This window comes from Kitasatospora sp. NPDC101801, from assembly GCF_044766665.1.
In the GTDB taxonomy this organism is placed as follows: domain Bacteria; phylum Actinomycetota; class Actinomycetes; order Streptomycetales; family Streptomycetaceae; genus Kitasatospora.
Window position 1 is genome coordinate 20805 of the sequence record NZ_JBIWML010000020.1, and the last position, 93672, is coordinate 114476.

General features: G+C 72.7%; 85 protein-coding genes and 1 pseudogene. 43 read left to right on the plus strand and 43 right to left on the minus strand.

Features of this window, described 5'->3' with window-relative positions:
* Positions 1-59 precede the first annotated feature (59 nt).
* Positions 60-329 (plus strand): chaplin, encoded by a 270-nt coding sequence (locus ACIRPK_RS21785; RefSeq protein WP_403040925.1) that lies wholly within the window; start codon positions 60-62, stop codon positions 327-329.
* A 96-nt stretch (positions 330-425) separates the two neighbouring features.
* Positions 426-788, plus strand: coding sequence for a hypothetical protein (locus ACIRPK_RS21790; protein WP_403040926.1), 363 nt, complete (start codon positions 426-428; stop codon positions 786-788).
* A 69-nt stretch (positions 789-857) separates the two neighbouring features.
* Here the strand turns inward: ACIRPK_RS21790 and ACIRPK_RS21795 are convergent, their stop codons facing one another.
* A complete protein-coding gene (locus ACIRPK_RS21795) occupies positions 858-1532 on the minus strand; it encodes a hypothetical protein (protein WP_403040927.1) in 675 nt (224 codons plus the stop codon).
* A 289-nt stretch (positions 1533-1821) separates the two neighbouring features.
* Here ACIRPK_RS21795 and ACIRPK_RS21800 point away from each other — a divergent pair, with 289 nt between their 5' ends.
* The 3 genes from ACIRPK_RS21800 (at position 1822) to ACIRPK_RS21810 (ending at position 3021) form a co-directional block, all read left to right on the plus strand.
* Entirely contained in the window at positions 1822-2166 is a 345-nt protein-coding gene (locus ACIRPK_RS21800) for a hypothetical protein (RefSeq protein ID WP_057231624.1), read from the plus strand.
* Positions 2167-2248: 82 nt separating this feature from the next.
* On the plus strand, positions 2249-2593 hold the full coding sequence (locus tag ACIRPK_RS21805; protein WP_057231626.1) for a hypothetical protein: 345 nt from the start codon (positions 2249-2251) through the stop codon (positions 2591-2593).
* 170 nt (positions 2594-2763) lie between these two features.
* Positions 2764-3021: a hypothetical protein gene (locus ACIRPK_RS21810; RefSeq protein WP_403040928.1), complete on the plus strand. Its 258-nt coding sequence runs from the start codon at positions 2764-2766 to the stop codon at positions 3019-3021.
* Positions 3022-3088: 67 nt separating this feature from the next.
* On the opposite strand, the gene hemB is transcribed toward ACIRPK_RS21810, so the two are convergent.
* The 7 genes from hemB to ACIRPK_RS21845 all read right to left on the minus strand — a co-directional run bounded on the left by hemB (position 3089) and on the right by ACIRPK_RS21845 (position 10542).
* Positions 3089-4069: a porphobilinogen synthase gene (gene hemB, locus ACIRPK_RS21815; RefSeq protein WP_403040929.1), complete on the minus strand. Its 981-nt coding sequence runs from the start codon at positions 4067-4069 to the stop codon at positions 3089-3091.
* A gap of 301 nt (positions 4070-4370) precedes the next feature.
* Positions 4371-6008 (minus strand): uroporphyrinogen-III synthase, encoded by a 1638-nt coding sequence (locus ACIRPK_RS21820; protein WP_403040930.1) that lies wholly within the window; start codon positions 6006-6008, stop codon positions 4371-4373.
* Complete coding sequence (gene hemC / locus ACIRPK_RS21825) at positions 6005-6994, minus strand: hydroxymethylbilane synthase (RefSeq protein ID WP_403040931.1); 990 nt, start codon at positions 6992-6994, stop codon at positions 6005-6007. Before hemC ends, ACIRPK_RS21820 begins: the two co-directional genes overlap by 4 nt.
* Before the next feature lie 41 nt (positions 6995-7035).
* Positions 7036-8379, minus strand: coding sequence for a glutamyl-tRNA reductase (locus ACIRPK_RS21830; RefSeq protein ID WP_403040932.1), 1344 nt, complete (start codon positions 8377-8379; stop codon positions 7036-7038).
* 34 nt (positions 8380-8413) lie between these two features.
* Positions 8414-9274, minus strand: a complete 861-nt coding sequence (locus tag ACIRPK_RS21835; RefSeq protein ID WP_403040933.1) for a redox-sensing transcriptional repressor Rex — start codon at positions 9272-9274, stop codon at positions 8414-8416.
* A gap of 131 nt (positions 9275-9405) precedes the next feature.
* Positions 9406-10116, minus strand: a complete 711-nt coding sequence (locus ACIRPK_RS21840) for an exonuclease domain-containing protein (protein WP_403040934.1) — start codon at positions 10114-10116, stop codon at positions 9406-9408.
* A 147-nt stretch (positions 10117-10263) separates the two neighbouring features.
* Positions 10264-10542, minus strand: a complete 279-nt coding sequence (locus ACIRPK_RS21845) for a glutaredoxin family protein (protein ID WP_403040935.1) — start codon at positions 10540-10542, stop codon at positions 10264-10266.
* Positions 10543-10894: 352 nt separating this feature from the next.
* On the opposite strand from ACIRPK_RS21845, the gene ACIRPK_RS21850 reads away from it, so the two are divergent.
* The 3 genes from ACIRPK_RS21850 to ACIRPK_RS21860 all read left to right on the plus strand — a co-directional run bounded on the left by ACIRPK_RS21850 (position 10895) and on the right by ACIRPK_RS21860 (position 14502).
* Positions 10895-11782, plus strand: a complete 888-nt coding sequence (locus ACIRPK_RS21850; protein WP_403040936.1) for an HAD family hydrolase — start codon at positions 10895-10897, stop codon at positions 11780-11782.
* 427 nt (positions 11783-12209) lie between these two features.
* Positions 12210-13037 carry an ECF subfamily RNA polymerase sigma factor, BldN family gene (locus ACIRPK_RS21855; protein ID WP_403040937.1) on the plus strand — a complete coding sequence of 276 codons (828 nt, stop codon included), beginning with the start codon at positions 12210-12212 and terminating at the stop codon, positions 13035-13037.
* A 259-nt stretch (positions 13038-13296) separates the two neighbouring features.
* Positions 13297-14502 carry a DUF5667 domain-containing protein gene (locus tag ACIRPK_RS21860; protein WP_403040938.1) on the plus strand — a complete coding sequence of 402 codons (1206 nt, stop codon included), beginning with the start codon at positions 13297-13299 and terminating at the stop codon, positions 14500-14502.
* A gap of 52 nt (positions 14503-14554) precedes the next feature.
* On the opposite strand, the gene ACIRPK_RS21865 is transcribed toward ACIRPK_RS21860, so the two are convergent.
* From ACIRPK_RS21865 to proC, 9 genes are all read right to left on the minus strand, one after another.
* On the minus strand, positions 14555-15559 hold the full coding sequence (locus ACIRPK_RS21865; protein ID WP_403040939.1) for a lysophospholipid acyltransferase family protein: 1005 nt from the start codon (positions 15557-15559) through the stop codon (positions 14555-14557).
* Positions 15560-15566: 7 nt separating this feature from the next.
* Positions 15567-16598: an NAD-dependent epimerase/dehydratase family protein gene (locus tag ACIRPK_RS21870; RefSeq protein WP_403040940.1), complete on the minus strand. Its 1032-nt coding sequence runs from the start codon at positions 16596-16598 to the stop codon at positions 15567-15569.
* Positions 16599-16738: 140 nt separating this feature from the next.
* Complete coding sequence (locus ACIRPK_RS21875) at positions 16739-16837, minus strand: 30S ribosomal protein bS22 (RefSeq protein WP_003948845.1); 99 nt, start codon at positions 16835-16837, stop codon at positions 16739-16741.
* A gap of 122 nt (positions 16838-16959) precedes the next feature.
* Positions 16960-17169 carry a helix-turn-helix domain-containing protein gene (locus tag ACIRPK_RS21880; protein ID WP_057231645.1) on the minus strand — a complete coding sequence of 70 codons (210 nt, stop codon included), beginning with the start codon at positions 17167-17169 and terminating at the stop codon, positions 16960-16962.
* A gap of 117 nt (positions 17170-17286) precedes the next feature.
* Positions 17287-18114: a phosphatase gene (locus tag ACIRPK_RS21885; RefSeq protein WP_403040941.1), complete on the minus strand. Its 828-nt coding sequence runs from the start codon at positions 18112-18114 to the stop codon at positions 17287-17289.
* A complete protein-coding gene (locus ACIRPK_RS21890; RefSeq protein WP_403040942.1) occupies positions 18111-19301 on the minus strand; it encodes an acetoin utilization protein AcuC in 1191 nt (396 codons plus the stop codon). Before ACIRPK_RS21890 ends, ACIRPK_RS21885 begins: the two co-directional genes overlap by 4 nt.
* 185 nt (positions 19302-19486) lie before the next feature.
* Positions 19487-20647 (minus strand): MFS transporter, encoded by a 1161-nt coding sequence (locus tag ACIRPK_RS21895; protein ID WP_403040943.1) that lies wholly within the window; start codon positions 20645-20647, stop codon positions 19487-19489.
* A 131-nt stretch (positions 20648-20778) separates the two neighbouring features.
* On the minus strand, positions 20779-21438 hold the full coding sequence (locus ACIRPK_RS21900; RefSeq protein WP_403040944.1) for an HAD family hydrolase: 660 nt from the start codon (positions 21436-21438) through the stop codon (positions 20779-20781).
* A 22-nt stretch (positions 21439-21460) separates the two neighbouring features.
* Positions 21461-22273, minus strand: a complete 813-nt coding sequence (proC, locus tag ACIRPK_RS21905; protein WP_403040945.1) for a pyrroline-5-carboxylate reductase — start codon at positions 22271-22273, stop codon at positions 21461-21463.
* Between the two features lie 203 nt (positions 22274-22476).
* Here proC and ACIRPK_RS21910 point away from each other — a divergent pair, with 203 nt between their 5' ends.
* The 4 genes from ACIRPK_RS21910 (at position 22477) to ACIRPK_RS21925 (ending at position 26382) form a co-directional block, all read left to right on the plus strand.
* Positions 22477-24066 (plus strand): PHB depolymerase family esterase, encoded by a 1590-nt coding sequence (locus ACIRPK_RS21910; RefSeq protein ID WP_403040946.1) that lies wholly within the window; start codon positions 22477-22479, stop codon positions 24064-24066.
* Between the two features lie 109 nt (positions 24067-24175).
* Positions 24176-24610: a hypothetical protein gene (locus tag ACIRPK_RS21915; RefSeq protein ID WP_403040947.1), complete on the plus strand. Its 435-nt coding sequence runs from the start codon at positions 24176-24178 to the stop codon at positions 24608-24610.
* 114 nt (positions 24611-24724) lie between these two features.
* Positions 24725-25933 carry a hypothetical protein gene (locus ACIRPK_RS21920; protein ID WP_403040948.1) on the plus strand — a complete coding sequence of 403 codons (1209 nt, stop codon included), beginning with the start codon at positions 24725-24727 and terminating at the stop codon, positions 25931-25933.
* Positions 25934-25980: 47 nt separating this feature from the next.
* Positions 25981-26382 (plus strand): hypothetical protein, encoded by a 402-nt coding sequence (locus ACIRPK_RS21925; RefSeq protein WP_403040949.1) that lies wholly within the window; start codon positions 25981-25983, stop codon positions 26380-26382.
* Between the two features lie 7 nt (positions 26383-26389).
* Here the strand turns inward: ACIRPK_RS21925 and ACIRPK_RS21930 are convergent, their stop codons facing one another.
* The 5 genes from ACIRPK_RS21930 to ACIRPK_RS21950 all read right to left on the minus strand — a co-directional run bounded on the left by ACIRPK_RS21930 (position 26390) and on the right by ACIRPK_RS21950 (position 32066).
* Positions 26390-26911: a hypothetical protein gene (locus ACIRPK_RS21930; RefSeq protein ID WP_403040950.1), complete on the minus strand. Its 522-nt coding sequence runs from the start codon at positions 26909-26911 to the stop codon at positions 26390-26392.
* An 82-nt stretch (positions 26912-26993) separates the two neighbouring features.
* Positions 26994-28838, minus strand: coding sequence for a dihydroxy-acid dehydratase (gene ilvD, locus ACIRPK_RS21935; protein WP_403040951.1), 1845 nt, complete (start codon positions 28836-28838; stop codon positions 26994-26996).
* Between the two features lie 120 nt (positions 28839-28958).
* Complete coding sequence (locus tag ACIRPK_RS21940) at positions 28959-29720, minus strand: class I SAM-dependent methyltransferase (protein ID WP_403040952.1); 762 nt, start codon at positions 29718-29720, stop codon at positions 28959-28961.
* Positions 29721-29885: 165 nt separating this feature from the next.
* Complete coding sequence (locus tag ACIRPK_RS21945) at positions 29886-30686, minus strand: sugar phosphate isomerase/epimerase family protein (protein ID WP_403041001.1); 801 nt, start codon at positions 30684-30686, stop codon at positions 29886-29888.
* A 423-nt stretch (positions 30687-31109) separates the two neighbouring features.
* Positions 31110-32066 carry a Ppx/GppA family phosphatase gene (locus tag ACIRPK_RS21950; protein ID WP_403040953.1) on the minus strand — a complete coding sequence of 319 codons (957 nt, stop codon included), beginning with the start codon at positions 32064-32066 and terminating at the stop codon, positions 31110-31112.
* Between the two features lie 129 nt (positions 32067-32195).
* On the opposite strand from ACIRPK_RS21950, the gene ACIRPK_RS21955 reads away from it, so the two are divergent.
* Positions 32196-32948 carry an alpha/beta fold hydrolase gene (locus tag ACIRPK_RS21955; protein WP_403040954.1) on the plus strand — a complete coding sequence of 251 codons (753 nt, stop codon included), beginning with the start codon at positions 32196-32198 and terminating at the stop codon, positions 32946-32948.
* A gap of 302 nt (positions 32949-33250) precedes the next feature.
* Here the strand turns inward: ACIRPK_RS21955 and ACIRPK_RS21960 are convergent, their stop codons facing one another.
* The 3 genes from ACIRPK_RS21960 to ACIRPK_RS21970 all read right to left on the minus strand — a co-directional run bounded on the left by ACIRPK_RS21960 (position 33251) and on the right by ACIRPK_RS21970 (position 37905).
* The gene (locus ACIRPK_RS21960) at positions 33251-34531 is read right to left on the minus strand and encodes an SUKH-4 family immunity protein (protein WP_403040955.1); all 1281 of its coding nucleotides are present in this window, start codon (positions 34529-34531) and stop codon (positions 33251-33253) included.
* A complete protein-coding gene (locus tag ACIRPK_RS21965; RefSeq protein WP_403040956.1) occupies positions 34528-37467 on the minus strand; it encodes a toxin glutamine deamidase domain-containing protein in 2940 nt (979 codons plus the stop codon). The genes ACIRPK_RS21960 and ACIRPK_RS21965 overlap by 4 nt, the downstream gene beginning before the upstream one ends.
* A gap of 90 nt (positions 37468-37557) precedes the next feature.
* Positions 37558-37905, minus strand: coding sequence for a hypothetical protein (locus ACIRPK_RS21970; protein WP_403040957.1), 348 nt, complete (start codon positions 37903-37905; stop codon positions 37558-37560).
* Between the two features lie 228 nt (positions 37906-38133).
* On the opposite strand from ACIRPK_RS21970, the gene ACIRPK_RS21975 reads away from it, so the two are divergent.
* Entirely contained in the window at positions 38134-38916 is a 783-nt protein-coding gene (locus ACIRPK_RS21975; RefSeq protein WP_403041002.1) for a hypothetical protein, read from the plus strand.
* A gap of 319 nt (positions 38917-39235) precedes the next feature.
* Here the strand turns inward: ACIRPK_RS21975 and ACIRPK_RS21980 are convergent, their stop codons facing one another.
* Positions 39236-40399 carry an NADH-quinone oxidoreductase subunit D gene (locus tag ACIRPK_RS21980; protein WP_403040958.1) on the minus strand — a complete coding sequence of 388 codons (1164 nt, stop codon included), beginning with the start codon at positions 40397-40399 and terminating at the stop codon, positions 39236-39238.
* The gene (locus ACIRPK_RS21985; RefSeq protein WP_403040959.1) at positions 40396-41400 is read right to left on the minus strand and encodes an SAM-dependent methyltransferase; all 1005 of its coding nucleotides are present in this window, start codon (positions 41398-41400) and stop codon (positions 40396-40398) included. Before ACIRPK_RS21985 ends, ACIRPK_RS21980 begins: the two co-directional genes overlap by 4 nt.
* A 104-nt stretch (positions 41401-41504) precedes the next feature.
* On the opposite strand from ACIRPK_RS21985, the gene ACIRPK_RS21990 reads away from it, so the two are divergent.
* The 15 genes from ACIRPK_RS21990 to ACIRPK_RS22060 all read left to right on the plus strand — a co-directional run bounded on the left by ACIRPK_RS21990 (position 41505) and on the right by ACIRPK_RS22060 (position 55606).
* Positions 41505-42698 carry a sensor histidine kinase gene (locus tag ACIRPK_RS21990; protein ID WP_403040960.1) on the plus strand — a complete coding sequence of 398 codons (1194 nt, stop codon included), beginning with the start codon at positions 41505-41507 and terminating at the stop codon, positions 42696-42698.
* Positions 42699-42708: 10 nt separating this feature from the next.
* Positions 42709-43398, plus strand: coding sequence for a response regulator (locus ACIRPK_RS21995; RefSeq protein ID WP_403040961.1), 690 nt, complete (start codon positions 42709-42711; stop codon positions 43396-43398).
* A gap of 84 nt (positions 43399-43482) precedes the next feature.
* Positions 43483-44430 (plus strand): Rossmann-like and DUF2520 domain-containing protein, encoded by a 948-nt coding sequence (locus ACIRPK_RS22000; protein WP_403040962.1) that lies wholly within the window; start codon positions 43483-43485, stop codon positions 44428-44430.
* Positions 44430-45329 carry a pantoate--beta-alanine ligase gene (gene panC / locus ACIRPK_RS22005; protein ID WP_403040963.1) on the plus strand — a complete coding sequence of 300 codons (900 nt, stop codon included), beginning with the start codon at positions 44430-44432 and terminating at the stop codon, positions 45327-45329. Before ACIRPK_RS22000 ends, panC begins: the two co-directional genes overlap by 1 nt.
* 45 nt (positions 45330-45374) lie before the next feature.
* Positions 45375-45824: an aspartate 1-decarboxylase gene (panD, locus tag ACIRPK_RS22010; RefSeq protein WP_184918174.1), complete on the plus strand. Its 450-nt coding sequence runs from the start codon at positions 45375-45377 to the stop codon at positions 45822-45824.
* Positions 45825-45837: 13 nt separating this feature from the next.
* The gene (locus ACIRPK_RS22015) at positions 45838-47463 is read left to right on the plus strand and encodes an L-aspartate oxidase (RefSeq protein WP_403040964.1); all 1626 of its coding nucleotides are present in this window, start codon (positions 45838-45840) and stop codon (positions 47461-47463) included.
* A gap of 263 nt (positions 47464-47726) precedes the next feature.
* Complete coding sequence (gene nadC / locus ACIRPK_RS22020) at positions 47727-48701, plus strand: carboxylating nicotinate-nucleotide diphosphorylase (protein ID WP_403040965.1); 975 nt, start codon at positions 47727-47729, stop codon at positions 48699-48701.
* Between the two features lie 25 nt (positions 48702-48726).
* Positions 48727-49521 carry a type III pantothenate kinase gene (locus tag ACIRPK_RS22025; RefSeq protein ID WP_403040966.1) on the plus strand — a complete coding sequence of 265 codons (795 nt, stop codon included), beginning with the start codon at positions 48727-48729 and terminating at the stop codon, positions 49519-49521.
* A gap of 125 nt (positions 49522-49646) precedes the next feature.
* Positions 49647-50333, plus strand: a complete 687-nt coding sequence (locus ACIRPK_RS22030; RefSeq protein WP_403040967.1) for a hypothetical protein — start codon at positions 49647-49649, stop codon at positions 50331-50333.
* Between the two features lie 188 nt (positions 50334-50521).
* Positions 50522-52237 carry a hypothetical protein gene (locus ACIRPK_RS22035; protein WP_403040968.1) on the plus strand — a complete coding sequence of 572 codons (1716 nt, stop codon included), beginning with the start codon at positions 50522-50524 and terminating at the stop codon, positions 52235-52237.
* Positions 52238-52353: 116 nt separating this feature from the next.
* A complete protein-coding gene (gene lysX / locus ACIRPK_RS22040) occupies positions 52354-53934 on the plus strand; it encodes a bifunctional lysylphosphatidylglycerol synthetase/lysine--tRNA ligase LysX (RefSeq protein WP_403040969.1) in 1581 nt (526 codons plus the stop codon).
* Positions 53935-53938: 4 nt separating this feature from the next.
* Positions 53939-54088 (plus strand): hypothetical protein, encoded by a 150-nt coding sequence (locus tag ACIRPK_RS22045; protein ID WP_403040970.1) that lies wholly within the window; start codon positions 53939-53941, stop codon positions 54086-54088.
* 102 nt (positions 54089-54190) lie between these two features.
* Entirely contained in the window at positions 54191-54604 is a 414-nt protein-coding gene (locus ACIRPK_RS22050) for a BlaI/MecI/CopY family transcriptional regulator (protein WP_403040971.1), read from the plus strand.
* A 9-nt stretch (positions 54605-54613) separates the two neighbouring features.
* Complete coding sequence (locus tag ACIRPK_RS22055) at positions 54614-55141, plus strand: amino-acid N-acetyltransferase (protein WP_403040972.1); 528 nt, start codon at positions 54614-54616, stop codon at positions 55139-55141.
* A 114-nt stretch (positions 55142-55255) separates the two neighbouring features.
* Positions 55256-55606: an Lsr2 family protein gene (locus tag ACIRPK_RS22060; protein WP_403040973.1), complete on the plus strand. Its 351-nt coding sequence runs from the start codon at positions 55256-55258 to the stop codon at positions 55604-55606.
* 7 nt (positions 55607-55613) lie between these two features.
* Here the strand turns inward: ACIRPK_RS22060 and ACIRPK_RS22065 are convergent, their stop codons facing one another.
* On the minus strand, positions 55614-56075 hold the full coding sequence (locus ACIRPK_RS22065; RefSeq protein WP_403040974.1) for a hypothetical protein: 462 nt from the start codon (positions 56073-56075) through the stop codon (positions 55614-55616).
* A 451-nt stretch (positions 56076-56526) separates the two neighbouring features.
* On the opposite strand from ACIRPK_RS22065, the gene ACIRPK_RS22070 reads away from it, so the two are divergent.
* Both ACIRPK_RS22070 and ACIRPK_RS22075 read left to right on the plus strand, forming a co-directional pair.
* On the plus strand, positions 56527-59043 hold the full coding sequence (locus tag ACIRPK_RS22070; RefSeq protein ID WP_184918152.1) for an ATP-dependent Clp protease ATP-binding subunit: 2517 nt from the start codon (positions 56527-56529) through the stop codon (positions 59041-59043).
* Between the two features lie 297 nt (positions 59044-59340).
* Positions 59341-61770, plus strand: a complete 2430-nt coding sequence (locus tag ACIRPK_RS22075; protein WP_403040975.1) for an immune inhibitor A domain-containing protein — start codon at positions 59341-59343, stop codon at positions 61768-61770.
* An 83-nt stretch (positions 61771-61853) separates the two neighbouring features.
* Here ACIRPK_RS22075 and ACIRPK_RS22080 read toward each other — a convergent pair whose 3' ends face one another.
* Positions 61854-62969 carry a threonine aldolase family protein gene (locus ACIRPK_RS22080; RefSeq protein ID WP_403040976.1) on the minus strand — a complete coding sequence of 372 codons (1116 nt, stop codon included), beginning with the start codon at positions 62967-62969 and terminating at the stop codon, positions 61854-61856.
* A gap of 41 nt (positions 62970-63010) precedes the next feature.
* A complete protein-coding gene (locus tag ACIRPK_RS22085) occupies positions 63011-64561 on the minus strand; it encodes an aldehyde dehydrogenase family protein (RefSeq protein ID WP_403040977.1) in 1551 nt (516 codons plus the stop codon).
* Between the two features lie 421 nt (positions 64562-64982).
* Here ACIRPK_RS22085 and ACIRPK_RS22090 point away from each other — a divergent pair, with 421 nt between their 5' ends.
* Positions 64983-65777, plus strand: a complete 795-nt coding sequence (locus tag ACIRPK_RS22090) for a M23 family metallopeptidase (RefSeq protein WP_403040978.1) — start codon at positions 64983-64985, stop codon at positions 65775-65777.
* 262 nt (positions 65778-66039) lie between these two features.
* On the opposite strand, the gene ACIRPK_RS22095 is transcribed toward ACIRPK_RS22090, so the two are convergent.
* A complete protein-coding gene (locus ACIRPK_RS22095) occupies positions 66040-66645 on the minus strand; it encodes a TetR/AcrR family transcriptional regulator (RefSeq protein WP_403040979.1) in 606 nt (201 codons plus the stop codon).
* Positions 66646-66851: 206 nt separating this feature from the next.
* Here ACIRPK_RS22095 and ACIRPK_RS22100 point away from each other — a divergent pair, with 206 nt between their 5' ends.
* A complete protein-coding gene (locus ACIRPK_RS22100) occupies positions 66852-68423 on the plus strand; it encodes an MDR family MFS transporter (protein ID WP_403040980.1) in 1572 nt (523 codons plus the stop codon).
* 63 nt (positions 68424-68486) lie between these two features.
* On the opposite strand, the gene ACIRPK_RS22105 is transcribed toward ACIRPK_RS22100, so the two are convergent.
* Complete coding sequence (locus ACIRPK_RS22105) at positions 68487-69380, minus strand: A/G-specific adenine glycosylase (protein WP_403040981.1); 894 nt, start codon at positions 69378-69380, stop codon at positions 68487-68489.
* Positions 69381-69652: 272 nt separating this feature from the next.
* On the opposite strand from ACIRPK_RS22105, the gene ACIRPK_RS22110 reads away from it, so the two are divergent.
* Positions 69653-70513: a hypothetical protein gene (locus ACIRPK_RS22110; RefSeq protein WP_403040982.1), complete on the plus strand. Its 861-nt coding sequence runs from the start codon at positions 69653-69655 to the stop codon at positions 70511-70513.
* A 59-nt stretch (positions 70514-70572) separates the two neighbouring features.
* Here ACIRPK_RS22110 and ACIRPK_RS22115 read toward each other — a convergent pair whose 3' ends face one another.
* Positions 70573-71955: an MFS transporter gene (locus ACIRPK_RS22115; RefSeq protein WP_403040983.1), complete on the minus strand. Its 1383-nt coding sequence runs from the start codon at positions 71953-71955 to the stop codon at positions 70573-70575.
* 120 nt (positions 71956-72075) lie between these two features.
* Between ACIRPK_RS22115 and ACIRPK_RS22120 the strand changes: the two genes are divergently transcribed.
* Positions 72076-72693, plus strand: a complete 618-nt coding sequence (locus ACIRPK_RS22120) for an ArsR/SmtB family transcription factor (protein ID WP_403040984.1) — start codon at positions 72076-72078, stop codon at positions 72691-72693.
* Positions 72694-72768: 75 nt separating this feature from the next.
* On the opposite strand, the gene disA is transcribed toward ACIRPK_RS22120, so the two are convergent.
* Together disA and radA are read right to left on the minus strand one after the other, a co-directional pair.
* Positions 72769-73827 carry a DNA integrity scanning diadenylate cyclase DisA gene (disA, locus tag ACIRPK_RS22125; RefSeq protein WP_403041003.1) on the minus strand — a complete coding sequence of 353 codons (1059 nt, stop codon included), beginning with the start codon at positions 73825-73827 and terminating at the stop codon, positions 72769-72771.
* Between the two features lie 171 nt (positions 73828-73998).
* Entirely contained in the window at positions 73999-75510 is a 1512-nt protein-coding gene (gene radA / locus ACIRPK_RS22130) for a DNA repair protein RadA (protein WP_403040985.1), read from the minus strand.
* 515 nt (positions 75511-76025) lie between these two features.
* Between radA and ACIRPK_RS22135 the strand changes: the two genes are divergently transcribed.
* The gene (locus ACIRPK_RS22135; RefSeq protein ID WP_403040986.1) at positions 76026-77642 is read left to right on the plus strand and encodes a hypothetical protein; all 1617 of its coding nucleotides are present in this window, start codon (positions 76026-76028) and stop codon (positions 77640-77642) included.
* Between the two features lie 5 nt (positions 77643-77647).
* Here the strand turns inward: ACIRPK_RS22135 and ACIRPK_RS22140 are convergent, their stop codons facing one another.
* From ACIRPK_RS22140 to ACIRPK_RS22155, 4 genes are all read right to left on the minus strand, one after another.
* The gene (locus tag ACIRPK_RS22140) at positions 77648-78856 is read right to left on the minus strand and encodes a hypothetical protein (RefSeq protein WP_403040987.1); all 1209 of its coding nucleotides are present in this window, start codon (positions 78854-78856) and stop codon (positions 77648-77650) included.
* 69 nt (positions 78857-78925) lie between these two features.
* Positions 78926-79465, minus strand: coding sequence for a SigE family RNA polymerase sigma factor (locus tag ACIRPK_RS22145; protein WP_403040988.1), 540 nt, complete (start codon positions 79463-79465; stop codon positions 78926-78928).
* A gap of 150 nt (positions 79466-79615) precedes the next feature.
* Positions 79616-80950: a DUF1254 domain-containing protein gene (locus ACIRPK_RS22150; protein ID WP_403040989.1), complete on the minus strand. Its 1335-nt coding sequence runs from the start codon at positions 80948-80950 to the stop codon at positions 79616-79618.
* Complete coding sequence (locus tag ACIRPK_RS22155) at positions 80947-82302, minus strand: DUF1254 domain-containing protein (protein ID WP_403040990.1); 1356 nt, start codon at positions 82300-82302, stop codon at positions 80947-80949. Before ACIRPK_RS22155 ends, ACIRPK_RS22150 begins: the two co-directional genes overlap by 4 nt.
* Positions 82303-82471: 169 nt before the next feature.
* Between ACIRPK_RS22155 and ACIRPK_RS22160 the strand changes: the two genes are divergently transcribed.
* Positions 82472-83479, plus strand: a complete 1008-nt coding sequence (locus tag ACIRPK_RS22160) for an NAD-dependent epimerase/dehydratase family protein (RefSeq protein WP_403040991.1) — start codon at positions 82472-82474, stop codon at positions 83477-83479.
* A 58-nt stretch (positions 83480-83537) separates the two neighbouring features.
* On the opposite strand, the gene ACIRPK_RS22165 is transcribed toward ACIRPK_RS22160, so the two are convergent.
* Entirely contained in the window at positions 83538-84590 is a 1053-nt protein-coding gene (locus ACIRPK_RS22165) for a family 2 encapsulin nanocompartment cargo protein polyprenyl transferase (RefSeq protein ID WP_403040992.1), read from the minus strand.
* A gap of 61 nt (positions 84591-84651) precedes the next feature.
* Positions 84652-86106, minus strand: a complete 1455-nt coding sequence (locus ACIRPK_RS22170) for a family 2B encapsulin nanocompartment shell protein (RefSeq protein ID WP_403040993.1) — start codon at positions 86104-86106, stop codon at positions 84652-84654.
* Positions 86107-86536: 430 nt separating this feature from the next.
* Here ACIRPK_RS22170 and ACIRPK_RS22175 point away from each other — a divergent pair, with 430 nt between their 5' ends.
* Complete coding sequence (locus ACIRPK_RS22175) at positions 86537-87637, plus strand: ATP-grasp domain-containing protein (RefSeq protein ID WP_403040994.1); 1101 nt, start codon at positions 86537-86539, stop codon at positions 87635-87637.
* A 15-nt stretch (positions 87638-87652) separates the two neighbouring features.
* Here ACIRPK_RS22175 and ACIRPK_RS22180 read toward each other — a convergent pair whose 3' ends face one another.
* A complete protein-coding gene (locus tag ACIRPK_RS22180; RefSeq protein WP_403040995.1) occupies positions 87653-88210 on the minus strand; it encodes a methylated-DNA--[protein]-cysteine S-methyltransferase in 558 nt (185 codons plus the stop codon).
* Positions 88211-88329: 119 nt separating this feature from the next.
* On the opposite strand from ACIRPK_RS22180, the gene ACIRPK_RS22185 reads away from it, so the two are divergent.
* The 5 genes and pseudogenes from ACIRPK_RS22185 to ACIRPK_RS22205 all read left to right on the plus strand — a co-directional run bounded on the left by ACIRPK_RS22185 (position 88330) and on the right by ACIRPK_RS22205 (position 93381).
* Positions 88330-88863, plus strand: a complete 534-nt coding sequence (locus tag ACIRPK_RS22185; protein ID WP_403040996.1) for a hypothetical protein — start codon at positions 88330-88332, stop codon at positions 88861-88863.
* A 30-nt stretch (positions 88864-88893) separates the two neighbouring features.
* Positions 88894-89070 carry a DUF6126 family protein gene (locus ACIRPK_RS22190; RefSeq protein WP_403040997.1) on the plus strand — a complete coding sequence of 59 codons (177 nt, stop codon included), beginning with the start codon at positions 88894-88896 and terminating at the stop codon, positions 89068-89070.
* 105 nt (positions 89071-89175) lie between these two features.
* On the plus strand, positions 89176-90303 hold the full coding sequence (locus tag ACIRPK_RS22195) for a glutamate--cysteine ligase (RefSeq protein ID WP_403040998.1): 1128 nt from the start codon (positions 89176-89178) through the stop codon (positions 90301-90303).
* 210 nt (positions 90304-90513) lie between these two features.
* A pseudogene (locus ACIRPK_RS22200) lies at positions 90514-92901 on the plus strand (discoidin domain-containing protein); the annotation flags it as partial.
* Positions 92893-93381: a discoidin domain-containing protein gene (locus ACIRPK_RS22205; RefSeq protein ID WP_403041004.1), complete on the plus strand. Its 489-nt coding sequence runs from the start codon at positions 92893-92895 to the stop codon at positions 93379-93381. The pseudogene ACIRPK_RS22200 and the gene ACIRPK_RS22205, both read left to right, overlap by 9 nt.
* A 74-nt stretch (positions 93382-93455) precedes the next feature.
* Here ACIRPK_RS22205 and ACIRPK_RS22210 read toward each other — a convergent pair.
* The coding region (locus ACIRPK_RS22210) for an IS30 family transposase (protein ID WP_403040999.1) at positions 93456-93672 on the minus strand (217 nt) is incomplete at its 5' end.

Sequence of the window (93672 nt, forward strand, 5' to 3'; positions counted from 1 at the left end):
CCCCCCGTACGGGGGCCACCACCCACCCCTCACCTGTGTGATCTAGGAGATCAACCCCCATGCAGAACGTGAAGAAGGCCGCCGCCGTCGGCGCCGCCGCCCTCGGCATCGTCGCCGCCGGTGCGGGCTCCGCCCTGGCCAGCTCCTCCGCCGAGGGTGTCACCGCCGGCTCCCCCGGCGTCGGCTCCGGCAACTCGATCCAGGTGCCGGTGCACATCCCGGTCAACCTGTGCGGCAACAGCGCCAACCTGGTCGGCCTGCTGAACCCGTCGTTCGGCAACTCCTGCGCCAACGTCGAGGCCCCCCCGATGGCCGAGGAGGACTGCTGATCACCCGCTGATCCGCAGTACACCCGTGCGAAGCCCCTCGGTCCGCCGACCGAGGGGCTTCGGCGTCCGTCCAGGCACCACCCAGGAGTTGCACCCATGACGCTCAGGAAGCACCTGTCGCTCGGCCTGCTCACCGCCGCCGCCCTGCTCGGCGCCCCCACCGCCGCCCAAGCGGTCGACCTGCCCGCACCCGGCGGCCAGTTGCAGCCGGTGGACGCGGGCGCCGGGCTCGGCGCGGTGACCGGCGCGCTCGGCCACGGCGTCCGGCCGGCCAAGACGCTCCGGCTCGACCCGTTCGCCCAGTCCTCGGCCGACGTGCTGAACAACGGCCTCGCGCTCGAACCCGACAACGGCCTGCGGCCGGTCTCGACCGCCCCGCTGACCGCCCCGCTGAGCGGTGGCGGCGGCCCGCAGGACCTGCTGCTGGTCGGCGAGGTCACCGACCTGCTGCCCGGCTGAACCCCGCCCGCACACAGCGGAGCCCGGCACCTCCCCGAGGGTGGATGCCGGGCTCTTCCCTACGGTGCGTCAGGACTGGTCCAGCACCTCGCGCATGGTGCCGGTGGTGGTCGAGGTCAGGTCGGCCAGCGAGTCGGTCACCGCGATCTTCTCGCCGCCCTTGCCCAGGCTCGCCTTGGCCCCCGGGATCGCCTGCACCGGCGCGGTGATCAGCTGCGGGTCCAGCTCACCGGCGGTCAGCACGTCGTCGGCGGCCGAACCGGTGCCGCCCTCGACCACGGAGAACGGCTGACCGAGGGTCAGGCCGGGGCCCTGCGCGTTCAGCGGGGCGGCCGGGGCGTCCAGCGCCAGGTCGCCCAGTTCGGTGCTGTGGTCGGCCGTGGGCAGCGGCAGCGCGGCCTGCAGTCGGGGCCCGACCTTGCCGACCTCGACGCCCGGCACCACCCGGTCCGGGATCAGCTGCGCGCCCGGCTTGGCGTCGGGCACCGGCGGCATCAGCAGCGAGGTCGGCACCCCGCCGGACACCTGCCCGCCCTTCGGCAGCAGCGGCAGGTGCTCACTGACGGTCTCCAGCGGGATGGTGAACGGGACCTCCTCGGTGCCCCACTCCTCCTCGATGGAAGCGACCTGACCGGGCGTCACCGGAGTGCCGGCGGGTGCGGCCGCCGCGGCCGCCTGGCCCGCGAGTACGCCGGACCCGACCGCCAGCAGCAACGCGCCGGTCGCCCGCTTGGAGAGCTTCATGCTGTTCACCGTTCTGTCTGTGGAGCATCGGTAGCGGCCGCCGCGCGGCCGAAAGCAATCTGCCTAAACGAGTCAGCGGGGCCCGGGATAGCACGGGTTAACCGGTATGGCCTAATAATCCGACTGCGCAGCCAGGAGTTTGGCGATCCGTCACCGATTTCCGAAGATTCCGCGTAACCTTCGCGCCCGTCATTCTTTGATCTAAATGTCGCAGCCAGGACGGTGTCGGAGGTAATCCCCCCGGACAGGCCGGCAACCGATGTGATTCATCCAGAGAGGTATCTCCACCATGCTCCAGAAGACTTTCGCGGCTGTCGGCCTGGCCGCTGCCGCCCTGGCCGCCACCGCCGCTCCGGCCTCCGCGATCGGCAACGCGGACGGTGCGGCCGGCTCCATCCAGGGCAACGGCGGGACCAATGCCACGGGTACCTGGGGCAACCACAGCCCGAACTACCACGTGCTCGACAACCCCAACATCTGCCTGCCCGAGGTGCACAACATCGGCGTGGGCGTCCTCGGTGTCGCGGTGCCGGTCGAGGTCGCGGCCCTGAGCAACCAGCCCAAGCAGACCTGTGTGGTCGGCGAGGGCACGCTCGGCAGCGGTGACGGCGGCGTCTCCCACCTGGTCGGCTGACCCTCTCGCCGGCCTGGCCCGTAAGGGCCGACTGATCCACCCTGCTCCATCTCTCCCATCAGATCCGAAAAGGAACAGAACAATGATCAAGAAGGCTCTCGCCGCCGTGGGCGTTGCCACCGCTGGTCTGGCCATGACCGCCGCTCCCGCCATGGCGATCGGCGACTCCGACGGTGCCGCCACCTCCATCTCGGGCAACGGCGGCACCAACGCCACCGGCACCCACGGTGACCACAGCAACAACTTCCACACCCTCGACAACCCGAACGTGTGCCTCCCCGAGGTGCACAACATCGCGGTCGCGGTCATCGGTGTCGCGGTGCCGATCGAGGCGGACGTTCTCAACAACGAGCCGAAGCAGATCTGCAACGTCGGCCAGAACACCCTGGGCAGCGGCGACGGTGGCGTCTCCCACCTGATCGGCTGATCCAGCCGACGCACCGGCCGCCGGGCCCGAGGGGGAGCAACTCCCCTCGGGCCCGGCGGTTTTCTGCTGCTTTCGGGTGGCCCGTCGATCTTGCGGCGCGTGCTGCGCGGCGGGCCGCCCGATCTGTGGTCACGTGTAGTCACACTGCTGTCACGCAGAGAGGAACACTGATGAAGAGCATCCTGGGCAAGGCCGCGATCACCGCGGTTGCCACCCTGGCCCTGGCCGGCATCTCGGCCCCCGCCTACGCCCACGTCAGCGCGGGCGGTGGCGCCCAGTTCGCCGCCACCGCCGACGAGCCCTTCCTGGCCGGCGAGGCCTGGGGCCACGCCGAGACCAGCCACATCGAGGCCTGCTTCCACGAGTGGTTCGTGGCGGGCGACGACTGGGCGGCCGGCGGCGCCGAGGGTGGCGCCACGATCGACTGACCTCCGGTCGGCAGGAAGGGGTGTGGGGAACCTGGTTCCCCACACCCCTACCGCGTGCCCCGGGGACTCAGCGCAGCAGCTGCGCCGCCTCGGTGGCCCAGTAGGTGAGGATCTGCCCGGCACCGGCCCGGCGGATCGAGGTGAGCGTCTCCAGGATCAGCCGCTCCCGGTCCACCCAGCCGTTCGCGGCGGCGGCCTCGATCATCGAGTACTCGCCCGACACCTGGTAGGCCGCCACCGGCACCGGCGAGGCGTCGGCGATCTGCCGCAGCACGTCCAGGTAGGCCATGGCCGGCTTGACCATCACCAGGTCGGCCCCCTCGGCGAGATCCTGCTCCAGCTCGCGGAGCGACTCGCGGGCGTTCGCCGGGTCCTGCTGGTACGCCTTCCGGTCCCCCTTGAGCGAGGAGCCGACCGCCTCCCGGAACGGCCCGAAGAAGGCCGAGGCGTACTTGGCGGTGTAGGCCAGGATGCCGACGTCCTGGTACCCGGCCTCGTCCAGCGCGGCCCGGACCACGCCGACCTGACCGTCCATCATCCCGGACGGACCGACCAGGTGGACCCCAGCCTCGGCCTGGACCAGCGCCATCTCCGCGTACCGGACGAGGGTGGCGTCGTTGTCCACGCTGCCGTCCTCGGCCAGCACCCCGCAGTGCCCGTGGTCGGTGTACTCGTCCAGACAGAGGTCGGACATCACCACCAGCTGGTCACCGACCTCGGAGACCACGTCCCGGATCGCCTGCTGCAGGATCCCGTCCGGGTTGGTGCCCTCACTGCCGACCGCGTCCTGCACCTCGGGCACGCCGAACAGCATGATGCCGCCCACCCCCGCCTCGACCGCCTCCGCGGCGGCCCGGCGCAGGGTGTCCCTGGTGTGCTGGACGACCCCCGGCATCGACCCGATCGGCCGCGGCTCGCTGATCCCCTCCCGCACGAACGCGGGCAGGATCAACTCGGCCGGATGCAACCTGGTCTCGGCGACCAGCCGACGCATCGCCGGGGTGGAACGCAGTCGACGCGGACGGACCTGCGGAAACTCAGCGGACACGGGCTTCTCTCCTAGGCACACGTATCGGACGGCAGGGGCTCGCGCGCTGCCGATGTGCGACTCCGCCGCGTGGGCGCCGCCGAACTTCTTGGCAGACGCTTCGGAAGAGTCAGGGGCTCGGGGAACTGCGACGCCGGCCTCGGACAAGGTGATCGCCGCGTAGCTGGTCAGGGACTTTCGCAGTGACCCGAACGCCAGACCTCCTCGCAGTTCCCCGAGCCCCTGGACCGTAGACCTGGAGCGCCTGCCAAAAGTGCAGCGCCGAGCCCCTGGGCCGTGGCACCGGAGCGCCTGCCCAAAGTTACCGGGCCTTGCGGCGGGAGCCCGGGCGGCGCTCGCTGGGGCGGTAGACCGGTTCGCCCGCCGCGGTGGCGGTGTCCCGGCGGCCCGCACCGAAGTCGGCCAAGGCCTGCGCCAGCGCCGCGGCCGAGGGGGCCGGGGCCATCACGTCCACCCGCAGGCCGTGCTCCTCCGCGGTCTTCGCGGTGGCCGGGCCGATACAGGCGATGATCGTGACGTTGTGCGGCTTGCCCGCGATGCCGACCAGGTTCCGGACGGTCGAGGAGGAGGTGAAGAGCACCGCGTCGAAGCCGCCGCCCTTGATCGCCTCCCGGGTCTCGGCCGGCGGCGGCGAGGCGCGGACGGTCCGGTACGCCGTCACGTCGTCCACCTCCCAGCCGAGTTCGACCAGGCCGGCCACCAGGGTCTCGGTGGCGATGTCGGCGCGCGGCAGCAGCACCCGGTCGATCGGGTCGAACACCGGGTCGTACGGCGGCCAGTCCTCCAGCAGACCGGCGGCGGACTGCTCGCCGCTGGGCACCAGGTCGGGCTTGACGCCGAAGTCGACCAGGGCCTGGGCGGTGGTCTCGCCGACCGCCGCGACCTTGATCCCGGCGAACGCGCGGGCGTCGAGCCCGTACTCCTCGAACTTCTCCCGGACCGCGCGGACCGCGTTCACCGAGGTGAAGGCGATCCACTCGTAACGGCCCGTCACCAGGCCCTTGATCGCGCGCTCCATCTGCTGCGGGGTGCGCGGCGGCTCGACCGCGATGGTCGGCACCTCCTGCGGTACCGCGCCGTACGAGCGGAGCTGGTCGGAGAGCCCGTGCGCCTGCTCCTTGGTCCGGGGGACGAGCACGTTCCAGCCGAACAGCGGCTTGGTCTCGAACCACGAGTGCGAGGAGCGGTGGGCGACCTGCTCGCCCACCACGGCTATCACCGAGGTGGCCGGGTCGACCGGGGCGGAGACCGGCGAGGGCAGCACCCGGGCCGCCTTCAGGTCGGCCGCGATGGTGGTCAGGGTGGCGGTGAAGGTGCGCTGCCGGGTGGTGGTGCCGGACAGCGTGGCCGACAGCGGCGACTCCGGCTTGCGGCCGTTGGCCACCAGCGCGGCGGCGGTGGCGGGCAGCTGACCCAGCGTGGTGCGGACCACCAGGGTGGTCTCGGGCGCGCCGAGGTCGACGGTCTGACCCGCCAGCAGGCCGGCCCCGTCCACGAACCGGACGTCCGCGCCGCGGCTGCCGCGCAGCGGCACCCCGGCGTAGGCCGGCACGCCGACCGACTGGGCGACCCCGGGGATCACCTCGAACGGGATCGCGGCCTGGGCGCAGCCGAGCATCTCCTCGGCGGCGCAGCCGTCCAGGCCGGGGTCGCCGTCCACGGTGCGGACCACGTGCTTGCCGGACCGGACGGCCTCGGCGACCACGGCCGCGACGTCCGGGCAGTCCTCGCCGACGGTGCTGTGCACCACGACCCCGACCGGGCAGTGGGTGCGCACGGCGGCCGCGGTGAGCGGGTCGGCGATCAGCACGTCGGCGGAGGCCAGCACGTCCACGGCCCGCAGGGTGAGCAGGCCCGGGTCACCGGGGCCCGCACCCAGGAAGGTGCAGCGGCCGGCCGGAGCGGCCGGGGTGTGCGCGAGGTTGGCGGCGGCGCTCATCGGGCTCGCTCCCCCATCAGGTTGGCCGCTCCCGCGTCGAGCAGCCGCTCGGCGAGCGCGTGGCCGAGGGCCACCGCCTGCCGCTCGGCGGTCTCGTCGAGGACGAGCGGACCGTTGGCGGTCTTCTTCAGCAGGGTGGCGCCGTCGACGGTGCCGACCACGCCCTCCAGCCGCAGTTCGGTGCCCTGCCAGGTGGCGAGGGCGGCTACCGGCGCGGAGCAGCCGGCCTCCAGACGGGCCAGCAGGGCGCGCTCGGCGGCCACCGCCACCCGGGTCGGCAGGTGGTCCAACTCGCCGAGAATCAGCGCGAGTTCAGGGCTCACGCACTCGACGGCCAAGGCGCCCTGGCCGGGGGCCGGGAGCATCAGCTCGGGGCTGAGGTGCTCGGTGATCTCGGCGCTCCGGCCGAGCCGGTTGAGCCCGGCGGCGGCCAGCACCACCGCGTCCAGCCCGCCCGAACCCACGTAGCCGATCCGGGTGTCCACGTTGCCGCGGATCGGGACGGTCTCCAGGGCGACGCCCCGGGCGTGCGCCCAGGCGTTCAACTGGGCCATCCGGCGCGGCGATCCGGTGCCGATCCGGGCGGTGTGCCCGGCCAGCTTCTCCACCAGCTCGGTCAGGCTCAGGCCGTCCCGCGCGATCAGCGCGTCCCTGCTGTCCTCGCGCTCGGGCACGACCGCCAGCAGCAGGCCCTCGGGGGCCGCGGTGGGCAGGTCCTTCAGCGAGTGCACGGCCAGGTCGATCCGGCCCTCCAGCAGCGCGTCGCGCAGTGCGGAGACGAAGACCCCGGTGCCGCCGATCTGGGCCAGCGCCTCCCGGGAGGTGTCGCCGTAGGTGGTGATCTCCACCAGCTCGACGGGGCGCCCGGTGACCCGCTCGACCGTGCGGGCGACCATGCCCGACTGGGCCATCGCAAGGGCGCTCCGGCGGGTGCCGAGGCGCAGCGGCTGCGACTGGCCGTCGCTGCTGCTCTGTTGACCATTCATGAGGTGATCGTCCCGGTCATGCTCGTGGGCTGGCTGGTGGTTCATCGGGGGCTTCCCCCCGCGTGGGTGGGGTCGGCCTTGGCCTGTGCGCCGATCGGTGTGCCGGACACAGCCTGCACTGCCGACGGGTCCAGGTCGAACAGCTCGCGGAGGGCGTCGGCGTATCCGGCCCCGCCGGGCTCGGCGGCGAGCTGCTTCACCCGGACGGTCGGGGCGTGCAGCAGCTTGTCGACCACGCGCTTGACGGTCTGCGAGACCTCGGCCCGAGTGCGCTCGTCCAGGTCGGGCAGCCGGGTGTTGAGGCGGCCGAGCTCGCCCAGCACCACCTCGGAGGCCATCTGCCGGAGCGCCACCACGGTGGGCGCGATCCGGGCGGCGCGCTGGGCGGCGCCGAAGGCGTCCACCTCGTCCGCGACGATCCCGACCACGGCGTCCACGTCCCCGGCACCGGGGGTGGCGGCGTGCGCCTGGGAGAGGCTCTCCAGGTCGACCAGCAGCGCGCCGCCGAGCTCGTGCACCGCGTGCTCCACGTCGCGCGGCATCGCCAGGTCGAGGAAGGCCAGCGGAGCTTCGGCCGTCCTGGTCGCGGTCGCTGCGGCGACGTCCTCGGCGGTGATCACCACACCGGCCGCGCCGGTGCAGGAGATCACCAGGTCGACGTCGGCGAGCGTCTCGCGGACCTTGCCGAAGTCGACCGTACGGGCGCCCAGGTTGGCCGCCAGCCGGTCGGCCCGCTCGGCCGTCCGGTTGGCGATCAGCAGGTCGCCGACACCGGCCCGGACCAGGGTGGCGGCGGCCAGCGAGCTCATCGAGCCGGCGCCGACCACCAGGGCGCGCTTGCCCGCGATCTCCCCGGCCCCGGCCGCGACCTGCTCCAGGCCGAAGGTGACCAGGGACTGGCCGGCCTTGTCGATGCCGGTCTCGCTGTGCGCCCGCTTGCCGACCCGCAGGGCCTGCTGGAACAGCTCGTTCAGGCCGCGCCCGGCGGTGTGCTCCTCCTGGGCGCGGGCCAGCGCGTCGCGCAGCTGCCCGAGGATCTGGCCTTCGCCGACCACCATCGAGTCCAGCCCGCAGGCCACCGAGAAGAGGTGGTGCACGGCCCGGTCCTCGTAGTGCACGTAGAGGTGCGAGGTGAGCTCCTCCAGGTCCACACCGCTGTGGTGGGCGAGCAGCAGGGAGAGCTCGGCCACCCCGGCGTGGAACTTGTCCACGTCGGCGTACAGCTCGATCCGGTTGCAGGTGTTGACCAGGGCGGCCTCGCCGACGGCCGGTGAGGCGGCGGTGTCGTGCAGCAGCCGGGTGGGCACCTGACCGGTGAGCGCGGCGCGTTCCAACAGGCCGACGGGCGCGCTGCGGTGGCTCAGACCGACGACGAGAAGGCTCATGCCCGCCCCCAGGGGTTGCGGATCTGCTGGCGGCTCACGCGGGCATCACCGCGGAACGCTCGCCCTCGGTGCCCTTGGCGGGCTTGCCCTTGACCGGCTCGGGCTTGGCGGCACCGGCCGCCCGACGGAGCTTGGCCGCGGCGGCCCGGACCGGGCCCGGGGCGCGGTCGAGCACCGAGTCGCCGTGCCCGGCCTCCTCGCCGGCCTTGCGCTGCTCGTGGAAGGCGAGGATCTGGAGCTCTATCGAGAGGTCCACCTTGCGCACGTCCACGCCGTCCGGGACGGTCAGCACGGTCGGGGCGAAGTTCAGGATGCTGGTGACCCCGGCCTCGACCAGCCGGTCGCAGACCTGCTGGGCGGCACCGGGCGGGGTGGTGATGACGCCGATGGAGACGTGCTGGCTCTCCACGATCGCCTCCAACTCGTCCATGTGCCGCACCGGGAGACCGGCGGCGCTGTTGCCGACCACGGTCGGGTCTGCGTCCAGCAGGGCGGCGACCCGGAAACCGCGGGAGGCGAAGCCGCCGTAGTTGGCGAGCGCGTGGCCGAGGTTACCGATTCCGACGATGACCACGGGCCAGTCCTGGGTCAGCCCCAGCTCGCGGGAGATCTGGTAGACCAGGTACTCCACGTCGTAACCGACGCCGCGGGTCCCGTACGAGCCGAGGTAGGAGAAGTCCTTGCGGAGCTTCGCCGAGTTGACCCCGGCCGCGGTGGCCAGTTCCTCGGATGAGACGGTGGGCACCGAGCGCTCGGACAGCGCGGTGAGTGCCCTCAGGTAGAGGGGAAGGCGGGCGACGGTCGCCTCCGGGATGCCCCGGGCACGCGAGGGTCGGCGCGCGGCGCCCGGCTCGGGCGTCTGCGAACTGCTCTGGGTGGATCGGCCGATTGCCACGGTGCTCCTGTGGGTGAAGCTGGGCTTTGGCAGCCAGGCTATGCGTTTGTGAACGTGTGCACAAAGATGGTGTCCGATTTGTCCGGGCACAGTGACGCGCATCACGCCGGATGTGCGACAGTGTGCGCCACTCATCGCTCCGCGCCCAGAGCAGTGAGCACCAGACCTGGCGGCTCGACACCCTGCGGCCACGGGCCGTACGGCGCCTCGCGGCGGATCAGCGGCAGCGCACCGGCCTGACGCTGGGACAACGCCCGGCCCAGCCGGGGCCAGGGCAGCCCGGCGGCCTCGGTCAACGGCGGGGACCAGTCCGGGCGCGCGCCGGTGACGTACCGGAGCAGGTCCGCGGTCGCCTGGGCGTCGCCGAGCGCGGTGTGCGCCGGGTACCAGCCGAGCCCGGCCGCCTCGACACAGGCCGACAGGCCGTACCCGCCCGCCCCGGCCAGATGGGCCCGGGCCAGGCGCAGGGTGCAGAGCGTCGGTATCGACGGCAACGGGACCCCGATCCGGGCGAACTCGCGCTCCAGGAACGCCTGGTCACAGCTGACGTGGTGACCGACCAGCACCCGCCCGGCCAGCAGCTCCAACAGGGCCGGGGCAACCTCGCGGAACCGCGGTGCACCGACCACGTCGGCCTGGCTGATCCGGTGCACATGGGTCGGCCCGACCGGCCCGACCGGGTCGATCAGGGTGCAGAACTCACCCTCGGCCCGGAGTTGGCCGTCCAGCAGCACCACGGCGATCTCGACCACCCGGTGCCGCCACGGACTGCGGCCGGTGGCCTCGACGTCCACGACGGCGAAGCCGCCCGCGCCGGGCGGCAGTTGTCGGCCGGGAAGCATGAATGCCCTCCTCCGTCATCCAGCCCCCGGCGGACAGAAACGTTTTAGATCGTAAGCTGACGAATTGGCGTTTCCTAAGCCGATCTTCATTTTTGCAGGCAACGATTTGGCGAAGCACCCCCGCCGATCGGAGGGGCTGCCGTGGCGTCAGGCGCCGAGCGCCGCGCGCAGCCGGCGTTCGTCGACCCGCCAGAAATCGTGCTGCTTGCCGTCGATCAACGTCACCGGGATCTGCTCCCAGTACTTCCGGTACAGCTCCTCGTCCTGGGTGATGTCCCGCTCCTCGAAGGTGCTCCCCAGCTCCCCGGTCACCCGCACGATCACCGCCCGGGCGTCGTCGCAGAGATGGCACCCGGGCTTCCCGATCAGGGTCACCGTCCGCTCGGCGGGCTTCTTGCTGGCATCACGTCGCAACAGTGGGGTCACCGCCCCATTCTGGCCCAAGGGCTCGGGGCTGCGCTTTCGGCAGGCGCCCAAGCACCTACGGTCGGGGGCTCGGGGCTGCACTGTGGGCAGGCGCCCAGCCGTCAACTACCCAGGGGCTCGGGGAACTGCGAGGAGATCTGGCGTGCGGGTCACTGCGAAAGTGCCTGACCACCTACGCAGCGATCACCTTTCCCGAGGCCGGCGTCGCAGTTCCCCGAGCCCCTGGCTCCGTAGCGGGCCGAGCACCTGCCAACAGCACAGCCCCGAGCCCCTGGCTCCGTAGCGGGCCGAGCACCTGGGGGTTGCGCCTGCGTTCAAGTGCCGGTCACACGGGCTGGCTATGCTCGGGGCCATGGTCGCCCTCAGAAGGCTCACCCACGTACGGCGCTCCCCCAGTGAGCAGTCGGCCCTGGCCGGCGAGGCCGCCGCCGCTGCCGCGGAGGACCACACGCCGACCCCGGACGACCCGAGGGCCGCCGCGTTCTTCGACTGTGACAACACCATCCTGCGCGGTGCGGCGATCTTCTACCTGGGCATCGGCCTGTACCGGCGGAGGTTCTTCACCCGCCGCGACATGGTCAGGTTCGCGTGGCAGCAGGCGTGGTTCCGGCTGCACGGCGCCGAGGACCCGGCGCACATGGCGGACGCCAAGGACCGGGCGCTCGGCCTGGTGGCGGGCAAGCGGACCGCCGAGCTGGAGGAGATCTGCGAGGAGATCTTCGAGGACGTGATCACCCGGAAGATCTGGCCCGGCACCCAGGCCCTGGTGCAGCTGCACCTGGACGCCGGGCAGCGGGTCTGGCTGGTCACCGCGGCCCCGCAGGAGGTGGCCAGGATCATCGCCCGGCAACTCGGCATGACCGGGGCGCTCGGCACGGTGGCCGAGGCGGTGGACGGGGTCTACACCGGCCGGCTGGTCGGCGGGCTGCTGCACGGCGAGGCGAAGGCGGCGGCGGTCACCGCGCTGGCCCGGCGGGAGCGGCTGGAGTTGAGCCGGTGCGCCGCGTTCAGCGACTCGGCCAACGACATCCCGATGCTGGCGCTGGTGGGCCACCCGTACGTGGTGAACCCTGACTCGGCGCTGCGGCGCCACGCCCGGGCCAACGGCTGGCGGGTGCGGGACTTCAGGACCGGCCGCAAGGCGGCCAGGATCGGCCTGCCCACCGCGGCCGGCCTGGGCGTGCTGGCCGGTGCGACCGCCGCCGCGGTGGCGCTCCGACGTCGGCGCCGGGCGGCCTGACGTCCGGTCAGCACGGCGCCGGTGGCGGCTCACTCTTAAGGGCGAACTCCGGCGCCGGATCCGGGTGCTCCGATCGTGTCCGACCGTGACCGGAAGCGATCGTTCGGAGACTTGGGAAAGTCGGGGGTTGCCGGGGCCAGAACCCGGGAATCGGGCCCGTCACCTCCGGAAACTGTCACCTGGTGCACACGGGCGATCACTTTGAGTCGAGCGACTGGCGCCAGGTTCGGTCAGTTCCAGCCGCATATGCATGGCAAGCGGATCTCAAACGACCACTTCGGCCACAGGGTGTAGCTGTCATTGCACAAAGCGTTATTCTCTCCTGGATGCACGCCACCCACACGTCCCCGTTGACGAGGGGTCAGTCGGAGTGTGCTCTCCGCGCAGGCGGAGGTGATCCGTCCACAGTTCTGCCTCTGGGAGTCCCGTGTACCCACCCGTCCGGAACGACGCGCCTGCCTCCTCCCGCCCGTCGCCCGCCAACTTCCGCCGCGGTACACACCTCGACCGACTCCGGTCCGCGATCCGCGAGTTCGAGCTGTACGTGCCCCAACCGGCCCTGGCCGGCGTCCCGTTGGCGGGTGGGGTGGCCCTACGCTCCTCCACCACCACGGGCGGCACCGGCACCCGCAGCAGGGTCGGCACGGGCACCGGCCCCGGTTCCCGCAGCAGGGCCAGAACCACGCCCACGCCCGGGCTCGAGTCCGAGCACAACCCGATCATGGAACTGGTCGAGCGGGCCCAGGCCGGCGAGAGCGAGGCGTTCGGCCGGCTCTACGACCATTACTCGGACACCGTCTACCGCTACATCTACTACCGGGTCGGCGGGCGGGCCACCGCCGAGGACCTGACCAGCGAGACCTTCCTGCGCGCGCTGCGCCGGATCGGCACCTTCACCTGGCAGGGCCGGGACTTCGGCGCCTGGCTGGTGACCATCGCGCGCAACCTGGTGGCGGACCACTTCAAGTCCAGCCGGTTCCGGCTCGAGGTCACCACCGGCGAGATGCTCGACTCCAACGAGTGCGAGCGCAGCCCGGAGGACTCGGTGCTGGAGTCGCTCTCCAACGCCGCCCTGCTGGACGCGGTGCGACGGCTCAACCCGCAGCAGCAGGAGTGCGTCACGCTCCGGTTCCTGCAGGGGCTCTCGGTGGCCGAGACGGCCCGCATCATGGGCAAGAACGAGGGTGCCATCAAGACCCTGCAGTACCGGGCGGTGCGGACGCTGGCCCGACTGCTGCCACCCGACGCCCGGTGACCGCGATAGCTGACCATGCGTCATATCAACTGCCTGGTCTCCACGGTCGGGTGAACGAGCGGTCACATGCTCTGCTTAATGCGGAAGAGGGGCCGTGCGTAACCGACGCCCTGCCCTGCTCGTTGGCCAACGTGCAAGCCCCCGCCGGGCCGTCGGTCAAGCAGGATCGGCCACGCTCACCCGATGGAGTGGTTTTGGCCCGCCGAGGCAACCGTCCGGCAGGCCGGGGAGTCCACAACGACGAAGGGAGGTGTGGCCCGTGACGGCAAACATGCTCGAGCACCGGCGGGTGAGGGCCTTCGCCGAGGCGCTGGAGGCCCACCACGAAGAGCCCCACCAGGGGGACCGGAGACCCGGCAGCAGTCGGCCCGGCGGCTCCACCGCGATGGCGGAGCTGCTGACCATGGCGGACGCCCTCGGCGCACTGCCCGAGCCCGAGCTCAGCACCGAAGCCAGGACGCTCCAACGCGCCCAGCTGATGGCCGCGTTCGAGCGCGACTGGACGGGCAGCCCGGCCGCGCGGGTGCCGCAGCAACGCAGGCACCGGGCGGTCAGGTCCGGGGCCCGGCTGCGCTGGGGCCGGCGGCTGGCGATCGGCGGTCTGGTGGCGGGCGTCGCGGTCGGCGGTTTCGCCGGTGCGGCCGCCGCCAGTTCCAACGCCCTTCCGGGGGACACCCTCTACGGCATGAAGCGCGGTCTCGAGGACCTCCGGCTGAGCTGGGCCGGTTCCGACTCCGAGGTCGGGGCCCTGCTGCTGGACCAGGCCTCGACCCGGCTGGAGGAGGCGCAGAGCCTGCTCGGCCGGGCGGACACCGGCACCACGTTGAGCCCGGCCACGGTGGAGCAGGTCCGCCGCGCCCTGGACGACATGCACACCGAGGCGGTGAAGGGCCGGGAGCTGCTGCGCTCGGTCTACCGGAGCAACGGTTCGCTCGCCCCGATGCGCAAGCTGGCCGGCTTCGCCGACGGCGAGGACGAGCGCTGGGCGACCGTCCAGGGCCGGCTGCCCGCCCAGCTCACCGGTCAGGCCAGCAAGGTGAACGAGCTCTTCGACGACATGACCGAAGACGTCGCACCGCTCCGGCTGGCCCCGCCGGCGGCCAAGGGCGGCGCGCCCGCCGCACCCGGCGGCGCGCCGCAGTCCTCCACCGGCGGCACCTCCCCGGCCGCCGGGGCCGGCGCCGGCTCGGCGGACCACCCGCGCACCGACCCGGGCCGGCCCAACACCGGTACGGGTCAGGGCGCCACCACGCCGAACGGCAAGGCCAGCCCCGGTCTGCTCGACAAGCTGCTGCCGGGCGTCACCGGCGGCGGTGCGGCCTCCCCGGCCGCCGGTACGCCCGAGCGGGCCGCCGAGGCGCCCGCACCGGCCGCGAGCGACCCCGCCCAGGACCAGCCGCCGACCCAGGAGCTGCGCATCCCCGCGCTGATCCCGGGCCTGCTGCCGGAGATCTCGCTGGGCTGAGCGCACCGAAGCGGTGGGCCGGAGGATGCTCCGGCCCACCGCTGACGCATGCTCAGAAGAAGACCGACCGCCGCTGCACCAGCAGCTTGTACAGGGTGTGCTGGATGGTCTCCCTGACCTGGTCGGTGAGGTCGAAGACCAGCATCGGGTCGTCCGCCGCCTCCGGCGGGTAGCTGTCGGTCGGGATCGGCTCGCCGAACTGGATGGTCCACTTGGTCGGCAGCGGGATCGCGCCGAGCGGCCCGAGCCAGGGGAAGGTCGGCGTGATCGGCAGGTACGGCAGCCCGAGCGCGCGGGCCAGCGTCCGGGCGTTGCCGATCATCGGGTAGGTCTCCTCGGCCCCGACGATCGAGCACGGCACGATCGGCACCCCGGCCCGCAGCGCCGAGGCCACGAAGCCGCCCCGGCCGAACCGCTGGAGCTTGTACCGCTCCGCGAACGGCTTGCCGATCCCCTTGAAGCCCTCCGGCCAGACCCCGACCACCTCGCCGCGCTCCAGCAGCGCGGCGGCGTCCTCCCCGCAGGCCAGCGTGTGCCCGGCCTTCCGGGCCAGCTCGCCGACCACCGGCAGCACGAAGACCAGGTCCGCCGCGAGCATCCGCAGGTGCCGCCGCCGGGGGTGGTGGTCGTGGATGGCGATCTGGGTCATCAGCGCGTCCAGCGGGACGGTGCCGGAGTGGTTGGCGACGATCAGCACCCCGCCCTCGGCCGGGATGTTCTCGATCCCCCGGACCTCGACCCGGAAGTACTTCTCCGCCAGCGGGCGGAGCATCGAGAGCAGCACCTCCTCGGTGAGCTCCCGGTCGAAGCCGAACTCGTCCACCTCGTAGTCGCCGGTGATCCGGCGCCGCAGGAAGGACAGGCCGCCGGCCGCCCGCTGCTCCCAGCCCTTGCCGAGCGCCCGGGTGGCGGCCGAGCCGAGCGGACCGGCCAGCGCGCCGCCGACCGCGTCGGCGATCCGGTCCGCCAGGGCGGGCCCGGACGGCTCCGGCTGCCAGCTCGGCGCGGACTCGATCGGGATCACCTTCGCCTGCGCGGCGTCCCTCGCAGCGGTCATCTCGGCCTCAGCTCCTCGGAGGGTTCTGACGGGTCAGCAGCCCCGCCAGCCGGTCGGTGGCGGCGGCCAGCCGCTCGGGCGGCAGCAGCCCGCCGGTCTGCGCGGCGGCGAAGTCGGCGAACGCCTGGGAGGTGGTCATGGTCGGGCTCCAGCCGAAGCCCTCGCGCAGCTGGGTGGTGTCCACCACCCGTCCGTGGCTGAGCAGTTGGATCTGCTCCGGGGAGATGTCGGCCAGACCGGTCCGCCGGGCCAGGCCGGCCGCCACGCCGAGCGCGGGCCCGAGCAGCGGGACGGTCGGGCGCCCCAGCCGGCGGGCGCACTGGGAGAGCAGCAGCACGCCGTCCCCGGCCACGTTGTAGGTGCCGGGCCTGGGCTCGGTGGCCGCCAGGTGCAGCAGCGCGACCGCGTCGTCCTCGTGCACGAACTGCAGCCGGGGGTCGCGGCCGAGCACGGTGGGCAGCACCGGCAGCGCGAAGTAGTCGCAGAGCGGGGTGTCCCCGGCCGGACCGACGATGTTGGCGAACCGCAGCACGGTGACCGCCACGTCGGGGCGGCGCCGGGCGAAGCCCCGGACGTACCCCTCGACCTCGGTGGCGTCCTGGCCGAAGCCGCTGCGCGGCAGGGCCTTGGGCGGCATCCGCTCGCCGAACACCGCCGGGTCGCGCGGGGCGGAGCCGTAGACGGCGGTGGTGGACTTGACGACCAGTCGGCGCAGGCCGGGTGCCTTCTGGCAGGCCCCGAGCAGCTGCATGCTGCCGATGACGTTGGTCTCCTTGGCGGCGGCCCGGCCGCCCCGCACCCCGGCGCTGACGTCCAGGTGCACCACCGTGTCCACGTCGTACTCGGCGATCACCCGGGCCACGGCGGGCCGGCGCAGGTCCACCCGGACGTACTCGACACCGTCGGCGGTCATCCCGCCCCACGGCTCCCGGCTGTCCACCCCGACCACCCGGTCGATCCCCGGCCGACCGGCCAGCCGGGCGGCGAACCTGGCCCCGAGGTGCCGGGCCACGCCGGTGACGAGCACGACCTTGCCCACTGCGCCGCACCCCTCTCGAAAGCCCTGCACGCACCGTATCGCGCCGGGCTTCGATCCGGGCAAACGACAGCGCCCGCCCCGGCCTGAGCCGGGGCGGGCGCTGTCGGTACACCTGGCGCGCAGGGCGCGGCCGTGGGTGCCTACTTCTTGTTACGACGCTGAACGCGAGTGCGCTTCAGAAGCTTGCGGTGCTTCTTCTTGGCCATACGCTTGCGACGCTTCTTGATGACAGAGCCCACGGAACTACCCTCGCTCACTGAGACTCTCGTCCGTGAGAGACGGAGTCCATACGACTGACGGAGGGCCTAGCCTACCCGCCACTGCGGTGAAGCCGTAATCGTGCTCCGAAGAGGCCCCAGCTCTACGCGCTCTCAAGGCGCACGTAGGACTCCCTGAGGTACTCGTGGACGGCCTGCTCGGGGACTCGGAAGGAGCGGCCGACCCTGATCGCGGGCAGCTCTCCGCTGTGCACCAAGCGGTACACCGTCATCTTGGACACCCGCATGACCGAGGCAACCTCCGCCACGGTCAAGAAGACGACCTCCTGCAATGGGCGTTCGCCGGAACTCATGACCCTCACCCGACCCTTACCCGTGTGCAAGGCACCGACTTCCCCTTCGGTGACTCCACCGGCACACGTGTATCCCCAGAGTAGTTAAGGGTGGTACCAGTGGGAAGAGGGGGAAGCTCAGTCCTTGTACGGTGCGAGATCCGCCCGTTGCAGTACGTAGTCGCTCAGCGCTCTGTAGCAGTCCGGGTGCGCACCGTCGTCCACCGGGACGGCCACCGCCACGGTGCCCTCGGCCTCGCCGACGAACGGCGCCACGTCGTTGCAGTCGGCGAGCCCACCGGCCGGGATGCCGAGCCGACCCGCCCCGCAGAGCCAGCCGTGGTCGCCCAGCACCAGGTCGGGCAGCGGGTGGCCGGCCTCGGTGAGCGCGGCCAGCGCCAGCCGGACGGGCCCCGGCGAGTGGGTGTGCAGCAGCTCGCCCGCGCCGTCGGTGGAGCGGACCACCAGGACCGGGCCGACCGCGTCCAGCACGCAGCCGCGCTGTCCGGCCGGGGTGGGCTCGCGGAACCGGGTGCCGAGCGCGGGCGTGCGCAGGGCGCACCCCGCGCGCTCCAGGGCCCCGGCGAGTGCGCCGTGGAAGCCCGCCAGCTTGGTCGGGTGCCCCGTCCCGGCCAGCACGGCGCCCCGGCGGCCTGCGGTGGCTGCCAGCAGCTCGGCGAGGCGTTCCAGGCCGTCCACGGTGCGCTCGGGGTCGATGGTGTCCGGGCCCTGGGCGTACCCGAAGTCGGGGTGCACGCCGACCCGTTCGGCCATCAGGTCGAGCACCGCGCCGGTCCCCCAGCGGCGCTCCGGGTCCAGGCCCATCAGCGCCACCGGGTCGGCCTGGCCGAACAGCCGGTAGTGCCGCAGGTTGTTCTGCCGGGGCGTCGGGACGGCCGGGCCGGCCAGCCGGTGCCGGAGCAGGTGCGCGATCAGTTCGGCCCGGCTGCGGGCGGGGCGGCTCACGGCAGCAGTCCGTGGTGCGGGAGGACGGCGCGGCGGGCGGCCAGGATCGCCTGGTCCAGCCGGTCGCCGGGGTCGTAGCCGTGGTCGTGGAAGTCCCGCCAGTGCGGCTCGACGCCGTCGGTCATCCGGGCCGGGCCCGGCCGGCCGGTCAGCCGTTCGGCTTCGGTCCGCCACCCGGCCGGGAGCTCGGTGCCCGGGTCGATCGGCTGGCCGGCGGCGATCGCCACCAGCTGGGTCCAGGACGCCGGGACCACGTCGGCCACCGCGTACCCGCCGCCGCCGAGGGCCAGCCAGCGGCCGTCCGCACAGTGGTGGGCCAGCTCGTGCATCGCCTCGGCGACCAGCCGCTGGGCGTCCAGACTGACCGTCAGGTGGGCCAGCGGGTCGGCCAGGTGGGTGTCGGCGCCGTGCTGACTGACGATCACCTGCGGCCGGAAGGCGGTGAGCAGCTCGGGAACGAAGGCGTGGAAGGCGCGCAGCCAGCCCGCGTCGCCGGTCCCGGCGGGCAGCGGCAGGTTGGCGGCCGTGCCGGGGGCGCCCGGGCCACCGGTCTCGGTGGCCCAGCCGGTCTCCGGGAAGAGGGTGGCCGGGCTCTCGTGGATCGAGACGGTGAGCACCCGGGGGTCGTTCCAGAACGCCGCCTGCACGCCGTCGCCGTGGTGCACGTCCACGTCCACGTACGCGACCCGCTCGGCGCCGAGCTCCAGCAGCCGGGCGACCGCCAGCGCGGCGTCGTTGTAGACGCAGAAGCCGGCCGCCCGGTCCGGCATCGCGTGGTGCAGCCCCCCGGCGAAGTTGACGGCGTGTCGGACCTCCTCGCCGCGCCAGACCGCCTCCGCCCCGGCCACCGACTGACCGGCGATCAGCGCCGAGGCGGTGTGCTGGGCCTTGAACGCCCAGTTGTCGGCGGTGCCCAGGCCGTGCGCGGGGTCGCTGCGCTCCGGGTCGGCGGCGATCCGGCGGACCGCCTCCAGGTACCCGGCGGTGTGCACCAGCCGCAGCGTGGAGTCCCCCGCCGCCGGCGCGGCCCGGACGGTCACCCCGGGCGCGGTGGTCAGGCCGAACGCCTCCACCAACCGCATGGTGAGCGCCAGCCTGGTCGGGTCCATCGGGTGCCCCGCCCCGAAGTCGTACGAGGTGACGGCCTCGTCCCAGTACAGGTGCAGGCCGCTGCAGTTCTCGGGCATGGGGCCCACGTTATCGGGCGGCGGGGTCGGGGAGCGTCCGACGGCTCAGGGCGCGGCAGGCGGGGTTGGGGTGCGTGGATCGCAAGGCGGCGGAGGAGTCCATCCGAGCATCGGCGACTGACGACTACGCGACGAGGTGCGTGCCCCGGCGTCGGTGGCCGTGCCCTGAGCCCTCGGACGCCCCCCTAGCGGAAGTGCCGGGCCAGCGGGAGGATCGCCAGGATCAGCAGCATCGGGGCCAGCAGCGCCAGTCGGAACGAGCCCGCCTCGGCGAGCGCGCCGACCAGCGGTGAGCCGAGCAGGAAGCCGACGTAGTTGAACAGGTTGAGCCGGGCCACCGCCGCGTCCGAGGCGTCCGGGTAGCGCCGGCCGCCCGCCGCGAAGACCTGCGGGATGATCGCGCAGATGCCGAAGCCCAGCACCGTGAACGCGGCCACCCCGGCCCACTCCCCCGGCGCGGCGGCCGCCAGCGCGAAGCCGAGCGCGGCCAGCGCCGCCCCGCCGCGCACCACCGGGACCGCGCCCCAGCGCTCCACCGCCCGGTCGCCGAGCGCCCGGCCGAGCAGCATCGCCACCATGTAGCCCAGGTAGGAGAGCTTGGCCAGGTCCTCCGGGCTGCCCAGCACGTCGGTCAGGTACTTGACGCTGTAGTTGGAGACCGAGGCGTCGGCGATGTACGCGAAGGCCATCGCCGCGCACAGCGGCAGCAGCGGACGCCAGGGGATCCGGGCGGCCGCGGCGGTGGCCGCCTCCCGGACCGCGTCGCCGAGTTCGGCCGGGCCGGGGAAGCGGGTGCCGACCAGCAGCGCCAGCGGGATCAGCAGGGCGGCCGCGCCGCCGAACAGCACCGGCAGGTCGAGCTCGTAGTGCGACCCCAGCCCGGCCAGCGCGGCCCCGAGGATGCCGCCGAGGCTGAACGCGGCGTGGAAGCCGAGCATGATGCTCCGCCCGTAGCGGCGCTGGAGGCCGACCCCGAGCATGTTCATGCTTGCGTCCAGACCGCCCACCAGCAGACCGAACAGGCCCAGGGTGATGGCGAGTTGCCACAGCTCGTCGCCCAGGCCGACCAGCGCCAGGCTGACGCACACGGCGGGCTGCACCACCCGCAGCACCGCCTTGGCCCCGACCCGCCCGGCCACCGACTCGGAGGCCACCGACCCGGCCCCGGCCAGGATCGGCACCGCCGCCAGGAAGACCGGCAGCAGGCCGTCGCTCAGCCCGTACCGGCGCTGGATCTCCGGGATGCAGGTCACCAGCAGCGCGAAGGTGACGCCCTGGAGCACGAAACTCACCGCCACCGCCGCCCGCGACCGGCGCAACCGCGCGTCCACCTGCTGCTCGGGCATGGCTCGGCCTCGCTCACTGTCGGCGCTACCGGCCGGTACGGAGATGTTGAGCCGTGAGCGTAGGCGTTCGATCGTGTTTGCGGGAGGGGTCGAACCGAATCTTTGCCCGGGGCGGCCGGGAGGGCCGACGGTCAGCCGGGGAGCCCCAGCAGGGCCGGTACCTCGGCCAGGGAGGTGATCAGCCCGGTGGCCCCCGCGCCGGTGAGCTTGGCCGGGTCGGTCAGCGCGGCGTAGCCGTACACGTCCATCCCGGCCGCCCGGGCGGCGAGCACGCCGTTGCGGCTGTCCTCGAGCACCAGGCAGCGGGCGGGCTCGACGCCCATGGTGCGGGCCGCGTGCAGGAACAGGTCGGGCGCGGGCTTGCCGATGCCGACGTCCTGGGCGCTGAAGATCCGCTGCTCGGCGTGGTGGGCGCGCAGGCCGGTGCGGTCCAGCGCGGTCCTGATCCACTCGTGGTGCGCCGAGGAGGCCAGGCAGTACCGCACGCCGTGCTGCTGAAGGGTCTTCAGCAGGTCCTCCGCCCCCTGGACGGCGGTGAGTTCACGCTCGAAGGCGGCGAACACCCGGGCGTGGAACAGCTCGTCGAAGCCCGGCGGCAGGGTGGCCCCGTGGCGCTCGCCGATCACGTCGTGCACGGTGTGCGCGGCGCAGCCCATGTAGTCCCGGTAGGAGTCCTCGACCGTGGTCGGGTACCCGAGTTCGGTCAGGTACTCGGCCAGCACCCGGTTGGAGATCGGCTCGCTGTCCACCAGCACGCCGTCGTTGTCGAAGATCACCAAGTCGTAGCTCACACCGGCGAGCCTACTGGGCTGGTCACTTCCCGCCGGAGGCCAACTCCTGCGAGCGGTTCCGGGCCGCCTCCAGCGCGCCGAGCAGCGCGGCCCGCACGCCGTGGTTCTCCAGCTCGCGGATGGCCGCGATGGTGGTGCCGGCCGGGGAGGTGACCGCCTCGCGCAGCTTGACCGGGTGCTCGCCCGAGTCGCGCAGCATCACCGAGGCGCCGATCGCCGACTGCACGATCAGGTCGTGCGCCACCTGCCGGGGCAGACCGAGCAGGATGCCCGCGTCGGTCATCGCCTCGACCAGGAAGTAGAAGTACGCCGGTCCCGAACCGGACAGCGCGGTGGCCGCGTCCTGCTGGGACTCCGGCAGCCGGAGCGCCTTGCCGACCGAGCGGAAGATCTCCTCGGCCCGCAGCAGGTGCCGCTCCTCGGCGTGCGAGCCGCCGGAGATCACGCTCATCCCCTCGTCCACCAGCACCGGGGTGTTGGGCATCACCCGGACCACCGGCGTACCGGCCGCGAGCCGGGCCTCGAACCAGCGGGTCGGCACGCCGGCGGCGGCCGAGATCACCAGCCGGTCCGGGCTGACGTGCGGGGAGAGCTCCTCCAGCAGGGTGCCCATGTCCTGCGGCTTGACCGCCAGGATCAGGGTGTCGGCCAGCTTGGCCGCCTCCGCGTTGGTCACCACCGTGACGCCGTACCGCTCGACCAGTTCGGCGGCCCGCTCCGGGCGGCGCGCGGTGACCAGCACGTCGCCGGGGTCGGTGCCCGCCCGCAGCAGGCCGGAGAGCAGCGCCTCCCCGATCTTGCCGGTACCGAGAAAGGCGATCTTCTGTCCGGACATGGCCGCTCCTTACGTACGTGTGCGGCCATCCTCGCACCAGGCCGGGCGGGGCCGGGGCGGCGTTCCACGGTGTGGGCAATGTGCGTGGCCGACACCCCGACGACCGGGCGGTGTTCACCCGGACCGTGCCCGGCCGGTTCCGCTCCGCCGTACCGTCGCGGCACCCCACCCATGGCCTCCACCCCCACCCAGGAGCCGCCACCATGCCCGTCCGTTCCCTCCCCAGAGCCGTCTGGGCCGTGCTGACCCTGCTCGCCGTGCTGGCCGGGCTGCTCGGCCTGCGGCCCGGCCAGGCCCGCGCCGCCGCCACGCTCACCCAGGTCACCGGCTTCGGCTCGAACCCGGGCAACCTGCTGATGTACCGCTACGTCCCGACCGGGCTGGCGAGCGGCCGCCCGCTGGTGGTCGCGCTGCACGGCTGCACCCAGTCCGCCGCCGCCTTCGACGACGAGACCGGCTGGACCAAGTGGGCCGACCAGTGGGGCTTCGCCCTGGTCCTGCCGCAGCAGCAGTCCGCCAACAACTCCTCGTCCTGCTTCAACTGGTACCAGCCCGGCGACTTCTCCCGGGACCAGGGCGAGGCCCTGTCGATCCGTCAGATGATCGACCGGACCGAGGCCGACCTCGGCACCGACGCCGCCCGGGTGTACGTCACCGGGCTGTCGGCGGGCGGCGCGATGACCGCCGCACTGCTGGCCGACTACCCCGACGTGTTCGCGGGCGGCGGCGTGGTCGCGGGGCTGCCCGCGCGGTGCGCCACCAGCCAGACCCAGGCCAGCGTCGACTGCATGACCACCGGCCGCAACCTCACCCCGCAGCAGTGGGGCGACCTGGTCCGCAGCGCCGCCCCGGCCTGGACCGGCCGCTGGCCCAAGGTGTCGATCTGGCAAGGGAGTTCGGACTACGTGGTGAAGTCCGGCAACCTCACCGAACTGATGGAGCAGTGGACGGACGCCGACGGGACCGGCCAGACCCCGGCGGTCAGCGACACCGTCAACGGCTACCCGCACGCCGTGTACACCGACGCCGCCGGGCAGGCCAGGGTCGAGACCTACTCGCTCACCGGCATGGGGCACGGCCAGCCGGTCGACCCGGGGAGCGGCGCCGAGCAGTGCGGGGTCGCCGGGGCCTACCTGCTGGACGTCGACATCTGCGCGTCCTACCGGATCGGCAAGTTCTGGGGCCTGGACGGCAGTTCGCCCTCCCCCTCACCTTCGCCCTCTCCCTCACCCTCCCCGTCCCCGTCCCCGTCGGGTGGCACCGGCACCCTGACCCTGGCCGACGACTCCACCCGGGACGGCTACGTGAAGGCCGACGCGGACGGCTCCGCCCCCGCCGTCGGCACCCTCACCGGCTCGCTCGGCCTCGCGGTCGGCCGGGGCACCGACGGCAGGCAGAACCGTTCGGTGCTCTCCTTCGACACCACCGCCCTGCCCGCCGGAGCCGTGGTCACCGCCGCCCGGCTCACCGTCCGGTACGGCAGCGGCAGCGGAAACCCGTGGAACGAGGGCCGGTTGACGGTCGACGCCCGAACCGGCTGCTTCGGCACCGCCTGCACCACCGGCCCCGACGACTACACCGCACCCGCCGACGCCACCACCGTGGCCACCCTGCCCGCCTTCACCAGCGGCAGCCGCGTCTCGACCGACTTCACCCCGGCCGGCCTCGCGGCCGTCACCCCGGGCGGCACCGTCCAACTCCGGCTCGCCTTCGACCACGCCCTGACCGGCACCGCCTACCTCTTCCTCCAGCGCGGCACGAACGCCACCCTGACCGTCGAGTACCGCAGCTGACCCCGCCCCGACCGGCGGCACCGGATACCCCGTAGGGGGAAACTCCGGGGCTACCCCTATGGCTTCCGGGCCGTCGGCGGAGCACCTTGGAGGTATGGCACACGGAGATTTGTCGCGTAGTGAGAACCGGCAGTTGGCGGTCGCCTCGGCGAGCCTGGGGCCGTGGCGGACGGCGGCCGGAGTCGGGGCGCTGGTCGGCGGGGCCGCCCTCGGGGTGGACGTGGTGACGGGCCACTGGTCGCTGGACATCCTGGCCGGGCCGGTCGGGCTCGGTCTGTTCTTCTTCTTCCTGGTCGGCACGGTCGGCGGCAAGCTCCGCCGGGACACCGCTGACCGGCGTCTGCACCGCTGGGCGGGCGCGCACCCGTGGCGCTCGGCGCTGCCGGCGGCGGGGGCGCTCTGGGGTCTGAACACCGTGTCGATGATGCTGCTCGGCGGGTCCGGGCTGTTCACGGCGCTGTTCGGCTCGCTGCTGCCCGCCGGGCTGCTGCTGCTCGTCGCGGGCGTGGTCGGCTCGGTGAAGAAGGCCCGCAAGCAGATCTGACCCCGGATCAGCATCGGACGAACCACTCCGTACCGGGACGGAACTCCCCGGCACGGCACCCAAACCCCGGACCCGGTGGAGGTATTGGGAAAAGCCGATCTGCATACTGTGCGCGTGCCGACCGCCGAAGACCCACAGCAGCGTCCCGCCGACGACCCGTTCGAGGGGCTGGTCCTGGACGAGGAGTTCGTCCGTTCCGCCACCGTCCAGGAGAAGTCCGGGCGCACCCGGATGCTCGCCGCCCGCTGGAAGGACAACCCCCCGGTCGACCCGGGCGGCCGACGCTCCGTCAACGACGGACCGAAGCCCGGGCGGCGGTTCGGGCGGAAGCCGAAGCCGGTCGACCCCTGGGGCAACGTCCGGCGGCGGCCACGGCGAAGCTGGCAGGCGCCGGTGTTCGTGCTGCTCGCGGTCGGGGTGGCGCTCGCCGCCCTCAACATCGACGACCTGCGCAACTGGAACGCCGCCCGGCACGGCGGGGGCGCGGCCGACGCCGCACCCGCGGCCGTGCCGACGGTCGGCCCGGAGACCGCCAAGCCGTCTGCCGCCCCGCCCCGGGTCGACGACCAGCAGCCGACCGTGGCCCGTCCCTGGGCCGGTTCCCCCGCCGAGGGGTGGCCGGCCGGGCCCGACGCGATCGTGCTGCCGCCGGCCACGGCGGTCGGCGTCTTCGACCAGGAGCAGGTGACCGCCCAGCTCAAGCTGGTCAAGGACTTCCTGGTGGCCGCCAACCTCGACCCGGCGGTGATCGCGGCGGGTCGGCCCGAGGCGGCCCTCGCCCTGCTGGACCAGCAGCCCCGGGAGCGGGCGGTGACCGCCCTGGACAAGCCGTCGGCCGCGCTGGAGGGGACCTGGTTGTTCAGCCGCTTCAACCTGCGGGACGCCGTCCCGGCCACCGACACGGTCAAGGTGCAGGGCCGGATGAGCTTCGAGGGGGACGGCGAGGACGGCGTGCTGGTGCACACCGACTACACCTTCGTCTACGCCCTGCGACCGGGCAGCGGAGCCGCCCCGGTGCCCGGTGCCGTGGTGGCCCCGGCCACCTGGACCGCCCGGACCGTGGTGCGCCGGGAGACCACCTTCCGGTTCTACGACCCGAAGAACTACAAGGTGGACCCGAAGAAGATCAACTTCGAGAAGAACAAGAGCTTCGCGGGCAACAGCGCCTGCAACGTCGACGACGGGTTCTACCACCCGCAGTTCGAGCAGCTCGCGTTCGGCTCCTCGCCCGAGCCGTCACAGACCGGGCCGACCACCGACCCGTACGACCGCAGCGGAGCGGTCCGTACCGACGGCGGGTGCGGCACGGTCAGCCGGAGCTGATCGGAAACCGGCGGCCGTCCGACAGCTCCGCGAGGCATACTGGCGACGTGCCGATAGCCGAAGAGCCGGAGCAGCGTCCGGCGGAGCAGCCCGACCCGTTCGAGGGGCTGGTCCTGGACGAGGACTTCGTCCGGGCCGCCACCGTGAAGGAGCAGTCCGGGCGCACCCGGATGCTCGCCGCGCGCTGGAAGCAGCAGCCGCCGGTCGACCCGGGCGGCCGCCGGTCCGTGAACGACGGGCCCAAGCGGAGCCGGCCGCGCGGCGTCGGCAAGGCGTGGCAGACCTGGCTGATCGTGCTGGCGGTGATCGGGGTGCTGCTGTTCAGCCTCCGGCTCTCGGCCGGCTCGGGCGGTGACGACCAGCCGCGTCCGGCCCCGAGCAGCCCGGCCGTGCCGCCCAGCGCGGACCCGACGCCCAGGGCCGCGACCGAGGTGCCGAAGCCGGTCTGAGGCCGGCTCAGCGGCGCTTCTTCGCCCGCTTCGGGTTCCCGCTGCGGGCGGCCTGGCCACTCCGGCGGCGCCCGGCGTCCAGCACCGCGCGGTCGTACCCGGCGCGCTTGACCGCCTCCCCCGGGGCCTCGGTCAGGCTGCGCAGGAAGTAGGCGAACAGGGCGCCGGCGAAGCCGATCAGCCAGACCGCGCCGAGCGACTTCTCCTCGGTCATCCACCCGGTCAGGGCCGACTTGCCCTCGCTCAGCACCTTCCAGGTCCGCAGGCCGGAGAGCAGCGAGCAGACCCCGATCGCGGCCACCAGCAGCCCGTAGACGAAGCCACCGGCCTCGGAGTCCCTGACCCCCTCGACCGCGAAGCGCAGCAGCAGCACCCCGGCCGCCACCGCGACCAGCGCACCGAGCGGCACCGCGACCCGGCGGGCCCAGTAGCCGCTGCCGCGCTCCAGCCAGCTGGTGCCGAACCAGCGGATCGGCTCGGGCGCGGGGCCGTCGGCGGGCCTGGGCTGGGGGATCTGCTGTTCGTCCACGGGATCGATTATGGCCCGGCCACCCCCGGAAACGACGAAGGCGGCCGTCTCCCGGACCCGGGGACGGCCGCCTGACCGGGCGTCAGCCCAGCTTGCTCACGTCGCGCACCGCGCCCTTGTCGGCGGAGGTGGCCATCGCCGCGTACGCCTTCAGCGCCGCGCTGACCGGGCGGACCCGGTCCTTCGGGCGGTAGCCCGTCCCGGCCTCCAGCTTGAGCCGGCGCTCGTGCAGCTCCTCGAAGGAGACCTTGAGCTCGACCGAGCGGTTCGGGATGTCGATGGCGATGACGTCGCCGTCCTCGACCAGCGCGATGGTGCCGCCGGAGGCCGCCTCGGGCGAGGCGTGACCGATCGACAGACCGGAGGTGCCGCCGGAGAACCGGCCGTCGGTGATCAGCGCGCAGGCCTTGCCCAGGCCCCGGCCCTTGAGGAAGGAGGTCGGGTAGAGCATCTCCTGCATGCCGGGGCCTCCCTTCGGGCCCTCGTAGCGGATGACGACGACGTCACCCTCCTTGATCCGCTTGGTGAGGATCGCGTCCACCGCGTCCTCCTGGGACTCCAGCACCACGGCCGGGCCGCTGAAGGTCCAGATCGACTCGTCGACGCCGGCGGTCTTCACCACGCAGCCGTCCTCGGCCAGGTTGCCGTACAGCACGGCGAGCCCGCCCTCGGTGGAGTACGCGTGCTCGATGGAGCGGATGCAGCCGTTCGCCGCGTCGGTGTCCAGGGTGTCCCAGCGCTCCGACTGGGAGAAGGCGGTGGCGGAACGGACGCAGCCGGGAGCGGCGTGGAACAGCTCGACGGCGGTCTCGGTGGCGGCGCCGCCCCGGATGTCCCAGTCCTTGAACCACTGGGCCATCGAGGAGGAGTGCACGGTGGTGACGTCCTCGTTGAGCAGCCCGCCCCGGTACAGCTCGCCCAGGATGGCGGGGATGCCGCCGGCCCGATGCACGTCCTCCATGTAGTACTTGCCGTTCGGCGCGACCTTGGACAGGCAGGGCACCTTGCGCGAGATCGCGTCGATGTCCCGCATGTCGAACTCGACCTCGGCCTCCTGAGCGGCGGCCAGCAGGTGCAGGATCGTGTTGGTCGAGCCGCCCATCGCGATGTCCAGCGCCATGGCGTTCTCGAACGCGGCGCGGGAGGCCACCGAGCGCGGCAGGACGGAGTAGTCGTCCTGCTCGTAGTGGCGCTTGGTGATGTCCACGATGGTCCGGCCGGCGTCCTCGTACAGCGCCCGGCGGGCGGTGTGGGTGGCCAGCACCGAGCCGTTGCCCGGCAGCGCCAGGCCGATCGCCTCGGCCAGGCAGTTCATCGAGTTGGCGGTGAACATGCCCGAACAGGACCCGCAGGTCGGGCAGGCGTTCTCCTCGATGATCGCGATGTCCGCGTCCGAGACGTTCTCGTTGACCGCGTCGGAGATCGCGTTCACCAGGTCGAGCTTGCGCACCGTGCCGTCCACCAGGACGGCCTGGCCGGCCTCCATCGGGCCGCCGGAGACGAAGACGGTCGGGATGTTGAGGCGCAGTGCGGCCATCAGCATGCCCGGGGTGATCTTGTCGCAGTTGGAGATGCAGATCAGCGCGTCGGCGCAGTGCGCGCTCACCATGTACTCGACCGAGTCGGCGATCAGGTCGCGCGAGGGCAGCGAGTAGAGCATGCCGTGGTGGCCCATCGCGATGCCATCGTCCACCGCGATGGTGTTGAACTCCCGCGGGATGCCACCGGCGGCCTGGATCGCCTCGGAGACGATCCGGCCGACCGGCTGCAGGTGGGTGTGCCCGGGCACGAACTCGGTGAAGGAGTTGGCCACCGCGATGATCGGCTTGCCGAAGTCCTCGCGGGCTACGCCGGCGGCCCGGAGAAGCGCCCGGGCGCCTGCCATGTTGCGACCGTGGGTGACCGTACGGGACTTCAGCTCGGGCACTGTGTCCACTCCTTCTCAGGCGCGTTCGCGGCCCTGCTGAAGGTGGGAGGGTGCAGGGTCGCCGTGGCTTTCGAGCCTACGCCCCGGTACCAGCGGACGGACACCGTGTCCGCCATCCGGTCACCCCTTGGTGAGCACCGTGAGGTCCAGCACGTACGGCTCGGTGACCTCGCCGCCCGGGAACTCGGCCAGCAGCGCGTCCCGTTCGGCCTCCAGCAGCGGATCGCGCCGCTCGGGCGGCAGCACCGCGACGTACGAGCGCGAGCGCAGGTCGGTAATCAGGGCGTCCACCCTGATCACCCGCTCCCAGCGCAGCACCGCCCGGCCGACCGGGCCGTACGGGGCGAACACCTCGGCGATCTCGTTGACCGCGCCGTAGCCGTGGTAGCCCTCCGGGATGCCGGCCGCCAGCCGCTCGCCCATCGCCCGCACCCACGGAACGTGCCGGTCCTTGACGTTCCACCAGGTGGCCAGCGAGCCGCCGGGGCGGAGCACCCGGAGCGCCTCCGGGATCGAGCGGGCGGGGTCGGTCCAGTGGAACGCCTGGGCGTACGTGATCAGGTCGGCGGTGCCGTCATGGAACGGCAGTTCGTCGCCGGTGCCCTTGACCAGCGGCAGCTCCGGGCTGACCCGCCGGAGCATCGCGGCCATCCCCGGGCTCGGCTCGACGGCGGTGACCCTGGCCCCTCGGGCGGCCAGCAGCCGGGTGGCGATCCCGGTGCCCGCGCCGACGTCCAGCACCTCGGAGCCCCGGAGCGGACGGCCGGTCAGCCGCGCCAGCTCCTCGAACAGCTCGGCGGGGTAGGACGGGCGCCCGGCGTCGTACTCGGCGGCCACCGCGCCGAAGGAGTTCGCGTGGTCCTGTCGCTGATACGTCGTCACCCGACCAGCCTAGGTCCTCAGGCGCTCGGGGAACTGCGACGCCGGCCTCGGAAGAGGTGATCCGTGCGTAGGTGGTCAGGCACTTTCGCCCTTTGCCCGCCAGCCACGAACCGTCGCAGTTCCCCGAGCCCCCGATGGCCGAAGCGCAGCTGATGCCCGGAAGGGCTAGCGGCGCTTGGCCGTGGCCAGGTGGAGCCGGGTGAAGGCGAGGGCCTCGGCGAGATCGGCCTCGCGTTCGGCGGGGGAGAGTGCGCGGCGGGTGTTGACCTCCAGCACCACGTGGCCGGTGAAGCCGGTCCTGGCCAGCCGCTCCAGCAGGGCGGCGCAGGGCTGGGTGCCGCGCCCCGGGATCAGGTGCTCGTCCTTGCCGGAGCCGGCCCCGTCGGCGAGGTGGACGTGGGCCAGCCGGTCGCCCATCCGGTCGACCATCTCGAAGGCGTCGATCCGCGAGGTGGAGACGTGCGAGAGGTCGATGGTGAAGTGCCGGTACGCCTCCTCGGTGACGTCCCAGCCGGGCGAGTAGGCCAGCATCTCGCGGTCGCGGTAGCGCCACGGGTACATGTTCTCCACCGCGAACCGGACCTCGGTCTCGCCCGCCATCCGGTTGACGCCCTCGACGAACTCCCGGGCGTACTGCCGCTGCCAGCGGAACGGCGGGTGCACCACCACGGTGTCCGCGCCGAGCTTCTCGGCAGCGGCCCTGGCCCGGACCAGCTTGGTCCACGGGTCGGTGGTCCAGACCCGCTGGGTGATCAGCAGGCAGGGCGCGTGCACCGCCAGGATCGGCATCCGGTGCGCGTCCGAGAGCCGGCGGAGCGCCTCGACGTCCTGGCTGACCGGGTCGTTCCAGACCATCACCTCGACGCCGTCGTAGCCGAGCCTGGCGGCCAGCTCGAAGGCGGTCACGGTGTTCTCGGGGTAGACCGAGGCGGTGGAGAGCACCACCTTGGTGTCCGGCACGTGCAGGGCGTCGCCGTGCGGCGGCAGCACCAGGCGGTCGGTGGTGCGCAGCAGCGGGGCCCGGTCGGCCGGCCGCTTGGCGGCCCGGACCGCCTTCACCGCCTGGGTGGCCAGGGCGAGCTGTGACTGCTTGGCCGGCTTCGGCCTGCCGGGCTTGGGCTGGGTGGTGGTCTTGCCGCTCTTCGCGGTCTTGGCGGCTTTGGCGGCCTTGGCCGGTTTCACCGACTTGGCGGCCCGCTCGCCCGGGCTCCGCCGGCCGTCCCCGTCCGGGACCCGCTCGGCGGCGGCCTTGGCGCGCCGCGGTCGGGCCGGCCGCGGCTGCCGGGCAGGGTCACCGGCAGCGCGGCCCGCCCGCGTTCCGTCCTCATCCGCTGGTTCCGCCACGGGGAACAGCGTAAGCGGCCTCGCGCGGTATTGGTGTGCCGCAGGTCACCCGGTCAGCGCGGGCCGCCGGTCGGCCGGGCTGTCCAGGGTGTCCAGCCGCCGCAGGATGATGCCCTCGCGGAGCGCCCACGGGCCGATGTCCAGCTCCTCGATGCCGAACAGGTCCATCGCCGCGTCGGCCACCAGCGCGCCCGCCAGCAGCTGTCTCGCCCGGCCCTCGGAGACGCCGGGGATCTGCGCCCGCTCGGCCACCGTCATCGAGGTCAGCCGGGGCACCCAGGCGGCCAGCCCGGCCCGGGTCAGCTTGCGGACCGCCAGCGGGCCCGCGTCGGCGGGGGCGGCGCCGGTCATCCTGGCCAGCTGCTTGAAGGTCTTGGAGGTGCCGACCGCGTGGTCGGGCGCCCCGCGCCGGGCGAACTCGCCGACCACCTGGGCGATCTCGGCCCGGATGTACCGGCGCAGCTCCCGGACGTCGTCCGGGTCCGCCACGTCCCCCGGCAGCCGGGCGGTCAGCCGGCCCGCGCCGAGCGGCAGCGAACAGACCACGTCGGGCTGCTCGTCCAGACCGGCCGCCAGCTCCAGCGAGCCGCCGCCGATGTCCAGGTCGAGGATCCGCCCCGCCGACCAGCCGTACCAGCGGCGGACCGCCAGGAAGGTCAGCCGGGCCTCGTCCTGCCCGGACAGCACCCGCAGTTCGACCCCGGTCTCCTCGGCGACCCGGCGGATCACCGCCTCGCCGTTGGCCGCCTCCCGGACGGCCGAGGTGGCGAACGGCAGCAGGTCGACCACGCCCTTGTCCTCGGCCACCCGGAGCGAGGACGCCACCATGCCGACCAGCTTGTCGACGCCGACCTCGGTGATCGCCCCGCCCTCGTCCAGCAGCTCGGCGAGCCGCAGCTCCGCCTTGTGCGAGTACGCGGGCAACGGGGCAGCACCGGGGTGCGCGTCCACCACGAGGAAGTGGACGGTGTTGGAACCTACGTCGAGTACACCGAGTCGCATAACGGGCCACGCTACGCGATCCGGCTCCGCCGGTGGCCGGATAACACCAGTCCGTCCCGGCCGCCGGAGGCATCGGCCCGGACGCCCTGGGTAGCTTCCCTGCACCAACTCGCACACAGGGAGCACGGCATGACGATCACTCACCGACTGGTCGGCGAAGGCGCGCAACGGGTCCTCGTGCTGCACGACTGGTTCGGCACCAGTGCCGGCTGGGGGCCGTTCCTGGACTACCTGGACGGCACGGCCTTCAGCTACGCCTTCCTCGACTACCGGGGCTACGGGGAGCGGGCCGACGTGCCGGGCGACTACACCCTGGCCGAGATCGCCCTGGACGCCCTCGCCCTGGCCGACCAACTGGGCTGGGACCGCTTCTCCCTGGTCGGTCACTCGATGGGCGGCAAGGCGGCCCAGCAGGTGCTGGCGCTGGCCCCCGACCGGGTCGAGCGGCTGGCCGGCCTGACCCCGGTCCCGGCCGGGGCGTACCCGCTGGGCGACGCCTTCGACCTGTTCCACGGTGCCGCCGCACACCCGGCGAACCGCCGCGCCATCCTCGACCTGGTCACCGGCCAACGGGCCACCGGGGTCTGGCTGGACCGGATGACGGCCCAGTCCGTGCAGGGCTCCCGGCCGGAGGCCTTCGCCGCCTACCTGGACGACTGGACCACCGTCGACCTCGCCCCCAAGGTGACCGGACTCCCGCTCCCGGCCCGGGCCTTCGTCGGCGAGCACGACCTCGCCCTGACCACCGAGCTCTACCGCCGGACCTGGCTCACCCACTACCCCAACGGCGACCTCGAACTGCTGCCCAACACGGGGCACTACCCGATGTACGAGATCCCGGTCGCACTGGCCACCACGTTGGAGCGCTTCCTCCGAGGTTAGGTTTTCGGCAGGTGCTCAGCCCGCTACGGAGTCAGGGGCTCGGGGCCCTGCTGTGGTGCGGCTCCGCCGCGTGGGCGACGCCGACCATTTGGCAGGTGGCTGAGCAGCTACGGTCAGGGGCTCGGGGAACTGCGACGCCGGCCTCGTGCAAGGTGATCCCTGCGTAGGTGGTCAGGCACTTTCGCAGTGACCCGAACGCCAGCTCTCCTCGCCCACGCGGCGGAGCCGCACCTCAGCAGAGCCCCGAGCCCCCGGACCGTAGCTGCCCGATCGCCGGCCCGGAGCGCAGCCCCTGCGAAAAGCTAGAGAATCCCGTGCCAGAGCTGTTCGACGATGACGGACCACCAGTTCTCGGGGTCACCGAAGACCGTCCGGTCCAGCGCGGCCAGCGACCACTGGAGTTCGGCCACGGCTTGGCCGGCCGCCGACGGGTGGAGGTCGCGGAGCTTGGGCAGCCGGTCGGCGAGCAGGGCCAGCGAACGGGCGAAGGCGGTCAGGTCGGCGTTCACGTAGCGGGTGACGGCCGTCTCGGGGTCGACCGCGCGGATCCGGCCCTGGGCGGTGTCGACGGTGAGCAGGGCCCACCCGTCGGTGCCGATCAGCAGCTGGCCGAGCAGCTCCCGGCGGGCCTGTTCGGTGGCCCGGGCGGCCAGGTCGTGGGTGGCGAGGTAGCCGACCAGGTCCGGCAGGACGGGGGCGTCGGGGGTGCCGTCGGAGATGCCGTCGGAGACCGGGTGGTGCAGGGCGAAGAAGCCCCCGACCGCGACCGGCAGGCCGATCTGCTGGAGCGGGCGGGCCACCGCCTCGGGGAGGTCGGCGGCCAGCGTGTGGGCGGGGTCGAAGCGGCGGACGCCCTGCGGGCCGAACTGGGCGGCCAGCCGGGCGGCCAGGGCGGCTTCGCCCTCCGGCTGGGCGGGGGGCACGTTGGCCGGGAAGGGCACCCGGTTCGGCCGGGGGTTGGCCGCGCCCGCCGAGCGGACCGCGCGGGCCCGGCCGTCGTAGCGCGGACCGTAGGCCAGGTCGTGGCTGTGCAGGGCCGTCGGCAGGGCGGCGAGCAGGACGGCCGCGACGTAGCCGCCGGGCAGCATGGCGGGCCGCAGGTCGGTGTGGACCGAGAGCACGTCCTCCGGCGGGACGCCCTGCTCGGCGAGCTGCCGCCAGGCCCGCAGCGCGGGGTGCGGGCGGCCGGTGGCGGACCGCAGCACCAGGGTGCGCTCCTCGCCGAGCGCGTCCCGGTACCGGAGTTGGGCCCGGCAGCCGGGGCCGGTGGCGGGCGGCAGGGCGGGGTCGTAGCCGCCCGCGCCGATCCGGTCGCGGTAGAGCTGGACCACCTGCGGGACGGGCACCGAGGGCCAGACGGTGAGCTCGCCGGTGGTCCGGTCGACCACCCCACAGGCCGCCGCCAGCTCCTCCGGGGCGCGCCGGTCACCGGTCAGCGGGTCGACCCGGACCGGGGCGGGCTCCGGCCAGACCACCCAGCCGAGGTCGAACTCGTGGGCACGGACGGCTCGTCGGCTCTCCTGGGCCAACTCGCCGTTGACCCACCGGTGGGCGGTGTCGAGGGCCTGCGCGAGGGTGGTCATCGACGGGTGCTCCTGGCGGCGGTGCGGTGGATGGTCAGCCGCGAGCGCGGCGGGGCGGGTGGCTCCGGGACCGGTTTGGCCAGCGGGTCGGGCTCCGGAGCCGGGGTCAACTCGACCACCGGGATGGCGGGTTGCAGCGCCGAGAGGTCGAGCGGACGCCCGGACGCCTCCAGCCCGATCGCCCACAGGCCCTGGTCCGCCGGGTGCAGCGGGGCAGCCGACCGGTAGCCGGTCTGCGGGTCCAGGTAGGTGAGGGTGGCGCCGGAGACGAAGGCGTTCCAGGTGTGCGAGCGGCCGTACTCGTCCAGCGTGAGCAGCACCGCCTGGGTGCCGGAACCGCCCCGCCTGAGCACCTCGGCGAGCTGTTCGAGGGCCTCCGGGCCGTAGCCCAGGTCCTTGAACTGGGTGCCGAGTTCGCGCTCGGCGCGGTCCCGGCCGCCGAACTCGCCGGCCGGACCGTCGGGCAGCCTGGGCGCGCCGCAGGTGGTGTTGCCGAGGTAGCTGTCCAGCGCCGAGAGCGCCAGGTCGAGCCCGTTGTTGGCCCGGCCGGGCTCGCGGAAGCCGCCGCCGTTCAGCGCCTCCGGCCAGTCGCCGAAGCGCGGGTCCGGGTGCACCGAGGGCTCGCCCTCGGCCTCGCGCGGCACCCGGCGCTCGACCTCCGCCTGGTGCGCCGGGTCGACCGGACCCAGGCCGCCGCCGGTGTCGTACGGGCGGCCGTCCGCGATGATCCGGGCCCGCTGCCGCTCGCCCGGCTGCTCCGGGGCGGTGCGCCGGTAGGAGTGGGCGATCAGGAACATCGCCGCGATCGGGGCGGCCTGCGCCGGGTCGGCCAGACTCTCGCCGTCCCGGCGGCGGGCCTCGGGCGGTGTCTCGAAGGCGCGCAGCGGCACCGGTCCGACCGCGATCGGCCCCGAACCGGACTGCACGGGCAGCGGGTTGGGCACCAGTCCGACCGGCGGCGTGCCGACCGGGCGGGCCGGGCCCGCCCCGTGCGCACCGGCCTGCGGCTGGCCGCCCACGGCGCCGACCGCACCGACCACGCCGGACTGGCCACCAGCCGCACCTGCGGCGCCGGGCGTACCGACCGCACCGGACACCACCGGAGTCGACGGCGTGGCCGTCACCGGGACACCCGCGGCGGCAGCGGCCGGCGGGGGTGCCATCGGCGGCGCACCGACCGGGCCGCCGGGGGCCCCGCCGCCGACCGGACCGAGCCCGGACCCGCCGCCACCACCCGGCATCGTCGCTTCCACACCGTGCCCCCGGCCGCCGACCGGGGCCGACGAACCGTCACCGAAGACCGGTCCCGCGTTCACCGGGGCCGGCGCGACCGCCACCGAGTCGGTCCGGACCGAGGCCGGTCCGTGGTGCACCGGTGTGACCGGGGTCGGGTCGCCGCCGCCGTAGTCGAAGTCCACCGAGACGCTCGGACGCTGCGGCCCGTACCCGCCGTACTGGGCGGCCTCCGACCGGTGCGACGGCGCGGGGTCGCCCCAGATCCCGCCGCCACCACGCCCGTTGTCACCACCGTGACCGTGGCTGCCACCGGCACCCTGACCGCCGCCACCGCCGTGGCCCGCACCGGAGCCGCCGACCGGCAGGTCGGCCTGCACCGAGGCCGACAGCGGCCCGGCCTGCACCTGGACCTGGCCGGGCGGCACCTTGCCGCCGGCGTGGTCCCGCATCTCGATGTCCGCCTCCATGCCGCCCGGGCCGACCTGGAGGTCGACCCCGACGCCGCCGAGGTGCACCCCGACGCCGGCACCGTGCTTGGCCGGGCCGCGGACCTGGTCGCCGTGGTCGTCGACCATCACCGGCCGTCCCTGGGCGTCGGTGACCAGCTGACCGTTCGCGTCCAACTTGGCCACGTGGCCGTCGGTGCCCCGGACCGGCGCACCGCTCTGGTCCAGCACCACGACCTCGCCGTCGGTGCCCAGCACCGGCCTACCGTCGCGGCCGAGCAGCACCGAGACCCCGGCGGCCGCTATCAGACCGCCGGAGCCGACCAGGGCCAGCCCGCCGTGCCCGTCCCGCAGCGGCGTGCCGTCGGAGCCGAGCGCCACGCCGACCACCGGCTTGCCGTCCTGGCCGACCACCACGACGTTGCCGTCCGCACCGAACACCGGCCGGCCCTGCGCGTCCTTGGCGACCGTGACGCCCTCGACGCCCTGCACCCGCTCGCCCCGCTCGTCGACCAGCACCGGTTGGCCCTGGGCGTCGGTCAGCAGGTGACCCTTCCGGTCGACGGCCGCCGACAGCGTCCGGACCTTGGCCACCGCCCGCCCGCCGAGCAGCGCACCGGCCACCGCGCCGGCCGCACCGGCGGTGCGGGCCGGGGTGTACCCGTCGGCCTGGGCGATCCGCTCCAGGGTGACGACGGCGGGTTCCTTCAGCGCCTGCTGAAGGCCCTCCTTCATCTCCCGGCCGAGCTCCTCCAGCAGGTTGCCGACCTTGTGCTTGGCCAGCTCCACCGCGATCTTCTCGCCGGCCCCGACCACCACGTCGGCCACCACGTCGCCGACCACGCCGAGCACCGAGTGCGCCACCGACTCGACCTTCTGGGCGAGCTTGATCTCCGCGGCCAGCTCGGTCAGCGCCGCGATGATCTCGGCCTTGCACGAGTCCACCGCCCGGGCGGCCCGCTCGAACGCGGCGCCGACCAGCTCGGCCGCGCTCTGCGCGTCGTCCAGGCTGCCCCGGCCGCCACCCGCGAAGCCGCGCCAGTGCGCGGCGAACGCCTCCACCGAACTGCCGGAGTTCTCACCGGTGACGCGCTGCGCCGAATCCCCGCCGCGGCGGCTGAGCTGCTCCGCCTCGGCGCCGAACTCCCGCCAGACGGCCGCCGCCCGACGCAGACCCTCTTCGTCGGCCTGCGGCCACTCATGGCCCAACCTGGCCAGTACGGGGACGAGTTCCTCGGGCACGCTTCGGGACACCAGGCCCCTCCTTCCGGGTTCTGCGGGACGGACAGCAAGGAGACGGACAGCAACACGTACGGACGGGCCGCCGCGGTTCCCGACGGAGCGTCAGCCCACCGGGGGGCGGGCGGCGTCGACCTGCGCCAGATCGGCGCCCACCTCGCCGTCGGTGCGGTCGACCGACTCGGCCATCGTGTGCAGCCCGGTGCCGATCCCGCCGAGGCGGTCGGCCAGGCCGTTCAGCCCCGCCAGCAACATGCCCTGCGCCTCGGTGTACGCGGTGCCGAAGCCACTGCCGGGCCGGTCACCGCCCCAGGGCGTACCGAGCCCGGTCAGACCCTGCTCCAGGGCCAGCGCGGCCCGGGCGTAGTCGTTCGAGATCTTCTCGAACTCCCGCCCCTCACCGCGTACTTCCCATGGCTTGATCAGGAACTCGCCTGCGCCACCGTTACCCATCCGTGCACTCCCCCCAGCACCCCCGTGCAGACACCTGGCCGCCATCCTAGGGCCAGCACCGGCCGCCGTCGCAGGGCCCGTCCGGGTTTCTCACCGCAACTTCACCGGTCGCCGGAGCCGTCACCGGGGGACACCGACGCCAGGCCATACCCTTGACCGGTGGCAGCAGACAGCAAGAAGACCAGCAAGAAGTCCAAGGACCGGAAGAGCGGCAGCATCGACCTCGCGATGCCCACCATGCGGCCCGAGGTCCCGCTCGACTTCGCCCGGGCCTGGGTCGAGTTCGCCGACCCCGGCGACGAGGAGCAGGTCTTCCGCTGCGACCTGACCTGGCTCACCTCACGCTGGAACTGCATCTTCGGCCGCGGCTGCCAGGGCATCCGCCCGGGCCGGGGCGAGTCGGACGGCTGCTGCACCCTCGGCGCCCACTACTCCGACGAGGACGACGAGCAGCGGGTGATCGGCCACGCCGCCCGGCTGACCCCGGAGATCTGGGAGAACCACGCCCACGGCACCGACGCCAAGGGCCGGATCAAGGTCGACGGCGGCATCACCATGCTGGACGAGGACGGCGACCGCCAGACCCGCCGGGTCAACGGCGCCTGCCTCTTCCTGAACAGCCCCGGCTTCCCCGGCGGCGCCGGCTGCTCGCTGCACACCCTCGCCCTCCAGGAGGGCAAGGAGCCGCTGGAGACCAAGCCGGACGTCTGCTGGCAGCTCCCGGTCCGCCGCACCTACGACTGGATCGACCGCCCCGACGAGAGCCGCTACCTCCAGGTCACCATCGGCGAGTACGACCGCCGCGGCTGGGGTCCCGGCGGCCACGACCTGCACTGGTGGTGCACCGGCAGCCCCGACGCCCACAACGCCCCCGACCCGGTCTACGTCAGCTACCGCCCCGAACTCACCGAACTGATGGGCCCGGCAGGCTACGCCGTCCTCGCCGACCTCTGCGACCAACGCATCAAGAACGGCACCCCCCTGGCCCCCCACCCGGCCGACCCCGCCTAGCCTTCGGCACATGGTGCACCACCAGGGGCCCGGGGCTCCGCTGATGTGCGGCTCCGCCGCGCGGGCGACGCCGATCTTCTTGACAGTCGCTCAGCCCGCTACGGAGCCAGGGGCTCGGGGAACTGCGACGCCGACCTTCGCAAGGTGACCGTCGCGTAGGCGGTCAGGCACTTTCGCAGTGACCCGAACACCAGATCTCCTCGCAGTTCCCCGAGCCCCTGGGTAGTCGACCGCTGAGCGCCTGCCTACGGTGCAGCCCCGGACCCCTGGGCCGTGGACCGCTGAGCACCTGGCAAAACTGAGCCTCTGCACAAGGCCGCTACTTGTCGATGTCGCCGACCACGAAGAACATCGAGCCCAGGATCGCCACCATGTCCGCGACCAGCGTGCCGGGGAGCAGTTCGGTGAGGGTCTGGATGTTGTTGAACGAGGCGGAGCGGAGCTTGAGCCGCCACGGGGTCTTGTCGCCGCGGGAGACCAGGTAGTAGCCGTTCACGCCGAGCGGGTTCTCGGTCCAGGCGTAGGTGGCGCCCTCGGGTGCCTTGAGGACCTTGGGCAGCCGCAGGTTGACCGGCCCGGGCGCCAGCTGGGCCAGCCGGTCCAGGCAGGCGTCCGCCAGGGCCAGCGAGTTGACGGTCTGTTCGAGCAGGCACTCGAACCGGGCGAGGCAGTCGCCCTCCTGCCGGGTGACCACCCGGAGCACGTCCTGCAGCTCGCCGTACGCCAGGTAGGGCTCGTCCCGGCGGAGGTCGAAGTCGACGCCGCTGGCCCGGGCGATCGGGCCGCTCGCGCCGTACGCCTTCACGTGCTCGGCGGACAGCACCCCGACGTCGGCGGTCCGGCCCCGGAAGATCTCGTTGCCGAGCACCAGGTCCTCGAAGACCGGCAGCTGCGAGCGGACGGTGGCGACCGCCGCCCTGACCCGGCCGAGCCAGCCGGCCGGCAGGTCCTCCTTGAGGCCGCCGACCCGGTTGAACATGTAGTGCATCCGGCCGCCGCTGGCCTCCTCCAGCACGTGCTGGAGCTCCTCGCGCCCGTGGAAGGCGTGGAAGACCGGGGTGATCCCGCCGAGCTCCAGCGGGTACGAGCCGAGGAACATCAGGTGGTTGAGCACCCGGTTCAGCTCGGCCAGCATGGTGCGGATCCAGACCGCCCGCTCGGGCACCTCCATGCCGAGCATCCGCTCGACCGCGAGCACCACGCCCAGCTCGTTGGAGAAGGCGGAGAGCCAGTCGTGCCGGTTGGCCAGCATGATGATCTGGCGGTAGTCCCGGGCCTCGAAGAGCTTCTCGGCGCCCCGGTGCATGTAGCCGATCACCGGCTCGGCGGAGACGATCCGCTCGCCGTCCAGCACCAGCTTCAGCCGCAGCACACCGTGCGTGGAAGGGTGCTGCGGGCCGATGTTGAGCACCATGTCACTGGTGCCCAGCTCCCCGACAAGATTCTCCGCACCCGCGCCGACGCCGACCGTGGTCTCCCTCATGGGGTGAGAGTCTGCCATCCCGGCAGCCCCGCGAGGCTCTCCGGTACCGGCATCCGGACAGCCTGGGCCAGCCAGCCGAACCCGCCGAGACCGGCCGGATCGGTCAGCTCCGCCCCCTCACCTGCGGCGCCGAGTGCGCGCAGGTACGCCATCGGATCGGTGGAGGCGAGCGCCAGCGGTGGCCGACCGCCGTCCACCCCGAGTGCCCGGAGCGCCTCGCGCTGCGTCGTCCACAGGCTGTGGACACCGGGGGCGGCCACCGCGTCCAGCGCCACGTGCGCGGTGAGGTCGCAGGACCCGTCCGGCACCGGGGCGACCTCCCGGCCGTCCCGAAAGCCCGTCAGGGTCTCGAACGGCGGCCGGTCGGCCCGGGTGTGGGCGTAGTCCACCGCCACCGCGAGCCCGCGCTCCAGCGACCCGACCGCCGCCGCCCAGGCCGCGTCCCGGGGGCCGCCCAGCTCCACCACCGAGCCGTCCGGCCACCAGCGGGCCGCCCAGTCGGCGTCCGCCAGGTCCACGGGCCCACCGGTCCGCCGGGTCCCGTCCGGAGCCACCTCGACGTACCGCAGTGCGCCGTCCTCGTCCCGCTCGGCGAGCTCCAACGGCACGTTGTCCAACCATTCGTTGGCGAACAGCAGGCCCGACACCCCGTCAGGCACCCGGTCCGTCCACACCACCGACTCCGGCAGCCCGGCCGGCCGGTCGGCCAGCTCCACCGCGTACGGGCGCAGCCGCCCGGCCAGCTCCGGGCCGACCGCGGCCAGCACCCCGGTCAGCAGCTCGCCCCGGCCGGCCCCGACGTCCACCAGGGCGAGCTCGGCGGGCCGGCCGAGTGCGGCGTCCACCTCCGTCAGAAGGCGGGTGACCGCTCCGGCGTACCTCGGCGAGGCGTGCACCGAGGTCCTGAAGTGCCCCGCCGGGCCCTCCGGCCTGCGGTAGAACCCGCCGTCGGCCCCGTACAACGCCTGCTCCATGGCGGTCCGCCACCGCATCCACCTCATGCCCCGGACGTTACCGGCGTCACGTCGGCTCTCCACCCTGCGGAGTAGGAGGGATCGCTCTCCCGGCGGACCTTTCGCCCTTCCGGGGTCCCTAGGCTTGAGCTGTGCACCGACTCAACGCCTGGTTCCGCCGTCACCCCATGGTGGTCGACTCCGCCTGGGCGCTGCTGCTTGCCTGTTTCGCCCTGCTCACCACCGGCAACCAGTCGGGCTGGCAGGAGCAGGCCGCCTACGTACTGGCCGGTCTGGTCGCCGGGATGATGGTGTGGCGGCGACGGCACCCGAACGCGACCACGGTCGCCGCGGTGCTGCTCGGGCTCGGCCAGTTGGCGGCCCACCTCAACCCCGGTGTGGAGAGCATCGGCTACCTGGTGTTCGCCTATACCGGCGCGGCCTACGGCACGGTCTGGACGTCCCGGCTGGCGCTGGTCGCCGGGCTGGCGGCCGGGCCGCTGACGCTGGCCCGGTTCCACGAGGTGAGCAGCTCGATCCAGGGCGCCCCGCAGGTGCTCTTCTTCTCCGCGCTGATGTCCACCCCCTTCGTGCTCTGCTGGGCGTGGGGCCGGCTCACCCGGGTCCGCCGGGCGTACCTGACCGAGCTGGAGGACCGGGCCGCCCGGCTGGAGCGCGAGCGCGGCGCCCAGGCGAAGATCGCGGTAGCGGCCGAGCGGGCCCGGATCGCCCGCGAGCTGCACGACGTGGTGGCGCACAACGTCTCGGTGATGATCGTTCAGGCCGACGGCGCCGCCTACGTGCTGGACAACTCCCCGCAGCAGGCCAAGGAGGCGCTCGGCACCATCGCCTCGACGGGCCGTCAGGCGCTGGTCGAGATGCGCCGGCTGCTCGGTGTGCTGCGCACCACCGACACCACCGAGGAGTACGTCCCGCAGCCCGGCGTGGCCGAGCTGCCCGAGCTGCTCGACCAGGTCAGGACGGCCGGCCTGCCGGTCGACTTCGACAGCGCCGGGGAGGTCCAGGAGCTGCCCCGGGGCGTCGAGCTGACGGTGTACCGGATCGTCCAGGAGGCGCTTACCAACGTCCGCAAGCACGGCGGCCCGGACGTCCGGGCCCGGGTCGCGGTGGACTTCCGCGACCGCGAGCTGGAGGTGCTGATCGAGGACGACGGCCGGGGTTCCACCGACGACCAGTTGGTGGTCGGTGGTAGCGAGGGCCCCGGGCATGGTCTGATCGGCATGCGGGAGCGGGTCGGCATGGTCAGCGGGAGCCTCGACATCGGGCCCCGGCCCGGCGGGGGCTTCCGGATCCGCGCGGTACTTCCCCTCAAGACCATCAAGTAAGGACTGATCCGTGACCATCAGGGTGATGCTCGTCGACGACCAGGAACTGCTCCGCACCGGCTTCCGGATGATCCTCCAGTCCCAGGGCGACATCGAGATCACCGCCGAGGCCGGGGACGGCCAGCAGGCCCTCCAGGTGCTGGAGCGGACTGAGGTCGACGTGATCCTGATGGACGTCCGGATGCCCCGGCTGGACGGCGTCCAGGCCACCCGCCGGATCTGCCTGACCGAGGACGGCTCCCCTCGTCCGGACGCCCCGCACGTGCTCATCCTGACCACCTTCGACCTGGACGAGTACGCCTTCGCCGCGCTCAAGGCGGGCGCCAGCGGCTTCCTGCTCAAGGACGTCCCGCCGGTCGAGCTGGTCGCCGCGATCCGCTCCGTGCACGCCGGGGACGCCGTGGTCGCCCCGACCACCACCCGCCGGATGATCGACCGCTTCGCCGAGGTCCTACCGGTCCCCCGCTCCGCCCCCGGCTCCCCCGTGCTGGCCCCGCTCACCGAGCGCGAGCGTGAGGTCTTCCTGCTGGTCGCGCAGGGTCTGTCGAACGGCGAGATCGCCACCAAGCTCACCCTCTCCGAAGCCACCGTGAAGACCCACGTCGGCCGCATCCTGGCCAAGCTCAACCTGCGCGACCGGGTGCAGGCCGTGGTGCTCGCGTACGAGGCCGGGCTGGTCCGCGCGGGTGCCGGGGAGTAGCCCGGCGCGCGCCCGGCCGTAGAATGGCGCGGTACGTCCGGTACCTGCAGAGGACTGGAACGGAAGTGAGGACGACGGCGAGCCGTGAGCACCTTCGACGAGGCCGGGTTCGAGGCACTGGCCGATCCGTTCGGTGACCCCGCCGACCCCGGGAACCGACCCGCGCGGCTGACCGTCGGCGTGGTCGGCACCGGCCGGGTCGGGCCCGCGCTGGGGGCCGCGCTCCAGCTGGCCGGGCACCGGGTGGTGGCCGCGTCCGGGGTGTCGGCGACCTCCAGGCGCCGGGCCGAGGCACTGCTGCCGGGGGTGAGGCTGGTCAGCCCGCCGCAGGTGCTGGCGGCGGCCGACCTGGTGCTGCTGACCGTCCCGGACGACGCGCTGGCCGACCTGGTGACCGGGCTGGCGGCCACCGGCGCGATCCGGCCCGGGCAGCTGGTCGTGCACACCTCGGGAGCCCACGGCGTGGCCGTGCTGGAGCCCGCGACCAGGGCCGGGGCGCTGCCGCTGGCGCTGCACCCGGCGATGACCTTCACCGGCACCTCGGTCGACCTGGCCCGACTGGCGGGCTGCCCCTTCGGGGTGACGGCCCCTCAGGAGCTGCGACCGGTCGCCGAGGCGTTGGTGGTCGAGATGGGCGGCGAGCCCGAGTGGGTGCCCGAGGAGGTCAGGCCGCTCTACCACACGGCCCTCGCGCACGGCGCGAACCACCTGGTCACCCTGGTCGCCCAGGCCCTCGAACTGCTCCGGACGGCGGGCGTGGCCGAGCCCGGCCGCCTGCTCGGCCCGCTGCTCGGCGCGGCCCTGGACAACAGCCTGCGCTCCGGCGACGCGGCCCTGACCGGACCGGTCGCCCGGGGCGACGCCGGGACCCTCCGGCGCCACCTGCACCAGCTCGGTACGGTAGCCCCCGACATCGGGCAGGCGTACCGCGCGATGGCCCGCGCCACGGCGCAGCGGGCGGTCCGGTCCGGATCGCTCAAGGAAGAGTCGGCGGCTGCGCTGCTGGACGTACTCAACGAGGAGACCCCCTGATGGCCCGTGGCAAGCAGCAGCCGAGCAAGGCCCCGAAGGTGCACAAGGCCGAGCTGACCCACACGATCGCCGACTTCGAGCCCGCCTTCTGGCCGGACGAGCAGCCGGTGGACAACGCGGTGGTGATGACCATGGGCGCGCTGCACGAGGGGCACGCCGCGCTGATCCGGGCCGCCCGCAAGCAGGTCGGCAAGGACGGCCGGGTGGCCGTGACGGTCTTCGTGAACCCGCTCCAGTTCGGCGCCGGCGAGGACCTGGACCGCTACCCGCGCACGCTGGCCGCCGACGTCCGGCTGGCCGAGGAGAACGGCGCGGACGTGGTGTTCGCCCCGCTGCCCGAGGAGGTCTACCCGAACGGGACCCCGCAGGTGCGGATCTCCGGCGGCCCGATGGGCGAGCGGTTCGAGGGCGCCTCCCGCCCCGGCCACTTCGACGGGGTGCTGACCGTGGTGGCCAAGCTGCTGCACATCACCGACCCGGACTTCGCGTTCTTCGGCGAGAAGGACGCCCAGCAGCTCGCGGTGATCCAGCGGATGGTCGCCGACCTGGACTTCGACGTCGAGGTGATCGGCGTCCCGACCGTCCGCGAGCCCGACGGCCTGGCGCTGTCCTCCCGCAACCGCTTCCTCTCGGAGGGCGAGCGGGCGCAGGCCCTGGCGCTCTCCCGGGCGCTGTTCGCCGGCCGCGACGTGGCCGCGCAGGGCCCGAAGGCCGTCCTCGCGGCCGCCTCGGCCGTCCTGGACGCCGCCGAGGGTGTCACCCTTGACTACCTCGCCCTGATCGACCCGGACGACTTCACCGAGGCCGCCGAGGACTTCCAGGGGGAGGCGGTGCTGGCCGTCGCCGCGAAGGTGGGTCCCACCCGCCTGATCGACAACGCCCGCATCATCGTTCGGTAACCGGTAAGCAGTCCCTAGGCATGCACTCACAGGAGGCGTGACCCAATGCTCCGCACCATGCTCAAGTCCAAGATCCACCGGGCCACCGTGACCCAGGCCGACCTGCACTACGTCGGCTCGGTCACGGTGGACGAGGACCTGCTCGACGCCGCCGACCTGCTCCCCGGCGAGCTGGTCCACATCGTCGACATCAACAACGGCGCCCGGCTGGAGACCTACACGATCGCCGGCCCGCGCGGCTCCGGCGTGATCGGCATCAACGGCGCCGCCGCCCGGCTGGTCCACCCCGGCGACCTGGTCATCCTGATCGCCTACGGGCAGATGGAGACCGCGGAGGCCAAGGGCTACGTGCCCCGGGTGGTCTTCGTGGACGGCGAGAACCGGATCACCGGCTACGGCACCGACGCCGCCGAGGCCCCCGAGGGCAGCGGGCTGCTGCGCGGGGACCAGGCGTACGGTGACGGGCACAACGCGGCGCCCTCGGCCGCGCGCTAAGGAGCAACAGGACATGACCGTGTCGCATCGCCTCACCGCCCCGGCCCCCGGCTGGACCAGCACCACGGACGTGGTGGTGGTCGGCTCCGGCGTGGCCGGGCTCACCGTCGCCCTCAACGTCCGCAAGGCCGGCCTGCGGGCCATGGTGGTCACCAAGGCGATGCTCGACGACGGTTCGACCCGTTGGGCCCAGGGCGGCATCGCCGCCGCCCTGGGCGAGGGCGACACCCCTGAGCAGCACCTGGCCGACACCCTGGTGGCCGGGGCCGGGCTCTGCGACGAGGCGGCCGTCCGCACCCTGGTCACCGAAGGCCCGGACGCGGTACGGCACTTGATCGCCACCGGCGCGGCCTTCGACCTGGACCAGGACGGCGAGATCCTGCTCACCCGGGAGGGCGGCCACCACCGCCGCCGGATCGCGCACGCCGGCGGCGACGCCACCGGGGCGGAGATATCGCGAGCCCTGGTCTCCGCCGTCCGCTCCGACCCCGGCCTCGAACTCATCGAGCACGCCCTGGTGCTGGACCTGCTGACCGACGCCGACGGCCACGCCGCCGGGCTCACCCTGCACGTGATGGGCGAGGGCCAGCGGGACGGCGTCGGCGCGATCCGGGCCCGCGCCGTGGTGCTGGCCACCGGCGGCATGGGCCAGATCTTCTCGGCCACCACCAACCCGGCCGTCTCCACCGGCGACGGCGTCGCGCTCGCGCTGCGGGCCGGAGCCGAGGTGACCGACCTGGAGTTCGTCCAGTTCCACCCGACCGTGCTCTGGCTCGGTGCCGAGGCGGAGGGCCAGCAGCCGCTGGTCTCCGAGGCGGTCCGCGGCGAGGGCGCGCACCTGGTGGACGCCGACGGGGTGCGCTTCATGGTCGGGCAGCACGAGCTGGCCGAGCTGGCCCCCCGCGACATCGTCGCCAAGGCGATCACCCGGCGGATGCAGGAGCTCGGCACCGAGCACATGTACCTGGACGGGCGGCACTTCGGCGCCGAGATGTGGGCCGAGCGCTTCCCGACCATCCTGGCCTCCTGCCGCTCGCACGGCATCGACCCGGTCACCGAGCTGATCCCGGTCGCCCCCGCCGCCCACTACGCCTCCGGCGGCGTCCGCACCGACCTGCTCGGCCGCACCACCGTGCCCGGCCTGTACGCCTGCGGCGAGGTGGCCTGCACCGGCGTGCACGGCGCCAACCGGCTGGCCTCCAACTCGCTGCTGGAGGGCCTGGTCTTCGCCGAGCGGATCGCCGCCGACCTGACCTCCCGGCACCGCGCCGGCGACCTCCCCGAGCGCTCGGTCGACGTGGCCGGGGCCCGGGCCGCCCGGCCCGTCCCGCTGCTCGCCCCGGAGGCCCGCGCGGACATCCAGCACCTGATGTCCACCGGCGCCGGTGTGCTCCGCTCGGCCGCCTCGATGGCCGGCACCGCCACCGGCCTCGCCCGGCTCACCGCCGACGAGAAGTCCGCCGACCCGGCCGTCGAGAGCTGGGAGGCCACCAACCTCCACCTGGTCGCCACCGCACTGGTGGCCGCCGCAGCCCGCCGCGAGGAGACCCGCGGCTGCCACTGGCGCGAGGACTTCCCCGACCGCGACGACGTGAACTGGCAGCGGCACATCATCAGCTCCGGACCCACGACGCGGTGACAGTCGTCAGGGGCTCGGGGAGCTGCGACGCCGACCTTTTGGCAGGTGCTCCGGCAGCTACGGTCAGGGGCTCGGGGAACTGCGACGCCGACCTCGGAAAAGGGTGATCCGTCCGTGCGTGGTCAGGCACTTTCGCAGTGACCCGCACGCCAGATCTCCTCGCAGTTCCCCGAGCCCCTGGACAGTGCAACCTTGCGCCGCTGCACAGGCGCAGCCCCGAGCCCCCTGGGCTCTCCAACTCACTCTCAGCTAGGAGCAGTCCGATGTCCCACACCCACGAGGAACTCCCGCTCGCCGACCAGGTCGCCGGCTGTGGCGACGGCTGCGGTTGCGGCGACGGCGAGGCGTACGAGACCGGCCTGGACCCGGCGCTCGCCGAGCTGCTGGAGGCGGCCGGCCTGGACCCGGTCGAGGTCGAGGACATCGCCACCCTCGCGCTGGCGGAGGACCTGGCCGGTGGCGAGGACGTCACCTCGGTCGCCACCGTCCCGGCCGACGCCGTCGCCACCGCGGACTTCACGGCCCGTCAGGCCGGCGTGGTGGCCGGGCTGCGGATCGCCGAGGCCGTGGTCTCGCTGGTCTGCGAGGAGGAGTTCGAGGTCGAGCGGCACGTCGAGGACGGCGACCGGGTGGAGGCGGGCCAAGTGCTGCTCTCGGTCCGCAGCCGCACCCGCGACCTGCTCACCGCCGAGCGCAGCGCGCTGAACCTGCTCTGCCGGCTGTCCGGCATCGCCACCGCGACCCGCGCCTGGGCGGACGCCCTGGAGGGCACCAAGGCGCAGGTCAGGGACACCCGGAAGACCACGCCCGGCCTCCGCTCGCTGGAGAAGTTCGCGGTCCGCGCGGGCGGCGGCAGCAACCACCGGATGTCGCTCTCGGACGCCGCGCTGGTGAAGGACAACCACGTGATCGCGGCGGGCGGCGTCGCCGAGGCGTTCAACGCCGTCCGGGCCGCGTACCCGGACCTGCCGGTGGAGATCGAGGTGGACCGCCTCGACCAGATCCCGCCGGTGCTGGCGGCGGGCGCCGACCTGATCCTGCTGGACAACTTCACCGTCGCCGAGCTGAAGCAGGCCGTCAAGCTGGTCAACGGCCGCGCCAAGCTGGAGGCTTCCGGCGGCCTGACCCTGGCCTCCGCGCACCAGGTCGCCCAGACTGGGGTGGACTACCTGGCCGTCGGTGCCCTGACCCACTCCGCGCCGATCCTGGACATCGGCCTGGACCTCCGCTCTTCCTGACTCCTCCTAGCAGAAGGCCCCTCCCGTGCTCCTCACCATCGACGTCGGCAACACCCAGACCACGCTCGGCCTGTTCGACGGCGAGGAGATCGTGGAGCACTGGCGGATCTCCACCGACCCGCGCCGCACCGCCGACGAACTGGCGGTGCTGATGCAGGGCCTGATGGGCTCTCACCCGATCGTCTCGGCCGAGGACCGGATCGAGGGCCTGGCGATCTGCTCCTCGGTGCCCGCCGTGCTCCACGAGCTCCGCGAGGTCACCCGCCGGTACTACGGCGACGTGCCCGCGGTGATCGTGGAGCCGGGGGTGAAGACCGGGGTGCACGTCCTGATGGACAACCCCAAGGAGGTCGGCGCCGACCGGATCGTCAACGCGCTGGCCGCCAACCACCTCTACGGCGGCCCGTGCATCGTGGTCGACTTCGGCACCGCGACCACCTTCGACGCGATCAACGAGCGCGGTGACTACGTCGGCGGCGCGATCGCCCCCGGGATCGAGATCTCGGTCGAGGCGCTCGGCGTCCGGGGCGCCCAGCTGCGCAAGATCGAGCTGGCCCGGCCCCGGAACGTGATCGGCAAGAACACCGTCGAGGGCATGCAGTCCGGCATCCTGTACGGCTTCGCCGGGCAGGTCGACGGGCTGGTCGAGCGGATGGCCAAGGAGCTGGCCAAGGACCCGGACGACGTCCAGGTGATCGCCACCGGCGGGCTGGCCCCGCTGGTCCTCGGCGAGGCGGGCGCCATCGACGTGCACGAGCCGTGGCTCACCCTGATCGGCCTCCGGCTGGTCTACGAGCGCAACAAGCCGGCCACCGCCTGACCCACCCGGCCGGGCCCCGGGACCGCGCTCGCTGACGAGTCGTCATTTCACCCGCAGATACGCCAATCGGGACAAGTGCGTCGCCAATCGCCATAAATCGGACGTACGCCACGTAGTGTCGTGCCATGCCGACGCCACACGGATCGCGCGGCGGCATGGCCTTCAGCGCCGACGAAGTCCGCGTGCTGCGCCGTGCCCTCGCCCAAGCGCTGTACCCCGTCCACATGCCCTACCCGACGCCTACGGGCGAACTCTGGGCCGAGGACGTCCAGGAGGCCCTGCGCCTCGCCGAGGCCGTGGACGAGGCCGTGCAGGAGGGCGGGCGGCTTCGCTCGTTCCTGCTCGCCGACCTCTCCCGCTACCGGGCCGCGCTGCCCGGCAGCGTCTCCGGCTACCTGGAACGCCTGGAGGAGGCCATCACCGACGGCTACCTCCCGAACGCCGAGGACCTCACCGCCCTCCGCGCCCTGACCCGGCTGCCCTGCGGGAGCGGCGAACGCTCCCGCAGGTCCCGGCTGGCCGGCCGCTGTCACGCCCTCGCCGAGGCCGACGTCCGTGAACGCCTCGCCCTCAGCACCGGCCAGCGCCACCTGACGGCCGTACCAAGCCCCGCCGCTTCCCCCAGCGGCGGCCCCCAAGACCCAGCTGGAGGACGGTTCCCGATGACAGACCCCGCCGTGGCCCCGAAGAACCCCGCCGACCCCCGCCCGCAGCCCCGCCGGATGCCCACCCCCGCCGAACTCTTCGGCCGCAGGCCCCAGTCGGATTCCCCGGCCCCCACCCAGGACGACCTCGAACTCGCCACCGGCTGACGGGCCGTCCGGGGGAGGCCCTCGCGGCCGCCCCCGGACGTGGGGGCCCGTAACGATCTGACAAAGCATCCGTCCGGGTTGCCCCGCCCTGCCGGAAGTCGGACGATTCGTCCGCCAAGTAATGCCACTGACCTGGCATTTGAAGAACCTATGGTGCGGGATGAACATCCTGTGACCAAAGGACAGCAGTGGCACTCATACGCCTGGCGCGACCGTTCGGGATCGCCGCCGCCCTCGCCCTCGCCGTGACCGGCGTCGCCCTCCCGGCCTCGGCGGCCTCGGACCTGAGCCTGAGGCTGGAGGCCCCGGCGGCGGTGTCGATCGACCCGACGGCCAAGCCGGATCCGCAGTCGGGCGGGAACCTCTCCCTCTACATCGGGCGGGTGGGCAAAGAGGCGGCCAAGGACATCGTGGTCAGCTACGACACCCGCGACCTGACCGGCGTCGCCGAGCTCACCCTGACCGGCCAGTGCACCCTCGCCGGCACCGTGCACACCTGCAAGCAGTGGCAGCCGCTGGACTACGACCGCATCAACCTCACCGAGAATGCGACGCTGACCGGGGCCAAGGACGCCAAGCCCGGCGCCAAGGGCGTCCTCCACATCAAGGCGACCAGCTCCAACGCCAAGGAGGCGGTCCAGGACGTCGAGGTCTTCCTCGGCGGCCCGAAGCTGGAGCTGAAGGAGATCCCGGAGCAGCAGAACGTCAAGGTCGGCAGCACCGTCAGCGCCCCGATCGAGATCACCAACAAGGGTTCGCTGCCCGCCAACCGGGTCATCGTCACGATGTACGCCACCGAAGGGCTCACCTTCAAGCAGCGCTTCGGCAACTGCGAGTACGGCGTCGACAGCGGGAACGAATGGACCGACTCGGCCGGGATGATCTGCACCGTCAACACCGCCGTCGCACCCGGTGAGACCGTGAAGCTGGACCCGGTCCAGTTCGGCGTCGCCTCCACCGCCATCTACGCCTTCGCGCACTTCCAGATATTCGCGAACCTGGAGGTCGGCACGGGCTGGCTGCGGAGCAGCTACGACTTCAAGCCCGGCACCGGTCCCCGGCTCACCTTCGTCGGCAGGCCCGAGGCGCCGGTGGCCACCGTGGGCGGCCCGAACGTCGACGAGAACTACGGCGACCGGATCCAGAACAACGCCGAGCTGACGGTCCACGCGGACAACAGCGCGGACTTCGCCGCCCTAGCCCAGTGGACGCCGGCGGCCGGCGGCCGGACCGGAAAGCTCACCGTCGGGATGCTGAACGGCGGACCGGGCAGCGTCTACGACCGCAGCGGCGGCGAGTCCGCGCCCAGTGTCCAGGTCGTCCTGCCGAAGGGCGTCACGGCCACCGCGGTGCCCGCGAAGTGCAGTCCGGGCGGCTCCAACAACGGGGAGCCGGTCAAGGGCCAGGGCTACTACACCTGCGCCACCGGCTTCTGGGTCCCCAACGGCAGCCGGTTCACCTTCGAGTTCGCCCTGGCGCTCACCCCCGAGGCCGTGAACTCCACCGCCTCGTTCTCCCTGCAGAACACCCAGAGCTCCTACGAGCCGGGCCACCCCTCCGCGGTGATGTCCTGGGACAAGAACCCCGCCAACGACCTCGGCTCGGTCCAGTTGGGTGAGCAGACCGGCGGCAACCTGCCGACCGCCACGCCCACCACGGCCCCGACGAAGGCCCCCACCAAGGCCCCGCCGGCCGTGCAGCCGACCGGGACCCGGTCCCCGGCCGCCGTCCCGGCCGGGCAGAAGTCCTCAGCCGCGCCGAGCACCTCCACCGGACCGCTCGCATCCACCGGCGGCGGCTCGAACGCCGGCCCGATCGCCGCCGCCGGCCTCGCCGCGATCGTCCTCGGTGCCGCCCTGGTCGTGGTGGCCCTGCGTCGCCGCGGGGCAGGCGCGCACCGGTAACCGACCCGCTCCACCCGGCGGCCCCGGAGAGGTTCCGACGACCTCTCCGGGGCCGCCGTCGTGTCGCGGCGACATCCCGTGGCGGCCGCCCCCGCGACGGTCGATACCCTGGTGGGGTGAGCGATCAGAACAGCATCCCCGCGACCGACGACCTTCCCGAGCAGATGCGCGTCCGGCGCGAGAAGCTGGACCGGCTCCGGGCGGCCGGCGTCGACCCGTACCCGGTCGGCTTCCCGCGCACCACGACCATCGCCGACCTGCGCGCCAAGCACCCCGACCTGGAGCCGGACGTCACGACCGGCGAGCGGGCCGGGGTGACCGGCCGGGTGGTGCTGGCCCGGACGGGCGGCAAGCTCTGCTTCGCCACCCTGCGGGACGGCTCGGGCGACCTCCAGGTGATGTTCTCCCTGGACAAGCTGGGCCCGGAGCGGCTGGCGGCCTGGAAGGCCGACATCGACCTGGGCGACCAGGTGGGCGTCGAGGGCGAGGTGATCACCTCCAAGCGCGGTGAGCTGTCCGTGCTGGTGGACCGCTGGGAGCTGACCGCCAAGTGCCTGCGGCCGCTGCCGGACAAGCACAAGGGCCTGACCGACCCGGAGGCCCGGGTCCGCCAGCGCTACGTGGACCTGATCGTCAACCCGGAGGCCCGGGAGATCCTGTACCTGCGCAGCAAGGTGGTCCGCTCGATCCGCCGCACCTACGAGGAGCGCGGCTACATCGAGGTGGAGACCCCGATGCTGCAGCCGGTGCACGGCGGCGCCAACGCCCGTCCGTTCACCACCCACATCAACGCCTACGACATCGACCTCTACCTGCGGATCGCCCCGGAGCTGTACCTCAAGCGCCTGGTGGTCGGCGGCGCCGAGAAGGTCTTCGAGATCAACCGCAACTTCCGCAACGAGGGCGCGGACTCGACCCACAACCCCGAGTTCACCTCGCTGGAGTCGTACGAGGCCTACGGCGACTACGACACCCAGGCCGAGCTGATCCGGGCCACCATCGTGAACGCGGCCCGGGACGCGCTCGGCACCACCGTGGTGCGCGGCATCGGCCCGGACGGCGCGGAGCACGAGATCGACCTGGCCGAGCCGTGGGCCGAGGTCAGCGTCTACCCCGGCATCTCCGCGCACCTGGGCACCGAGGTGACCCCGGAGACCGGCGTGGCCGAGCTGCGCGAGCTGGCCGACAAGGCCGGCATCCCGTACGAGAAGGAGTGGGGCCACGGCCAGATCGTGCTGGAGATGGTCGAGCGGCTGCTCGAGCACCACGCGATCAAGCCGACCTTCATCAAGGACTACCCGACCGAGGTCTCCCCGCTGACCCGTCAGCACCGCTCGGTCCCGGGCGTGGCCGAGAAGTGGGACCTGGTCATCTTCGGCACCGAGATCGGCACCGCCTACTCCGAGCTGGTCGACCCGGTCGAGCAGCGGGCCCGGCTCACCGCGCAGTCGCTGCTGGCGGCCGGCGGCGACGTCGAGGCGATGCAGGTGGACGAGGACTTCCTGCGCGCGCTGGAGTACGCGATGCCGCCGACCGGTGGCCTCGGCCTCGGGGTGGACCGCCTGATCATGCTGCTGACCGGCAAGAACATCCGCGAGACGGTGCTCTTCCCGATCGTGAAGCCGACCGTCAAGGCCGGCAAGGCCGAGGCGGAGGCCGAAGGTACCGACCTTTCCGACGTTTCCGAAGAGGAGTGACCCGGTGGACTACGTCAGTGCGATCGTGCCCCCGCTGGTGATGGCGATCGGCTTCGGCTTCCTGGTGCGGGCGATCATCCGCTCGCAGGGCGGCGCCCAGCGCGCCAAGGAGGACGCCGCCGCCGATCTGCTGGCGGCCCGGAACGCCGAATAGCAGCGCAGCGCTGACGCGCCGTCACTCCTTGGGGGTGGCGGCGCGCCGGTTTGCGGTGAATCAGCAAATTTTGTCCGGAACACTCCCTATCCTGGCCAGACTATGGTGCGCCAACTCGGAGAACTCGAGAACGACATCATGACCAGGGTCTGGCGGTGGAACCACCCGGTCACGGTTCGCGAGGTTCTGCAGGATCTGCGGTCGGAACGCGAAATCGCGTACACCACCGTCATGACAGTGCTCGACAAGCTCTTCAGAAAGGGCTGGCTCCGGCGCGAGCAGGTCGGGCGCGCGTATGTATATGAGCCGGTCTCGTCCCGCGAGGCATACACCGCGGCGCTCATGAACGACGCCTGGGCCACCAGTGACAATCCGGCCGCGGCACTGGTGCACTTCTTCGGGCTGATGTCGCCCGAGCAACGCGAGGCACTCCGGGACGCTCTCCGGGTCACCGCACCGGCGCCCGCCGAAAGTGAAGTCCATACCGGGGAGACCGGAAGCACGTCGGCACGATAGCGTCCCGCCATGGAGGTCACCATCCGCCGGGCGCGGACCAGCGACGTACGGGCAGTGCGCCGGCTCATCGACGGCTACTCACGGGACGGCATTCTGCTCGACAAGCCCACCGTGACGCTGTTCGAATCCGTGCAGGAGTTCTGGGTCGCCGAACGCGACGACACCGGCCTGGTGGTCGCCTGCGGCGCACTGCACGTGATGTGGGAGGACCTGGCCGAGGTCCGCACCCTGGCGGTCGACCCGTCCTGCAAGGGCCTGGGCGTCGGCCACCTGCTGCTGGAGAAGCTGGTGCACACCGCCCGCTGGCTGGGTGTCCGTCGGATTTTCTGCTTGACGTTCGAGGTCTCGTTCTTCGCGAAACACGGTTTCGTCGAGATCGGTGAAACCGATGATGATACGTCAGACCCGGCGGCGATCGCTACGGATGTCTATGAGGAGCTTCTACGTTCGTACGACGAAGGTGTCGCGGAGTTCCTCGACCTGGAGCGGGTGAAGCCCAACACGCTGGGCAACTCAAGGATGCTGCTCCGGCTCTGAACACCGGCGGAACTGCTCGGCCGACACCTTCGGCGCAGCCAGGGGTTTGTGTTTTCACGGAAAAGACGCTTTCCTTTCTCTAGGCATTGGGTCGTTTAGCGGAAAGGGAAGCCCGTGGCACAGAGGGTGCAGGTCATTCTTGAAGACGATCTCGACGGCGGCTCGGCGGACGAGACCGTGACGTTCGCGCTGGACGGCGTGGCCTACGAGATCGACCTGAAGAGTACGAACGCGGACAAGCTGCGCGGGCTGCTGGCCCCGTACGTCGACAAGGGCCGGAAGCAGAGCGGCCGGCTGGCCGGGGCCCGTCGGGGCACCGCCCGGGGCGCGGGCCGTCCGGCCGCGGGTACGCCGGACACCGCGAAGATCCGCGCGTGGGCCAAGGAGAACGGCCACGAGGTCAACGACCGCGGCCGGGTCCCGAGCCACGTGCGCGAGGCGTACGAGGCGGCCAACCCGTCCTGACCCCGGGTCAGCGGGCCGGTGCCAGCCCCATCAGGTCCCGGGCGCAGGCATCGGCCAGGCAGTCGAGCAGTCGCAGCAGATCGGGCGAGCACAGGTCCAGTCCGGTGGCGCGCCCCGCCGGGCGCAGCCAGACCGCCGGCCGGTCTTCGGGGCGTGGAGGAGCCTCCTCCGCGCCCCGCGGCCGTGGCACCCGGCCCGCCCCGGCTGGACTGACGGTCAGGCCGAGCACGGGCCCGGCGCCCCAGCCCAGCCAGGCCAGCAGTTCCGGCACCGCCTCCGCGGTGTCCGGCGCGAGCAGGAAGGCGACCCGGTCACCCCGGGCCACCACCGGCCCCGAAGGGCGCCCGAGGCGGTCCAGCCGGGCGAGCGAGGCCAGCCCGACCGGGCGGCGCACCTCGACCCGGTCGGAGTCCAGCAGCGTGCCGAGCGGGACGGGGCAGAACCCGGGCAGGACCGACGGAACCGTCATGGGCTGTGCAACGCTGGAGGGGCGGAGCGGTCACGCGGCCACCACCTGAACGGCCGCGGGCCCGATCTGATCCACCGTCAGCCACGGTGGACTTCTCGCCAGGCGAACACCGCCACCGGGGAAACTGCGCGAAACTCGCCGGAATACCGGGTATGAATGCAGGTGGGTGGGGCCGAAGGCCCCGGCCGAGCAGATCGCGAGACCAGCTGTCCGAGTCCGCGGTGGACGTTGTTCGCCGTTGGCGTAGCGGTATCGGGTGCATCAGGCCCTGCTGTGGGAACACCGTCTCCCAGCATCAGGTTGGGAATGGTGTCGGCTGGTCGCGCAGCATGAAAGGCTCCACGCAGGTGGAGTTGATCCGTGAGCCGCGCCGCTGAGCGGGACTAGCATGCGGAAGGACAGGGCGGGGACAGTCCCCGAACTGCCCGACCGCTCTGAGGAGCGATAAACGATGTTCGAGAGGTTCACCGACCGCGCGCGGCGGGTTGTCGTCCTGGCTCAGGAAGAAGCCCGGATGCTCAACCACAACTACATCGGCACCGAGCACATCCTCCTGGGCCTGATCCACGAGGGCGAGGGTGTCGCCGCCAAGGCCCTGGAGAGCCTCGGGATCTCTCTTGAGGCCGTCCGCCAGCAGGTCGAAGAGATCATCGGTCAGGGCCAGCAGGCCCCGTCCGGCCACATCCCCTTCACACCTCGGGCGAAGAAGGTCCTGGAGCTCTCGCTCCGCGAGGCCCTTCAGCTCGGTCACAACTACATCGGCACCGAGCACATCCTGCTCGGCCTCATCCGCGAGGGCGAGGGCGTCGCCGCCCAGGTCCTGGTGAAGCTGGGTGCCGATCTCAACCGGGTGCGTCAGCAGGTCATCCAGCTGCTCTCCGGTTACCAGGGCACCGGCAAGGAGTCGGCCACAGCCGGCGGCCCCGCCGAGGGCACCCCCTCCACCTCGCTGGTCCTGGACCAGTTCGGGCGCAACCTCACCCAGGCCGCCCGCGAGGCCAAGCTCGACCCGGTGATCGGGCGCGAGAAGGAGATCGAGCGGGTCATGCAGGTGCTGTCCCGCCGCACCAAGAACAACCCCGTGCTGATCGGTGAGCCCGGCGTCGGCAAGACCGCCGTGGTCGAGGGCCTGGCCCAGGCGATCGTCAAGGGCGAGGTCCCGGAGACGCTGAAGGACAAGCAGCTCTACACGCTCGACCTCGGCGCTCTGGTCGCGGGCTCCCGCTACCGCGGTGACTTCGAGGAGCGCCTGAAGAAGGTGCTCAAGGAGATCCGCACCCGCGGCGACATCATCCTGTTCATCGACGAGCTGCACACCCTGGTCGGCGCGGGCGCCGCCGAGGGTGCGATCGACGCGGCGTCGATCCTCAAGCCGATGCTGGCCCGCGGTGAGCTCCAGACCATCGGTGCCACCACGCTGGACGAGTACCGCAAGCACCTGGAGAAGGACGCCGCGCTGGAGCGCCGCTTCCAGCCGATCCAGGTCGCGGAGCCGTCGCTGCCGCACACCATCGAGATCCTCAAGGGTCTGCGGGACCGCTACGAGGCGCACCACCGGGTGTCCATCACCGATGCCGCGCTGGTGGCCGCCGCCACCCTGGCCGACCGCTACATCTCGGACCGCTTCCTGCCGGACAAGGCGATCGACCTGATCGACGAGGCCGGTTCCCGGATGCGCATCCGCCGGATGACCGCGCCGCCGGACCTGCGCGAGTTCGACGAGAAGATCGCCGACGTGCGCCGGGAGAAGGAGAGCGCGATCGACGCGCAGGACTTCGAGAAGGCCGCCTCGCTGCGCGACGACGAGAAGCAGCTCCTCACCGCGAAGGCGAAGCGGGAGAAGGAGTGGAAGGCCGGCGACATGGACGTCGTCGCGGAGGTGGACGAGGAGCTGATCGCGGAGGTCCTGGCCACCGCCACCGGCATCCCGGTCTTCAAGCTCACCGAGGAGGAGTCCTCCCGCCTGCTGCGCATGGAGGACGAGCTGCACAAGCGCGTCATCGGCCAGACGGACGCCATCAAGGCGCTCTCGAAGGCGATCCGGCGTACGCGTGCGGGCCTCAAGGACCCGAAGCGCCCCGGTGGCTCGTTCATCTTCGCCGGCCCGTCCGGTGTCGGTAAGACCGAGCTCTCCAAGACGCTGGCGCAGTTCCTGTTCGGCGACGAGGACGCGCTGATCTCCCTCGACATGTCGGAGTTCAGCGAGAAGCACACCGTCTCGCGGCTGTTCGGTTCTCCCCCCGGCTACGTCGGGTACGAAGAGGGTGGCCAGCTCACCGAGAAGGTGCGCCGCAAGCCGTTCTCGGTGGTGCTGTTCGACGAGGTCGAGAAGGCCCACCCGGACATCTTCAACTCGCTGCTGCAGATCCTGGAGGACGGTCGCCTGACCGATTCCCAGGGCCGGGTGGTCGACTTCAAGAACACCGTCATCATCATGACCACCAACCTCGGCACCCGGGACATCTCCAAGGGCTTCAACCTCGGCTTCGCGGCCACGGGTGACGCCACCACCGGGTACGAGCGGATGAAGGCGAAGGTCAGCGAGGAGCTCAAGCAGCACTTCCGCCCCGAGTTCCTGAACCGTGTCGACGACATCGTGGTCTTCCACCAGCTGTCCGAGGAAGACATCATCCAGATCGTCGACCTGATGATCGACAAGGTGGACGGCCGGCTCAAGGACCGCGACATGGGTCTCGAGCTCAGCATCGACGCCAAGAAGCTGCTGGCCAAGCGTGGTTACGACCCGCTGCTCGGTGCGCGTCCGCTGCGACGCACCATCCAGCGCGAGATCGAGGACCACCTGTCGGAGAAGATCCTCTTCGGCGAGCTGCGGGCCGGCCACATCGTGGTCGTCGGGGTCGAGGGTGAGGGCAAGGAAGCCAAGTTCACCTTCCGCGGCGAGGAGAAGTCGCCCGTGGCGGACTCTCCCGCGGCGGTGGCTTCGGCCGGCCCGGATCTCACCAAGTAACCGTCGCGGGTAATCCGCACCGGCTCCGAAAGGGCCCCTGCACCGGCCATAGCGCCAGGGCAGGGGCCCTTTTGCCATGCCCGCCCCGTTCATCTCCAGGTCACAATTCCTGTGATGAACCGCACGGTGGCCCCCGCCGTTCGACGGATGGCCAGGCTGGTTCGGATGCGATGGATGCCCCCAGTGGGCCGTTCTGCTCCGCTATTTGACGGATGGTCAGCTGATAGGAGCGGCGGAGCATAGCGCCGTGCCCATGTCATGGTCAAGGTCTTTCTTTTTCGCTCACCCTTGGATCAAATGTCGTCCACCTGTCTTTCATTGGTTCACCGGTGGGGCCAAGAGCTCGACCGGTATGGGGAGGACGTCACCACGTTGAAGATATCCAAGAAGGCCGCTGCGGCCGCCGCTGCCGTGGCGGTCACCGCCGCGCTCGGCGCGGGCCTGCTGCCGGCCACGGCCACCGCCGCGCCGGTCACGGTCACGAACGACCCGGCCGACGCCGTGCTGAACTCGCACGACGACCACAACCTGCCCGGCCCGCTCAGCGGCAAGGTGGAGGCCGAGCAGAAGGCCGCCGTCGAGCAGCTGCTGAACGGCACCGCCAAGGTCGAGACGCACGGCGGCAGCACCAGCATCAAGCTGGGCCGCGACAAGTACGTCGAGCTCGCCCGTGAGCGCACGGACAAGATCTTCACCATTCTGGTGGAGTTCAGCGACCAGGTGGACAACACCACCAAGCTGCCCGACGGCACCGTGAAGTACGGTGGCCAGCCCGGCCCGCTGCGCAACCAGATCGCGGAGCCGGACCGCACGAAGGACAACTCCACGGACTGGCGGGCGGATTACAACCGTCAGCACTACCAGGACATGTACTTCAGCACCACCAAGGACTCGCTCAAGACCTACTACGAGCGTCAGTCCTCAGGCCGTTACACGGTCGACGGTCAGGTCACCGACTGGGTCAAGGTGCCGTGGAACGAGGCCCGTTACGGCTCGGACTACTGCAAGCAGCACGTCTGCAACAACGCCCAGGACCTGATCCGCGACGGCGTCAACGCCTGGGTCGCCGACCAGAAGGCCAAGGGCCAGACGGACGCGCAGATCAAGGCGCAGCTCGCCCCGTACGACCAGTGGGACCGGTACGACTACGACCACGACGGCAACTTCAACGAGCCCGACGGTTACATCGACCACTTCCAGATCGTGCACGCCGGTGAGGACCAGTCCGCCGGTGGCGGCGTCCAGGGCACCGACGCGCTCTGGGCCCACCGCTCGTACGTCTACGGCACCGCGCAGGGCCAGACCGGCCCGGCCAACAACAAGCTCGGCGGTACCCCGGCCGGCGACACCGGCATCTGGGTCGGCGACTACACCATGCAGGCCGAGAACGGTGGCCTGGGTGTGTTCGCGCACGAGTTCGGCCACGACCTCGGCCTGCCGGACCTGTACGACACCTCGGGCAGCGGCATCGACAACTCGGTCGGCTTCTGGTCGCTGATGTCCTCGGGTTCCTGGCTCGGCACCGGCAAGAACAGCATCGGTGACAAGCCGGCCGACCTGGACGCCTGGAGCAAGCTGCAGCTCGGCTGGCTCAAGTACGAGAAGGGCGCCGCGGGCAAGTACTCCGCGCACCTGCTCGGCCCGGCGGAGTACAACACCAAGCGCCCGCAGGCGCTGGTGGTCGACCTGCCGAAGAAGACGGTCACCACCGTCATCAACACCCCGTTCGAGGGTGCCGGTGAGTGGTGGAGCGGCAGCGCGGACGACCTGAACGTCTCGCTGGCCCGTGACGTCGACCTGACCGGGAAGACCTCGGCCAGCCTGTCGGCCAAGGCCTGGTACGACATCGAGCAGGACTACGACTACGCCTACGCCGAGGTCTCGACCGACGGTGGGACCAAGTGGGCCCCCGTCAACGGCACCTTCAACGGCACGGCCATCCCGGCCGACCCGGCCGGCAACGCCGGTCTGACCGGTAACTCGGGCGGCAAGTGGGGCGACCTGTCCTACTCGCTGGACGCCTACGTGGGCAAGGCCGTCAAGGTCCGGTTCCACTACACCACCGACGGTGGCGTGCACCTCAAGGGCCTCGCGCTCGACAACATCGTGGTGAGCGCCAACGGTGCCCCGATCTTCACCGACACGGTGGAGAACGGCGACAACGGCTGGACCGCGGGTGGCTTCTCGCGGATCAACGGCAGCTTCTCGAAGGACTACGAGCAGCACTACCTGGTCGAGAACCGTCAGTACATCTCGTACGACGAGACCCTCAAGACCGGCCCGTACACCTTCGGTTCGGCCGCCAAGCCCGACTGGGTGGAGCACTACGCCAACCAGAACGGCCTCCTGATCTGGCTGTGGGACCAGTCGCAGAGCGACAACAACGTCACCAACCACCCGGGCCAGGGCCTGATCCTGCCGGTCGACGCGCACCCCGAGAACCTCAAGTGGGCCGACGGTTCGCTGCTTCGTCCGCGCATGCAGGGCTACGACTCGACCTTCGGGTTCGAGCGCACCGACGGCCTGAAGCTCCACAAGGCCGACGTCCTGACCACCATCCCGTCCTCGCGGGGCGTCAGCACGTTCAACGACGCGAAGAACAAGTACTGGAACGCTGAGAACCAGTACAGCAGCGTCCAGGTGCCCAACACCAACACCGCGATCTCGGTCCTCTACGAGAGCTGGAACAAGCTCGAGACCCTGGTCCTGGTCAGCCCCGGCAAGTGAGCCGTCGACTGACTTGGTGAGTACGTGACTTCGGCCCCGCCGGGAGTGATCCCGGCGGGGCCGAAGTGCGTCCGTGCGGTGGGTCAGCGCAACAGCTCCAGGAAGGCCGCCATCGCCTCCTCAAGCTCCTCCGGGGTCCACTCCATCGCCGCGGCCGCGACCGTCACCTCGGTCATCGAGTGGCCCGGCACCGGCCCGGGCTCGTCCCACCAGCCGAACAGGCCGACCCCCTGCTCCTCGGCCAGCCGGAGCGTCGCCTCGGTCAACTGCTCGGCCCCGTAGGGCAACCAGAGCTGGAACTGGTGGGTGTGCGGCACCTCCGGGTTCACCCGGGCGCCGGGCACCTTGCGCAGGGTGTCGGCCAGCACCTTGGCGTGCGCGACGTACGACTCCAGCTCGGGCAGCACCCGCTCCAGACCGGCCAGCGCGCTCAGCGCCACCGGCCACTGCTGGTAGAGCGAGCCGCCGTACCGGTGCCGCCAGACCTTGGCCTCCCGGACGAACTCGGCCGAACCGGCCAGCGCGGCGCCGCTGATGCCCTCCAGGGTCTTGTAGAAGGAGACGTAGATCGAGTCGCCCAGGGCCGCGATCTCCGGCAGCGAGTGGCCCAGGTGGTAGACCGACTCCCAGATCCGGGCACCGTCCAGATGGACGTGCACGCCCTCCACCGCGCCGACCGCCGCGACCAGTTCGTCCCAGCTGGGCAGCACGAACCCGGCGTCGCGGAGCGGGAGTTCGAGCATCAGGGTGCCGAACTTCTCCTCGCAGTCCCGGAGTTCGTCCGGGGTGGGCACCCGGGGCTGCTCGGTCGGCCAGACCGAGGAGAGCCCGCCGAGGCGCTGGTAGGCCCGGCGCTCCCACTGCTCGGGGTGCGACAGCGGGTGCATCGCCACCGTGCGGCTGCCACTGCGGTCGGCCCAGTGCCTGAGCGCGACCTGCTGGGCCATCGTGCCGGTCGGGAAGAAGGCGGCGTCCGGCTTGCCGAGCAGATCGGCGACCTGCTCCTCCAGCGCCCGGATCACGCCGTCCCCGTAGAGGTCCTGCGCCCGGTCCAGGTCGTACCCGGCGATCTCCGCGTCGGCGGTCAGGGTGGCCAGCCGGTCGCGGACCGACTGCGGCCGGCTGCCCGAGAGCAGCCGGCCGCAGCGGTGGAAGGCGTTGAAGCGTCGCTCGCGGGTGGTGAGCTCAGATTCGGTCATGCGAACGATCCTGCCTCACCGCGGGCGCGCCCTCCAGCGGGTTAACGCGGCGGGTAGAGCGAGTACGAGGGGAAGTTGCCGTACAGCTTCTCGTCCGCCCCTTCCTTCCCGTACGTCACGGCCTGGACCAGCAGGTCCCCGCCGACGAAGGCGCCCTTCCAGGACGCGCCGAGCCCGCCGAACACCTCGTCCCGGTCGCCCCGGCTGCGCGGCTTGTTGATGCCGACCTTGAAGGCCAGCAGGTCGGGCCCGACCCGGTCGGCGAAGGCCGGGTCGTCGGTGGCCAGCGAGGCGACCAGCGAGCCGTTGCCCGCGTTCATCGCGGCCAGCAGTTCGGCCTCGGTGTCGACCAGCACGATCGAGTCCAGCGGGCCGAACGGCTCCGAGTGCTGCAGCGCCCAGCTGGCGGGCGGGTCCAGCACGGCCGCCGGGGCCAGGTAGGCGTCCAGCGACTGGCCGGGCAGGAACAGGCCGTCGGCCAGGCTGCCGCGGCGCAGCGGGACCGCCCTGGCCGCCACCGCGGCGTCGAAGTGGGCCCGCAGCTCGGCCGCCTTGGCGGCGTGGATGACCGGGCCGAAGTCGAGGTCGGGCAGCGGGTCGCCCGGAGCGGCGACGGCCAGCGGGTGGCCGAACCGCAGCTCGTCCAACACGCCCAGGTAGGTGTCCAGGAAGGCCGGGAACAGCGAGCGCTGGACCACGTAGCGCGGGTAGGCGGTGCAGCGCTGCTTGGCGTACTCGAAGCCCTTCTTCAGGTGCGCGCCGAGGGCCGGCCAGTCGCTGTAGTCCCAGACGCCCCAGGTGTTCAGACCCTCCTGCTCCAGGAAGTGCCGCCGGTTCAGGTCGGCCAGCGTGGTGGCGGCCTTGCGGCCGTTGGCCCGGCCGCCGACGAAGGCCAGCGCGCCCAGACCGGCCGAGCGGATCAGCGCGTCGCCGATCTGCCCGCCCTGACCGGAGAGCAGGGTGACCGGCAGCCCGGCCCGGTGCATCACCGCGTGCGCGAGGGTGAGGCAGTGGAAACCACCCTGGGAGGGGGTTTTGGCCACCACCGCGTTGCCCGCCAGCAGCTGCACCAGCTCGGCGTGCACCTGAACGCTCATCGGGTAGTTCCAGCTGGCGATGTTCGAGACCGGCCCGGGCAGCGGGGTGCGGCCGGCCAGCTGACGGTCGATCTCCTCCAGGTACCAGCGCACCCCGTCCAGCGCCCGGTCCACGTCCGCACAGGCCAGTCGCCAGGGCTTGCCGATCTCCCAGACCAGCAGCAGGGCCAGCAGGTCGCGCTGCTCGGCCAGGCCCTCGACGGCGGCGGCCACCCGGGCCTTCCGCTCGTCGAGCGGCACCCGGGACCAGACCGCGTGCTGCTCGATCGCGAAGGCGACGGCGGCCTCGGCCTCCTCGACACCGATCCGGGGCGGACCCGGGATCGCGGTGCCGTCCAGCGGCGTGGTGTGCTCGCCCGGCGTCCCGACGGCGCGCCACTCGCCCCGCACCAGGTTGAGCAGCCGGTCGGGGGTGAACGCCTCGGGCGCGGCCCGGACGCAGCGGGCGTAGGTCTCGGTCCAGGACGTGCCGGGCTTGAGTTGTGGTGCCGCCATCGGAGTTCCTCCGGTCGGGGGGACGGGTGGCTCGGAGCTGGGCGTACGGCCGATCCTGATCAGCCTGGCACGGAGGCGCACGAACTGGACAGCGGAACCGTCGCGGTTAGGGGTGTCCGCGAAACTGTGGCCCGGCTCACGATTGCCGCTCGGCCGGGGCGGGTAGACCAGGCCCTCCGGTGGGGCTCGTCACACCGCTGGCGGCTGGTACGAGGTCGGGTAGTAGCTGCCGTCTGGTGGAGCGAAATGCCCGGTTCGCCCGATGGGGTGGGTCGATCAGGAGATCATTCCGGGGTCGACCGGCCGGGCCGGGCCGGGGTCGACTACGCGTCGTCGTACGTCACACCATTTTGGGGCACCCGGGCCGACCGTTTACATCTGACTGGTCCCCTGTTCCCGAACCACGAGGTGTCGTCACCCGATGTCTTCCCTTCACAGCGTCACCGCCTGGGTGCGGGAACGCCGGACGGTAGTGGCCTGGAGCGGCGCCCTGACGCTGGCCGGCGGCGCCCTGCTGCTGCCCGCGACCGCCGCCGCGCAGACCGTGCTGCCGACCACCCCGGGCAGCTCGGCCTTCACCTCCGCCGCCTACGACTCCGCCACCCCCGCCGGTGCACAGCAGGCCGCGCTGGTGCAGGTCGCCGAGCCGAGCCCGTACCGGCTGCCCGGCTCCGCCTCCTCCCGCTCCTCCCAGGACGCGGTGACCGTCGCCGACAACCTGGCCCCCGCGCCCGCCCCGGAAACGCCTCCCGCGCCGGAGCCCGCGCCCGCGCCCACCGAGGCCCCCGCGCCGGTGCCCGCCGCCCCGGCGTGGTCCGCCCCGACGCCCGGCGAGCCGATCAGCAACCCGTACGGCAAGAAGAACCCCTCGTACGCGGCGGGATACCACACCGGTGTGGACTTCGCGGTCTCCGTCGGCACCCCGCTGCTCGCGGTCGGCGACGCCACCGTGGTCTCGGCCGGGTACGACGGCGCGTACGGCAACGAGGTCGTCCTGCGGCTCTCCGACGGGCACTTCGCGGAGTACGCGCACCTGTCCTCGCTCTCGGTGCACGCCGGCCAGACCGTGACGCCGGGTCAGCAGGTCGGCAAGGCCGGCACCACCGGCAACTCCACCGGCCCGCACCTGCACTTCGAGATCCGCAGCGCCAACAAGTACGGCGCCGTGATCGACCCGATCGCCTTCCTCGCGGCCCGGGGCGTCACCGACTTCTGACGCTTCCGGCAGCCGCTCAGCGGTCGACCACCCAGGGGCCCGGGGCTGCCCCTTCGGCCGCTACGGTCAGGGGCTCGGGGCTATGCCGTAGGCAGGCGCCCAGCGGTCGACTACCCAGGGGCTCGGGGAACTGCGAGGAGATCTGGCGCTCGGGTCACTGCGAAAGTGCCTGACCACCCCTGAACAGATCACCTTGCACGAGGCCGGCGTCGCAGTTCCCCGAGCCCCTGGCGCCGTAGACGGCTGAGCACCTGCCGAGAGGTCAGGAGGGGTCGATCAGGCCGGCGATCTCGAGGGCGACCTCCAGGGCCGCGTCGGTCGCGTCGGCGAGGGTGGCGTGGCCGCCGCCGCAGGGGTGGTCGGCCTCCTCGGCCTGGTCCTGCTTGAGCAGGAAGAGCGCGGTGTTGATCGAGAAGAGCGACATCGCGGCGCGCAGCCGGTTCTGGAAGCTCGCGTCCGGACCGTGCACCAGCCGGATCATCGCGAACATCCGGCCCTTGAACTGCAGCCCCGCCGGCGAGTCCCGCAGCGCGGGCTGGTTCTCGTGGAAGAACCGCAGCAGCGGCGCCCGCTCCGCCATCCCGGCGGCGAACCGCCGGACCAGCTCGTCCCGCAGCTCCGGCGACCAGGCCCGGCCCTCGCCCCAGGCGATCGCCTGGTCGATCGGTGCGGCCATGCTCTCCACGATGCCGTGGACGATGTCGTCCTTGGTCTTGAAGTGGTAGTACAGCGCGGCCTTGGTGACCCCGAGCCGGTCCGCGATCTCACGCAACGAGGTCTTCTCGTAGCCCTGTTCGGCGAACAACTCCAGCGCCACGTCGATGATCCGCGCCCTGGTGTCGGTACGGGGGCTCTGCGTGGTGCTCATGGGTTGGCGGCCTGCCTCAGGACTGCGATCGGGGCGGAGACTACGGTGTCCCGGGCCTCCGGACTCGCATTCTCCCTGTGGCCGGGCTCGTACGCGAGTATTCGGCTTGACGCCCAGCATACGGACAACTTACCGTGCCACTGGTCCATTCACTAGCCGGTCGGCAAGTAAGTTAGCCGCCGGGCGCCGCAGCGGGAGACAGAAGCATGCCGAAACAGCAGGTCGACACCTCGGCGGCGGCCGAGGTGCCGGAAGCCGATCCGACTCCGCGCACCCCGCGCGAGATCCGGCTGGTGATGATCGGTCTGGTGGTCGCCATGCTCCTGGCGATGCTGGACAACCTGATCGTGGGCACCGCGATGCCCACCATCGTCGGAGACCTCGGCGGCGCCGAGCACCTCTCCTGGGTGGTCACCTCGTACACCCTGGCCACCGCCGCCTCCACCCCGATCTGGGGCAAGCTCGGCGACCTGTACGGCCGCAAGGGCACCTTCCTGATCTCGATCGGGATCTTCCTGCTCGGCTCGGCGCTCTCCGGGCTCTCGCAGACCATGACCCAGCTGATCGCGTTCCGCGCGGTCCAGGGTCTGGGCGCGGGCGGCCTGATGGTCGGCGTGATGTCGATCATGGGCGCGCTGGTGCCGCCGCGTGACCGCGGCAAGTACCAGGGCATGTTCGCGGCCGTGATGGCGCTGGCCACCATCGGCGGCCCGCTGGTCGGCGGCTTCATCACCGACCACCTGAGCTGGCACTGGACCTTCTACATCAACCTGCCGCTCGGCATCGTCGCGCTCGCCTTCATCGTGGTGACGCTCAAGCTGCCCAAGGTCCGTTCCACCGCGAAGATCGACTACCTCGGTGCGATCCTGCTGACCGTCGGCATCACCTCGCTGGTCCTGATCACCACCTGGGGCGGCCAGGAGTACGCGTGGGGCTCCAAGCAGATCCTCGGCCTGAGCGCGCTCGCCGTCGCCTCGCTGATCGGCTTCTGCTACGTCGAGCAGCGGGCCGAGGAGCCGATGCTGCCGCTCGGCCTGTTCCGCAACCGCAACTTCGCGCTGGTGTCGGTGATCGGCTTCATCGTCGGCTTCGCGATGTTCGGCGCCGTCACCTTCCTGCCGCTCTACCAGCAGACCGTGCAGGGCGCCTCGGCGACCAACTCCGGTCTGCTGCTGATGCCGATGATGTTCGGCATGCTGGTCGTCTCACTGGTGGTCGGCGGAATCGTCACCAAGACCGGCAAGTACCGGATCTTCCCGATCATCGGCACCACCGTGATGGCCGGCGGCTCGCTGCTGCTCTCCACCCTGGGCACCGACACCAGCCAGTTCACCTCCGCCTGCTACATGGTGGTGCTCGGGGCCGGCATGGGCTTCCTGATGCAGATCACCATGCTGGTCGCGCAGAACAGCGTCGAGCTCAAGGACATGGGCGTGGCCAGCTCCACCGCCACCCTGTTCCGCACCATCGGCGGCTCGTTCGGTGTCGCGCTGTTCGGCGCCCTGTTCAACAACCAGGTCACCTCGACCATGGCCGCCTCCGGTGCGCAGGTCCCCGGCGGCCACGGCCAGCTGGGCCCGGACGCGCTGCGCGCCCTGCCGGCGAAGTTCCAGGACGCGTACCACCACGCCGTCTCCAACGGCATGCACACCGTCTTCCTGTGGGGTGCGGTGATCAGCCTGGTCGCCGTGGCCGCCGCGCTGTTCATGCGGGAGACCCCGCTGCGCGGCGCGGGTGACGCGCCCGCCGAGAAGTCGCTCGAGGCCGCTGCGGTCTGACCGTACGGCGGATGCCCGGGCCACCCCACGGAGGGGCGGCCCGGGCATCCGCCGTTCGCTGGCCTACTGCGGGAGCCGGTACACGCCCTGGGCGACCGGCTCGACCAGCCCGTCCGCGACCAGGCCGTCCAGTGCCCTGGCCCGCTGGACCTGGTCCGGCCAGACCACGTCCAGCCGGGCCTGCGGGACCTCGCCGTGCGCCTCCCGCAGGACGGCGAGCAGCTTGCCCCGGACCTGACGGTCCGTCCCCTCGTACGTCTGCCCCCGGCGCGGCGGGCCCTGGTACGGCGGGCAGCCGGCCTCCTGCCAGGCGCAGTGCCGGCGCAGCGGGCAGCCGCCGCAGTCGGGGCTGCGGGCGGTGCAGACCAGCGCGCCGAGCTCCATCACGCCGACCGCCCAGGCGGCGGCGGTGCCGGTGTCGGCGGGCAGCAGGCCGGTCGCGGTGCGGCGTTCGGCGGCGGTGGTGGCCTGCGCCGGGTACTCCACGCCCTCGACCGCGCGGGCGAACACCCGGCGGACGTTGGTGTCCAGCACCACATGGCGCTGCCGGAAGGCGAACGAGGCGACCGCCGCTGCGGTGTACTCGCCGACGCCAGGCAGCGCGAGCAGCGCGGCGTGGTCGTCGGGGACCCGGCCGTCGTGCTCCCGGGTGATCGCGACGGCGGCGGCGTGCAGCCGCAGCGCCCGACGCGGATAACCGAGCCGGCCCCACATCCGGACCGCTTCGCCCGGCGCGTCCGCGGCCAGGTCGGCCGGGGTCGGCCAGCGCTCCAGCCAGGCGGCGTAGGCGGGCAGCACCCGCTTCACCGGGGTCTGCTGGAGCATGAACTCACTGACCATCACGGCCCAGGGCGACGCCTCCGGGGTGCGCCAGGGGAGGTCGCGGGCGTTGGCCTCGTACCAGTCGAGCACGGTCGAGTGCAGCAGCGGGGCGGGGATCACGGGGGTGGCAGCCATGGCGCGTCCATCCTGCCATGCGGGCCGCCCTGCTCCACCCGGGGGAACGGGGGCCGCCCCGGCCGCCCGGACGCCCTCCGGGGCGGCCGCGACGGGCGATCTGCGGAAGACCGGCCCACAGTGTGACCGACGACTTCGTCCTCCGAGGAACGGCTCGCAGCGGCGCTCGTCCCGCTCCCCCGTCCGGAGCAAAACACGGATGATGTGAAGGAACCGGCGCAGCAGCGGTGTTGATGCACCATCGGGTACGCCGGGTCTCGTAGAGTTTGCGCGTGCCTTCTCTGCGTCAACCCGTGGGACCGCTGCCGGCCTCGATCTACTGGCGACGGCGCGTCGTCGTGCTCGTGGCCGTGGCAGCCCTCCTCGCGCTGGTCCTCTGGCTGGTCACGGGCTCCGGCGGCGGCGGGAAACCGGGCCAGGGCAAGGCGGCCCAGCCGGCTCCGGCCCAGTCGATCACCCCGGGTGCCGACCCCACCGGGCCGGCGATCACCACCCGTCCCGGCGGCACCGGCGGCTCGGCCGCCACCGGCGGGGTCTCGGGCTCGGGCGGCGGCGAGGTCAGCCTCACCAACGGCGGCACGGGCAGCGGCACCGCGACCACGGGCGGCGCGGGCACCGCCGGCGGCGGCACCGCCGGTACGACCGGTACGGGCGGCGCGGGCGGCACCACCGGCGGCGGCAGCACTCCCCCGCCGGTGAACACCGCCGAGGTGATGGCCCTCCCGGTCTGCACCGCCTCCCAGGTCTCGCTGGAGCTGGCGGGCAGTCAGGACGCCTACAAGGCGAAGGACAAGCCCCGGCTCTCGCTCACCGTCCGGAACACCTCGACCGGCACCTGCCGGGTCAACCTCGGCCGGACCGCCTCCAGCGTGGTGGTCACGCTGGCCGAGTCCAACGAACGGGTCTGGTCCTCCGGCGACTGCCCGACGGACCGTCAGGACACCTGGGTCCAGCTCGGCGCGGGCAGCGGCCTGACCGAGACGTTCACCTGGGAGCGCGGCCGCAGCAAGCCACAGTGCGCCACCCCGGACGCCGCTCCGGCGCCGATCGGCCGCTACCTGGTCCAGGCCACCCTCAACGGCCCGGCCGGCGGTCCGGTCTCGGCCCGCACCTCGATCCGCCTGGAGGACTGACCTCCCCGGCCCAGCTCTCCGGCCCGCCCGGTTCCGGCCGGTTCAAGCCGGGCCGGGCGCTACCGGGCGTCGGCCTGAGCGGTCCGGGCGGGCCAGGCCGCGTGGCGCAGCGCGCGGTTGAAGGTGGCGGGGAGCAGGGCGACGGCGAGCAGGGCGGTCAGCAGCTGGAGCACGGCGACCGGCCGGAGGTGGTCGAGCAGCAGTCCGCTGACGAAGCCGCCCAGCGGCATGCCGAGCATGAAGAGCGTCATGGTCGCGGCGATCACCCGGCCCCGCAGGTCGTCGGGGACCTGCTGGAAGATCAGCAGGTCCACCATCACCCGCAGCGCGGGCACCCCGAGCGACACCACCAGGAGCAGCAGGAAGAGCTCGACCGGGTCACCGACCAGGGCGGGGGCCAGCAGCAGCGGGACGATGGACCAGGCGACGCCCAGCAACAGGCGCCCGGGGCACAGGTGGTGGTGCAGCGGGCGGACCAGCAGGGCGCCGAGCAGTCCGCCGACCGCCTCGCCGGCCAGCACCAGGCCGGTGCCGGTGGTCGAGGTACCGCCGTCCCGGAGCAGGACCATCAGCGGCAGCAGGGTCGCGGCACCGATCAGGTTGATCACGCCGACCACACCGACCACGGCCCGCATCAACGGGTCGGCCCAGAGCACCCGGAGGCCCGCCAGCGCACTGTCGGCCGGGCCGCCCGCAGTAGCCCGGTCGGTACTCGGCCCGGCCGGACGGCCGTCGAAGCGGACCAGGCAGGCGGTCGCGAGCGAGTAGAGCGAGGCGAGGGCGGCGCCGAGGAACGGGACGGTCCGGCCCAGGCCGAGCAGCAGCCCGGCCAGCGGCGGGCCGAGCAGCGCCGCACCGTTGACCCGGACCTCGTCCTGGGTGAGCGCCTGCCGCAGCTGCGCGGGCGGCACCAGCGAACGGACCGCCAGGGTGCGGACCGGACCCGCGTAGGCGATGCTCGTGCCGATCACGGCGGCCACCAGCAGGGCGTGCCAGACGGTGAAGCGGTCCAGCCAGAGGGCGGCCGGGACGGAGAGGGCGGCCAGCAGCCGGACGGTGTCGGCGACGATCAGGATCCGTCGGCGGTCGAGGCGGTCGGCGAGGGCGCCGCCGTGCAGGCCGAACAGCAGTGAGGCGGTGAACTGGACCGCACCGAACGCTCCGGCCAGGAACGGGGAACCGGTCATCGCCAGCAGGAGGAGCGGGTAGGCGGTGTCGGCGAGCATGGTGCCGAGCATCGAGGCGGCGGCTCCGCTCCACAGCGCCTGGTAGCGCCAGTTGCGGTGCAGCGGGACGAGGCGGACGGCCCGAGGCTCGGGGGCCGGCGCCTGGGCCCCGGTCTGTGCCTGTGCCTGTGCCTCCACTGGCGCTTGGGCCGTGGCTGCCGTCACCGGTGCCTCGTCGCCGTGCTCGCGATCCCCGTCCTGCAGCTGCGCGGTCATGCCCCACCCCGTTCACCCGAGCGTGGACGGTCACCCTTCTGCAACCATTCACGTCGGCGTGAATGGTTGCAGAAGGGTGAGCATTGGCGCAAGCGTTGACGTTCATGGGTTAATGAACCGGTGGATGAGCAACTGAACGAGCGTGAAGTCGGCGACCTGGCAACGCTGAAGGCCCTCGCCGACCCCGTGCGGCTGTCGATCATCGGCCTGCTGATGCAACGCGACCCGGAGCCGCTGACGGTCAAGGAGATCGCCACCGCGCTCGACGAGCCGCCGACCAAGCTCTACCGGCACATCAAGCAGCTCGAACAGACCGCGTTGATCAAGGTGGCGGGCACCAGGGTGGTGTCGGGCATCACCGAGAGCCGCTACCGGCCGGCCCAGAAGTCGCTGCGCCTCTCCGGCGCGGTCTTCGCCGACGGCAACATCGACCGGCAGGAGGCGATCGGCCCGCTGCTCGCCGCACTCGACCTGGTCCGGACCGATTTCCGCAACCACTACCTGGCGGACCGGCTCAACCTGCCGAGCACAGCGCCCGGCAAGCCCGCCTCACCCGCGATGTTCAGCCACTTCACGCTGCGCCTGCGCCCCGAGCGGGTGGTCAAACTGCGCAACCAGCTCGGCGGCATCCTCGACGAGCTCGCGGCCGAGGGCGACAGCACCGACCCGGACGCGGTGGACGTCACGCTGCTCAGCCTGCTCTACGCGCTCAAGCCGGCGGCCCCCAACGAGGGCTGAGGACGGGTCAGCCCGGGCCGGTAAGGAACGGGCCTCGGCCCGGGGCCCCCGCCCCGCCCCCGCGTACAGCGAGGGTCAGACGTAGCGCTCCAGGATGGACGATTCTGCGAGCCGCGAGAGCCCCTCGCGGACCGAACGGGCCCGGGTCTCGCCGACGCCCTCGACCGTCTGCAGGTCGTCGATGCTGGCCGCCAGCAGCTTCTGCAGGCCGCCGAAGTGCTCGACCAGCCGCTCGATCACGGTGTTGGGCAGCCGGGGCACCTTCGCCAGCAGGCGGTAGCCGCGCGGCGAGACGGCCGAGTCCAGCGACTCCGGCGTGCCCGGGTAGCCGAACGCCTTGGCGACGGTCTGCAGGTCGAGCAGCTCGGCGTGGGTGAGCGCCTCCAGGTCGGCGAGCACGTCCGGAACGGTCTTGCCGCGCTTGGCGGCCCGCTCGGGGAAGTAGTCCCGGGCGACCAGCTCGCGTTCGGGCTCGACGCCCGCGATCAGCTCGTCCAGCTGGAGCGAGAGCAGCCGGCCGTCGGTGCCGAGCTCGAGCACGTAGCCCGCGATCTCGGCCGCGATCAGGCGGACCATCTCCAGCCGCTGGGCGACCGCGGTGACGTCCCGGACGGTGACCAGGTCCTCGATCTCCAGCGCGGAGAGGGTGCCGGCCACCTCGTCCAGACGGAGCTTGTAGCGCTCCAGGGTGGCCAGCGCCTGGTTGGCCCGGGAGAGCACGGTGGTGGAGTCCTCCAGTACCCGCCTGGTCCCGTTCACGTACATCGCGATCAGCCGCATCGAGTGCGAGACCGCGACCACCGGGAAGCCGGTCTGCCGGTTGACCCGCTCGGCGGTGCGGTGCCGGGTACCGGTCTCGTCGGTGGGGATGGTCGAGTCGGGCATCAGGTGCACCCCGGCCCGGAGGATCTTGGTGATGTCCTTGTCCAGCACCACCGCGCCGTCGAGCTTGCACAGTTCACGCAGCCGGGTGGCGGTGAACTCGACGTCCAGCACGAAGCCGCCGGTGGAGATGGAGTCCACCGTCTTGTCGAAGCCGAGCACGATCAGCCCGCCGGTGTTGGCCCGGAGCACCCGCTCCAGACCGTCGCGCAGACCCGTCCCCGGGGCGATGGCAGTGAGGGAGGCCCGCAGTAGGGCCTCCTCGCGGGAGGACCTGTCCGCCCGGTCGTTGGCTGCCACGTGACTCCTCCGGTCGACCCGGACCGCGTGGCGTGGTGCCCGACGGTCTGTCTCTCATTACTGCACTTCATGCCGATTAAACAGGGGAAAGTCTAACGGCGTTCGGCAATAAGGAGGTCCGGGTCAGTTGAGTTCGTCCGAGTCGACCGGCTCCCAGCCCTCCATGAGCTCCTCCGGGTAGGCCACGACGGGTGCCGCGACCGGTGCGGGACGGGGCGCGGGCGGCCCTCCGGCGGCCTCGGTACGGGGCTTCGCGGCGGCCTTGCGGCGGCCCGGGATGGCCTGCAGTGCCTCGCCGATGTCCGCCACCTCGACCACCTTCATCCCGCGCGGGACCTTGCCCGGGTCCGGCGGGACCAAGGCGTGCGTGAAGCCCAGCCGGTGCGCCTCGGCGAGCCGCCGCTGAACGCCCGTCACCCGGCGGACCTCGCCCGCCAGACCGACCTCGCCGATCGCCACCAGGCCGTTCGGCAGCGGGGTGTCGGAGGAGGAGCTGGCCACCGCGAGCGCGATCGCCAGGTCGGCGGACGGCTCGGTGAGCTTCACGCCGCCGACCGTCGCGGTGTAGATGTCCTGCTTGCCGAGCTTCACGCCGCCGTGCCGCTCCACCACCGCCAGGATCATCGCGATCCGGGGCGACTCCAGGCCGGAGGTGGTCCGGCGCGGGGACGGGATCTGCGAGTCGACCATCAGCGCCTGCACCTCGGCCACCAGCGGCCGGCGGCCCTCCAGAGTCACCGTCAGGCACGTCCCGGGGACGGGCTTGTCACGCCGGGTCAGGAACAGCCCGGACGGGTCGGCCAGGCCGATGATGCCCTCGTCGTGCAGCTCGAAGCAGCCGACCTCGTCGGTCGCGCCGTAGCGGTTCTTGATGCCCCGGATGATCCGCAGCCGGGCGTGCCGGTCGCCCTCGAAGCTCAGCACCACGTCGACCAGGTGCTCCAGCAGCCGGGGCCCGGCGATCGAACCGTCCTTGGTCACGTGGCCGACCAGCAGCGTCGCCATCCCCCGGTCCTTGGACGCCCGGATCAGCGCCCCCGCCACCTCGCGGACCTGGGCCGGGCCGCCGGGTGCGCCGTCCAGCTCGGCGGAGGCGATGGTCTGCACCGAATCCAGGATCAGCAGGCCGGGATTGACCGCGTCGATGTGGCCGAGCACCGCACCGAGGTCGGACTCGGCGGCCAGGTAGAGGTGGTCGGAGAGCGCGTTGATCCGGTCGGCCCGCAGCCGGACCTGGCTGGCGGACTCCTCGCCGGTCACGTAGAGCGTGCGGTGCTGGTCGCTGGCCGCCTTGGCCGCCACGTCCAGCAACAGGGTCGACTTGCCGACCCCGGGCTCACCCGCGAGCAGCACCACCGCACCGGGGACCAGGCCGCCGCCGAGCACCCGGTCGAGCTCGGGCACACCGGTGGTCCGGGCGGTCGCCACCTTGCCGTCGATCTGGCCGATCGGCTTCGCGGGGGTGCTGACCGGGCCGGCGGCGGTGGTCCGGATCGGGACGGCGCCGTACTCCTCCACCGTGCCCCACGCGTTGCACTCGGGGCAGCGGCCGACCCATTTGGGCAGCTGGTTGCCGCACTCGGTGCAGCGGTACGCCGGGCGGGCCTTGGCGGTGGTCTTGGTGCGGGCAGCCATGCGGCCCACCGTAGCGGCTGGGACCGACAACCGGGTTTCGCCTTCGGCAGGTGCTGGGCCGTCTTCGGTCCGGGGGCTCGGGGCTCTGCTGAGGTGCGGCTCCGCCGCGTGGGCGAGGAGATCTGGCGCTCGGGTCACTGCGAAAGTGCCTGACCGCCCACGCAGGGATCACCTTGCAAGGGCCGGCGTCGCCCGCGCGGCGGAGCCGCAGATCAGCAGAGCCCCGAGCCCCTGACTCCGTAGCGGGCTGACCACCTGCCAAAAGGCCGGCGGCGCCCACGCGGCGGAGCCGCACAACAGCACAGCCCCGAGCCCCTGACCCCGTAGCGGGCCGAGCACCTGCCAAAAGGCCGGCGTCACCCACGCGGCGGAGCCGCACACCAGCAGAGCCCCGAGCCCCTGACTCTTCCGAAGCGCCGGCCAAAGGTTCTCGGTCGGGTGGTGTTGTTACCCGAAAGAAGTACAAGGGGCTCGATTCGGCCCCCGGGCGGGGCGAGGTGCCTAGCGTCGGACGGGTGACGACTTCCCCCACGTCCACGGCGGCGGCCTACGACCAGTACGCCGACGGGCTGTTCACGTACTGTCTCTCCGTCCTGTGCGAGCACGACGCCACCGTTGCGGCGGTCCGCGAGGTGCGTGACCTCGCGTTGCGGCACGGCGAGCGGCTGGCCGATCCCGCGCTGCGCCGGGCCTGGCTGTATTCGTTGGCGCGGCACTGCTGCCTGCGGCGGCTGGCCGAGGGCCTGGTGGCCCCGGGGCCGGAGCACCGGCGGGAGCTGGCGTCGCTGGCCTGGCCGGAGGCGGCCGGCACGCCGCCGGAGCAGCGCGAGGCGCTGGAGCTGGCGGTCCGCCACCGGCTCGGGCCGGACGAGGTGGCCGCCGTGCTGGAGCTGTCCCGGGCGGCGGGCGACGAGTTGCTGGCCGCCGCCGAGGCGGAGGTATGGCGGACGCGGGTCGCGCTGCTGGTGCTCGGCGTGGGCAGTTGCCCGGTGCTGGCCGAGCTGGGCGGGGCCGGGGCGGAGAGCTGGCGGGAGTGGGTGCTCGGGCCGGCGCTGCGCCGTGAGCTGGTGCGGCACGTGGTGGACTGCCCGACCTGCCGGGGCACGGCCGAGCGGGTCTCCGGCGAGCTGGGGCGGGGCCTGGCGGCGCTGCCCGGGCTGCCGTTGCTGCCCGCGCCGGAGGAGCTGCGGGCCCGGATGGTGTCCCGGCGGCCGGCCGGGCCCGAGGAGGGTGCGCTCCGGTTCGACCAGCGGGGCTTCCCCCGGCACCGGGCGCCGAGCCGGTTCGGCGGGCCGGCGGTCCGTCAGCGGGTGGTCACCACGGGCGTGCTGGCGGCGGTGCTGACGGCGCCGGTGGTGGCGCTCTGGGGCGCACACCGCAGCGACGACGGTGTGGCGGGCTCGGCGGCGCTCTCCTCGGTGCGGGTGGAGACGCCCGCGCAGCCGACGTCACCACCGGCGCAGGAGCCGCCGACGGCGCCCACCGTCTCGGAGCACGGTCTTGAGCTGGCCGGGTCGGTCACCACGAGCGCAGAAACGTTGCTGCCGTCAGTCCTTGGCCCGGCCGTCCCGGTGCCGGGGCACGGTGCCACCCGGCTCGGCAACGCCACGCCCCGGCTGGAAGCCCCGAGTGCGCCACTGCCGACCGGTCCGGGGCAGCTGACCGTCGAGGCGCAGGAGTTCGGCGAGCGGACGGTGATCACCCTGGTCAACTCCGGTGGCACCACGATCCACTGGCACGCCGAGGTGGACGCCGACTGGCTCCGGCTGAGCCGCGACTCCGGCACGCTGGCCCCCGCCCAGCGGATCACCGTCACCGTCACGGTCGACCAGTCCCGGGCCCCGGACCACCAGTGGCGGGCCCGGATCGCCCTGCCGCCGTCGCAGGCCGTGGTCACCCTGGAGGGCGGCCCGTCCGACCGGGGCATCCCGTCCCGGTCCCCCACCCCGGAGGCGAGCGACAGTCCGTCGCCCACGCCCGGCGGGTCCCCCAGCAGCACGCCGACCGACCCGCCCGGGCCCGGCCCGAGCCCCACCGCCACACCGACCCCCACCGGCTCGCCGTCGCCGTCGCCGTCGCCGTCCGCCTCGGCCTCCGCCTCGGCGACCCCCACCCCCCAGGCGACCCCGTGACCGGGCTACGGCACCTGCCTGGCCTCCGCCGCCACCGCGAGGGCCAGGGTGCGGAGCTGGTCGAGCGTCAGCACCGGTGTACCGACGGGCGGTCGGCCCTCACCGGAGGGCGGGCTGAGCGCGGAGGCCGTGACCCGCACCCGGTCCGGACGCAGCAGCTCGACCACGTTGCGCTCGGTGGCTCCACCGTTCGGTTCGGTCCTGGCGAGCAGCAGGGTGCCGTCCGCCAGCCGCTCGGCCCCGGCGAACTCGTCGGCCGGGGTGCCCATCGGCGGCTTCCGCCAGTCCCGGAGCAGGACGTCCACTCCGCCGGAGTTCACCCGCAGGTGCAGGCTGTCGACGTCCGGCCTGCTCCGGTCGACCACCGCACCGGCGGGGAGCAGCGGTTGGACCACGGCCGCGATCCGCTGCCCGTCGAGCATCGCCGGGCGGGTGAGCTGGGTCAGCCCGGCCGCCGGGATCGCTTCGAAGGCGGGTCGCCAGACCGGGTCGCCGGCGATCGCCCCGAGCTGGGCCACCGTGAGCGGGGGCTCCGCGCGGGTGAGGTTCTGGTCGACCATGGAGGCGAAGTTGTACGTGCTGGCGTCCACCCACCGCCCGTCGGGAGTGACCAGCGTGGCCGACCGGCTCCGCCCCGGGTCCCCGTCCGGCGGCTGCTGGTGGCGGAGGGTCAGGGTGCCGCCGTCGGCCGTCCGGCTCTGTTCGCAGATCTCGGTCGCGGACGGCCCGGACGGGCAGTCGATCTTGACCGGGCCGCCGCCCGGTTCGATCGGCAGCCGGTTGACGGTGACCACCACCAGGGCCTGTCCCCGGCCGTCGTCCACGGTGACCGACAGCATCGGCAACCGCCCGGTGCGCAGGGACTCGGCGGTGTCGACCGCCTCGGAGTCGACCACCTGAAAACCGGTCAGGTGCGGGGTGAGCGCGGCGAGCAGCTGCGGGCCCGTCATGCCGGGTGCGGTCGGTGAGGCACTGGACGCCGGGGGCACCGGGCGGGCGGCGCCGCCGGGCAGTCCCGCGACGGCCACCGTGCCGGCCACCAGCAGCATCACGGCCGCCGCACCACCCGTCACGGTGAACGCCCGGCGGCGCCGCATCCGGCGGCCCCGGACGGCTCCGCCGAGCGTGAGTCGGTGCTGGTCGGGTTCGAAGGCGGCACCGGCCCGGCGCAGGGCCTGGGTCAACTCGCCCTCGAAGTCGGGCTGTTCGGACATCGCGGATCACCGTCTCTCGGAAGGATCGGAGGCAACGGGCCCAGCGGCCCGGCGGATCGGAAGCGGCGCTCAGTGCCCGATCAGCTCGGCCAGCGAGTCGCCGAGCAGCGCGCGGAGCCGGACCAGCGCGCGGGAGGTCCGGGTGCGTACGGCACCGGAGTTGGAGTGCAGGATCTCGGCGGTCTGCTCGACGCTGACGTCCTCCCAGTACCGCAGCACCAGCACCGCCCGGTCCTGGGCGGAGAGCCGGGCGAGCGCTTCGAGCAGGGTCAGCCGCAGGGTCCCGTCGTCGCCGTCCGGCCCGGCCCGGTCGGGGAGTTCGCCGGTCGGGCGCTCGGTGCTGCTACGCCGTCGCTGGTGGCTCAGGTAGCTGCGGAACAGGACCCGCTGGGCGTACCCGGCCGGGTTGTCGATCGTCCGGCCGCCGAGCAGCCAGCCGGAGCGGCGCCAGAGCGCGTACATCCGGCCGAGGGTCTCCTGCACCAGGTCCTCGGCGAGGTGGGTGCCCCCGCCGGTCAGCAGGCAGGCGGAGCGGTAGAGCTGGCCCCCGCCCGCCGCCGCGAACTCCAGGTACCGCTCGTCCCGGTCGCGCCCGCCCCGGTCGCCCACCCTCACCACTCCCCCGCCTGCCGCCACCCGCTCACACTTGTCTGACGCAGTGACGGCCACGGGGTGTTACAGGTCCCGCGGCCGGCGATCCGGCCCGGCGGAGCGCACGGCCTCCGCCCGGACCACCGCGCCCCGGCCCCTGACGGGCGCTCAGCGGGGCCGGATCGGCGGCAGTCGGTACGTCCCGTCCAGGACGGCGGCCCCCGGTTGGTAGAGCCGGATCATCGGGCGGAACTCGCCTTCCGGGGTGGGCAGCCAGTTGGCCGCCTCCGCCGGGTCGTCCGGGCGGCGGTGCTGGAGCACCAGGGTGAGCGAGCCGTCCGGCGCGTACACCAGGCCCGGGGTGCGGTCGCCGATCGAGTAGCGGTCGATCGGGTTGGCCACCAGGTAGTAGTCGGTGGCGTCGTACATGGTGAGCGACCAGAAGGCGTCCACCGGCGGCGGGCTGTCGAAGCGCAGGGTGTACGAGCGGGCGCCGGTCAGGGCCCGGCCGTCGGCGTCCTGGAAGACGGCCGCGTACGCCGCCTCGTAGGCGTGGTTGCCCCAGAGTCCGGCCCGGGCGGCGACCGCGCGGGTCAGGTGGGCGGCCCGGCGGTCGGGGATCCGCCACTGCGGCTCGTCGACGGTGCCGGGACCGAGGTGGTCCAGGTTGTAGTCGAAGAGGTGCAGGTTGAGCATCCACTCGCCGCCCGGCCTGCCCGGGTCAGGGCGGCCCGCCAGCTCGACCCGGCGGCGGCCCTCGGCCAGTCCGGCGGCCAGCTCGGCGGCCCAGTCCGGAGCGGGGTTGCGGTAGGGCGAGCTGCCGGTGTCCAGCAGGCCGAGCGGGGCGAACCGCCGCTGGTACTCGAGGTCGGCCGCCGCCGGCGGGAACTGCGCCGCCCAGACCCGCAGTTGTTCCAGGAAGCGGAGCTGCTCCGGCACCTCGGGGTCGGGCTCGGACAGGCCCGCGTACACCCCGCCGGGCTCCAGCGGGGTCAGCGTCAGCCGCTGCTGGAGGTCACGGACCCGGCGCAGGTCGGCCGGGCCGTCGCAGGCGTTCCGGCCGACCACGGTGGCGACCGTGGTCGGGCACTCGATCACCTGGAGGCCCGGTGCGGGGGTGCCGTGCCAGTGCGGGGGCACCAGCAGCCGCCGCTGCGCGCCGGTGCCGGTGGCCCGACGGCCCAGGTAGGCGAAGTTGTTGGTCCAGGCGTCGACGAACTGGAGCACCAGGTACGCACCGTCGGTGTCCGGCACGTCCAGCAGCAACGGGCCGCCGGACAGGTCGAGTTGGGCGACCGAGTAGACGGTGTCGTTGTTCACCGAGACGAACTCGGTGTCGGCCGTGGCCAGCCGGTCGGCGTGGCCGAAGCGGTTGAACCCGGTGGCGGGCAGGCTGCCCATGCCCTGCCGGACGCACCGGTCGGCCATGGTGAGGTCGAAGACCATCGGGTAGCCGTAGACGTAGGCGTCGGCCGCCAGGGCTCCGGGCTTGGCCTCGGTCATGCCCCGGCCACCTCCGGCGCTCGCGGGGTGAGCGGTGGGATGGTCCAACTGCCGTCCAGGACGGCCTGGTCGGGGCCGTAGACCCGGATCACGACGGTGAACGGGCCGTCCGGGGCGGGCAGCCAGTTGGCACTGTGCTCGGCGTCGGCCGGACGCTTGTGCCGGACGTGCAGGGTCAGCCCGCCGTCCGGGTCGTACACCAGCCCCGGGGTGCGGTCGCCGATCGAGTACCGCTCCAGCGGGTTGTCCACCAGCAGTCGGTCCGGCAGGCCGTACATGGTGGCCGACCAGAAGAACCGGGCCGGCGGCAGCCGGTCGGGCGGGAAGTGCAGCACGTAGTCGCGCTCCGAGGCGTCCGGCGGCCGGTTGCCCTCGCTGTCGGCCGCCCAGCCGCCGTACCAGGCCTCGGCGGACGGCAGTCCGTACAGGCCCATGTGGGCGCCGACCGCGCGGGTCAGGAAGTCCTCGCCCAACTCGGCCCGGGTGCCGAACAGTCCGTCCGAGCCGGTCGTCCGGGCGGCCGCCCGCTCCAGCTCGGCCCGGCCGTCCGCGATGCCCTGGGCGATCGACTCGCGCAGCTCGGCGGTCAGCGTGGCGGGTTCGAAGTCACCGCTGCCGATACCGAGTTCGGCCAGCCGGCGGCGCAGGTCGAGCTCGGCGGGGAAGGCGCTGCCGGCCGGGCGGGGCGGGAAGAAGCCGAGCAGGAAGTCCAGCAGCACGAAGAACTCCGGACTGTCTCTGATCTCCTCCCGCCAGACCGGCCAGACCGGCTCGGGTGCGGCGGGCGGCGGCTCGGTGCCCAGGTGCCCGCTCAGCGGCAGCAGTCGGTACCGCGCCTGGATCCGCTCCAGCTCGGGGACGTCCTCCGGGCCGGCCAGGTAGGTGCGGCCGAGAATGCCGAGCAGGTCGGTGTCGGCGCGCAGCACCCCGTCGAAGCCGTCCGCCGGGACGTCCCGGTGGCCGGGGCCGGTGACCAGGTAGCGGCCGGCCTCCTGCCCGGTGGTGCGGGCCCCGACGAAACCGACGTACGGGGTGTCGAGTTCGTGCACCGGGAGCACGTAGTAGCGGTCGACGGCCGGGACCTCGATCACCCACGGCTCAGCCCGCAGGTCGAGCCAGGCCCAGGAGTAGGGGGTGTCGTTGTTCGGCGTCACCACGTCGGTGTTGGCCGCGGTGAAGGGCTGCGGGTAGTGCCGGAACACACCGAAGCCACCGACATGGCGCGGGTCCGCCTCGTCGATGGCCTGCGGGTACATGGTCCGGTAGTTCTCCAGCAGGCTGAACCCCCAGAGCCAGCCCTCCGCCGCCGTCCTGCGCACCGTCGCCGGATCCACCAGTGCCGGGTCTCCCATGCCGTCGCGCTCCCCAGGTCGGACATAACGTCATAATCCGTACGGAACGGATGCTATGCCGCCCCCGACGGACCAGCATGTCGGACGGGGTGTCAGCTCTCGGTGAACCGGCTTTGCCCAGGGCGAACCCCGCTTCCGGATGCCGCCCGGCCGACGGAGGCTGGACGGCATGAACCTCCTCGTGATCGGCGGCACCTCCTTCCTCGGCCGCGCCTACGTGACCCAGGCCCTGCAGCGTGGCCATCGGGTCACCACCTTCAACCGCGGCCGCTCCGGCCCCGACCAGCCCGGCGTAGAAGCCGTCCGGGGCGACCGCAACTCCCCCGAGGACCTGGCCCGGCTGATCGCGGGCCGCCACTGGGACGCCGTGCTGGACACCTCCGGACAGCAGCCGTACGCGGTCGCGCTCGCCGCCCGGGCGCTGCACGGGCACACCGACCACTACACCTTCGTCTCCTCGGTGCACGCCTTCGTCGACTGGCCCACGCTGCCGGTCGACGAGAACTCCGCCACCCATCCCTGCCCCGCCGACACCCCGGCCGACCAGCCGTCCGGCAACCACCTGAAGGCCGGCTGCGAGCGCGCGGTGCTGGAGGTGTTCGGGCCCGGGCACTCGCTGATCCTCAACTGCGGCCTGCTGATCGGCCCGTACGAGAACGTCGGGCGGCTGCCCTGGTGGCTGGAGCGGATCGCCGAGGGCGGCCGGGTGATCGCGGGCAGCGGGCCGGAGCGCGAGCTCCAGCTGATCGACGCCCGGGACTTCGCCGCCTTCGGCCTCGACCTGGTGGAGCAGGGCGGCGCCGGACGGTACGTCACCACCGCGCCGCCCGGCTCCAGCACCATGCGCGGACTGCTCGAAGCCTGTGTGACCGCCACCGGCAGCGGGGCCGAACTGGTCTGGGTGCCGGACGAGTTGCTCGCCGAGGCGGGGGTCGCGCCGTGGACCGGGCTGCCGCTGTGGAGCCCGTCGGGACCCGAGTGGTCGAACATCTGGACCGCCGACTCGGCGAAGGCGGCCGCGGCCGGCCTGCGGACCCGGCCGCTGGCCGAGACGGTCGCCGACACCTGGGCCTGGATCCAGGAGCGCGGCCCCGCCGCCGCCCCCTACCGGCAGGGCAGCACCGACCTCGGGATCGACCGGGCCACCGAGCTGCGGCTGCTGACCGCGCTGGGCTGAGCCGGGGAACGAGCGGCACCGCCGGGGTGGTCACCCCGGCGGTGCCGTCGGACCGAGCTCAGTACGCCCTTCGGGTGACCAGCTCCGCCAGCGCCAGCAGGTCGTCGGCCGCCGACGGGTCGGGTACGGCGTCCGCGAGATGGGCGATCGCGGCCGCCATCCGCTCGCAGGACTCGCTCTGGGCCCAGGCCCGGCCGCCCGCCTGGTCCACCGCAGCCGCCGCCTCGGTCAGCTCGGGGGCGGTCAACGGGCGCTCCAACGCGTAGAGTTCGGCCAGCCGGGCACTGCCGGGGCGGCCGCCGGCGAGCGCGAAGACCACCGGCAGGGACTTCTTCCGGGCGGCCAGGTCGGCGCCGACCGGCTTGCCGGTGACCGCCGGGTCGCCCCAGATGCCGATCAGGTCGTCGATCAGCTGGAAGGCCAGCCCGATCTCCCGGCCGAACGCGTCCAGCGCGTTCGCCGCCCGCTCCCCGGCGCCGCCGTACAGCGCGCCGATCGCGCAGGCGCTGCCGAGCAGGGCACCGGTCTTGGCCTCGGCCATCGCCAGGCACTCGGCCAGCGAGACGTCGTCGCGCTGCTCGAAGGCGCAGTCCGCCTGCTGGCCCTCGCAGAGCTCGACCACGCAGTCGGCCAGCCGCCGGACCGCCGCCGGGGCGGCCGGGTGCTCGTCCTCGGCCAGCACCCGCAGGGCCAGCGAGTGCATCGCGTCGCCCGCCAGGATCGCCTCGGTGGTGCCGAACACCCGCCAGGCGGTGGGGCGGTGACGCCGGGTGTGGTCCCGGTCGATCACGTCGTCGTGCAGCAGGGTGAAGTTGTGCACCAACTCGACCGCGGCCGCCGCCCGGACCGCCACCGCCGGACCGACGGCACCGACCGCCTGGGCCGCCGCCAGCACCAGGGCCGGGCGGATCGCCTTGCCCGAGCCGGTGGCCGAGGGCGAGCCGTCCGCCTCCCACCAGCCGAAGTGGTACCCCGAGACCCGCCGCATCGCGGCCGGCAGCGACTCGACGGCCGCCCGAAGGGCCGGATCCACCACCGCCCGGGAGCGGGCCAGCACCTCGATGGCCTCGACCCCCTCGCGGCTGTCCCGCTCGATCGCGAAGATCCCCATGAAACGTCCTCCCCCAGAAGAAAGTGGCTGTGCGCGGACCGGTGCCCCGGCCCCGCCGTGCTCAGGCTCGGGACGCGATGTCCACGTTCTCCAGCACCCCGACCGCGTTCGGCACCAGCACCGCGGCGGAGTAGTAGGCGCTCACCAGGTAGGAGATGATCGCCTTCTCGTCGATCCCCATGAACCGCACCGACAGCCCCGGCTCGTACTCGTCGGCCAGGCCGGTCTGCCGCAGCCCGATCACGCCCTGGTTGTCCTCCCCGGTGCGCATCGCCAGGATCGAGGTGGTCTGCCGCGCGCTGATCGGGATCTTGTCGCAGGGCAGGATCGGCACCCCGCGCCAGGTGGTGACCCGCTTGCCGTCCAGCTCGACCGACGCCGGGTGCAGCCCGCGCTTGCTGGCCTCCCGGCCGATCGCCGCGATCGCCCTCGGGTGCGCCAGGTAGCACCGGGTGCTCCGGCGCCGGCTGAGCAGGTCGTCCAGGTCGTCCGGGGTGGGCGGCCCGGAGTGGGTGGAGATCCGCTGCTCGTACGCGGCGGTGGCCAGCAGGCCGAACTCGGGGTTGTTGACCAGCTCGTACTCCTGGCGCTCGCGCAGCGCCTCGACGGTCAGCCGGAGCTGGTGCTCGGTCTGGTTCATCGGCTCGTTGTAGAGGTCGGCGACCCGGGTGTGCACCCGGAGCACGGTCTGCGCCAGGCTCAGCTCGTACTCGCGCGGCCGGAGCTCGTAGTCCACGAAGGTGCTCGGCAGCTCGTGCTCGCCCAGGTGCCCGGCCGACAGCTCGATCTGCGCCTCGCCGTACTTGTTGACGGCGTGCCGGGCGCCCGCCGCGGACCGCTCCAGCTGCTCGCGCAGCTCGGGGGAGCGCTCGGCCAGCTCCTGGAAGGCCGCCCGGGGCAGCGCCAGCACGGTGGCCGCCGTGGCGGCCCGGACCGCGTACGGCCAGCGCGGATCGGCCTGGCCGAGCGCCTCGTGCCCCAGCTGGTCGCCGTCGGCCGCCATCCCGAGCACCGTGGTCTCGCCGTACTTGCCGACGCCCAGCCGGTCGAGCTTGCCGTGCGCGATCAGCAGCACCTGGTCGACCGGCCGGCCGGCCTCCGCCAGCAGCTCGCCGGCAGCGACCGTCCGCGCGGTGCACCGGCCCGCCAGCTCGGCCAGCAGCCCGTCGTCCGGGAAGTCGCGCAGCAGCGGGATCTCCCGGAGCGTCGGCGCCACCACCCGGACCTCGGAGCCGGTCTGTTCGAAGCCCACCCGGCCCTGGCCGACGGCGTGGCTGAGCCGCCGGTTCACCCGGTAGGTGCCGCCGGACACCTCGACCCAGGGCAGCACCTTCAGCAGCCAGCGATCGCTGATCTCCTGCATCTGCGGGGCGGACTTGGTGGTGGTCGCCAGTTGCCGGGCGGCCTCGGTGCCGAGGGCGCGCTGCGGCGCCGGCTGCGGGTGCGGGTGGGCACCGGTCGGGACCGACGGCTCCCCGCCCTGATGGGGGACGCCGACAGTGGTTTCGATGGACATCGAGGGGCCTCTCCGCGAGCACGATGCGGGCACGGTGGACGGATCGCGTTGCGTGGTTCATGGTGACGGCCGACCCGGCTCAGCTGATCGACAAATGCCATTGGGCTCACCCGAATCAGTGACTGTTCGGACGTTCTCGCTCCGACTGCGCCGTTTCTGTGCATCGCGTGCGCCGCCGCACTCGGGGCGGCGAAGAATTCACATCCCGGAAACCTGCCGACCTCCCCGTCAACTGAGCGATTTTCCAAGTGAGTTGACGAGCGATCGGGGATTCTCCCCGGCACCCCGGCGGATCGGCCGCCACCCCCCGTTCATCCGTTCGGCCGGGAGCGCTAAGGTGCCACTTCAAGGGCTCAGTCAAGGCCGGTCGGCCATCCTCTGCCAGACGCCCTCCCACCCTGCATGCTGCCCTTTTCCCAGGGAGAACTCCGTGATCGCCCCCACCCGCGTCTGGCTGAACCGCACCTACGCCGAGAACGTCTTCTTCATCGAACTGCTGCGGGCGGCGCCGGTGGAGGTCTACGCCACCCACGTGGACGCCGACTCCCCCGTGCTGGCGGCCGCCGACCACGGGCTGCTGGAACCGGACGGCCTGTCCGCCGAGGCGTACCTCGAGTTCGCCCTCGACTTCTGCGACCGGCACCGGATCGACGTCTTCCTCCCCCGGCTGCACCAGCTCGCGATCGCGCGGCACCGCGCCGAGTTCGCCGCCCGGGGCGTCACACTGGTCTGCCCGCCCGCCCAGGCGATCGCCACCTTCGAGAGCAAGGTGGACGGCTACGTCGCGATGGCGGCCGCCGGGCTGCCGGTGCCGAGCTGGCACCACGTCCGGACCGCCGACGAACTGCTGCGCGCGGTGGAGGAGTTGGAGTACGCAGGGGAGCAGCCCTGCCTCAAGCCGGCCAGTGGCGCGGGCGGCGAGGGGTTCCGCACCATCACCCGGGAACCGTTCCAGCTGGGCCAGCTGGCCGGCTGGCCCAGCGGCAGCGTGCAGCTCGGTCAGCTGGCCGACGCGATCGCCGACGCCCCCGAGCCGGTCGACCTGCTGGTGATGCCCTACCTGGCGGGCCCCGAGGTCTCGGTGGACTGCCTCGCCGACCAGGACGGCCGACTGCTGGCCGCCGTCGGCCGGACCAAGAGCAGCCGCCGCCGCAGCTTCACCACCGACCCGGTGTACCTGGAGCCGACCCGCCGGCTGATCGAGACCTTCAAGATGGCGTACCTCTCCAACGTGCAGTTCCGCCACCACCGGGGGGTCCCGGTGCTGCTGGACATCAACACCCGGCCGTCCGGGGGGCTGCACCAGCTGCGGCTGTGCGGGCTGAACCTGCCGCTGGCCGCCGTCCAGCTGGCGCTCGGCCGGGTGCCGGTGCTGCCACCGGCCGACGAGCTGCTCGGCGAGGACTACGCGCTGGTGGCCGCCATCCAGCCGGTGCTGCCGCTGCCGGTCGCGCACCGCCAGCCGGAGCACCTGCACCAGCCGGTGACGCTCCCGGCCCAGCGGCCGGAGCCGCTGGCCGCGCTGGTCTGACGCCGGGGCCCCGGGTCAGCCGGGGCCGTTCCAGTCCAGGGTCGGCGGCAGCACGCCCTCCAGGGTGAGCAGCCAGCGCTTGATCTCCAGACCGCGCGGACCACCGCCGAAACCGCCGATACCGTCCGAGGCGACCACCCGGTGGCAGGGCACCAGCAGGCAGAGCGGGTTGGCGCCCATCATCTTCCCCACCGTCCGGGCGGCCGTCCAGCCACCGTCCGTGAAGTCCTCGAACACCCCGCTGCGGGCGCCGAGTTCGCCGTAGGTGAGGGTCTGCCCGTAGCCGGCCTGCGCGGTCAGGGTCTGCAGCACGGTGCGGTGCGGGCCGGTGGTGAACCGCCAGTCGATCGGCAGCCCCAACTCCGTCCGTTGACCGTCGAAGTACTCCGCCAGCCGGGCCTTCACCAGCCCGGCCCGGCTCTCGTCCGCGCACTCCGGCGTGCCCACCCGGCCGGGCACGCCCCCGATGGCGTCACCGTGGTACGAGACCGCCGCCACCCCCTGCTCGGTGACGGCCAACCGCAGCGGCCCACTCGGCAGCGGCGTCGGCACGGTCACCCAGGAGATCGACATACCGGCACGCTACCCGCGCCCACCCACGGCCGACCGCCGGATCCGGGAATCCTCCGCGACCGGAGGCGTCCCGCGCGTCGCCCGCTGCGCGTCGCCCGGACGTCGGGTATCAAGAAAGGGTGAAATCACCCCATAAGCCGTTAATCCTCCCCCCGCTGCTCACCGTCGACAGCTCCGACCTGGTCGCCGAGATCGAGTCGTACCTCGCCTCCTTCCCGGCCCGCCCCGACCTGCCGCACGTCTGCCCGCTCGGCAGCGTCCGCCGCCCCTGGTACGCGGAGCACCGGCCGCCGACCGCCACCCTGCTGGACCGGCTGCTGCGCAGGCCCCCCGCACCGACCGAGGTCGGCATCGCCGGTCACCTGACCCTGACCTCCCGGTACCTGGCCGCGGCCGGCTGGGTGCAGGGCACCATGTGGGACGCCGAGGGCCGGGTCTGCCTGCTCGGTGCCCAGGCCGCCGTACTGGCCCACGGCTTCGGCTCGCCGGGGGACGCCCGCCGGGCCCGGATCCAGGTGATGGAGGTGCTGCACGCAAGCGGACACCCCGTCAGCTCGCCCGACGAGTACAACGACGCCCCCGCCACCCGGCAGGCGGACGTCCACCGGCTGCTCGACCGGGCCGCCGCGCGCGCCCGTACACTTGGGATCTGAGACCAGGCCGCGACCCGAAGGAGCCCGACGATGAGCGAGGCCGTCCGGGGCGAGGCGATCCGCAGCGAGGCGGTCGGCAGCGGGGCGGTCCGCGACGAGAAGAGCCGCCGCCGCCAGATGCTGGTCCGGGCAAGCTTCTACATCGCCGGCACCCACCTCTTCGCCGGCTTCGTGATCCTGCTGTTCGCGCTGGGCGACCGCCACTGAGCTCCCGCGCCACCCGATCGGGCAGGCGTGTCAGGTGATTCATCCTCCGGTTGCCGGGCAGACTGCCCAGCGACGGGCGGCAGCCCGGGAACGGAGCGACCGACGATGTCGGATTCCGGATCGGGCCAGGTGCCGACCATCGGTGTCGAGGAGGAGTTCCTGCTCGCCGACCGGCACAGCCGGGCCGCCGTCGGGGCGGCGCCGACCGTCCTGAAGGCGGCCGCCGAGCTGCTCGGCGACCAGGTCGGCGGCGAGCTGTTCCCGACCATGGTGGAGACCCGGACGGTACCGGTGCACACCCTGGCCCAGCTCCGCGACGAGCTGCTCCGGCTGCGCACCGGCGTCGCCGCCGCAGCCGACCGGGCGGACTGCCGGGCGGTGGCCTCCGGGACGATGGTGATCCCCTCCGCCACCCGACTCGACGTCAGCGACCACGACCGGTACCGACGGATGGTGGCCGAGTACGGGCCGCTGGTGCACGGCGACCAGGGGGCGGGGGTGGCCGGGTGCCACATCCACCTCGGCGTGCCGGACCGGGAGAGCGGCGTCCAACTGGCCAACCACCTCCGGCCCTGGCTGCCGACACTGCAGGCGATCGCCGCCAACTCCCCCTTCCACGACGGCCGGGACACCGGCTACGCGGGCTGGCGCACGCTGCGCTGGGCGCAGTTCCCGGGCGCCGGGCCGACCCCGCTGTGCGCGGACGCCGCCGAGTACGACGCACTGCTGGACCGGCTGGTCGACTCCGGGCTGCTGCTCGACCGCCGGATGGTCTACTGGCACGCCCGCCCCTCCGAGCGGTTCCCGACCGTGGAGATCCGGGTCTGCGACGTGAACGCCGACGCCGGGGTGGTGGTCCTGCTGGCCGGGCTCGCCCGGGCGCTGGCCACCGTGCTGCTGGCCGAGGTGGCCCGGGGCGCCCGGCCCCCGCAGGTGCCCGACCTGCTGCTCCGGGCCGCGCACTGGCGGGCCGCCCGGGACGGCCTGCCCGGCGCCGGGATCGACCTGACCACCGGCGCACCCGCGCCCGCCGTCGAACTGGTCGAACGCCTGCTCCGCCGGATCGCCCCCGGGCTCGCCGCAGCCGGGGACACGGCGACCGTCCACAGCCTGTGGACGGAGCTGCGCCGGGGCGGCGGCGGGGCCGAACGGCAGCGCGCGGCCCACCGCCGCCGGTACGACCTGCGGGACGTGGTCGACGCGGTGACCCTGCCGGCGCACCCGTTCGCCTGACCGGGTGCCCACGCTCACCCCCACCCAAGCCCCCGCGCCCACAGTCGGGGTCGACCCCTGACATTCCGGGGCGACCCGTAGATCCGCCGTAATTGCGCGATCTCTGTCGAAATTTTGCACTTCTACATGGACTTCATGCACCGTCGCGCCTAGTCTCTCCAACGCTCGGCCGTTCCCACCCACGCGACCAGCAAGGAAGTGCATCCCCCCATGCAGCCACCCCCGCTCCGCCGCCTGCGCGCACCGCTCGCCCTGCTCACCGCCGCCACCCTGAGCTCCGCCGCCCTGCTCGGCCTGACCGCCCAGTCCGCGCACGCCGCCGCGGTGCCGACGCTCTCCCCGCTGGACGTCCCCGGCCGGGGCGCCACCGTGCCGTTCAAGGAACAGGAAGCCGAGTACGCGGCCACCAACGGCACCGTGATCGGCCCCGAACGGCACTACGGCACGCTGCCCTCGGAGGCGTCGGGCCGCCAGGCCGTCACGCTCAACTCCACCGGCCAGTACGTGGAGTTCACGCTCAGCGCGCCCGCCAACGCGATGAGCTTCCGGTACAGCCTGCCGGACACCGCCGACGGCAGGGGGCGGACCGCTTCGATCGACCTGCTGGTCAACGGGTCGAAGCTGAAGGACCTGCCGGTCACCTCCAAGTACGGCTGGTACTACGGTGGTTACCCGTTCAACAACAACCCGGGCGACACCAACCCGCACCACTTCTACGACGAGACCCGGACCATGTTCGGCTCCACCCTGCCCGCCGGGGCGAAGATCCGGCTGCAGGTCTCCTCCACCGCGCAGTCGCCCAGCTTCACCATCGACCTGGCCGACTTCGAGCAGGTCGCCGCGCCGATCGCCAAGCCCGCCGGGGCCCTCGACGTGGTGGCGGACTTCGGCGCCGACCCGAGCGGGGGCACCGACTCGACCGCGAAGTTCCAGGCGGCGGTCAACGCCGGTCAGGCGCAGGGGAAGACGGTCTTCATCCCGCAGGGGAACTTCACCCTCTACGACCACGTGGTGGTCGACGGCGTCACCCTCGCCGGGGCCGGGCCCTGGTACAGCGTGCTCGGCGGGCGCGACCCGGTGAACCGGAACCGGGCGGCCGGCATCTACGGCAAGTACGTCGCCGGCGGCGGCTACGGCGGCGCGGTCCGGCCGCACGAGGCGGGCGGCCCGAGCCGGAACGTCACGCTCAAGGACTTCGCCCTCATCGGAGACATCCAGGAGCGGGTGGACGACGACCAGGTGAACGCCCTCGGTGGGGCGATGAGCAACTCGGTGGTCGACAACCTGTGGATCCAGCACACCAAGGTGGGCGCCTGGATGGACGGTCCGATGGACCGCTTCACCATCCGCAACAGCCGGATCCTGGACCAGACCGCCGACGGCGTGAACTTCCACACCGGCGTCACCAACTCGGCCGTCACCAACACCTTCGTCCGCAACACCGGTGACGACGGCCTGGCCTCCTGGCCGGAGCGGGTGCCGAACGTGGGCGACAGCTTCACCCACAACACCGTGGTGCTGCCGATCCTGGCGAACAACATCGTCACGTACGGCGGCAAGGACTTCACCATCTCGGACAACGTGATGGCGGACACCATCAGCAACGGCGGCGGCCTGCACATCGCCAACCGCTACCCGGGCGTCAGTTCGGGCAACGGCACCGCCGTCGCGGGCACCATCACCGCCGCCCGGAACACCCTGATCCGGACCGGCAACAACGACTTCAACTGGAACTTCGGGGTCGGCGCGGTCTGGTTCAGCGGTCTCAACGAGGCGATCAGCGGCGCGACCGTCAACATCACCGACAGCGACATCCTGGACAGCTCCTACGAGGCGATCCAGACCATCGAGGGCGCGGCCAGCGGCATCAACTTCACCAACATCAACATCGACGGCGCGGGCACCTACGCGATCCAGGCGCAGGCCAACGCGAGCATGAAGTTCACCAACGTGACGGCGAAGAACATCGCCCAGGCCGCCACCCCGACCCACAACTGCGTCGGCACCGGCTTCGTGATCACCGACGGCGGCGGCAACTCCGGCTGGTCGGGCTCGACCTGCACCGGCGTCTGGCCGGACCCGAGGTTCACCTACGGCGGGCGGCCGGCCAACGGCAGCCAGCCCTCGCCGTCGCCCTCCCCCTCGCCGTCCGACTCCCCGTCCCCGTCGCCCAGTCCGTCGCCCTCCCCCTCCACACCGCCGGTCTGCACCGTCGGTGCGAGCGCGACCAGCACCAACCAGGGCTACGGCGCGGCCAACGCGATCGACGGCAACCCGGCGAGCTACTGGGAGAGCGCCAACAACGCCTTCCCGCAGTCGCTGACGGTGGACCGCTGCACCGCCGCGAACGTGACCGGCGTCCAGCTCAGGCTGCCGTCGAACTGGGAGGCCAGGACGGAGACGGTGAGCGTCTCCGGATCCACCGACGGGACCACCTTCACCACCCTGGCCACCGCCCGGGGCGTGCTGCTCGACCCGGCTGCCGGGAACACCGCCACGGTGAACTTCCCCTCCACCAGCACCCGTTGGGTCCGGGTGACGATCACCGGCAACACCGGTTGGCCGGCCGCCCAGCTCTCCGAGCTGACCGTGCTCACCGGCGGCAGCCCGACCACCCCGCCGACCAGCCCGTCCCCTTCGCCCTCCCCCTCCACGCCGCCCGCCAACACCAACCTGCTCGCGGGCCGGACCCTCACCGAGACCAGCCACGCGGACGTCTACAGCGTCTCGCGGGCCAACGACGGTGACCCGAACAGCTACTGGGAGAGCGCCAACAACGCCTTCCCGCAGTCGCTGGGCGCCGACCTCGGCAGCCAGACCACGGTGTCCCGCCTGGTGCTCCGGCTGCCGGCCGGCTGGGGCGCGCGGACCGAGACGCTCTCGGTGCTCACCAGTACCGACGGCAACACCTGGAGCACCGCCAAGGCTTCGGCGGGCTACGGCTTCGACCCGGCCACCGGCAACACGGTCACGGTGGCCTTCCCGGCCGCCTCCGCCCGCCACCTGCGGGTGACCTTCACCGGCAACACGGGCTGGCCGGCCGCCCAGCTCTCCGACATCCAGGCGTACGCCTCCTGACCCCGCCGCATGCGGGAAGGCCCTGACACCTCGTCGGCGGTTTCTAGGGGTCGTTGCAACACGTGGTCGGTTGTCTAGGCCGCGAGCAGTTTATGCAGGCGCTCGGCTGGGGTTTCCCAGCCGAGCGTTTTGCGTGGGCGGCCGTTGAGTTCGGCGGCGACGGTGGCCAGGTGCTGCGAGCTGTGGGTGGACAGGGCGGTGCCCTTGGGGAAGTACTGCCGCAGCAGGCCGTTGGTGTTCTCGTTGGAGCCGCGCTGCCAGGGGCTGGCCGGGTCGCAGAAGTAGACGGGG

Excerpts from the sequence above, each read along its gene's own strand:
- ACIRPK_RS22195 (WP_403040998.1), top strand. The coding sequence starts at position 89,176 with ATGTCGGATTCCGGATCGGGCCAGGTGCCGACCATCGGTGTCGAGGAG.
- ACIRPK_RS22150 (WP_403040989.1), bottom strand. The coding sequence starts at position 80,950 with ATGACCGAGGCCAAGCCCGGAGCCCTGGCGGCCGACGCCTACGTCTAC.
- ACIRPK_RS21805 (WP_057231626.1), top strand. The coding sequence starts at position 2,249 with ATGATCAAGAAGGCTCTCGCCGCCGTGGGCGTTGCCACCGCTGGTCTG.
- ACIRPK_RS22100 (WP_403040980.1), top strand. The coding sequence starts at position 66,852 with ATGCCGAAACAGCAGGTCGACACCTCGGCGGCGGCCGAGGTGCCGGAA.
- ACIRPK_RS22085 (WP_403040977.1), bottom strand. The coding sequence starts at position 64,561 with ATGGCGGCACCACAACTCAAGCCCGGCACGTCCTGGACCGAGACCTAC.
- hemC (WP_403040931.1), bottom strand. The coding sequence starts at position 6,994 with ATGAATGGTCAACAGAGCAGCAGCGACGGCCAGTCGCAGCCGCTGCGC.
- ACIRPK_RS22055 (WP_403040972.1), top strand. The coding sequence starts at position 54,614 with ATGGAGGTCACCATCCGCCGGGCGCGGACCAGCGACGTACGGGCAGTG.
- ACIRPK_RS22155 (WP_403040990.1), bottom strand. The coding sequence starts at position 82,302 with ATGGGAGACCCGGCACTGGTGGATCCGGCGACGGTGCGCAGGACGGCG.
- proC (WP_403040945.1), bottom strand. The coding sequence starts at position 22,273 with ATGTCCGGACAGAAGATCGCCTTTCTCGGTACCGGCAAGATCGGGGAG.
- ACIRPK_RS21910 (WP_403040946.1), top strand. The coding sequence starts at position 22,477 with ATGCCCGTCCGTTCCCTCCCCAGAGCCGTCTGGGCCGTGCTGACCCTG.
- ACIRPK_RS21975 (WP_403041002.1), top strand. The coding sequence starts at position 38,134 with ATGCCCACCATGCGGCCCGAGGTCCCGCTCGACTTCGCCCGGGCCTGG.
- ACIRPK_RS22095 (WP_403040979.1), bottom strand. The coding sequence starts at position 66,645 with ATGAGCACCACGCAGAGCCCCCGTACCGACACCAGGGCGCGGATCATC.
- ACIRPK_RS21960 (WP_403040955.1), bottom strand. The coding sequence starts at position 34,531 with ATGACCACCCTCGCGCAGGCCCTCGACACCGCCCACCGGTGGGTCAAC.
- ACIRPK_RS21880 (WP_057231645.1), bottom strand. The coding sequence starts at position 17,169 with ATGAGTTCCGGCGAACGCCCATTGCAGGAGGTCGTCTTCTTGACCGTG.
- ACIRPK_RS22180 (WP_403040995.1), bottom strand. The coding sequence starts at position 88,210 with ATGTCGATCTCCTGGGTGACCGTGCCGACGCCGCTGCCGAGTGGGCCG.
- ACIRPK_RS21955 (WP_403040954.1), top strand. The coding sequence starts at position 32,196 with ATGACGATCACTCACCGACTGGTCGGCGAAGGCGCGCAACGGGTCCTC.
- ACIRPK_RS21785 (WP_403040925.1), top strand. The coding sequence starts at position 60 with ATGCAGAACGTGAAGAAGGCCGCCGCCGTCGGCGCCGCCGCCCTCGGC.
- ACIRPK_RS21950 (WP_403040953.1), bottom strand. The coding sequence starts at position 32,066 with ATGCGACTCGGTGTACTCGACGTAGGTTCCAACACCGTCCACTTCCTC.
- panD (WP_184918174.1), top strand. The coding sequence starts at position 45,375 with ATGCTCCGCACCATGCTCAAGTCCAAGATCCACCGGGCCACCGTGACC.
- ACIRPK_RS22140 (WP_403040987.1), bottom strand. The coding sequence starts at position 78,856 with ATGTCCGAACAGCCCGACTTCGAGGGCGAGTTGACCCAGGCCCTGCGC.
- ACIRPK_RS21890 (WP_403040942.1), bottom strand. The coding sequence starts at position 19,301 with ATGCCCGAGAACTGCAGCGGCCTGCACCTGTACTGGGACGAGGCCGTC.
- ACIRPK_RS21840 (WP_403040934.1), bottom strand. The coding sequence starts at position 10,116 with ATGCTTCCCGGCCGACAACTGCCGCCCGGCGCGGGCGGCTTCGCCGTC.
- ACIRPK_RS22050 (WP_403040971.1), top strand. The coding sequence starts at position 54,191 with ATGGTGCGCCAACTCGGAGAACTCGAGAACGACATCATGACCAGGGTC.
- ACIRPK_RS21985 (WP_403040959.1), bottom strand. The coding sequence starts at position 41,400 with ATGAGGTGGATGCGGTGGCGGACCGCCATGGAGCAGGCGTTGTACGGG.
- ACIRPK_RS21795 (WP_403040927.1), bottom strand. The coding sequence starts at position 1,532 with ATGAAGCTCTCCAAGCGGGCGACCGGCGCGTTGCTGCTGGCGGTCGGG.
- ACIRPK_RS21980 (WP_403040958.1), bottom strand. The coding sequence starts at position 40,399 with ATGAGGGAGACCACGGTCGGCGTCGGCGCGGGTGCGGAGAATCTTGTC.
- ACIRPK_RS21970 (WP_403040957.1), bottom strand. The coding sequence starts at position 37,905 with ATGGGTAACGGTGGCGCAGGCGAGTTCCTGATCAAGCCATGGGAAGTA.
- ACIRPK_RS22115 (WP_403040983.1), bottom strand. The coding sequence starts at position 71,955 with ATGACCGCGCAGCTGCAGGACGGGGATCGCGAGCACGGCGACGAGGCA.
- ACIRPK_RS22065 (WP_403040974.1), bottom strand. The coding sequence starts at position 56,075 with ATGACGGTTCCGTCGGTCCTGCCCGGGTTCTGCCCCGTCCCGCTCGGC.
- ACIRPK_RS21895 (WP_403040943.1), bottom strand. The coding sequence starts at position 20,647 with ATGCCCGAGCAGCAGGTGGACGCGCGGTTGCGCCGGTCGCGGGCGGCG.
- ACIRPK_RS22030 (WP_403040967.1), top strand. The coding sequence starts at position 49,647 with ATGCCGACGCCACACGGATCGCGCGGCGGCATGGCCTTCAGCGCCGAC.
- ACIRPK_RS22190 (WP_403040997.1), top strand. The coding sequence starts at position 88,894 with ATGAGCGAGGCCGTCCGGGGCGAGGCGATCCGCAGCGAGGCGGTCGGC.
- ACIRPK_RS22165 (WP_403040992.1), bottom strand. The coding sequence starts at position 84,590 with ATGGGGATCTTCGCGATCGAGCGGGACAGCCGCGAGGGGGTCGAGGCC.
- panC (WP_403040963.1), top strand. The coding sequence starts at position 44,430 with ATGGCCCGTGGCAAGCAGCAGCCGAGCAAGGCCCCGAAGGTGCACAAG.
- ACIRPK_RS22160 (WP_403040991.1), top strand. The coding sequence starts at position 82,472 with ATGAACCTCCTCGTGATCGGCGGCACCTCCTTCCTCGGCCGCGCCTAC.
- ACIRPK_RS21820 (WP_403040930.1), bottom strand. The coding sequence starts at position 6,008 with ATGAGCGCCGCCGCCAACCTCGCGCACACCCCGGCCGCTCCGGCCGGC.
- ACIRPK_RS22075 (WP_403040975.1), top strand. The coding sequence starts at position 59,341 with ATGTCGTCCACCTGTCTTTCATTGGTTCACCGGTGGGGCCAAGAGCTC.
- ACIRPK_RS21800 (WP_057231624.1), top strand. The coding sequence starts at position 1,822 with ATGCTCCAGAAGACTTTCGCGGCTGTCGGCCTGGCCGCTGCCGCCCTG.
- ACIRPK_RS22105 (WP_403040981.1), bottom strand. The coding sequence starts at position 69,380 with ATGGCTGCCACCCCCGTGATCCCCGCCCCGCTGCTGCACTCGACCGTG.
- radA (WP_403040985.1), bottom strand. The coding sequence starts at position 75,510 with ATGGCTGCCCGCACCAAGACCACCGCCAAGGCCCGCCCGGCGTACCGC.
- ACIRPK_RS21865 (WP_403040939.1), bottom strand. The coding sequence starts at position 15,559 with ATGACCGCTGCGAGGGACGCCGCGCAGGCGAAGGTGATCCCGATCGAG.
- ACIRPK_RS21830 (WP_403040932.1), bottom strand. The coding sequence starts at position 8,379 with ATGAGCCTTCTCGTCGTCGGTCTGAGCCACCGCAGCGCGCCCGTCGGC.
- ACIRPK_RS22170 (WP_403040993.1), bottom strand. The coding sequence starts at position 86,106 with ATGTCCATCGAAACCACTGTCGGCGTCCCCCATCAGGGCGGGGAGCCG.
- ACIRPK_RS21850 (WP_403040936.1), top strand. The coding sequence starts at position 10,895 with ATGGTCGCCCTCAGAAGGCTCACCCACGTACGGCGCTCCCCCAGTGAG.
- ACIRPK_RS21810 (WP_403040928.1), top strand. The coding sequence starts at position 2,764 with ATGAAGAGCATCCTGGGCAAGGCCGCGATCACCGCGGTTGCCACCCTG.
- ACIRPK_RS21790 (WP_403040926.1), top strand. The coding sequence starts at position 426 with ATGACGCTCAGGAAGCACCTGTCGCTCGGCCTGCTCACCGCCGCCGCC.
- ACIRPK_RS22070 (WP_184918152.1), top strand. The coding sequence starts at position 56,527 with ATGTTCGAGAGGTTCACCGACCGCGCGCGGCGGGTTGTCGTCCTGGCT.
- ACIRPK_RS22090 (WP_403040978.1), top strand. The coding sequence starts at position 64,983 with ATGTCTTCCCTTCACAGCGTCACCGCCTGGGTGCGGGAACGCCGGACG.
- ACIRPK_RS22080 (WP_403040976.1), bottom strand. The coding sequence starts at position 62,969 with ATGACCGAATCTGAGCTCACCACCCGCGAGCGACGCTTCAACGCCTTC.
- ACIRPK_RS22015 (WP_403040964.1), top strand. The coding sequence starts at position 45,838 with ATGACCGTGTCGCATCGCCTCACCGCCCCGGCCCCCGGCTGGACCAGC.
- nadC (WP_403040965.1), top strand. The coding sequence starts at position 47,727 with ATGTCCCACACCCACGAGGAACTCCCGCTCGCCGACCAGGTCGCCGGC.